97 protein-coding genes (2 of these 97 only partly in view) are annotated in these 115,343 nt (G+C 39.7%); 59 read left to right on the forward strand and 38 right to left on the reverse strand.

What is annotated here, in order from left to right:
* Window positions 1–2,607, forward strand: partial view of a triple tyrosine motif-containing protein gene (locus LVD16_RS22690; protein ID WP_233770584.1) — the 3' portion only. It extends 222 nt beyond the left edge of the window; 2,607 of the gene's 2,829 nt are visible here — the last part of the coding sequence; the start codon falls outside the window, past its left edge; its stop codon occupies window positions 2,605–2,607.
* A gap of 24 nt (window positions 2,608–2,631) precedes the next feature.
* Here the strand turns inward: LVD16_RS22690 and LVD16_RS22695 are convergent, their stop codons facing one another.
* Window positions 2,632–3,033, reverse strand: a complete 402-nt coding sequence (locus LVD16_RS22695) for a response regulator (protein ID WP_233770585.1) — start codon at window positions 3,031–3,033, stop codon at window positions 2,632–2,634.
* 298 nt (window positions 3,034–3,331) lie between these two features.
* On the opposite strand from LVD16_RS22695, the gene LVD16_RS22700 reads away from it, so the two are divergent.
* Both LVD16_RS22700 and LVD16_RS22705 read left to right on the forward strand, forming a co-directional pair.
* Window positions 3,332–4,225, forward strand: coding sequence for a hypothetical protein (locus LVD16_RS22700; RefSeq protein ID WP_233770586.1), 894 nt, complete (start codon window positions 3,332–3,334; stop codon window positions 4,223–4,225).
* 96 nt (window positions 4,226–4,321) lie between these two features.
* Window positions 4,322–7,354, forward strand: coding sequence for an ATP-binding cassette domain-containing protein (locus LVD16_RS22705; protein WP_233770587.1), 3,033 nt, complete (start codon window positions 4,322–4,324; stop codon window positions 7,352–7,354).
* 1 nt (window position 7,355) lies between these two features.
* On the opposite strand, the gene LVD16_RS22710 is transcribed toward LVD16_RS22705, so the two are convergent.
* Genes LVD16_RS22710 through LVD16_RS22720 form a run of 3 tightly spaced genes read right to left on the reverse strand, consistent with a single transcriptional unit; the run spans window position 7,356 to window position 13,872 of the window.
* Window positions 7,356–10,556 (reverse strand): DUF7948 domain-containing protein, encoded by a 3,201-nt coding sequence (locus tag LVD16_RS22710; protein WP_233770588.1) that lies wholly within the window; start codon window positions 10,554–10,556, stop codon window positions 7,356–7,358.
* A 56-nt stretch (window positions 10,557–10,612) separates the two neighbouring features.
* The gene (locus LVD16_RS22715) at window positions 10,613–13,180 is read right to left on the reverse strand and encodes an ABC transporter permease (RefSeq protein WP_233770589.1); all 2,568 of its coding nucleotides are present in this window, start codon (window positions 13,178–13,180) and stop codon (window positions 10,613–10,615) included.
* Window positions 13,180–13,872, reverse strand: a complete 693-nt coding sequence (locus LVD16_RS22720; RefSeq protein WP_233770590.1) for an ABC transporter ATP-binding protein — start codon at window positions 13,870–13,872, stop codon at window positions 13,180–13,182. Before LVD16_RS22720 ends, LVD16_RS22715 begins: the two co-directional genes overlap by 1 nt.
* Window positions 13,873–13,996: 124 nt before the next feature.
* Between LVD16_RS22720 and LVD16_RS22725 the strand changes: the two genes are divergently transcribed.
* From LVD16_RS22725 to LVD16_RS22775, 11 genes are all read left to right on the forward strand, one after another.
* On the forward strand, window positions 13,997–14,614 hold the full coding sequence (locus tag LVD16_RS22725; protein ID WP_233770591.1) for an arylesterase: 618 nt from the start codon (window positions 13,997–13,999) through the stop codon (window positions 14,612–14,614).
* 498 nt (window positions 14,615–15,112) lie between these two features.
* Entirely contained in the window at window positions 15,113–15,484 is a 372-nt protein-coding gene (locus LVD16_RS22730; RefSeq protein WP_233770592.1) for a BlaI/MecI/CopY family transcriptional regulator, read from the forward strand.
* Window positions 15,481–16,512, forward strand: a complete 1,032-nt coding sequence (locus LVD16_RS22735; RefSeq protein ID WP_233770593.1) for a M56 family metallopeptidase — start codon at window positions 15,481–15,483, stop codon at window positions 16,510–16,512. The genes LVD16_RS22730 and LVD16_RS22735 overlap by 4 nt, the downstream gene beginning before the upstream one ends.
* 75 nt (window positions 16,513–16,587) lie before the next feature.
* Entirely contained in the window at window positions 16,588–17,550 is a 963-nt protein-coding gene (locus LVD16_RS22740; RefSeq protein ID WP_233770594.1) for an alpha/beta hydrolase, read from the forward strand.
* Window positions 17,528–17,806, forward strand: a complete 279-nt coding sequence (locus tag LVD16_RS22745; RefSeq protein ID WP_233770595.1) for a tetratricopeptide repeat protein — start codon at window positions 17,528–17,530, stop codon at window positions 17,804–17,806. The genes LVD16_RS22740 and LVD16_RS22745 overlap by 23 nt, the downstream gene beginning before the upstream one ends.
* Window positions 17,807–17,875: 69 nt before the next feature.
* Window positions 17,876–18,412 (forward strand): hypothetical protein, encoded by a 537-nt coding sequence (locus LVD16_RS22750; protein WP_233770596.1) that lies wholly within the window; start codon window positions 17,876–17,878, stop codon window positions 18,410–18,412.
* A gap of 10 nt (window positions 18,413–18,422) precedes the next feature.
* On the forward strand, window positions 18,423–18,806 hold the full coding sequence (locus tag LVD16_RS22755; RefSeq protein ID WP_233770597.1) for a hypothetical protein: 384 nt from the start codon (window positions 18,423–18,425) through the stop codon (window positions 18,804–18,806).
* 119 nt (window positions 18,807–18,925) lie between these two features.
* Window positions 18,926–19,387, forward strand: a complete 462-nt coding sequence (locus LVD16_RS22760; RefSeq protein ID WP_233770598.1) for a hypothetical protein — start codon at window positions 18,926–18,928, stop codon at window positions 19,385–19,387.
* 167 nt (window positions 19,388–19,554) lie between these two features.
* Window positions 19,555–23,115, forward strand: a complete 3,561-nt coding sequence (locus LVD16_RS22765) for an amino acid adenylation domain-containing protein (RefSeq protein WP_233770599.1) — start codon at window positions 19,555–19,557, stop codon at window positions 23,113–23,115.
* 106 nt (window positions 23,116–23,221) lie between these two features.
* Window positions 23,222–23,947 carry an SDR family oxidoreductase gene (locus LVD16_RS22770; protein WP_233770600.1) on the forward strand — a complete coding sequence of 242 codons (726 nt, stop codon included), beginning with the start codon at window positions 23,222–23,224 and terminating at the stop codon, window positions 23,945–23,947.
* Window positions 23,948–23,956: 9 nt separating this feature from the next.
* The gene (locus LVD16_RS22775) at window positions 23,957–24,865 is read left to right on the forward strand and encodes a helix-turn-helix domain-containing protein (protein ID WP_233770601.1); all 909 of its coding nucleotides are present in this window, start codon (window positions 23,957–23,959) and stop codon (window positions 24,863–24,865) included.
* Window positions 24,866–25,096: 231 nt separating this feature from the next.
* Here LVD16_RS22775 and LVD16_RS22780 read toward each other — a convergent pair whose 3' ends face one another.
* A complete protein-coding gene (locus tag LVD16_RS22780; protein ID WP_233770602.1) occupies window positions 25,097–26,137 on the reverse strand; it encodes a hypothetical protein in 1,041 nt (346 codons plus the stop codon).
* A 230-nt stretch (window positions 26,138–26,367) separates the two neighbouring features.
* On the opposite strand from LVD16_RS22780, the gene LVD16_RS22785 reads away from it, so the two are divergent.
* A complete protein-coding gene (locus tag LVD16_RS22785; RefSeq protein WP_233770603.1) occupies window positions 26,368–27,630 on the forward strand; it encodes a DUF3667 domain-containing protein in 1,263 nt (420 codons plus the stop codon).
* On the opposite strand, the gene hemL is transcribed toward LVD16_RS22785, so the two are convergent.
* Genes hemL through guaA form a run of 3 tightly spaced genes read right to left on the reverse strand, consistent with a single transcriptional unit; the run spans window position 27,627 to window position 32,189 of the window.
* Entirely contained in the window at window positions 27,627–28,916 is a 1,290-nt protein-coding gene (gene hemL, locus LVD16_RS22790; protein ID WP_233770604.1) for a glutamate-1-semialdehyde 2,1-aminomutase, read from the reverse strand. The genes LVD16_RS22785 and hemL overlap by 4 nt on opposite strands.
* Window positions 28,906–30,651, reverse strand: coding sequence for an ABC transporter substrate-binding protein (locus tag LVD16_RS22795; protein WP_233770605.1), 1,746 nt, complete (start codon window positions 30,649–30,651; stop codon window positions 28,906–28,908). Before LVD16_RS22795 ends, hemL begins: the two co-directional genes overlap by 11 nt.
* 8 nt (window positions 30,652–30,659) lie before the next feature.
* Entirely contained in the window at window positions 30,660–32,189 is a 1,530-nt protein-coding gene (guaA, locus tag LVD16_RS22800; protein WP_233770606.1) for a glutamine-hydrolyzing GMP synthase, read from the reverse strand.
* 180 nt (window positions 32,190–32,369) lie between these two features.
* Here guaA and LVD16_RS22805 point away from each other — a divergent pair, with 180 nt between their 5' ends.
* Window positions 32,370–33,185 carry a M48 family metalloprotease gene (locus LVD16_RS22805; protein WP_233770607.1) on the forward strand — a complete coding sequence of 272 codons (816 nt, stop codon included), beginning with the start codon at window positions 32,370–32,372 and terminating at the stop codon, window positions 33,183–33,185.
* Between the two features lie 81 nt (window positions 33,186–33,266).
* Here the strand turns inward: LVD16_RS22805 and LVD16_RS22810 are convergent, their stop codons facing one another.
* From LVD16_RS22810 to LVD16_RS22820, 3 genes are read right to left on the reverse strand one after another with little or no spacing between them, the layout of a single operon-like run.
* Entirely contained in the window at window positions 33,267–34,574 is a 1,308-nt protein-coding gene (locus LVD16_RS22810; protein ID WP_233770608.1) for an amidohydrolase family protein, read from the reverse strand.
* 6 nt (window positions 34,575–34,580) lie between these two features.
* Window positions 34,581–35,945 (reverse strand): amidohydrolase, encoded by a 1,365-nt coding sequence (locus tag LVD16_RS22815; protein WP_233774618.1) that lies wholly within the window; start codon window positions 35,943–35,945, stop codon window positions 34,581–34,583.
* A 20-nt stretch (window positions 35,946–35,965) separates the two neighbouring features.
* A complete protein-coding gene (locus tag LVD16_RS22820; protein WP_233770609.1) occupies window positions 35,966–37,687 on the reverse strand; it encodes an amidohydrolase family protein in 1,722 nt (573 codons plus the stop codon).
* A 210-nt stretch (window positions 37,688–37,897) separates the two neighbouring features.
* Here LVD16_RS22820 and LVD16_RS22825 point away from each other — a divergent pair, with 210 nt between their 5' ends.
* The 4 genes from LVD16_RS22825 to LVD16_RS22840 all read left to right on the forward strand — a co-directional run bounded on the left by LVD16_RS22825 (window position 37,898) and on the right by LVD16_RS22840 (window position 42,359).
* On the forward strand, window positions 37,898–39,373 hold the full coding sequence (locus LVD16_RS22825) for a hypothetical protein (protein WP_233770610.1): 1,476 nt from the start codon (window positions 37,898–37,900) through the stop codon (window positions 39,371–39,373).
* A gap of 126 nt (window positions 39,374–39,499) precedes the next feature.
* Complete coding sequence (locus LVD16_RS22830) at window positions 39,500–40,543, forward strand: sensor histidine kinase (protein WP_233770611.1); 1,044 nt, start codon at window positions 39,500–39,502, stop codon at window positions 40,541–40,543.
* Window positions 40,540–41,595, forward strand: a complete 1,056-nt coding sequence (locus tag LVD16_RS22835; protein ID WP_233770612.1) for a histidine kinase — start codon at window positions 40,540–40,542, stop codon at window positions 41,593–41,595. The genes LVD16_RS22830 and LVD16_RS22835 overlap by 4 nt, the downstream gene beginning before the upstream one ends.
* Window positions 41,596–41,597: 2 nt before the next feature.
* Window positions 41,598–42,359 carry a LytR/AlgR family response regulator transcription factor gene (locus tag LVD16_RS22840; protein WP_233770613.1) on the forward strand — a complete coding sequence of 254 codons (762 nt, stop codon included), beginning with the start codon at window positions 41,598–41,600 and terminating at the stop codon, window positions 42,357–42,359.
* A 1-nt stretch (window position 42,360) separates the two neighbouring features.
* Here the strand turns inward: LVD16_RS22840 and LVD16_RS22845 are convergent, their stop codons facing one another.
* Complete coding sequence (locus LVD16_RS22845) at window positions 42,361–43,233, reverse strand: AraC family transcriptional regulator (RefSeq protein ID WP_233770614.1); 873 nt, start codon at window positions 43,231–43,233, stop codon at window positions 42,361–42,363.
* Window positions 43,234–43,502: 269 nt separating this feature from the next.
* Here LVD16_RS22845 and LVD16_RS22850 point away from each other — a divergent pair, with 269 nt between their 5' ends.
* The 14 genes from LVD16_RS22850 to LVD16_RS22915 all read left to right on the forward strand — a co-directional run bounded on the left by LVD16_RS22850 (window position 43,503) and on the right by LVD16_RS22915 (window position 63,760).
* Window positions 43,503–46,568 (forward strand): SusC/RagA family TonB-linked outer membrane protein, encoded by a 3,066-nt coding sequence (locus LVD16_RS22850; protein WP_233770615.1) that lies wholly within the window; start codon window positions 43,503–43,505, stop codon window positions 46,566–46,568.
* A 12-nt stretch (window positions 46,569–46,580) separates the two neighbouring features.
* Window positions 46,581–48,077 (forward strand): RagB/SusD family nutrient uptake outer membrane protein, encoded by a 1,497-nt coding sequence (locus LVD16_RS22855; RefSeq protein WP_233770616.1) that lies wholly within the window; start codon window positions 46,581–46,583, stop codon window positions 48,075–48,077.
* 12 nt (window positions 48,078–48,089) lie between these two features.
* Window positions 48,090–49,031 carry a hypothetical protein gene (locus tag LVD16_RS22860; RefSeq protein ID WP_233770617.1) on the forward strand — a complete coding sequence of 314 codons (942 nt, stop codon included), beginning with the start codon at window positions 48,090–48,092 and terminating at the stop codon, window positions 49,029–49,031.
* A gap of 134 nt (window positions 49,032–49,165) precedes the next feature.
* The gene (locus LVD16_RS22865) at window positions 49,166–50,638 is read left to right on the forward strand and encodes a hypothetical protein (RefSeq protein WP_233770618.1); all 1,473 of its coding nucleotides are present in this window, start codon (window positions 49,166–49,168) and stop codon (window positions 50,636–50,638) included.
* A 1-nt stretch (window position 50,639) separates the two neighbouring features.
* Window positions 50,640–51,854, forward strand: a complete 1,215-nt coding sequence (locus tag LVD16_RS22870; RefSeq protein ID WP_233770619.1) for a glycoside hydrolase family 26 protein — start codon at window positions 50,640–50,642, stop codon at window positions 51,852–51,854.
* A gap of 39 nt (window positions 51,855–51,893) precedes the next feature.
* Window positions 51,894–52,700 (forward strand): alpha/beta hydrolase, encoded by an 807-nt coding sequence (locus LVD16_RS22875; protein WP_233770620.1) that lies wholly within the window; start codon window positions 51,894–51,896, stop codon window positions 52,698–52,700.
* 75 nt (window positions 52,701–52,775) lie between these two features.
* Window positions 52,776–53,774: a glycoside hydrolase family 130 protein gene (locus tag LVD16_RS22880; RefSeq protein WP_233770621.1), complete on the forward strand. Its 999-nt coding sequence runs from the start codon at window positions 52,776–52,778 to the stop codon at window positions 53,772–53,774.
* Window positions 53,771–55,315: a hypothetical protein gene (locus LVD16_RS22885; RefSeq protein WP_233770622.1), complete on the forward strand. Its 1,545-nt coding sequence runs from the start codon at window positions 53,771–53,773 to the stop codon at window positions 55,313–55,315. The genes LVD16_RS22880 and LVD16_RS22885 overlap by 4 nt, the downstream gene beginning before the upstream one ends.
* 22 nt (window positions 55,316–55,337) lie before the next feature.
* The gene (locus LVD16_RS22890) at window positions 55,338–56,981 is read left to right on the forward strand and encodes a sodium:solute symporter (protein ID WP_233770623.1); all 1,644 of its coding nucleotides are present in this window, start codon (window positions 55,338–55,340) and stop codon (window positions 56,979–56,981) included.
* On the forward strand, window positions 56,906–59,239 hold the full coding sequence (gene bglX / locus LVD16_RS22895) for a beta-glucosidase BglX (protein WP_233770624.1): 2,334 nt from the start codon (window positions 56,906–56,908) through the stop codon (window positions 59,237–59,239). The genes LVD16_RS22890 and bglX overlap by 76 nt, the downstream gene beginning before the upstream one ends.
* Window position 59,240: 1 nt before the next feature.
* On the forward strand, window positions 59,241–60,527 hold the full coding sequence (locus LVD16_RS22900) for a glycoside hydrolase 5 family protein (RefSeq protein ID WP_233770625.1): 1,287 nt from the start codon (window positions 59,241–59,243) through the stop codon (window positions 60,525–60,527).
* 37 nt (window positions 60,528–60,564) lie between these two features.
* Window positions 60,565–62,100, forward strand: coding sequence for a glycoside hydrolase family 30 protein (locus tag LVD16_RS22905; RefSeq protein WP_233770626.1), 1,536 nt, complete (start codon window positions 60,565–60,567; stop codon window positions 62,098–62,100).
* A gap of 13 nt (window positions 62,101–62,113) precedes the next feature.
* Entirely contained in the window at window positions 62,114–62,944 is an 831-nt protein-coding gene (locus LVD16_RS22910; protein ID WP_233770627.1) for a response regulator transcription factor, read from the forward strand.
* Window positions 62,945–63,034: 90 nt separating this feature from the next.
* Window positions 63,035–63,760, forward strand: a complete 726-nt coding sequence (locus LVD16_RS22915; RefSeq protein WP_233770628.1) for a hypothetical protein — start codon at window positions 63,035–63,037, stop codon at window positions 63,758–63,760.
* Between the two features lie 46 nt (window positions 63,761–63,806).
* On the opposite strand, the gene LVD16_RS22920 is transcribed toward LVD16_RS22915, so the two are convergent.
* Window positions 63,807–64,895 (reverse strand): ATP-binding response regulator, encoded by a 1,089-nt coding sequence (locus LVD16_RS22920; protein ID WP_233770629.1) that lies wholly within the window; start codon window positions 64,893–64,895, stop codon window positions 63,807–63,809.
* A 191-nt stretch (window positions 64,896–65,086) separates the two neighbouring features.
* Here LVD16_RS22920 and LVD16_RS22925 point away from each other — a divergent pair, with 191 nt between their 5' ends.
* Window positions 65,087–66,073, forward strand: a complete 987-nt coding sequence (locus tag LVD16_RS22925; RefSeq protein ID WP_233770630.1) for a sulfatase-like hydrolase/transferase — start codon at window positions 65,087–65,089, stop codon at window positions 66,071–66,073.
* 58 nt (window positions 66,074–66,131) lie between these two features.
* Complete coding sequence (locus tag LVD16_RS22930) at window positions 66,132–66,479, forward strand: sulfatase family protein (protein ID WP_233770631.1); 348 nt, start codon at window positions 66,132–66,134, stop codon at window positions 66,477–66,479.
* Window positions 66,480–66,629: 150 nt separating this feature from the next.
* Here the strand turns inward: LVD16_RS22930 and lacZ are convergent, their stop codons facing one another.
* From lacZ to LVD16_RS22955, 5 genes are all read right to left on the reverse strand, one after another.
* On the reverse strand, window positions 66,630–69,740 hold the full coding sequence (gene lacZ / locus LVD16_RS22935) for a beta-galactosidase, LacZ type (RefSeq protein WP_233770632.1): 3,111 nt from the start codon (window positions 69,738–69,740) through the stop codon (window positions 66,630–66,632).
* Between the two features lie 70 nt (window positions 69,741–69,810).
* Complete coding sequence (locus LVD16_RS22940) at window positions 69,811–70,185, reverse strand: DUF6686 family protein (RefSeq protein WP_233770633.1); 375 nt, start codon at window positions 70,183–70,185, stop codon at window positions 69,811–69,813.
* Window positions 70,186–70,608: 423 nt separating this feature from the next.
* On the reverse strand, window positions 70,609–71,928 hold the full coding sequence (locus tag LVD16_RS22945; RefSeq protein WP_233770634.1) for an IS110 family RNA-guided transposase: 1,320 nt from the start codon (window positions 71,926–71,928) through the stop codon (window positions 70,609–70,611).
* A gap of 490 nt (window positions 71,929–72,418) precedes the next feature.
* The gene (locus LVD16_RS22950) at window positions 72,419–73,738 is read right to left on the reverse strand and encodes an IS110 family RNA-guided transposase (RefSeq protein ID WP_233770635.1); all 1,320 of its coding nucleotides are present in this window, start codon (window positions 73,736–73,738) and stop codon (window positions 72,419–72,421) included.
* 682 nt (window positions 73,739–74,420) lie between these two features.
* Window positions 74,421–75,299 carry a DUF808 domain-containing protein gene (locus tag LVD16_RS22955; protein WP_233770636.1) on the reverse strand — a complete coding sequence of 293 codons (879 nt, stop codon included), beginning with the start codon at window positions 75,297–75,299 and terminating at the stop codon, window positions 74,421–74,423.
* 218 nt (window positions 75,300–75,517) lie between these two features.
* On the opposite strand from LVD16_RS22955, the gene LVD16_RS22960 reads away from it, so the two are divergent.
* The 7 genes from LVD16_RS22960 to LVD16_RS22990 all read left to right on the forward strand — a co-directional run bounded on the left by LVD16_RS22960 (window position 75,518) and on the right by LVD16_RS22990 (window position 82,458).
* On the forward strand, window positions 75,518–75,760 hold the full coding sequence (locus tag LVD16_RS22960) for a hypothetical protein (RefSeq protein WP_233770637.1): 243 nt from the start codon (window positions 75,518–75,520) through the stop codon (window positions 75,758–75,760).
* A gap of 412 nt (window positions 75,761–76,172) precedes the next feature.
* Window positions 76,173–77,078 carry an oxidoreductase gene (locus LVD16_RS22965; RefSeq protein ID WP_233770638.1) on the forward strand — a complete coding sequence of 302 codons (906 nt, stop codon included), beginning with the start codon at window positions 76,173–76,175 and terminating at the stop codon, window positions 77,076–77,078.
* A 155-nt stretch (window positions 77,079–77,233) separates the two neighbouring features.
* A complete protein-coding gene (locus LVD16_RS22970) occupies window positions 77,234–78,268 on the forward strand; it encodes an alpha/beta hydrolase family protein (protein ID WP_233770639.1) in 1,035 nt (344 codons plus the stop codon).
* 159 nt (window positions 78,269–78,427) lie between these two features.
* Window positions 78,428–78,934, forward strand: coding sequence for a DUF7738 domain-containing protein (locus LVD16_RS22975; protein ID WP_233770640.1), 507 nt, complete (start codon window positions 78,428–78,430; stop codon window positions 78,932–78,934).
* Between the two features lie 77 nt (window positions 78,935–79,011).
* Entirely contained in the window at window positions 79,012–79,431 is a 420-nt protein-coding gene (locus LVD16_RS22980; protein WP_233770641.1) for a hypothetical protein, read from the forward strand.
* 56 nt (window positions 79,432–79,487) lie between these two features.
* Window positions 79,488–81,128, forward strand: coding sequence for an AraC family transcriptional regulator (locus LVD16_RS22985; protein ID WP_233770642.1), 1,641 nt, complete (start codon window positions 79,488–79,490; stop codon window positions 81,126–81,128).
* Between the two features lie 46 nt (window positions 81,129–81,174).
* Window positions 81,175–82,458, forward strand: a complete 1,284-nt coding sequence (locus LVD16_RS22990) for a hypothetical protein (RefSeq protein ID WP_233770643.1) — start codon at window positions 81,175–81,177, stop codon at window positions 82,456–82,458.
* A gap of 72 nt (window positions 82,459–82,530) precedes the next feature.
* Here the strand turns inward: LVD16_RS22990 and LVD16_RS22995 are convergent, their stop codons facing one another.
* The gene (locus tag LVD16_RS22995) at window positions 82,531–83,166 is read right to left on the reverse strand and encodes a hypothetical protein (protein ID WP_233770644.1); all 636 of its coding nucleotides are present in this window, start codon (window positions 83,164–83,166) and stop codon (window positions 82,531–82,533) included.
* Window positions 83,167–83,510: 344 nt separating this feature from the next.
* Between LVD16_RS22995 and LVD16_RS23000 the strand changes: the two genes are divergently transcribed.
* Entirely contained in the window at window positions 83,511–86,912 is a 3,402-nt protein-coding gene (locus LVD16_RS23000; protein ID WP_233770645.1) for a PQQ-dependent sugar dehydrogenase, read from the forward strand.
* A 52-nt stretch (window positions 86,913–86,964) separates the two neighbouring features.
* On the opposite strand, the gene LVD16_RS23005 is transcribed toward LVD16_RS23000, so the two are convergent.
* The 5 genes from LVD16_RS23005 to LVD16_RS23025 form a co-directional block, all read right to left on the reverse strand.
* On the reverse strand, window positions 86,965–87,765 hold the full coding sequence (locus LVD16_RS23005) for an endonuclease/exonuclease/phosphatase family protein (protein ID WP_233770646.1): 801 nt from the start codon (window positions 87,763–87,765) through the stop codon (window positions 86,965–86,967).
* 91 nt (window positions 87,766–87,856) lie between these two features.
* Complete coding sequence (locus LVD16_RS23010) at window positions 87,857–88,237, reverse strand: nuclear transport factor 2 family protein (protein ID WP_233770647.1); 381 nt, start codon at window positions 88,235–88,237, stop codon at window positions 87,857–87,859.
* A 52-nt stretch (window positions 88,238–88,289) separates the two neighbouring features.
* The gene (locus LVD16_RS23015) at window positions 88,290–88,646 is read right to left on the reverse strand and encodes a nuclear transport factor 2 family protein (RefSeq protein ID WP_233770648.1); all 357 of its coding nucleotides are present in this window, start codon (window positions 88,644–88,646) and stop codon (window positions 88,290–88,292) included.
* Between the two features lie 375 nt (window positions 88,647–89,021).
* Window positions 89,022–90,206 carry a trypsin-like serine peptidase gene (locus LVD16_RS23020; RefSeq protein WP_233770649.1) on the reverse strand — a complete coding sequence of 395 codons (1,185 nt, stop codon included), beginning with the start codon at window positions 90,204–90,206 and terminating at the stop codon, window positions 89,022–89,024.
* A 229-nt stretch (window positions 90,207–90,435) separates the two neighbouring features.
* The gene (locus LVD16_RS23025) at window positions 90,436–90,921 is read right to left on the reverse strand and encodes a hypothetical protein (RefSeq protein WP_233770650.1); all 486 of its coding nucleotides are present in this window, start codon (window positions 90,919–90,921) and stop codon (window positions 90,436–90,438) included.
* 177 nt (window positions 90,922–91,098) lie between these two features.
* On the opposite strand from LVD16_RS23025, the gene LVD16_RS23030 reads away from it, so the two are divergent.
* Window positions 91,099–91,560 carry a KTSC domain-containing protein gene (locus tag LVD16_RS23030; RefSeq protein ID WP_233770651.1) on the forward strand — a complete coding sequence of 154 codons (462 nt, stop codon included), beginning with the start codon at window positions 91,099–91,101 and terminating at the stop codon, window positions 91,558–91,560.
* A gap of 109 nt (window positions 91,561–91,669) precedes the next feature.
* Here the strand turns inward: LVD16_RS23030 and LVD16_RS23035 are convergent, their stop codons facing one another.
* The 12 genes from LVD16_RS23035 to LVD16_RS23090 all read right to left on the reverse strand — a co-directional run bounded on the left by LVD16_RS23035 (window position 91,670) and on the right by LVD16_RS23090 (window position 102,077).
* A complete protein-coding gene (locus LVD16_RS23035) occupies window positions 91,670–92,164 on the reverse strand; it encodes a nuclear transport factor 2 family protein (RefSeq protein WP_233770652.1) in 495 nt (164 codons plus the stop codon).
* Between the two features lie 406 nt (window positions 92,165–92,570).
* Entirely contained in the window at window positions 92,571–94,202 is a 1,632-nt protein-coding gene (locus LVD16_RS23040) for an ABC-F family ATP-binding cassette domain-containing protein (protein ID WP_233770653.1), read from the reverse strand.
* Between the two features lie 276 nt (window positions 94,203–94,478).
* Window positions 94,479–95,084: a hypothetical protein gene (locus tag LVD16_RS23045; protein ID WP_233770654.1), complete on the reverse strand. Its 606-nt coding sequence runs from the start codon at window positions 95,082–95,084 to the stop codon at window positions 94,479–94,481.
* Between the two features lie 214 nt (window positions 95,085–95,298).
* A complete protein-coding gene (locus LVD16_RS23050) occupies window positions 95,299–95,739 on the reverse strand; it encodes an Imm51 family immunity protein (RefSeq protein WP_233770655.1) in 441 nt (146 codons plus the stop codon).
* 649 nt (window positions 95,740–96,388) lie between these two features.
* Window positions 96,389–96,853 carry a hypothetical protein gene (locus LVD16_RS23055; protein ID WP_233770656.1) on the reverse strand — a complete coding sequence of 155 codons (465 nt, stop codon included), beginning with the start codon at window positions 96,851–96,853 and terminating at the stop codon, window positions 96,389–96,391.
* A 14-nt stretch (window positions 96,854–96,867) separates the two neighbouring features.
* Window positions 96,868–97,272, reverse strand: coding sequence for a hypothetical protein (locus tag LVD16_RS23060; protein ID WP_233770657.1), 405 nt, complete (start codon window positions 97,270–97,272; stop codon window positions 96,868–96,870).
* Between the two features lie 55 nt (window positions 97,273–97,327).
* Window positions 97,328–97,987: a hypothetical protein gene (locus LVD16_RS23065; RefSeq protein WP_233770658.1), complete on the reverse strand. Its 660-nt coding sequence runs from the start codon at window positions 97,985–97,987 to the stop codon at window positions 97,328–97,330.
* A 10-nt stretch (window positions 97,988–97,997) separates the two neighbouring features.
* A complete protein-coding gene (locus tag LVD16_RS23070) occupies window positions 97,998–98,204 on the reverse strand; it encodes a hypothetical protein (protein WP_233770659.1) in 207 nt (68 codons plus the stop codon).
* 513 nt (window positions 98,205–98,717) lie between these two features.
* The gene (locus LVD16_RS23075; RefSeq protein ID WP_233770660.1) at window positions 98,718–99,242 is read right to left on the reverse strand and encodes a hypothetical protein; all 525 of its coding nucleotides are present in this window, start codon (window positions 99,240–99,242) and stop codon (window positions 98,718–98,720) included.
* Between the two features lie 352 nt (window positions 99,243–99,594).
* Window positions 99,595–100,272 carry an energy transducer TonB gene (locus tag LVD16_RS23080; RefSeq protein ID WP_233770661.1) on the reverse strand — a complete coding sequence of 226 codons (678 nt, stop codon included), beginning with the start codon at window positions 100,270–100,272 and terminating at the stop codon, window positions 99,595–99,597.
* A 387-nt stretch (window positions 100,273–100,659) separates the two neighbouring features.
* Window positions 100,660–101,262, reverse strand: coding sequence for a hypothetical protein (locus LVD16_RS23085; protein ID WP_233770662.1), 603 nt, complete (start codon window positions 101,260–101,262; stop codon window positions 100,660–100,662).
* A gap of 410 nt (window positions 101,263–101,672) precedes the next feature.
* On the reverse strand, window positions 101,673–102,077 hold the full coding sequence (locus LVD16_RS23090) for an FEKKY domain-containing protein (RefSeq protein ID WP_233770663.1): 405 nt from the start codon (window positions 102,075–102,077) through the stop codon (window positions 101,673–101,675).
* Window positions 102,078–102,481: 404 nt separating this feature from the next.
* Here LVD16_RS23090 and LVD16_RS23095 point away from each other — a divergent pair, with 404 nt between their 5' ends.
* The 13 genes from LVD16_RS23095 (at window position 102,482) to LVD16_RS23155 (ending at window position 113,659) form a co-directional block, all read left to right on the forward strand.
* Entirely contained in the window at window positions 102,482–103,828 is a 1,347-nt protein-coding gene (locus LVD16_RS23095) for an AAA family ATPase (RefSeq protein ID WP_233770664.1), read from the forward strand.
* Entirely contained in the window at window positions 103,828–104,502 is a 675-nt protein-coding gene (locus tag LVD16_RS23100) for an RloB family protein (protein ID WP_233770665.1), read from the forward strand. Before LVD16_RS23095 ends, LVD16_RS23100 begins: the two co-directional genes overlap by 1 nt.
* Before the next feature lie 382 nt (window positions 104,503–104,884).
* On the forward strand, window positions 104,885–105,571 hold the full coding sequence (locus LVD16_RS23105; protein ID WP_233770666.1) for a hypothetical protein: 687 nt from the start codon (window positions 104,885–104,887) through the stop codon (window positions 105,569–105,571).
* 92 nt (window positions 105,572–105,663) lie between these two features.
* Window positions 105,664–107,496: a BspA family leucine-rich repeat surface protein gene (locus LVD16_RS23110; protein ID WP_233770667.1), complete on the forward strand. Its 1,833-nt coding sequence runs from the start codon at window positions 105,664–105,666 to the stop codon at window positions 107,494–107,496.
* A 215-nt stretch (window positions 107,497–107,711) separates the two neighbouring features.
* Window positions 107,712–108,293: a GDP-mannose pyrophosphatase NudK gene (gene nudK / locus LVD16_RS23115; RefSeq protein ID WP_233770668.1), complete on the forward strand. Its 582-nt coding sequence runs from the start codon at window positions 107,712–107,714 to the stop codon at window positions 108,291–108,293.
* A 33-nt stretch (window positions 108,294–108,326) separates the two neighbouring features.
* Window positions 108,327–109,460, forward strand: a complete 1,134-nt coding sequence (locus LVD16_RS23120; protein WP_233770669.1) for an acyltransferase family protein — start codon at window positions 108,327–108,329, stop codon at window positions 109,458–109,460.
* Window positions 109,461–109,659: 199 nt separating this feature from the next.
* A complete protein-coding gene (locus tag LVD16_RS23125) occupies window positions 109,660–110,037 on the forward strand; it encodes a hypothetical protein (RefSeq protein WP_233770670.1) in 378 nt (125 codons plus the stop codon).
* A 99-nt stretch (window positions 110,038–110,136) separates the two neighbouring features.
* Entirely contained in the window at window positions 110,137–110,547 is a 411-nt protein-coding gene (locus tag LVD16_RS23130) for a hypothetical protein (RefSeq protein WP_233770671.1), read from the forward strand.
* A 204-nt stretch (window positions 110,548–110,751) separates the two neighbouring features.
* Window positions 110,752–111,108 carry a type II toxin-antitoxin system RelE/ParE family toxin gene (locus LVD16_RS23135; protein ID WP_233770672.1) on the forward strand — a complete coding sequence of 119 codons (357 nt, stop codon included), beginning with the start codon at window positions 110,752–110,754 and terminating at the stop codon, window positions 111,106–111,108.
* Entirely contained in the window at window positions 111,098–111,388 is a 291-nt protein-coding gene (locus LVD16_RS23140; protein WP_233770673.1) for a helix-turn-helix domain-containing protein, read from the forward strand. Before LVD16_RS23135 ends, LVD16_RS23140 begins: the two co-directional genes overlap by 11 nt.
* Window positions 111,389–111,677: 289 nt before the next feature.
* Window positions 111,678–112,331: a hypothetical protein gene (locus LVD16_RS23145; protein WP_233770674.1), complete on the forward strand. Its 654-nt coding sequence runs from the start codon at window positions 111,678–111,680 to the stop codon at window positions 112,329–112,331.
* Between the two features lie 11 nt (window positions 112,332–112,342).
* Window positions 112,343–112,993 (forward strand): collagen-like protein, encoded by a 651-nt coding sequence (locus tag LVD16_RS23150; RefSeq protein WP_233770675.1) that lies wholly within the window; start codon window positions 112,343–112,345, stop codon window positions 112,991–112,993.
* 12 nt (window positions 112,994–113,005) lie between these two features.
* Window positions 113,006–113,659, forward strand: a complete 654-nt coding sequence (locus LVD16_RS23155; RefSeq protein WP_233770676.1) for a collagen-like protein — start codon at window positions 113,006–113,008, stop codon at window positions 113,657–113,659.
* 54 nt (window positions 113,660–113,713) lie between these two features.
* Here the strand turns inward: LVD16_RS23155 and LVD16_RS23160 are convergent, their stop codons facing one another.
* The gene (locus tag LVD16_RS23160; protein WP_233770677.1) at window positions 113,714–114,055 is read right to left on the reverse strand and encodes a winged helix-turn-helix transcriptional regulator; all 342 of its coding nucleotides are present in this window, start codon (window positions 114,053–114,055) and stop codon (window positions 113,714–113,716) included.
* A gap of 118 nt (window positions 114,056–114,173) precedes the next feature.
* On the opposite strand from LVD16_RS23160, the gene LVD16_RS23165 reads away from it, so the two are divergent.
* Window positions 114,174–114,722, forward strand: a complete 549-nt coding sequence (locus LVD16_RS23165; RefSeq protein WP_233770678.1) for a YceI family protein — start codon at window positions 114,174–114,176, stop codon at window positions 114,720–114,722.
* A gap of 89 nt (window positions 114,723–114,811) precedes the next feature.
* On the opposite strand, the gene LVD16_RS23170 is transcribed toward LVD16_RS23165, so the two are convergent.
* A protein-coding gene (locus LVD16_RS23170; RefSeq protein WP_233770679.1) for a beta/gamma crystallin-related protein crosses the window boundary here: on the reverse strand, window positions 114,812–115,343 show its 3' portion. 515 nt of this gene lie beyond the right edge of the window; 532 of the gene's 1,047 nt are visible here — the last part of the coding sequence; the start codon falls outside the window, past its right edge — the gene reads right to left on this strand; it ends in the stop codon at window positions 114,812–114,814.

Genomic DNA, 115,343 nt, shown 5'->3' on the forward strand with positions numbered 1-115,343 from the left:
GGTAACGTTTATGCAGGTGGTTTTAATGAATTCGGGCTGATTAAAAAGGATATAACTGGCAAATACTATTACCAATCGTTATTTGATACACTGAAATTTTCAGATAATAAGATAGAAAACCTATGGGATGTACATATTGTAGATAACACCATAGTCTATAGAAGCTTTATAAAGCTCATTGCCATCTCAGGTAAGAAAGCCACTCAACTTCCCGCCACAAGCCATTTTATTAATTCTTATGTAGTTAATGGAAATTACTTTGTACAGGATATTGCCACTGGAATATATAAACTGGATTTGAAAACTATGCAGTTTGAGCAATACTTCACTAAGCAGGATCTACTTGGCGAGGAAATTATATCAATATTACCGACGGATAACACTGATTCGCAACTTGGCATTAGTAAAACCGGCAAAATTTTCGAAATAAATATAGCTGAAAAGCAGTGTAAACTAATAGAGCAGCTATTTTCTAATGAGGACGCAAATCAGGTAGAATGTGCCATCAATGTTAACAAAGACATCTACATAGGCACATTAAGCACTGGAATAATAAGAATTGATCAAAATGGCCATATTTTGGACAATGAAGGAAGTCTCCCTCAGCTTCAGGATCAAAGCGTACTCAACTTATATAAGACTCAACAGGGTAATGTCTGGGCTCTATTGAATAATGGTCTTGATTGCATTACTTCTAACTCGCCCATCACCTCTATTTTTCAGAATGCTAGTTTATTTGATGTATTTATAAAAGATCAGGCAATGTATCTGGCCACCAACCAGGGTGTATTTTATTCTGATAATTTTAGAAATAGAATACCAAAATTTAAAAAAGTGGTAGGCACAGAAGGCCAAACATGGTCTATAAGAGAGTATAAAGGAGATATTTTAGCCGGACATGATAAAGGACTTTACAAAATAGATAAGCTCAACAGCAAAAAAATAGGCAGTACTTCAGGCATTTGGAAAGTAATACCTGTAAGAGAAAATTCGGACATATTCTTAGCTGCCAATTACAGTGGCCTCTTTGTTGTCACTAAAAGAAACGGTGAATGGGTTTATTTAAACGAAATACAAGGATTTGAAGAATCAACGAGAGATATTCTTGAGGCCGATGAAGACGGAACTTTCTGGGTATGCCATGGATTTAAAGGCGTTTTTAGAATTAAAATAGATACTAACTACGAAAGAGTAACCTCAGTGGAGCATTTTACTACTCAAAATGGTCTGATTTCTCCCTACAGTATCAATGTAGCCAAATGGGAAGACCAAATCATCTTCACCACCGACAATGGCATTTATACATACAATAAAACCAATAATCAGTTTGAACCACACGCCAAACTGAACTCTATCCTGGATCCCACAGAGAATACTCGAACCATCATGCAACACGGTGACAAGACCTGGTTTATACAGGATGATGAGGCCGGATACTTCTTAACAAATAATCATGAGGAGTATGAAAAGGGCTACTTCCTACAGTTTAAAGGTGAATTTAATCGCGGTATGGAGTGTATAGCACCTCTTAACAGTCAACAGGTAATGTTAGGGACCAAGATGGGCTTATACCTTTTTGATCTAACCTACAAAGAGAGAGTAGCTCCTGCTCAGACTATAATCACCGGAGCTCAGTATATGTCAGCTACGGAAAGTGAGCACCTTCCTTTAGATGGAGAAACAATCACCTTACCCAACAATACTAATTCTATCCGATTCGATTTTGCAGTTCCTGATATGCAAAATGATGTTGACATTCAGTATTCCTACCAATTAGAGAATATGGATGAGGAATGGTCCACTTGGCAATCTGATAGTTATAAAGAGTATTCCCATCTGAGACCAGGAACTTATACTTTTAAAGTAAGAAGCAGAAGCCTGGTAGGTACGCAAGGAGAAGAAACTTCCATAAGCTTTAAGCTATTGCCATTGTGGTATCAAACAAAATGGGCCGTTATATTATACTTTTTAGTGGCATTCTTGATCACCATAGCAGTAATAAAAATAGTTAAGGCCAGGATTATAAAAGAAAGAGAAAAAGCCAGAGAAGAAGAACAAAAGGCGAAAAAGCTTTTAGAGCTAGAACTGGAACAGTTAAAACTAAAGGCTGAGAAGGACAAAATTAAGCGTGATAAAGTGCTGCTGGAGGAAGATGTAATTCTTAAAAGTAAAGAGCTGGCCAATTACACTATGATGCTTGTAAAGAAAAAAGAAATTTTCTCTGAGATTCAAGGTGACATCAAAGAATTAAGAGGGCAGGTTAAAACTGAAGGATCCAGAAAGAAATTACAAAATATGTATTCCAAACTCAATAAACATTTAATAGGTGAGGAATACATGCAAGTTTTCGAGTCCAATTTTGAAAAAGTACACCATGATTTCTTCAATAAACTAAAAGCAGAATACCCTCAACTAACTCAGCGTGAGCTTAGAGTTTGTGCTTTCATTAAAATGAACCTAACTAATAAGGAGATTTCTCCACTATTGAATATTTCTGTAAGAGGTGTAGAAACTGCCAGATATAGAATCAGAAAGAAAATGAATCTGGAGCATGAACATAACTTCACAGAATTTTTAGAAGGACTAACGGAAAAAAGTAAGAGGTGAAAATAGGTGGTAGGATGAGTAGGTTTACTTCAAAAGCTTTCTGATGTTTTCAAGCTTTTGTTCAGTAATTGGCTTCGACTGAAATAAGAGAACATCTGAGTTATTTTTTATTCTCTCCTTGTCATTACTATTGTCTGAGCTGGTAAGAACAATTATGGTTACTTTTTCTCTAATTTGGTCTGAAAACGTGGAATACTCCTCTAAAAACTTGAATCCATCTATTACAGGCATGTTTAAATCCAGGAATATAACATCTGGAATATCCTGAATAGGAGCTTCTGCCAGATAGGTTAAGGCCTCTTTAGCGGAGTAATAAGTGATTATTCTTTCAGCAAACTGATCAAACTCTAAGACTTTCTGATTAATAAACACATCGATTTCATTGTCATCAATCAGCATGACAACCTCCGCACTTTTACTATTCATCTCTCCCGAATTCAAACCAAAAAAATTAAGCAGCGATATTAATTATTAACACAGATGATTCCTACTGACTACAAAAAACAATTCCATCAAACTAAGAAATATCATATATATTAGTCATTTAAAAACATTATTATCTATACATCCCCGTAATTGTCGCAAAGTTACTACTTACCAAATATTAGTACACATTCTCCTCCAGAAATTTATAGAGGCCGAATCAGTAAAAAATGACCTGAGATGTTTTATTCGCAAAAAAAATATATTAAAATTGAAGAATCATTATTTAACTAGAAAAACTATGAATTATAAGAGACTCGGGTCCATATCCTTTTCTTTATTATTAATATTTGGCGTGTTTTCATGCGGTCAAAAAGCTGAGAAGGAAAGTGAGCAATCTTCAGAAGAATTTGAAGCCGCTGAATCTGATTTAAAAGAGCAGATAGAAGAAGTAGTTTATGAAATCCCTTCTCCTTCTGAAATACCTTCTTTATTGGAAAGAACGGGCGCAGAATACAATGGCTCATTGATTAATTCTAATGATAAGGCAGAGTCTTATGCATCTAGAAATGATAAAGCAGCTTTAAATTTAGGTGCGTATGCTACTGACATCGGATACCTGGTATCTTATGATAAGGTTCAAGAGGCACTTACTTACATGAGCTCTACAAAGAAGCTTGCAGATGATTTAGGTGTTACTGGTGCTTTTGACGCCAGCCTAATCGAAAGATTTGAGAGCAACCTATCAAGAAAAGATTCTTTAGCGATCTTAATCAACTCTACCATCAACAAAACTGAGTCTTATCTTAAAGATGATGACAGAAACAGACTTGCTGCACTTGTAGTTACTGGTTCTTTCATTGAAGGTCTTTATATTTCTACAGCTTTAGTTGATAGCTACCCTACAGACATACTTCCTGAAGACAAGAGAAACCTTGTACTTACTCCGCTTATCAGAGTGGTATTAGAGCAGGAAAAATCTGTGAAGGATTTAGTTAAAATGCTTGAGACTATTGAAAATACAAGCCCAGTAGCTGAGATGATCACTAAACTAGAAAGCCTTGTTGCTGACTACGAAAAGCTTGATATTGAAGAGCAAATTAAAAATAACAGAGCTGATTTGGTTCTTTCTGATGCTACACTTGCTGAAATTACAAAGAAGGCAGCTGAGATCAGAAGCTCTATTGTAGAGTAAGAAAATTAGCACATAAAAAAATTAAAAGGATCGAATCTTATTCGATCCTTTTTTTATTGCCGCAATAGTATATATTCGTGTCTTATCGTGTAGTGTATGAGTGAATCAGTTCTAAAAACAATCATCCAACTTTTTGCCATTGTAGCCAAGGAAGACTCTGTGACCGTAGAGGAAAAGCGTTTGATTGAAGCATTTTTAAAAGATCATCTAAACAAGGCCAAAGTAGAAACATACCTGCAGCTGTTTGAAGAGTATAGTGAAAGCATCACTCATAGCTCTGAAAACCAACTTGAAGAAGAGCACGATCAGATTAAGAAGATCTGTCAGCATATTAACTCTGAGCTCACTCAAAAGCAGAAGGTGGTAATTATTCTGGAACTGATAGCTATAATACTTGCAGACAGCCATATCTCAGATCGTGAAGAGGAATTAGTGCGTTTCACTGCTAGTCTTTTCAACATCCCTGATGAAGAGGTCTCACTGATAGAGTCCTTCGTAACTGCATCTGAGCAAAAGGATATAGATAACAGCAATATTCTGATCATATCCAGAGAAGACAGTACTCTACCCAAAACTCATTTCATAGGTCGATCAGCATTAGAAGGGCTCATTTTCGTATTACATATTAGTACAGCAGATACTTATGTAATTAAATACCTGGGAACCACAGACTTATACCTTAATGGCGTACCTATTAAAAATGGTAAAATAAATGTTCTTGGCACTGGATCTACCATAAAAGCTGACAAGGTTCTCCCCATATACTACGGTGATATATTAGGACATTTCATTAATTCAGATGAGGCCAATTTAATTAGCTTTCATGCCAATAATCTCAGTTTTAAATTCAAGAATGGCAAACTAGGATTGAGAGACATCTCCATTCAGGAAGAATCTGGAAAATTGGTAGGTTTGATGGGAGCCAGCGGAGCAGGAAAGTCGACACTACTTAATGTGCTTAACGGTAATGAAACCCCAACCGATGGGCAGGTGTTGATCAATGGAGTTAACATTCACACCTCTCCTGAAGAAATAGAAGGCGTTATTGGCTTCGTACCCCAAGACGACCTATTAATTGAAGACCTTACTGTATATCAGAATCTATATTTCGCTGCCAAGCTTTGCTTTGCACATCTTACAGACCAAGAAACCGAAGCTCTTGTAACTAAGACGTTGAGTAGTCTAGGGCTTCTGGAAACCAAGGATCTGAAAGTAGGCTCACCGTTGGAAAAAACCATAAGCGGAGGCCAAAGAAAGAGGCTTAACATAGGACTGGAATTATTGAGAGAGCCTTCTGTTCTGTTTGTTGATGAACCGACATCTGGCTTATCTTCCCGAGATTCTGAGAATATCATGGATTTGCTGAAAGAGCTCTCTCTAAAAGGGAAACTAGTATTTGTAGTAATCCATCAACCATCATCAGACATATTTAAAATGTTTGATAAGCTGGTGATATTAGATACTGGTGGTTATCAAATATACTACGGAAACCCTGTGGAAGCTGTAGTTTATTTCAAGGAGATGATTGAGCTGATCAACAGTGAGCAGGGAGAATGTCTGGAATGTGGAAATGTTAATCCAGAACAAATTTTCAATATCATTGAAACTAAAGTGGTGAATGAATATGGCAACTTCACCACCGAAAGAAAGATTAGTCCGGTTCAATGGAATCAGATGTTCATTGATAAGCAAAAGAAGCCTCTTACATCTCAAGGATTTGATAACCAGCCTCATAGCACCTTAAAAATACCTTCTCGCTTTAAACAGTTTCAGCTATTTGCCAGAAGGGATGTCTTCTCCAAGATGAGCAATAAGCAGTATCTGCTTATCAACCTGTTAGAAGCACCTATTCTAGCTTTTATTCTGGCCTATATTGTTAGGTACTTTGTCACTTATCATACCACAGATCCTGAGTATCTGTTTAGCAAAAACCTAAATATCCCTGCCTATTTATTTATGAGCATTATTGTGGCTCTTTTCATGGGGCTTACAGTTAGTGCTGAGGAGATTATACGTGACCGAAAGATTTTAAAACGAGAGTCTTTTTTACATTTGAGTCGAAGCAGCTACTTGTTTAGCAAAATAGCCATCCTATTCACCCTTTCAGCGATTCAGACCTTCACATTTGTGCTGGTTGGTAACGGTATTTTGGAAATTAAAGGAATGTTACTCACCCATTGGATGATACTTTTCTCTACCTCATGCTTTGCTAATGTATTAGGCCTTAATATAAGCTCAGCCTTTAATTCGGCCGTAACCATCTACATTCTAATACCAATATTGCTAATACCTCAACTGCTACTCAGTGGTGTAGTAGTTAAATTTGATAAACTTAATCCTGACCTTAGTCATACTGGTCAAGTGCCGCTCATTGGTGATCTCATGGCTTCCAGATGGGCATTTGAGGCATCTATGGTGAGTCAGTTTAAAGACAATACCTATGAGAGTCAATTTTATACCTATGATAAAATTATGGCTCAGGCTGACTATAAGAAAATCTATTATATTCCCACTCTGGAAACCAAATTAGAATACTGTCTGAACAACCATAAAAATGAAAGTGATTCTATACAGACTATCATAAATGAGAATCTTGAGCTTTTGAGTAGCGAAATATCAGGCGAACTCAAAGTTATAGGTGAGGATAAGTTTGATGTAAATGTGCTCCAAAAATCCTTCAGTTATGATATATATGAAAGCACTTCGCAATTTTTGAAGAACCTGCACGCCTTCTATTCCAGACGCTACAACAAAGCGGATAAAGAAAAAGACAGAATTATCACCGGTATGACTGAGACTATTGAAGAACGAAACGCGTTTGATCAGCTCAAAAATGAATATCATAATGAGGCCATTGCTGATATTGTTAAGAATCAGAATGACCCTCATAGAATCATTGAATCTGAAGGTCAGCTGATTCAGAAGGTCTTCCCTATCTATAAAGATCCTGATCCAAGTGGCTTTTTAGATTATGGAGAACAATTTTACGTACCCAAAAAGCATCTTTTCAATAGGTTTTTTGATACCGTAGTTTTCAATATTGCCGTTATATGGATGATGTCGATATTCTTGATTATCAGCCTTTATTTTGATGTTCTAAGAAAGATAGTTACAGGAATGGGCAAATAAGTTATTTGATCACGTGTATCCAGCCGTTACACGTGGTTTCACCTTCTATATCAGCTTCATAATAATATACACCTGAAGATATATCAGCACCCTGCCAATCATTCTGATAATCAGATGATTCGTATATTTTCTTACCCCATCGGTTATATATTTTGAGAGACTTTTTAGCTGGGCCAGTTATGATCTGAAAGTAGTCATTATCCCCTTTAGCTCCGGGGGTTATGACATTAGGAACCTTAATATCATAGAAATCCAGAGTTACAGCACTATCGTAAGGACAGTTTTCGTTTTGGCCTGATAGCTTGATTTCATAAGTACCGTCCTCTGAATATTCATAAGCAACACTCTCTCCTTCAAGTGTTTGTCCATCTCCCAATGACCATCGATAGTCTGCACCACCCGTGGAGTTATTTTCTAAGTGAAGTATTGGTCTTGAGAAACAATCGTATTCTTTAGCTGCCTGAAATGAGATGTTGACTTTAGGAGTAACGTCTACTTTCACCTCAGCGATTTCAGAACAACCGTTCACATCAATCATGAACACGGTGTAAATAGTATTCTCAACAGGAGACACTACAGGCCTGGCCTCAGTAGAGGTAAAACTACTATCATTACTTATCCAAAAATACTCCACCCCTCCAAACGCTTGAAGCCGATAACTATCCTCTTCACAGATGAAACCATCAGCGCCTACACCCATATTTTTCTCGAATACATCCACCACATATGACGTAAAATCTTCACCTATACATGTAGTTGGGTCAATGGCCTTTAGAGTTATTGTATAGCGCCCGGGGCTTCCATAGTCGTGCGTTATAAAATCAGTATCAGAGGTGGTAAGACTATTTCCATCACCAAAATTCCATTCAAACACCTCTCCCCCTACGCTCAAATTCTCAATTATTAATGGACTTGGAAAGCATATCTTGTTTAAACCTGGCTGATCAAAATCTATTGAATTAGTCTGGAGCCGAGCACGAAGAGAGGCCAGGTCAAATTTAAATGCCGCATTGTTACAGTTTCCACTATTGTTAGTTTCAGACCAGGCTCCTGGGGTTGGTGGAAAATCTGATGTGGGCTTCCCATCTACATTAAGAGATTGGCAACCAGCACAAACTGCATGATATACAATACCACTTTTATCAAAACGGCTAGTACCACCATCTACGTGGGTTGCAGATTTATTTCCTCCTAAAAATGTAGCATATAACAATTCAGAGGCATCTCCTGATAGTGCCATCAAGTAAAAATCGGACCCAAGGGTTTCACTTTGGTAAGCATCAGAAGTAATGGGCATACCAATGGTACTGCCTCCAAAGGCACCAAACGACTGATTAATCTTACCTCCCCATCCGCTGAGATAAATATTATCGCAATCATTAACTAAAAATGCCGTTGGAGAAATATCTATGCCGTTACCTACTGAGCCAAAGGTAGTAGAAAACTCCAGAGCAGTGAGATCTGAGCTGTATTTTTGGAGAAATTGACCATCTCCTACGTTATAGACATCTCCTTTTATATCAAAATCAACACTATTGGTTTGTCCAAAAGTGTAGATAAAATCGTCGGCGTCTACATCGATGAAGTAAACCTGATCATAATTGGTTTTGCCAACATATGTCCCGCCTAATATAGTAGATCCATCTTCTGCGAACTTCACTATCCAACCATCTACGTTTGTCACTCCTCTGACGCCCAGTGCTGTAGAATCAGAATTTGTTCCTCCCGCCACTATAATTTCACCAAAAGAATTAGTTTTAACAGAATAGAAAGCATCGGAGAATGTTCCCCCCAGATATGTAGACCATTTCAAATTAGTTAGATCAGGATCCATTTTAAAGACAACTGCATCCAGACTTCCTGCTAATGTATCCTGCACAGAATTTACTACATCAAAATCATTAGAAAAGGTCTTGCTAGCCACCAGAATATCACCCTCTTGATTGATGTAGATATCCCCCCTTGATTGATCTCCATAGTTAGCGCTAAGGACACCAACGGACAACATAATGCCATCATTTGCACTTCCTCCTATAAATGTGGATCCCAGTAACCCCGATCCTGATGCATTAAATTTTGTAATGATGATATCAGACCCCTCGCTGAACTGTATACCGACCACATTTACACCATTTCCTCCTGCAAATGAGTTCTGATAGGCCTGGGCACTAACAGGGTAATTAGAAGAACTGGTTACACCCATCACATACAATTCATTTTGATCATTCACAATCATACTTTGAGGGACTTCATTCTTATTACCTCCCAAATAGGTGGCATAAATTAGATTAGAACCGACGGAATCGTATTTCAATATAGCGATATCCCATAGGCCCTGGGTACTTACCTGATAGGCACCGGCCGTTGCGGGAAAATTACCTGGAGCATTTATGGCAATACCTCCAGAGTACAAATTACCGCTTTCATCATAGGTGGCTGTACTGCCCCAATTATCGGCTGTAGATCCAGAATATGTTGAAAATATTAATGTAGGATCGATGATTAAATCATAGCATTCATCAAACCCCAAAGGAAAGGTAAAACTCACAATATCACCGTTTAAAACATATTGACAAGCTACTTGCTCCTTATTTCCATTTATGTACTGGTAAGCGTAAGGCCTTTCCTCCAAAACTTCATTAACGCTGGTCTTTATCTTTAGGCGACCATTTGAAAGAGAGAGATCCATAGCCCCATTGTAACGCAATTGTATACTAGCGGGATCATAGCCTGCTTCTACCCTTAAATCATATTTTACCGTATTACCAGTTCTTTTATATTGTAAATCCACCCCATCATAAAGGTTATTATAGTTAAGCTGGTCATAAGCATTTACATTACCTCGCCATTGAGAACTGTCACCTACGTAAAAATTATATTTGGTCTTGAGAAGATTTGCTGGTTGTATTTCTGTTTGCTGGTTAGCTCCAATGAAATCCACAAAATAGGAATGAGCACTAATGCCCGATTCATCCTGGACCTCGCTCATATCCTCAACATTATCATGAGATAAGGTATGAGTTATCTGATCATAATTGTAAAAAGTATATACCAGCCTGTTTTTAAGAAAATAGACCTCACCTTCTGGCAAGGTTCCTTTAAATAAAATCTCCGCTCTCCATTGCCCTCGGTTCTCTATAAATTTAATGGCAGGAACATCAGCCACAGCAAATGATGCACTCACCACAAAAAAGAATAGCATCAATATGAACCGAGACTTTAGCATACCATTAAAATAGTCAATTCATAATGTCTTTCCTAAGCTTCCTTCCTAAGCACTTCTAATGGCGACTTATTAATAACATCTCTGGTATTAAACCAGCCTACTAAAAGTGTAAGGAAGATAACACCTATCCAGATCCATAGTAATTCTATGAAATTAGGCATGAAAACCACTTTAAAGAAATAAAGTGCCAGTATCCAACCTGAGATTACTGCCAATACTAACCCAACTAAACCTGCGAAAAAGCCCAAATATGTATATTCCAGCAAGGTCATTCCTACTATCTGCCGCTGGGCGGCGCCGATGGTTCTGAGTAGTACATTTTCCTTAAGTCTAAGGTATTTGCTGTTAATAACAGCACCAGCAAGCACCACTAAGCCAGTTAAAATACTGAACAAGGCCATGAACTGTATTACGAAAGACACCTTTCCGAAGAACTCATCTATGGTAGATAATATCAATCGAAGATCTATTAGTGATACATTTGGATACATAGTTACCAGTTCTCTTTGATAGGCATTGGCTTTGCCATCATCTTTTACCTTGGTAGTTAGCACATAGGTCTGTGGAGCCTCCTCGAGCACACCATTTGGAAATACGAAGATAAAGTTGGGAGGATCCTTTTGCCATTCCACATCTCTAATACCACTTACATAAGTAGTCATCGGAATTCCTTGCACATCGAAAGTTACGGTATCTCCAATACCAACTTCCAAATCTTCCTGCATACCTTCTGAGATGGTTACATAGATAGAATCATTAGAAATGTGTTGTGCCACCCCTTCCAAGAGTTCCTCAGCATTGCTTAAAGAATCTCTGTATGTTACTCGATACTCCCTGGTAATAGCCCAGTTTTTAATACCATCAGTGGTATCACTTTGTATTTCACTGACCGTTTTGCCATTAATAGCGCCTATTCTACAAGTAACAATAGGCACCACCTGCTGAACAGGTAGTCCTGCCTCTTCTGTGAGTTTCACAACCCCATCCTTCTGTGGCGGCTGAATGTCAAATAATATAGTGTTCGATTGATTTTCTTGGCCCACAAATTCTACCTGATTCAAAAGATTAGATTGTGCAATATTTAAAGTAGCAATCATAAAGGCTCCAAGGCCGATCACAACAATTAATACTGTGGTTTGATTATTAGGCCTGAACAGATTGGCTAAACTCTGTCGCCATACAAAGCCCCAGCCTGATGGAAAGTATTTCCTAACTAACTTCATAAGCAAATGTGCCATTCCCGCAAGGGCTGCAAAAGCAACTACCAACCCTAAGAAGAAAGAACCGCCAATTAAGAAGCTACCTGATTGATAAGTAGCAAATGCAAACGGAAACAACAGAATACCCATAATAACGAACCACCGCATTCGGGATTTGATATTTTCTTTCGAAAAACCCGTTCTTAAAACACTAAGTGGCGGCACAAACCTTACGGCATTAAGCGGTAAAGTGGAAAATAGCACCGTAATGATAAAGCCCAGCACCAGCCCTTCAGCTATAGACGACCAAGCCACATGAAGAACTAAATCCAGAGGTATAAACTCTTGTAATAATGGTGGCAGTGCAAACTGAATTCCTATTCCTAAAGCAATACCCAGGATGGTCCCCACCATTCCTAATACTACACTCTGTATAAAAAATATATTAAAAGCCTGCCAACCAGACGCACCTATGCACCTTAAAACGGCTACACTTTCTCTCTTCTCTTTTACATAAATATGAACAGAACTGGCTACACCTATACAACCCAAAATTAAGGCAATAAAAGCCAGCAAATTAAAGAAGCGATATAGGTTTTTAACACCTTTACCCAGACTCTCTTTTCGCTCTTCTACAGTATCAAAAGAATGGCCATATTGACGCACCACCGGTTTGAGGTACTCTTCCGCTTTCTTGGTTTCTTCTTCATTATTTAATTTAAAAAACTGACTATAACGGACGCGACTGCCATACTGCACCAAACCAGTTGAATCAAGATAACGCTTTGAAATATAGATAGATGGAGTAAAAGTAGACCTTACGCCTCCTCCACCTGGAATTTTAAAGACCTCTCCTGCTACCTTAAAAGTAACAGTACCCAGCTTGATGGAATCTTCAGAACTCACATCATAATGACTGGCCAAATTCTGATCTACCATTGCAAAGGGTCCAGGCCCTTCTTTTACTTTTTGCATGGCATTATCAGGAGAAGTCTCAAGATCACCGTAAAACGGAAAATCTCCCTCAATGGCTACCACCCGCACCAACCTGGTGCCTGGGCTACTGGTCATAAACATAGCCATTGATGCCAGGGCTGATTGAGAAGACTGCTCAGACTCTACAGAATCGAACGCTTGCAGTATTTCTGTTTCGAAGGGCGTATTACCTTCTACCACCAGGTCAGCGCCAAGCAGATCTTTGGCCTGGTCATCTATATTTCTTTTCAGATTTACATTAAAAGAATTGATAGATACTAAGGCAGCTATACCAATTATAATTGAGGAAACAAACAAAAACAGACGTCCGAAGTTCTTCCGGGTATCCTTATACGCCATCTTCCAAACCCACTTATCCTTAAACAAATGAGCTTTTTCTCTGATTACCTGAATTCTATACTCCATTAAGAAACAGCCTTAGATTTTCGATCAGATACCAGTTTACCACCTTTTAGCTGCAGTATACGCTCCGTATGCTCTGCCAGTTCCAGATTATGAGTAACCATAACCAGGGTGGTGCCTTCTTGCTTGTTAATATTAAAAAGCAGGTCCGTCACCTTTTCTGCTGTTTCTTCATCAAGATTTCCCGTAGGCTCATCAGCAAAGAGGATTTTTGGGCTCGTGATAAATGCCCGAGCCATGGCCACACGCTGCTGCTCACCTCCGGATAGTTGTGAAGGATAATGATGCATCCTATCCCCAAGACCTACTCTGTTTAGAAGTTCTTTCCCCTTCTCTTTATAGACTTTCTCACCTCTCAGTTCCAAAGGCACTGTTACATTTTCTAGAGCAGTAAGGGTAGGCAACAGTTGAAAATTCTGGAAGATAAACCCAACATGTTGATTTCTAATATATGCTCTATCATCTTCACTAAGGGCATTGAGTTTCATATCTACCAATGAAACAAAGCCAGAGGTGGAAACATCTAACCCGGCACACAAGCCAAGTAAGGTAGTTTTACCGCTTCCTGAGGGACCTACAATGGCCATACTCTCCCCTTCTTCTATAGTAAATGAAACATCATCTAAGACAGTAAGAGGCTTAGCGCCAGAATGAAAAGATTTGGTGAGATTTTCTACAATAAGTATTTTAGACATAGTTATAACAAGCTGACGGAGTGACCGTTTAAAACATTAAAATTTTATCAGTATGTAACCTAATGATAAAGTTTGGAGTAAAATTTGATGTTATAGCAATTTAAAATATCACTTATAATTTATCATGCTAAAGAAACAACTTATATATATACTGATTGCAGGCATTTTTGTTTTATCTGGCTTTAATTCAGAGCAAAAAACCATTCTCTTTTTTGGCGATAGCCTTACGGCCGGTTATGGTTTATCTAAAGAACAGGCTTTCCCCGCTCTTGTGGAAGACCAGCTCAGCGCTAAAAACATGAATTACAAGGTAATAAACGCTGGTTTAAGCGGTGAAACATCTGCCGGGGGCCTTTCCAGAGTAGACTGGATTCTAAAGCAGCCTGTCGATGTGTTTGTATTGGAGTTAGGAGCCAATGATGGCTTACGCGGATTACCTCTAGACCAGACCCGCAATAACCTGCAGGGCATTATTGATAAGGTGAAAAAGAAAAACCCCAACGTAAAAATAGTGATCGCTGGGATGATGGTACCACCCAATCTGGGCCCTGATTATAGCAGTGAATTCCAAAAGATATTCCCACAAATTGCTAAGAAAAATAATGCCACCCTTATCCCCTTTTTACTGAAAGATGTAGCTGGAGATACCAACCTGAACCAAGCAGACGGTATTCACCCCAATGTAAAAGGGCATAAGATAGTCGCTGATAATGTGATGGAGGTGTTGAAGGGAATTTTGTAGTGTGCATTTTGACGAAGCAGTTTGACGAACCTTAATTTTCAACCTCTTTTTTGGATATCTCCGCCTCTGTTGGTGTTATCACGTGTTATCACCGACAGAACTACGGATTTTTCAGTTTATCCCACTCAAGTTTTAACCGAAATTCCAATTAATAAATATGTCCCGCTTCCATCCAAATTGTTGGTGATAACACCAACAATGGCATAGATGGAGGTGTTGAAGGGGATTTTGTAGTGTGCATTTTGCTGAGGCAGTTTGACGAACTTTAATTTTAACCTCCTTTTTTGGATATCTCCGCCTCTGTTGGTGTTATCAGCGACAGAGCTAGGGATTCTTCAGTTACTACTACTGAAGTTTCATCAGAAATTCCAATTAATAAATCGCTACCGCTACCCACTTAATGGCATAGCGCTTTACACAAGAAAAACTTTCATACTACATTTGTAGAAATGAATATCTATTCTATATTTGTAGAACAAAATCTATAAACATAGAAACATGAAGCTATCTAGCAAAGAAGAGCAGATAATGAGTCTAATCTGGCAGAACGGCCGGGTGTATATGAAAGACTTGATGGAAGCGCTCCCTGATCCTAAACCTGCACCAACTACTGTAGCTACTCTTTTGAAACGTCTTAATGAGAAAGGTGCCATAGACTATGAACTGCATGGCAACTCCAGACAATATTACTCGCTAATTGATAAGAAAGATTATTCTTCATCTTATCTGAAGAATATGATATCCACCTTTTTCCAGGGATCAAGTGGAAGGTTTGCCTCATTCTTTGCCCAAAATGCTAATCTATCAAAGCAAGAATTAGAAGAGCTGAGAAGTATTATAGATAACAAACTAAAAGATAGTGAGTCATGATACTTTATATCATCAGATTTAGCCTGGCATTATCACTTGTCTACCTTTTCTATAAGGCATTGTTAGAAAAAGAAAAGGCTTTTGTATTTAACAGGTTCTTTCTAATCATAGGTGTAGTTATATCCTTAATACCCCCTTTTATTCCACTTCCGGGAACTCAGGAGATAAAATCAATTTTGATAAATGCTGAGCAAACGGCAGATTTTCAACTCATCCCCTGGCAAAACATTATTAATTGGCTCTATTTAGCCATCACATCAATATTCCTGATCAGGTTTAGTATGGATGTGTTTCACCTACTTGGTAAGATGAAGAAGGGTAAAAAAATTGATATTGAAGGTACTCAAGTAATCCTTACCCAACTGGCTCAACCACCGCATTCATTTCTAAATTATGTCTTCATCCATGAGCATGATTTTGAGGGCATTCATCAGGAGCTTATTGCTCATGAAATCACTCATGTAAAGCAAAGACATACTTACGATATCTTATTCATAGAGCTGGTAAAAGCCTTTTTCTGGATCAATCCAGTGGTGGGGCTCATAAAGAAATCTATGCGCCTTAATCACGAATTTCTGGCTGATGCTTCTGCGATCAAATGTGCTCCAAGTATCTCCAGCTATCAAAACATTTTACTTACCTATTTCACTGCCCAGGATGCTCCCGGAATGGCCAGTGGCTTTAATTTCTCCCTTACTAAAAAACGATTTACCATGATGACCAAACAAAAAACCAAAACTCAAATCATTAAACAAATATTAGTCTTACCGCTTCTGGCACTGATTATATGGTCCTGCTCTGATAATCCCGGGGTAAGTGGAAAAGAGATGCTGAAATACTGGAGATACACCGCTAGCATGGAGGAGATTCTGCAAACAGGTGTAATTAACAATGCTGATTTGAAAGAAGGCATTATATTACCCATTGAAAACAAAAAGCAATATAATGAGCTCAAAGACATCTATAACAGAATGAATAACACACAAAAAGAATCTGTTTATAACCTTCCTTCTTACTTAGGTGAATAAATCCATATTTACCTCATCCTAAGATAATTACATCGATTTATTGATACATTATTTACCCTTAAAACCTTAAGGATCATGAAAACTATTGCCAAAATTTTCCTCATCTTCATCGCTCTTTATGCTTCTGACCTACATGCCCAGGAGAGTGGTTCTTCGCCATTCTCAAATCAAACAGCCGTTAAAGGGAGTATTCAATCTAAGGTCTTAAATGAAACCCGTGATTTCTGGGTACAGATACCTCAAGATGCCAAGCCATACGAACGATTTCCTGTTGTGTATATATTAGACGGTGTCGTGCAATTGAGCGGGTTATCAACGGTACAAAATTACTATTGGGGGCATCATTTACCCAAAATGATACTTGTTGGAATTTCTAATCAAGCGAATTGTACCAGAGATTTAACGCCTACCAAAGTTAAAGGAGTGGCTAGCGGTGAATCAGAAAAATTTACTGAATTTATAAGCAAAGAACTCATCCCTTATATTGATAGCACCTATCCTACTACCCCATTTAAGACACTTATTGGTCATTCTCATGCAGGTTTGTTTACAGTAAATACATTCTTGCACCACACTGATCTTTTTAATAATTATCTGGCCATTGACCCCAGTATAGATTGGGATCAACAGAAATTTCTAAAAAAGTCTCTTAAGGAACTTAAGAATAAGTCATTTTCTAATCAGGCATTATACATCTCTCTGGCTGGTCCATTAGATAGATTAAACGATGAGGCCACCATTGACGATGTGCTGAAATCCGATTCACCTCATACCACTTGGGCCAGATCTACCCTTACATTTTGCAACGCTATGGAATCTTATGATGATAAAGCGCTGAGATTCAAATGGAAGTTTTATCCAAATGAAATTCATGGTTCAGTGCCTCTACCAACTATGATTGATGGCCTTTGTTATCTTTTTGGATGGTATCCTTTAAAGGATATATCAAAATACAATGATCCGGAAACATCTATTCAGGAACTGAAAACACTCATTGAAGAGCGAAGCGCCAGTTTTGTCTCATCACTTTGGCTATGAAGTACCACCGGCTGATGAAGAACTTCTACTCATGGGGTCCATGCTATATGTGCAATTAGGCCAGGCAGATAAAGTCGAGCTCTTTTTAAACTATGCCGTTCAATATTACCCCAAAAGTGAGCAGGCTCAATTTCACATGGCTCAGTTTTATATAGAAATCAAAAACAAAGAAAAAGCCATTGAGCACTTAACTAAAGCCTATGAGATCAACCACAACGACGAGTATTTGCAGCAAATAAACGAGCTTAAGGAATAGTGAATATTACAGTCAACTCTGCCACTGATGTCTTAGTGACTAAATAAAATTTATTACATTTAATATTGAATGGATAAATTACCAGATCCTGTTAATCACAAAGGCGAAGTACTTGAAATACTGGGCATACTTTTAGGCTTAGCGATGATAGGTTTTTACCAGTATTTATACCCAATCAGCATAAGTACTAATGAAAATAATTGGAGGGAGGTAGAGTTAACGAGTAAACCGGAATACTCAGAACGCGGGGAAGATGACGCCCTCTTTATCACATTTAGAGCTAAAGGCATTCCGAGTGATTTAATAATTACAGGTTGCTCATTTAATCTGGCTATAAAAGAAAAGTTATTAAATCTTAACACAGGAAGTATTGCCACACTTCAGCTCTCAAAAAAGAAAAATGTAATATTTCCATTTTCTGATGATTTATATGTTTATGGTTTGATCATTGAAAATGAAGAGCTTTTGACACCTGCAATTTATAACACCTGTGAGAAACGTGCCTGGACCAAGCCTATTTTCTACCTTATCATATTCTGCGTTATGTTTTTACCATTTTTATTCAACCATATAAATCGTATTATTTCAAAACGGAACGCTCATTAAAACTACCTCCATGTCCAAGAACAAACTCCTCCTATCCTTACCACCTTTCATAGCGGCTCTTTTTGACACATCCATCACTATAGCTGGACAAACCCAAAAATATTGGGACGGCGACTTATCACAGGCCAATGAAGGAAACCCCATTGGAGCCACCTTTATGAGCTGGCATGTTTCAGGGTTATTCATAATTTCGGGCATATGGCTGATTATTATTCCTCTTGCCGGTTATTACCTACCGAAAAAAGCGTCAAAAATATTTCTTCTCTTCGTATTGATCGCTCACTCATTTGGAGGTTCTACATGGCTAGTTTATAAATATCATTTCTGGCTGGCTATGTTATTTATCTTGTTTAATGCCACATTCTATGTGTTGATAAATGAAAGACATGCTTGAAGGTCAAGTTCTAGCACTGAGGATAGTCTTTATTAATTAGTACCTACCACCATTTAAATTATTTTATATAAATAATTTGCGATAAATTATTATATTATCATTCGTAAATATTTAATGTTATGACCAGAATTATTCCTTCTTTTTGGTTAATAGTAGTTTTGATGGTAGTAGGTGCTGCCTGTTCTAAAAAGAACCATGCTTCCAAAATTGAGCCTACTGATCATGTGTTAGTGGGTAAATCATGGAAAGAAGTGAATATTGAAGTATTCCAAAATGATTCACTTCAAAAGAACATTACGAAACAATTTATGAAGTCCGATCTGGATGATGTCATTATCTTCAACCCTGACGGCACCTATTTTTTTGATGAAGGAATATCAAAGGCAAGAACAGCAAGTGCTCAGATATACCAACGAGGACTCTGGCAAATAAACGAATTAAATCAATTGACATTTATTGAGCTCAATGGCGACAGCACCACCTACTCCATTGAGGAGATGTCTCCTGAAAAGCTCATCATTAAACTCCCCGCCAAGAAGAACGATTTGTTTTACGTTATGACATATGTTCCTCTAAAGTAATTAAAGAGCTAACCTCTGCTTGAGAAGTTCTCTACTCATTCTCATGTCGGAATTTTACAACATTTCACCGGATTTATTCTAATCCATCAGGGTAGGTGATTGATAACTTTACTTTTAGAAAGACTACAATAAAAGTTCGATAAAGTAGATCACTAAATCACAAACCAATGAATGAATCAAATTATTCCTACACTGAGTTTTTAGAGGAAACTGTAGACCTTACACAATCTATCCACGCACATATTATAAAGCAGGCTACTAAGCAGCCTGACAAAACCGCTATTATTGATCAATCAGAATGTATAAGCTATGAGCAACTGCTTTCTAAATCAGAAGACATTGCTAACGAAATACTTTCCAGAGACATTCAGCCAGGCGCCTTGGTTGGGGTCTGTATGAGCAGAAGTTGGGAGCTCATAGCCACAGTACTAGGCATACTGCAATCTGGTTGTGCCTATGTTCCCCTAGACCCAAAATACCCAAGAGAAAGAATTCGATTTATGCTCCAACACTCTAAAGCAGCGGCAGTAGTTGTAGATGATACCATTACCAGCGAATTATGTAAAGGATTTCAATTAATAAACAAGAACTCTCTTTCACAAGCTCGCCCTCTTGAATTGCCAACCGTATCCACCTCCAGCTTAGCATATGTAATTTATACTTCAGGATCTACAGGTCAGCCTAAAGGTGTAGCTATTGAGCATAGAAATGTGTTAGCCATGATTAATGCTATGAATGAGATCCTGGACAATAAAGATTTAGAGGGCATGTTAGCAGCCACTTCTATCTGCTTTGATCCTTCTGTCTCAGAAATACTTGGTACCCTCGCACTTGGAGGCAGCGTAATCTTAGCCAAAAACATGCTTGACCTGCCGGAACTAGACAAAAAAGGCCTCATAAAAAGTTGTGTGGTTGTTCCTTCAGCCGTTCAGGCTTTACTTTCATCAGGATGGAAACCTGAAGGAATCAGAACCATCATTTTTGGTAGCGAAGCACTGAAGCAGCCATTGGTTGAAAAACTCTTCGCTTTAAATATAAGTGCGAGAATATTTAATGCTTATGGCCCTACTGAAGACACCGTTTTCTCTACCTACACTGAAATTTTAGATGCCACTCAACCTATCACCATCGGCCAATCAGTACCTTATTCCAATTCATACATTCTAAATGAGGATATGACCCCTGTAAAATCAGGTGAAGCAGGTGAGCTTTATCTTGCAGGCAGCAAACTGGCCAGGGGCTATTTGTTTGATGAGTCCAAAACTGATGAGCGTTTTATCCAAATCAAGTCCGAACATATTACCGAATCCAGAATATACAAAACCGGAGACCTATGCCGTAGGTTGAAGAATGGAAATATTGAATTTCTGGGAAGAATAGATCAGCAAGTGAAAGTAAAGGGCTTCAGAATAGAATTGAAAGAAATTGAATCGGTGCTGGAATCTAAGGAAGGAGTAATTACTGCTGCCGCTCTGGTGACAGATGGCCTGCATGAACAACAAGTTTTGACAGCCTTTGTGACCTGCAGTGACCATCATACATCTACAGATTGTCTAAAATCCCATCTATCTGACCGCTTGCCAAAATATATGATACCCCAGGTAATCCACATCACAGATAGCCTGCCTCTTTTACCTAACGGAAAAGTAGATCGCAATCAGTTGATCCGTCTATCTAAAAATTCTCACAAAACGACGCCAACTCCTATTAAAACAAATAAAGATATAACCTTTGATCAATCAGATATTTTAGAGGTTATTCAGGATACAACAGCCTCATTATTAGGCTATAAAGACTCGATCGAAATAGCTATAGATCTATCATTTGAAAGCATGGGCATAGACTCTCTTGCCTCTGTAGAACTAAGCAGTAGGCTAGCAAAAGCCTTGAATATACCTTTACCGGTAAACATTATTCTGGAGTACCCCACAGCCGAAGAACTAGCTCATTATATTATCAATATGAATTCGAAGGATAATAATCCACTTAGAAGTAAGCAAAAATCCTCCAACTCGCTGGCTACATTTCAAACCCAAATTCAATCCAGTCACCCCACCTTCCAAGCAGCCAAAATTAATGCCTGGTCTGTTAACGATAAAAGTAAATTAGTGCAGGAGGTGCTACATATGGTAAATAGTCAACGAAGAAATCCATATAGTAAAGTTCTTCGAACGGGTAGTGCTACACATGGTTTAGTTAGTGATGCTTATTCTGATGAGGAACAAGATGCTATTATCTGGACCACCAATTTATACCTTGGGCTCAACAGAGATAAGGAAGTAATTCAGGAATCATCAAAAGCTCTGCATAGTTTTGGGACAGGTATGGGTACGTCTGCAGCAGCCTCCGGCATGACCGACTTGCATCTGACCTTTGAAAAAGAGTTTGCTAAGCTTACCGGCAAGCCAAGCGCCTGCCTCTTCCCTACCGGGTATACGGCTAATCTGGGAGCTGTTGCTGGCATTTTAAACCATAATGATGTGGTAGTGATCGATCAACTCTGCCATGCTTCCATTGTGGATGGCGCAAGACTTAGTCGCGCCTCCATTAGGACCTTCAAACATAATAATATAGCCGACCTTGAAGAAATACTTAAAACAGAAGTATCTGCCTATAGAACCACCCTGGTAGTATTAGAAGGTGTCTATAGCATGGGCGAAGGTGCGGCCCCTGTAGCTGATATAGTGAGAATGGCCAAAAAATATGATGCCTTAGTACTTGTAGATGAAGCACACTCCTTCGGATTTTACGGAGATGGCGGAGCAGGTATATGTGCTGCGCAAGGAATAACTGAGGATGTAGATTTTATTATGACCACATTAAGCAAGGCCCTTGGTAGCATAGGCGGTGTGGTTTCAGCATCTCAAGAGCATATCGACCTCATTAAATCATCATCAAGGGCATATATTTTCCAGGCTTCCATTAGTCCTGCTGATATGGCTGCTGCACTTATAGCTCTTCGAAGACTTCGGTCGGATGATGCGCTGAGAGAAAGACTTTGGAACACCACACGGTATATGCGTAAGAGATTTACAGAAGAAGGCTATGATCTTGGCACTGGGGATGGACCAATCGTTACACCTCATTTCAGCAATAAAGATAAACTATACGGTTTGGTACAGGAGATGTATAAAAGAGGTGTTCAAACCTCAGCGGTAACGTATCCTATAGTAGAACCTGGAAGAGGTCGGCTAAGGTTGATTTGCTCGGCGGCACATACTTTTGAAGATGTTGACAAGACTTTAAAAGTTCTAAAAGAGGCTGAAGAGGTAGTAGATCATCAACTGAAGATGTCACAAAACCATCATAGAAAGGCAAAATATCTCGTCCGGGCTGACCTAGACAAATGGGCGAACATCTTTGTTGAATATCTAAATAGCGCTGTTTTCACCTCTCAATCCTTAATACCAGATTTATTGATATCAATAAAAACTTTGAAAGCCACTACTCCATTAAATATTGTCGTTGATAATGGAATAGCCAAAATGAACACGGCACATACTGATAATGTAACCAAATCCGTCCTCCTCTTTAAGGACGATGATACCCTTCATGCTTTATATAGATTAAACATTCAAGAGATATTACTTGGTATCAGCCAAGGCACTTGCGTGTTAGAAGGTGATGTAGAGCCCTTTACCTGGTTTATGGCTAGAATTAAGGATCTACATGAAAACAGTCTGGCCTCTAAAACAAATGAGTTTAATGAAACAGAAACCTTGGCATAAGCCAAATGGTAAACAAGTCAGATTTGAATTATACATGGATAGATTCGGTTAACTGATCGTAGAAGATAGGTGTGACCTTTGTACTGTATCATTTAAATAAAAAGAGATGAAAAAAGTATTGATAACAGGTGCAAACAAAGGAATTGGTTTTCAGGTAGCTAAGCAAATGGCAGAAAAAGGCTATTATGTTTATTTGGGATGTAGAGATTTAGAAAGAGGCCAGGAGGCTGTAAATAAATTAGTAGCGGAAGGTCTTTCAAATGTAGAGGTTTTAGTAATAGATGTAGCTGATAGCGAATCGATTATAAAGGCAAAAGAGGTGTATGAGCAAAAAGAGGAAAGCCTTGATGTACTTATTAACAACGCAGGAATTTCATTCATGCAGGCTCCACAGTTGGCCTCTGTTGTTCAGACTGATGCCATAAAACAAATCTTCGCTGTGAACTTTCATGGGGTAATAGAAACTACACAACAGTTTTTACCACTACTGAAAAAGTCTGATGCTCCTAGAATAGCCAATGTGAGTAGTGACTTAGGTTCTCTCACTACACAAAGTAATTATGACTGGCAGCATGCCATGATAAAACCTGTGGGTTACATTTCTTCCAAAGCTGCGTTGAACGCTTTTACTGTAGCTTTAGCTTATGAATTGAAGGACTCAAACTTTAAGGTGAATAGTGTAAACCCTGGAGCAACGGCCACGGACCTCAATAATCATATGGGATCAAGAACTCCAGAGTTTGCGGCTCAAATTATAGTAGAATGTGCTACCTTACCTGAAGATGGCCCAAGTGGTAAATTCTTCAGCGAAGAAGGCTTTTTACCGTGGTAATTGAATAGAATGGAACAGCGAGAGATAAAGAATGTAAAAACCATATCTGAATATCATCAGATTATGGGATTGCCATCGCCAGATCATCCACTTATCAGTGTTATAGACATCGGTAAGCATAGTCTGGATGGCGACTCCACCGTATTTAGCTTCAGCTTTTATGCCATAGCCATTAAGAGAGATTTCTCTGGAAAAATGCGTTATGGCCAGCAAGAGTACGACTTTGATAACGGCATGATGACCTTTATCTCTCCCAAGCAGGTGTTTTCATTTGAGAGCAATAAGAAATCATGTACTTCAGGATGGCTTATATTAATCCATCCTGATTTCATGTGGAACAGCACATTGGCCACAGCTATTGATCAATACGAGTTCTTTGATTACAGTACCAATGAAGCACTGTTTCTCTCTGAAAAAGAGGAAAATCTGATCATTAATATCATTCAGATTATTCAGCAAGAGTATCATACAAACCTGGATGGTTACAGTCAGGAAATCATCATTGCGCAAATAGAGTTATTATTAAAATATGCTCAGAGATTTTATCAAAGGCAGTTTCTAACTAGATCAAAAGCTAATCATGAAGTACTGACGCAGCTTGAAAGCCTACTTAGTGAGTATTTCAATGGCCCAAATCTCACTGATAAAGGCATGCCTTCAGTACAGTTTGTTGCAGATGCACTGCATCTATCTCCCAACTATTTGAGCAGGCTATTACAAACACTTACAGGCCAAAGTACCAAGCAATTTATTCAGGATAAACTGATCCATCTGGCCAAAGAAAAACTCACCACTACCAACCTAACCATCAGCCAAATAGCCTATGAGTTAGGTTTTGATTACCCACAGTCTTTTACCAAGCTATTCAGAGCTAAGACAAATCAATCGCCATTGGAATTTAGGAAGTCTTTTAATTGAGTAGTACTTGTTATGTTGGTAATAACACCAACAAAGGCTAAAAGACTTTCAACGAAGTACGGCTGTTCAATTTGTGATAACCAACAAGGGCTAAATAACTTAGTGGTGCTTAAAAATAGCAGAAGTCATTTCACCTCACCCCCGGCTCTTCTCCTCAAGGAGAAGGGAGGTGGACATAAAAAAAGCCGACATGTGATCATGTCGGCTTTGATGTTTTTATGGTTACTGGAATTACTTTCCAAATGCTTCTACAGAGTAGTCAAGGTTGGTACTATAAACAGGGAAACTAATTTTTACTAAGGCGTAAAATCCTTGTCCTTTTAAACCTGGACGCATACCTACTTCACCACCATATGACCAGCTTAGTGTTCTGTTAAACTTACCATCTATACCCGCTCTAAACCCGATCATTGTAGTCTCTAAATTTTCTGCGCTGTATACGTTTCCGCCGTAGATAATATCATCGACGCCAATAGCTGGTGCTATCATAATATCCAAGAAGGCCGTAAAGATAAGATCATCAACACCTTCTTGATATTTGTTATCAAAATCTACTGCCACGTTCTTTATCCAGCTCATAGAACCGCCTACATAAACACCTTTTACATCAATACCTGAAAAAAGCGTTGTATTCTTCATTTGTTCTTCACTGTTTTCAAACTGCTCCGGAATAGCCCCTCCAAAAGCCTCGGTCATGGTCATACCTTGAGCCTCAAGAGCTCTGTTTACATCCACCGAAGTATCAAAGAAAACACCTCCAAGTCTGGCTCCATAAACTTTCCTTACCTTACAAGGTATTTCGGCGTTTAGTGGTACACGAGCAGCCCACTTATCACCTTTATAACTTTTTCTGTATAAGAACATTTTAGTTTTACCACTCTCTTCAAAGTCTTTGATGTGGTAGGTAGCACCTAGTTCATAATAATTAAATACCCTTGGAGTTCCTCCTAAATCAGGATTTTCCTCAAGCAAATTATCTGCGATGTGCCTGGATAGGTCAAAAGGTTTTGCATACGCTTTTCTGGTATGAACTCTAAAGTCCATTTTCTCTTTCCAGAAATAGGTAGCTTCAAGACCAAAGCCAGCGTTTATATTTGCTTTCCACAACTCACCATAAACTGGCTGAAACTGAACGAACAGCTTATTAATAGCATATGGCTCATCATATAATTCTTCGTAAGTTACGGGTTGTTGGTCGCGCCTTTTTTGCGCCATACCTGACGATACCACAAGCAGGACGAAAAGCACTAAAAAAATATGAGACTTCTTCACGGTTATTGAAATTAAAAAATAGCTTTTGAAAATAGCTCTACAATAAAGTTATAAAAATAGTAAAATTTGCGTTAGCTCCTATATTTACCTTTAATATAACTTCCAACCAGGCAACAATATAAGCATTAATTAGAATAATGGAATAAAAGGTAACAGGTTGACACACATTCTCTCCATTAAATATATGTTTAAACTATAATTTTTAATACTTTTCGGGTTTATAGCCAACTATGAAAATCAGAAGAAAGACTAATGAGTGCCCAAACTGTGGCGCCAACCTGAATAAAGTATATAATTATTGCCCTATGTGTGGCCAGGAAAACACCAGCAACTATGTTTCTTTAAAAACGCTGCTTGGTGACTTCTTTAACACTTACTTTGCTCTAGACTCAAAGTTTGCAAAAACAGTGTCACCTTTCTTCTTTAAACCGGGCTATCTTACCAATAAATACTCAGAAGGTAAAAGGGCTTCTTACACTCATCCGCTTAGGCTTTATCTTATCTTAAGTCTATTTTTCTTCTTTGTATTCAAAAAAGTAGCTAACACAGATGATCTCCGAAAAGGCTACAATAATAGTGATGGAAATATATCTGTATACATTGACTTGGATGATGTAGAAGGCCTGAGTAAAGAAACTAAAAAGGCCTTGACTGATCATGTGAGCAAAAAAGATATGAAGGCTATACTCAAAGCCATGAATAAGAGTGAAGATCAGGAGGCGTTTCAAAGATCTTTACAAACTGAGCTTTCTGATCAGAAAAAAGAGACCCTCAAATCCGCTTTGGGTGAAAAAGCTTTATTTCAAATAGGGCTAACACCTTATGACTCGTTAACTGCTTCGTTAAAAAAAGAATTACAACAGGACTCCTTGAAGCTAGCCGAGCAAACTTCAAAATCGAAAGTGGCTAAAAACAAAAATTCACAGGACTCTACCAAATTCATATTGGCGAGGGTAGATTGGGACCTGGTAGATAGTTTAAAGCACGAAGAGTCATATTCTGATGAACAGCTTTTGGATAGCATGTATCTTGGAGAACTAGGAACATTCGATCATTTACTGGCCATACAGGCTATAAGGATTAATCGTGACCCTGATGATGGTATCGATTATATATTGAGCAATCTTCCTATTATGATGCTCTTTTTAGTGCCTGTGTTTGCGGCTATTCTAAAGCTGCTTTACATCAGAAGAAAGCACCTTTATATTAAGCATCTTATTCATGCACTTAATTTGCATTCTTTCGTGTATTTCTTTTACGGATGTACGCTGCTGCTACTTATGTGGTTCGATCTTTCAGAAAAGGCCTCAACCATAGTAACACTATTGGGCTTTATAATCGCCAGTGTTTATGCCTATATTTCCTTTTTGAAAGTATATAAGCAGGGTTGGTTTAAAACGCTCGTCAAGTTCAAGATAGTGGGATGGCTTTATTTCACCTTCATTTCACTATTCCTGGTATCAGAAGCGTTTATATCCCTGCTATTATTTTAGTGAATGTCCTGGAGCACTTTATAGTTAGCATCCACAATTTTCTGAACTAAATTCTCAGTGATCTCTGTAGAGATGAATAGCGTTTCAAATTGTGATGGAGCCAGGTAAATCCCTTCGTTAAGCATTCCTCTGAAATACTTACCGAATAGCTCTGTATCGCAAGTTTTAGCAGATTCAAAATCAGTAATCTTTTGATTAGAAAAGAAAATACTGATCATAGATCCCAGCTGATTGATGGTATAATCCAGCCCTAGCTTAGTAAGATTATCTCTAAAACCAGCTTCAATTTGCTTTGTGGTAGCATCCAATTGCTCATATACAGCCGGATTACTATATAAGTAGCTCAGCATAGCATAACCTGCTGCCATTGCTACAGGGTTTCCAGACAAAGTACCAGCCTGATAAACAGGACCTACAGGAGAAACAAACTCCATGATCTCCCTTTTACCACCATAGGCACCTACCGGCATTCCTCCGCCAATAATTTTACCCATAGTTGTGAGATCAGCAGAAACATTAAAAAGCTCCTGCGCCCCACCTCTGGCCAGTCTAAAGCCAGTCATTACTTCATCAAAAATGAGAACAATCCCATGTTGATCACATAAAGATCTTAGCCCTTGTAAATAACCTTCTACCGGAGTTATACAGCCCATATTACCTGCTACTGGCTCAAGTATAATGGCGGCAATATTATCCGGATTACTTTCTATCAGGTGTTTTACTGCTACCAGGTCATTGAAAGGAGCTGTTAAAGTATCTTTAGCTACTCCCTCAGTTACTCCCGGGCTATTGGGTACGCCCATAGTGGCAGCACCACTACCGGCAGCGATTAAAAATGAATCACCATGGCCGTGGTAGCAACCTTCAAATTTTATGATTTTTTCTCTGTTAGTATATCCTCTGGCTAATCGTATGGCCGACATAGTGGCTTCAGTACCAGAGTTTACCATTCGCACCTTTTCAACAGAAGGCACCATTTTACAGATAAGCTCTGCAATGATAATTTCCTTCTCCGTTGGTGCCCCGAAAGATAAAGATGATTTAATAGCCTCAGCAACAGCACCTTCTATATCAGGATGGCTATGACCTAAAATCATAGGCCCCCAGGAATTGATCAGATCTACATACTCATTATCATCAGCATCATACATAAATGCACCCTTAGCTGATTTTATAAATAACGGATCTCCTCCTACTGATTTAAATGCTCTTACGGGAGAGTTAACCCCGCCTGGTATAAATTTCTGTGCTTTACTGAATAATTCTTTACTATTATCAATCTTCATTCTTATCTTCTATTTCATACAACACTTCTACTCCTTCCGGACCAAAATTCAAGATGGGAACTAACGCATTATCCTGACTGCTTTGATAGCTGTAACCAGGAGTTAAATAACCTGGCATAAATTTCTCCTTCTCCCAACCCAGTTGAAAATACTTTCCATATTCTTCCAGGCTTTTACCCATGAAAAGCATCATATCATAACCAATGGCAGAATAGTTAGTAGGAGCTATTTTATGTCTTGAGATATAATTCTTTCTAAAAGTTTCGTAAGCAGGGTTATCCGTAGGCATATATAAAGGTGCGTATAAGGCCGCTCCTAATTTCTGATATACATCGTAACCTACTACAGAAAGTTCCAGCCAATCAGCTGATCCTACCACAAGCACAGAGTCACCTCGGGTTTGCACGGCACTGATCACTTTGGTATATATAAGCTCATCTTTAGAGGCAACAAAAATATGTCCTAAGCTGCCTTTTTTAATTTTCAATCTTAAAGCTTCATCATCAGGACCACCTATTTTTCCTTTGTTCACCAGCATATCAAGGATACTTCTACTTTTGTCCTTTTCAATCATTTGAGAAGATATAATATTAAAACCTTCCGCTTCGATTTCCTTTTTATAAGCATTCGCCACAATTGAATCGCCCGCTGCCTCACCGTAGAATATAAGGCCTGTTTTATTGAAAGCATGCTTTGCTACATAATCAGCTGTTTTCTTCCCTACTGTCTCATCACTTGGGCTAAATAGAAAGGAGTATGGGTTCTGACCAATCACATCTGCGTCAGATGAAAGCGGATTGATCATGTTAATTTTATTCTTAAAAGAAAAATCCTGAACTAACTCTCTAGGGCCTGAAAACAACGGACCGATGATTAAATCCATAGATTTCAATTCTTCTTTCTCCAGAATTTTTTGCGTTGTCTCTTTGCTTCGCTTAGTATCATAAGCATAGAGCTCTACATTAATTCCTTGCTGCTTGAGAGTATCCATGGCTAGCCTCATGCCTTCGTAAAGATCGAGCACAAGCTGATTTACTTTAGGCCTTTCGTTAGCTTCCAGTCTGTTCATAAGGAAAGGGAAAAGTACTGCTACCCTATACCTATCTTTATGCTCTGACTTTTCTATTCTAACTATATTGAAATCATCCTTATTAAGATCGAATTTGTCAATTAGCTCTGAAAGCAGTTCTTTATCCTGACTTACCAATGGCTGAGCAGCAATTTTCTTAGCCAATACTTCAGCCAATACTGCATCTTTAGGATGATTTTGATATAACTGCTCAAGGTTATCTATTACTTCTACCTGATCCAGATAGTGATATTTCAGGTTATAGACATCCTTTTTATATGCTTTGTCATTTATCGCATTTAGAGCCGTGATACCCTGATTATACTCCTTAGATTCTAAATAAATCTTACCCAACCAGTAGTTTACCTCATTAACTTTTGACCATTTTGGGTACTTCTCTCGTATCTGCAAAAAGGCCGTTTTAGCCATAGGAGCATAGCCTTGGTTATAAGCGGAGATAGCATAGTAAAAAGAAGCATATTGTACGAATGGATTATTAGCCTCCTCAGCCATAAGCGGCTTAAAGGCTTCCATTGCCAAACTATAACTCTTATCATTGAATAGAGCCTTGGCATTAAGGTACTGCTGCTGCTTACTACCTTGAGCAAATATGGAGTTAAAACAAAGTAAAAAGCCGACTAGAAATAATAGGTTTTTAGAATTCATAAGTTGATTTATTCCCACTCTATAGTTGCAGGAGGTTTAGAACTAATATCGTACACTACTCTGTTAACACCTTTAACAGAATTAATAATCTCATTTGAAACATCAGCCAAAAACTCATAAGGCAAATGGCACCAGTCTGCAGTCATACCATCTACGCTGGTTACTGCTCTCAGGCTTACCACTCTTTCGTAGGTACGCTCATCGCCCATCACCCCTACTGACTGGATGGGTAATAGCATAGCACCTGCCTGCCATACATCGTCATATAATCCGGCTTTCTTCAAACCATTAACAAAAATATGATCTACCTGTTGCAGAATGTGTACTTTTTCAGGAGTTATATCTCCTAATATTCTTATTCCTAAACCTGGTCCTGGGAATGGATGTCTTCCCAAAATAGATTGGTCTATTTCTAATGTTTTACCTACCAAACGTACTTCGTCTTTAAATAATGTATTTAAAGGCTCTACTACTTTTAGTTTCATGTAGTCAGGCAGTCCGCCCACGTTATGGTGTGATTTAATGGTAACAGATGGTCCATTTACTGATACTGACTCAATAACATCTGGGTAAATAGTACCCTGACCTAACCATTTTACATCTTCAATCAGGTGTGCTTCTTCATCAAAAACATCGATAAACACCTTACCAATGGCCTTTCTTTTTCCTTCAGGATCTGTTAAGCCCTTAAGAGCAGAATAAAATTTATCCTTGGCATCAACACCTTTTACATTAAGGCCCATGTCTTTGTAAGAATCCAGAACATCTTCGAATTCATTCTTTCTAAGTAGGCCGTTATCTACGAAAATACAATGTAAGTTGCTGCCAATAGCCTGATGAATAAGAACTGCTGCCACGGAAGAATCAACCCCTCCTGAAAGCCCTAACACTACCTTATCATCACCTAACTTTTCTTTTAGAGAAGCTACTGTACTCTCCACAAAAATATCAGGAGTCCAGCCTTGCTCGCAACCACAAATATGTACTACAAAGTTTCTTAGTACTCGTTTTCCATCAGTACTATGTGTAACTTCCGGGTGGAACTGAATACCATAAGTTTGCTCACCTTCCTTTTTAAAAGCAGCTACTTTTACAGAAGGAGTACTGGCAATAATTTTAAAATCTTCAGGAAGCTCAGAAATGGTATCACCGTGTGACATCCACACCTGAGAGTCAATTGAAATCTCTTTCATCAGCTCATTATGCTGGTCTACTTTACTCAGCTTGGCTCTTCCGTACTCTCTTATTTCAGAAGGCAGAACATGACCTCCACTTTTATGCGCCATCATTTGGGCACCGTAGCAAACTCCTAAAACTGGCACTTTACCGCAGTAAGCACTCATATCTACATCAGGAGCATCATCTTGTCTTACAGAGCAAGGGCTACCAGAGAAAATAACTCCTTTTATATCATCAGTAAGTTCAGGAGCATTATTAAATGGGTGAATTTCACAATAAACGTTTAATTCTCTAACTCTTCTGGCTATCAGCTGCGTATACTGCGAGCCGAAATCCAGGATCAATATTTGTTCTGCCATGGCACAAAAATAGTACGCTCCGTGGGGAAAAACTATTAATTTATAAAAAGATGAATTTTCTTAATATTGTAGAAATAATTTCCCGGTTTACTCCAGACATTTTTTGATTATAAGAATGTAATCATAGTTGGCATAATATTTAATAAGTCTTAGGTGTTTACAAATCAGAATTTAAAATCAATGAAAAAAATTACTCTACTAAAAATTTTCACCCCTGTAGCATTACTCACTCTTATATTGTCTTTTTCAGCATGTGATAAGAATGATAATGTTTTGCTTTTTTCTGTGCAGAATGACATAGAACTTGGCGCGCAGGTGAGCCAGGAGATTGCAAATGACCCACAATACAACATTATGTCCCGAACTGGGAATGAAGAAGCTTATGCTTACCTGGAAGGTATGGTAGATGAAATTCTTGAAAGCGGACAAGTAGCTTATAAAGATGAGTTTGCCTGGGAAGTGACCATTCTTAAGGATGACGAAACTTTAAACGCCTTTGCCACTCCGGGAGGATATATTTATGTATATACAGGTCTTATTAAGTATTTAGAATCAGCTGACGCTCTTGAAGGCGTACTAGGACATGAAATTGCCCACGCTGACTTAAGACATACCAGTAGAAACTTACAGAAGCAATACGGAGTATCTATCTTATTAAGCATACTTATCGGTGACAATGCATCACAGTTAGAGCAAATAGCTGGTCAGGTAGCTGGTACAGTGGCCGGTTTATCATTTAGCAGAGACTATGAGTCTGAGGCAGATGCTAAATCAGTAGTTTATTTAGCTGAAACTCAATATGCTTGTAACGGTGCTGCTTATTTCTTTGAAAAATTATTAGAGTCTGGCCAGGGAGGCGGAACACCAGAGTTTTTAAGCACACACCCTAGCCCGGATAGCAGAGTGGAAGACATTAACGCTAAAGCTACTAGTGAAGGTTGTGAAACTAACCTGGCAACAAATACCGATTACGATACTTTCAAAAACAGTCTATAATATTTAGGCTCGTGAATATAAAATCAAAAAGGCTGTCATCTCGGACAGCCTTTTTTTTCGGATTTATAAATAAAAGCAAATTTATTTCTTCACACCAGGATCTCTTTCCAGAAACTCATCATACAGCTTGGTATGACGGCTCTCCATAGGAATATTCCATCCTTCAATAAATACATACTTGATCTGCGTTTTAGTTTCGAACGGATCACCGTCTGAAATGAACAAGGTTGCACTTTTTCCCTTTTCTAACGATCCTAACTGATCATCTACACCAAAAAGCTGAGCGGGAATAATAGTTACAGCTTTCAGAGCTTCTTCTTTACCTAAACCATAAGTGGCAGCAAAGCCAGCATGGTAAGGTAAGTTTCTTACATTCTCAGCATCGTTAGTTCTTATAGCCACCGTTACTCCTGCTTTAGACATAATGCCAGCATTAGCATAAGGGCGGTCATACTTATCATAATCACGGTTAGGGGTATCCAACACCGGACCTGTGATCACCGGGATTTTAGCTTCAGCCAATTCTTCAGCCACTCTCCAGCCTTCAGAAACACCTGTGAAGATCACTTTGATATTCTTTCCTTTCACCCAATCAATAGCCGCCTTGATATCGTTGGCAGCGTTCACTTCTATTAAAAGCGTTTGCTCACCTTTTACAACAGGTGCCAACGTGGCCATCTCAGGGTTATAATTTAGCTCTGTAGATACCTTTTGTGCAGTGATAGTTGAATCTATTTTAGAATAGGCTAAAGCATTATCCCACACCTTATTAAGGTTAGCAAGAGCTTTATCAGCATCTTTTTTAATGTCTTCCTCAGACCTTCTGTCCCATCTGCCTCTTTTACCAGTAGTAGGGAAATTCATTACCACACCTTCAAAACCTGCATACATCTGATCAGGCGTATAACCGTGTAGGTTAATTAACGCTGCAGTACCTGAAAATAGACCTCCCTGTGGGATAGTTAATGCCGTAGTCACTCCGCTCACTCTGGTTACAGGGATAAGCACAGAGTTCGGGTTTACAGCAGTAAGCGCCTTCATTTGAGGAATAACCTCTCCTATTTCATTATAATCTCTGGTACGTGGATCTGAACCTACTTCTACCAAACCTATTCTGGATCCAGACTCTATCATTCCCGGGTAAATGTAAAGGCCTTTGCAATCTATCTCCTTAGCTCCTGAAGGAATAGACACATTAGCACCTATGTCACTGATTTTTCCGTCAGAGATGATTAGTGTACCATTATTAATAGTGCCTTTGGTCACTGTAACAATGGTAGCATTTTTTAAAGCGAATGTACCGGTGGTGGCTTTAGCATTTTGTCCGTAAGAGATGAGGACGCAGAATAATGCCGCAAGGGTTAATATTATATTTTTCATGCTCTTCATCTTAAATTATTTATCTGTAAGTAAATAGTTATCATGAACATCCATACATCTATGCTCTTCTTCATCTGCATGAAGCGTTACATCGATCGTTTCTTTAGGATCTGGATAAATTCTCATATCTGCAGGATCATTCTCTCTATCAAATTCAACCACGCCATCCACAATGGTGAACATCGGCACCGCATAAATAGAAAGCGGATGATTTTCAAAAATGGCTACATCACCATCTTTTCCCACCTCGAGTGAACCCACTCTATTTTCTATCCCCAATTGCTTAGCAGGATTAATGGTAATCAACCTCAAGGCTTCTTCATCAGACAGACCACCATATTTCTGCGTTTTACCGGCCTCATGATATAGGTGTCTAATCAGCTCCTCAGAATCTGAATTAATGGATGTAGTTACACCGTTCTTCGCAAGTATAGCAGCGTTATAGGCTGTAGAATAATATACCTCAAATTTATAGTCCCACCAATCAGCAAATACAGACGCCATAGCTCCGAACTCAGCTAACTCAGGTGCAACCTTGAATCCTTCATTTACGTGCTGAAAAACGAGTTTTTTGATACCGTAATCTTTAAAAACCTGCATTAGCATGTAAATTTCATCTGCTCTGTAAGAGTGACAATGAACGATGATATTACCTCTTAAAATATCAGCTAAAGTCTCCATTCTTAAGTTATACTCAGGAGCCTCCCCTTTGAAGCCTTTCTTCTTTTTAGCTGCCTTATAAGTATCCCATTTCTGCATGTACTGCTTGGCTTCAGCAAAAGAGCTTCTAAAAACAGCTTCTACACCCATTCTGGTACGTGGCACAATGCCGCTACCACCGCCATGAACCCTTGTAGGATTTTCTCCTAAAGCAAACTTAATGGTTCTTGGTGCTCCTTCCATTCTGATCTCTTCCATGTCTACTGTGCCAAACCTATGCTTGATGGTTTCGCTCTGTCCTCCGATAGCATTAGCAGAACCATGAAGCGCATGTGAAATAGTAACTCCACCAGCAAGAGCACGGTATATTGAAATATCTAATGGATCCAGAGCATCTCCTGTCCAAACTTCGGCTGTAACTGGGCTAGTAGCCTCATTTACAGAGCTTAATGCTATGTGTGAGTGAGCATCGATAATTCCGGGCATCACATATTTACCAGAAGCATCTATTACTTTGGCACCAGATGGCGCGGCTATACTCTTTCCTATTTTGGCTATTTTACCGTCTTTAATCCAGACATCAGTATTTTCAAGAACACCATTAGTAATAGTAAGAACGGTTCCATTTTTTATAAGCACATCGCCCTTTTTCTGCGCAGTGGCCAAAGTAGCCACACAAAGCATTAATAAGGCGAGTGTTAATTTATTTATAGTTTTCATTAATCTCATGGTCTGATATTTTAATGTTTTTCCGGTACTCTTTCACCTTCTACAGGGAAACTTCCATAGCTTCCTGCAGTCATGCTTCCCTCAAAAGTATCTCCATCTATCTGTACACTAAATGTAATAGGCAGAGTCTCACCCCCTGTATCTACTGTAAATGCAAATGACAAAGTATTTCCATCTACAGATACATCAGTGATGTCTGTAGACTCACCGGTAGTACTATTTGTAATTGAGCCGCTGTAAGCACCAGGCTCACCTGTAATGGTGATTACACCTGTCACTTTTCCTTGCGGAGTCTCAGTGCTGTAAGACCATTTACCTTTCAAGTCAGTAGTTTTACCACCTTTACCCTTCTTCTTTTCTTTGGCTTTGTACTCGTACATGCTTCCATCTACAAATACATATCTCACATTAGATTCTTTATCAAAATAAGGCTTATCACTGATCACTAAGTTGGCCAACTTACCATTATCTACAGTTCCCATTGAACTTGAAACTCCAAGAATTGATGCTGGCGTAGTGGTTAAAGCAGCTAAAGCCTGATCCTCCGTAAAGCCGTTTTCTATCAGCTTTAATAAGGTTGATTTCACATCCTTAGATTTTACTTCCAGCGTAGAAAAGCCGAATTGTATGTCTTGCTGAGTGAATAATGCTGGCTGCTTGTAATAGTTAAGAATCATTTGTTTCTTTCTTTCTTCCAGCTGCTCTCTTTCAATATCTTCAGCAGTTTTCTCCTCTACCTTCACCTCTGTAGAATCTGACTGCACAGAATCAGCCTTCTCCTCTTTTAGTTCAGGTAAGTCCAAAGAAAGGAAAACCTTTGCCTGTGAGGCTTTTATCTTATTGGTAAGGTCCCAGCCCTGCTTTACTTCTGTAAGAATTAGGTTGAAACCAAGATCATTTTTCAGCTTTAATACTCTTTCTATATCCAGTACATCTTCAGCTTTAAATGCCACGGGCACTTGCTTATCAATAACAGGATAAAATGCTTCCAAGACTCTGTCTGCTGAAGGTCTGGTCATTCCCGCAGGATCTTTAGCATATAAAGTGCTGTACGATTTAGACTCCTTCGCCTGTCTGTAAAGCTCTCTGTATTTGGCCATTACAGCCATAACAGTGCTTGGGTAAACACCTGGTGCACCATCTAGCTGACTGAATAATGAAATTTCTTTTTTGTATAACATAGCATCTGCACTTTCACCGGAAAGTAAAATCACAGAGCCTTGCCCTGGCAGCATTCTACCATAAGGAACTACATGAGCGGCAGTGAAACCCAACTCACGCATATCGGCTATTGATTTTTCAGAAGTAGATAAAAGGTCTGCCACCGACTTCTCAGGCTCAATACCTGCCACATCGTTAGGCGGATTTCCCGGATCTTTCACATCGCTGTTTCGTCCTCTGCCACGTCCTTCTTCTTTTGGTTGTGGTATTCCTGTGTGTGAAACGCCCTCTATAAAACCAGCATATACATACATGCTATCAGCTTCTATCACCATAGCATCTGCCGGCACTGACACATTCTTACCTACTGAGGTAATGATGCCATCCTTTATTACTATGGCTCCCATATCTATCTTTCGGCCTGGGGCTTGAATAATGTTAACATTCTTAATTACATAAGTGCTGGTGACTGGCTTAAGGTCCAGGTCCTGGGCATATGTAGCTAAAGAAGTGATGAGAAACAGAAGGATAAATAAGCCCCTCCGCTTCAAGTTCATAGTGGGTTCTTTCATTGATTCGCTACGTTAATTTTCAGTTAAGTCATTTTAAAACTATTATCCGTATCCTTCGAAACCAAAGCAGATATATATGAGCGGTAATAAAAGTTTAAGAAACAGTTCAGCCAGCCTGCAGTTCACTACACTTTCACTACAGTTGATGACTTTCGGTTATTAATTAGGTTTTTAAATGCGGATCATTGTAAGGTATTAAAACTCAATAGTATGAACAAAGGTCAAAAACTCACAAGGATAGACATACGGGTCAAAATAATGTCTATCCTTATTCTCACCTTGCTTTGTTACTCAACTCATGCTCAGCATATTGTAGTGAAAAGCAACACCAGTGTTGACAGGCATGATGATGGTAAAGGGGTGGTTGAAATTCGTCATTCCACGGGCAAAAACAGCTTCAACATTGAATACAAAGGAGAGATAGCTACTACTGACGATGATAAAGACATAAAAAGTATATCTCCCGGTGGCTACATAGAGATTAGTAAAACCACTTTTGGCAGCAAGCGCTCTATCCAAATAGAAGCTACTTCTAACGGCTTGAAAAGAGAATACTATGAAGGCAGAAGTGAGGTAAACTATCTTCCTGAAGGGAAAAAATGGCTTGCGGAGATCCTTCCGGAAGTTATCAGAACCACGGGTATTGGCGCTAAAGATAGAGTAAAGAGATTCTATAAAAAGGGTGGTGTAGATGCTGTTATGGCTGAAATCAACATCATTGAAAGTGATTATGTGAAATCTATTTACGGCGGCCACCTTCTAGAAATGGACAACCTTTCTGATAATGAGCTTATTAAAATAGCGGAAGGCATTTCCAGCCAAATAAGCTCGGATTATTACCTATCAGAAGTACTCAGAAAGAATTCGAGACAATTTCTAATAAAAGACAATACCTCAACCGCTTACTTCAATGCTGTAAAGCACGTAGGTAGCGATTATTATAGCACCATTATCCTTAAAGAGGCCCTCAAGGAGCATAAGCCTTCTCAAGTAGCTATCGTAAAGATCATGGATGCCAGCAAAAATATAGGCTCAGATTATTATCAAATGACCGTGCTCAACGATCTACTGGATGATGATCTTGATCCTGAAGCTTTAAAAGCAGTGGTGGCTACTTCCAGAAATATTGGCTCCGATTATTACCAGACTCAATTATTGAGCAAAGCTTTAGAAAAGCCTAATCTGCCCGATGAATCATTCATAATAGTAGTGGATGCCATGGCCAATGTAAACTCTGATTATTATATGGCTTCAGTATTTTCAAAAATGTTGGACAAGCCTCAAACAGAAGCTATCAACATGAAGATTGTGTCTATTATGAACACAAAATTAAGGTCTGATTATTATGCCTCCACCGTACTAAGCAAAATGATTAAAAATCAAAAGTTATCGGATAAGACCATGGAAAGCATAGCCAGTGCACTGCAAAACCTTGGTTCATCTAACTATGCCGCAGCAGTGATAAAAAATGCATCTGATCAGAATTTGTCAAAAAAATCAATGTTATCGCTGATACAAACGGCTAGTCGCATAGGTTCGGATTACTACGCTTCTGAAGCCCTATCTTCTTTGGCTAGTCAGGTAAAGAAAAGTAATGATAAAGAGCTGATGGAAGCTTACAGAGCCGCGGCCAAAAATATTCATTCGGACACTTACTATGGACGCGCCATGAGGGCCATTGATTAGTCCATAATAATATCCGGCAACTCGAAATAAATCAACAACAAGCCAGGGCAGGCCTTCAAAATAATCATCCTTTTGATTAGATTGTGGCCTGCTATGGCGTTAAGACATTTTTCAACACCCACCTTTATGCGTAAGTTCTGGCTAGGAGTACTCATTTGTACTTTTATCGGCATAGCCTATTTTCTATACCTTTTTTACAGCGAAGAGGCGTACCTACCCTCCTTACTGCAAAATTTACCACATCTATTTGTCAGTATTTTTACGGCTAACCTGATAGGCTTGGTCATGTATACATCTGACAGACAGCTTAATAAATACATTTCCTGGAAGGAGAATCTATCTACCCGATTTATCTCCGGGCTTCTGGTGAATATCCTATTGGCTACAGGCATTATGGCTGTAATTAGCTGGATATACCTTGGTATATATATTGATAATTTCAGAATAGGAGAAATATGGACAGCTTTTAATGAATACATCATTAAGCTATCGATAATCACATTAATAGCCATAGTTCTCTACTCACTTATATACTTTGCACTGTACTCTTACAATCAGTATGCTATAGTACAAATTGAAAGCATTAAAGACCAACGAAAGCAATTGCAGCTTCAATTCGATGTACTGAAAAGTCAACTGAGTCCACACTATTTATTCAATAGCTTAAATACCATATCCTCATTAATATTCAAGGATGCATATTTGGCAGAAGACTTTATCAGGAGACTGGCCCTCACCTATCAGTATATTCTGGATAATAATAAGAAGCAGTTTGTAACATTAGAGCAAGAGGTGGAATTTGTGAAGTCATACAACTACCTACTCAAGGTAAGGTTTCAAAATAACCTCCACCTGGAGATTAACCTTCCAAAAAACATTATGCACACTCCTATTCCACCGCTAACACTTCAAATGTTAGTGGAAAATGCCGTGAAGCATAATGTAATTAATCAACAAAAGCCGCTTTACATTTATATCAGCGCTGTAGACAATACAGTTATCAATATCATCAACACAAAAACAGACCTTCCTGCTCATGTAAGTTCATTTCAAGTAGGACTGAAAAATATAAAACAGCGTTATAGCTTCTTTACTGATAAGCCTATAAAAGTGATGGATGCAAGCAAGTTTACAGTGTCTCTTCCAGTACTAAAAAATGTAGAACTATGAAGAAGCTGTATATCCATAATGCCTTATTCAGAATATTAGTACCTCCTTTTTACGGCATACTAATATATCTACTCATATTACTGATCAATAACAATGTAGATCAGATCAACGAGATTTTCACCGGCCAAGAGGTTTACGTTTGCATAGGACTTACTTATATAGTTTCTGAAACACTGCGGCTACTTATTATCTTGCTAGACAGGTTCTACTCGGTCACCATAGATAGTCAGCGCATATGGATTCAGTTCTTACTAGGCCTGGCCGTAAGCGTCATTGTAGTTTCAATCAGCATATCAGCCTATTTTGAGTATATCCTGAATTTCAGTATCACCCAGACTCAGCTGATTATTTTTAATATCATTTACGCAGTATCCAGCCTTATCTATAACCTGCTTTTTGTGAGCAATGACTTCTTGCATCGTCAAAACCTGGACAAAATAAAGCAGGAAGAAATGCTTACAGAAACCATTGAGGCTGAGCTTCTAAAATTTAAAAATGAAGTAAATCCGGAGCTATTTTATGATGCCCTGGAAACTCTTATCACACTGGTACATAAGAATGCAGAAGAGGCTGAAGACTACATAGACCGGCTTTCTCTGGTATATAGATACATTCTCGGTCATAGAAAAATAGAGTTATCTTCGGTATCAGACGAAGTGAATGCAGCTCAAAACATCATTCATTTACTGAATTTCAAGTTTAACCAATGCATCACCTTCAAAACAGATTTACCTCCTCAAAGTGGGAATATGCCAATGGTACCCGGAGTGCTGGCCAGCTTAATTGAAACAGTGATCAGAAATAGCATAATCAACAAGTTTAAGCCCATGCAAATAGAGCTCAGCCTTGAGACGGATGATGGCTATTTCATTTTACAGCATAAGCTGAATGATAAACTGATTATTTCAGAGAATAGAAGCCAAATCTTTAAGCAAATGCAAAATGCGTATGGATATTATAGCGAAAAACCTGTGGTTCATGTAAAGGCTTATGACATGAATTACATAAAAATACCTATACTTGAAATAATGGAAGACCAAGAAGCCATCTGAATATGAAAGTACTTATAATTGAAGATGAAGTGCCGGCAGCGGAAAAACTCGAAAGATACCTTTTAAGATATGACGCCAACATTGAGATTCTGGATAAGCTTACCTCGGTAGAAGAGTCTGTAGCCTGGCTTAAAAGGCACCAGGACAGAATCGACCTCATCTTCATGGATATTCAGCTCACTGATGGCAAAAGTTTTGATATATTCCCTTCCGTGAACGTGGAAAAGCCCATCATATTCATCACTGCCTTTGATGAATATGCAGTAGAAGCTTTTAAAGTTAATAGTATTGCCTACTTGCTCAAGCCCATCATATATGCTGATCTTGAAGCTGCACTAAATAAAATGGAAAGCCTTAGAAGTCATCTAAATCCAGGTGCTTTTAATATCAACCAGGCCTTACAACAGTTACAGAAAGATCAATACAAAACACGATTTATGGTAAAGCTCGGTGAGCACATTAAATCAATTACTACCGATAGTATTGAGCTATTCTATGCAGAAGGAAGAACGGTTTACCTCCTCACCAATCAGGAAAGAAAATTCATCATAGACTATAAACTGGAAGAGTTGGAATCTATGCTCGATCCTCAACAATTTTACAGAGCCAACCGATCATTTATAGTTAACATAAATGCCATTGAAGATGTGGTGGTCTATTCTAACAGTCGCCTGCAAATATCCACCAAAGTACCTTTCGATAAGGAAATAATTGTAAGCCGCGAAAAAGTAAACCCATTTAAAAACTGGTTTAACGGACATTAAATCAATGCTTTGTAATTAGCTTCTGCTGTGCTCTGAACATACTCGGAGTAAAGCCCAGCTTCTTTTTAAAGGTTCTGTTAAAATTAGAAACATTATTAAATCCGCTATCAAAACACACCTCACTGATGGAACGCTCAGTTTCTATAAGTAGTCTGGCGGCGTGTCCCAAGCGCAAATCTGTGATATAATCTGAAAAAGAGCTATTAGTACGTTTTTTAAAGAAATGACTAAAGGCCGACTCAGACATATTTACCAAATCTGCCACATCCTTAAGCTGAATTTTCTGATAAAGATTTTGCTTTATGTATTCATTCACCTTTTCTATTCTTCGGCTCTTAGCAATGGTGTATGAATCTATATATGAAGGAGAAGCGAGCATGCGCTTATTTCTGGAAATACTGAGATCATAGAGTATTGACAAGAACTTGAGCAATGAATCAAAATCCTGTGACTGAGGCAGTTGTATAATCTTCTCTTTGAGCATGTCAACCGTTTCACCAGAAAAAAGGATACCTCTTTTAGACATATCTAACATATCTCTAATGGGTATAGCCAGCTTTCTGTTGAGCGTAGCCTCACTCAAAAAATCCTGATGAAACTGAATGGTGATCACATGAGCATTGGTATTTTTATCATTGCCGGTCCAGGCATGGGGTGTATTAGATCCTACCAGCACGAGATCAACATCACTGTAGTCCAGTATTGAGTCTCCTACTATTCTTTTTCCAGATGAATTCATTACCAGATTTAGTTCTAATTCCGGATGATAATGAACGGGAAAATCAAATTTTGCACTGGTATGATTCAATACTATAAAGAAATCATCTTCAGAAATAGGCACCAATTCACGCAAAATACGCTTGTTATTATTCATAATAGTATCACATTATCTCAATGTTAATAATTGAATTTCATACAATCACAAACGATTTAAATAGTCATTTGAATTAAAAATATACTTCAAATATTAACAAAATAACTAAAAAAGCAATTCCCATCAGGTTTTAAATCTTCAATTCCATCATTTCAAGAGATTAACATTTCATAATTGTACAATTATTAAGCTGAATTTACAAAACATTACATCCTCAAAAACATGTGCTTTGTAAAGCATTAAATCACAAATCCCAAAATCTCATGAATATGAAAAAAACTTTGACTAAACATGTCTTTTTTCTATTCCTACTTATACTCTCCACCACGGCGTGGGCGCAGAGTACCGTAACAGGAATTATAAAAGACGCCGATGGTAATGCGCTTCCCGGCGTTTCCATAGTCGTGGAAGGCACCACCCAAGGTACCATAAGCGACGCTGAAGGTAAATATTCACTTCAGGTAAAAAATCAGAACGCCAGTTTAAGCTTTTCTTTTATTGGCTTTCAATCGCAAACGATTCCAGTTGGTAATCAAAATACCATCAACGTTACCCTTAATGAAGATGTAGAACTACTCAGTGAAGTAGTAGTGGTAGGTTATGGTACTGTAAAGAAAACAGATCTTACTGGTTCAGTTGCCAGTGTAAAGCTGGATGAAGTGAAGGATATCCCCGCTAACTCTGTAGAAAGAGTACTTCAGGGTAGAGCAGCGGGTTTACAGGTAACTACTAATTCACAAGATCCCGGCGCTGGCGCTACAGTAAGAATCAGAGGTGGTAGCTCATTATTAGCATCCAGCGATCCTTTAGTGGTGGTAGACGGCTTTCCTTTAGGAAGTGCTGGCGACCTAAAACAGATCAACCCGGCAGATATCGAATCAGTAGAAGTATTAAAAGATGCCTCAGCATCAGCCATTTATGGATCAAGGGGTGCAAATGGTGTTATCATTATCAGCACCAGAAAAGCTAAAACTGGTAAGACAGAATTTAGTATTAAGCAACAGACTACAGTGTCTCAGTTTACATCTAAACTAAACTTATGGAGAGACCCTGTGCTTATGGCTCAGCTTAGCAACGAGTCTAGAACCAATGGAGATGGGTTTCAGCCTATTTATGTAGGAGCTAATGATCCTTCAGGAGTTTATTACCCTTCTGTAGAAGAGTTAGCCTCAGGAGAATGGCCATATTATACCGAATGGGATGATGTAGTTTTCAGAGACACCCCAATTTCTAACAACACTACTTTTAGCGTAGCCAGCTCTAATGAGAAGACCAACTTCACCTTGAGTGCTAACTACTTCACAGACAAAGGGGTGTATATTAATGACGACTACTCCAAGATCAATTACAACCTGCATGTAAGCCACAAGCTTAGCGATAAACTGAAAGTGGGATTTTCTAACATACTAACCAGAGGAAAACGAAACAGCAATGGAGGCCTGGCATACTGGAGAAACCCTATATTCCCGGTTTATGATGATGAAGGAGATTACTTCCTGGTAGGTAATAACGACTACTCTCACCCTATGGCCATCACAGAAAATGTGACCAATACTTCCAAAACATTAGATGTGCTTTCATTCCTGGATGTGGAGTATAAAATCATGCCTTCACTGGTGTTAACCTCCAGACTGAACTACAAGTATGGAACTTCTATCTCTGATCAGTTTTATCCAAGCATTTACACTGAAGCAGGTAACTTTAATAACGGTGCGGCCTTCTTGAATAACTGGCAAGGAACCACATTGGTATCAGAGACATTTGCGAACTACAACAAAGAAATCAACAAGCATCAGTTTGGAGTAACGTTAGGCTACTCTTACCAGACAGATGAAACAAGAACCTCTTCATTAGGTGCTTATGATTTCGCCAATGAAGTATTAAAGAATGAGAATCTTGCAGCTGGAAACCCAGAATCTAACACAGTTAATAATGGCCTTTCAAAGTCGGAATTAGTATCTGGCATTTTCAGAGTTAACTATACTTATAACAACAAGTACCTTATCACTTTCACTTCCAGAGCTGATGGTTCTTCTAAGTTTGGTGCTAATAACAAATGGGCTTTCTTCCCTTCAGCAGCCATTAGTTGGAAAGCTCACGAAGAAGACTTCATTAAGGATCTGGACATATTTGATCAATTAAAATTCAGATATAGTTATGGAGTATCTGGTAATCAAGGAATTAGTCCTTACGAAACATTAAGTAGATATGGTGTAAGCAAGTACTATGTAAATGGCAAATGGACAACTGCCATCGGCCCAGGTAGAGAAGTAGGTAGATCCGGACAAGGAGGCATTGAAGTACTTTGGGGTGGTATTCCTAACCCTGATTTGAAATGGGAGACTACTACTCAGTCTGACTTCGGGGTAAACATGGGCTTCTTTGAAAATAAGCTGAATGTGACCTTTGACTACTACAGCAAAAACACTGAAGACCTGCTACATAGCAGAATCCTTACGCCATCATCAGGCTATGATCGTATGACAGTGAATTATGGTTCTGTAACCAATAAAGGTATTGAGCTAACACTAGATGGGAACATCATTCAAAATGACGATTGGAGTGTAAATACGACTTTAATTTACTCTAAAAACAAAAATGAGGTAACTGACTTGGGTAATGTAGTAGAGTCTGGCTTGATTACAGACCCTAATACAGGCATGCTTTACGAGTACTTCGGAAATAGTATTGAAGCATACAGAGACTACCCTAACTTATTAGCAGTTGGACAGCCTGTAAATGTTTTCTACGGTTATAAAACCAATGGCATAGTTCAGTCTTTAGAAGACGGCATAGAAGCAGGTCTTGAAGGTGAAGAAGCTCAACCGGGTGAATTTAAATATGTAGACATCAATGGCGATGGACAAATCACTCCAGATGATAAAACCATCATAGGTGATCCTAATCCAGATTTCACAGCCAGCTTAAACCTCAGCGTAACTTACAAAAAGTTTGATTTTAGCATCTTCTTCAATGGTGTGTTTGGTAATGATGTATTAAACACTCAGGCTTTTAACCAGCCTAGCGAATTGCCATTAAGATGGACTCCTGATAATCCTACCAATGAATATCCGGCGCTAAGAGAAGGAAGATCTGTAAGATTTTCTGACTGGTGGCTAGAAGATGGGTCTTTCGTGAGAATCCAAAATATTAACCTGGGTTACACGCTAACTCTACCTAAAAACATGTCTGCAAGGGTATTCTTGAACGCTTCTAACCTATACACTTTCACCAAGTTTGACGGCTATGATCCTGAGGTAGGCAGTGACGGACGCTACTGGGGCGGATATCCCAGGCTGAGAAAAGTGACATTAGGCGTGAACTTAAAATTTTAAAAGAGCACAATTATGAAATTAAAATATAACATCATCTTACTTCTGGCAGGTCTTTTTACCATAAGTAGTTGTGATTTAACTGAAGAACCCTACGGATTTTATTCAGAAAACAACTTCTACAAGACGCCTGCTGATGCCGAAGCAGCTATTAATTATGCCTATGACGCTCTTACTTATTTAGAGTATTCCAGAGCCATCTTCTTCGTGGGGGATATGCCCACTGACGAATGCTCCACCAAAAGTGATGAAGCGGTAGATAACGTAAATCTGGCGACGTGGAAAACACAGAACTTCTCCACTAACACTATGCTTAAAAACTTCTTTAAGTATGCATATATCGCTATTAATAGGTCTAATGCCGTTCTTGAATATGTACCTCAGGCTAGCTTCAGCCAAAGCTTGAAAGATCCATACATCGGCCAGGCTTATTTCTTAAGAGCCTGGAATTATTTCAATCTGGCAAGGAACTTTGGTCGCGTGCCTATTCACAAAAATGTGATTGCCACTTTAGATCAGACTTCAGCTCCTATGGCTCAAGATCTTTCAGAGGTATACGATCTTATTTTATCAGATTGTAGAAAAGCAATAGAGTTACTTCCTGTAGATCAGGTACCTGGACACGCCGATAAAGTAGCTGCTCAAGCACTTGCTGCAAAAGTTTATCTTTTCATGGCGTCATCAAAAGATCATGGCGTACCTCAGTATTCTACACTAAGTCAGGATGTGAATCAGATGTATGACAGCGCTGCGTTCTTTAGCGGTCAGGTAATTAATGATCAAGGTCAATATGGCTTCGACTCTGATTTGCTGAATATTTATGATGTAAATGAGGCTGACGGACCAGAGCATATCTTCATTATGTCTATGGACAGAGGCGGACTTATCGAAGGTGATTACTCCAAAATATCTAAGCTCTTCATCCCGTATGTTTCAGGGAGCAGCATATACCTGCCAGACGGTGATGGCACCTACACAGTAAGTCATGACGGATGGAGTGTAATGCAGACCAACGAATCTTTCTACAGTTCATTTGATGGTTCTGACAAACGTGCTCAGGTGCTGTTAGTAGATTCCGTTTTCAATGAAGATGGTGAAGTTATCGCCACCTACCCTGACGGATTGCCTTATCGCTTTAGCAGAAAATATATAGACCCTGAATTTGTAGGTGACAAAACCAGCACAAAACCTTATCTGATCAGATATACGGATATCGCTCTTACCTATGCTGAGGCCGTTGGCCCAACGGCAGAGGCATACAATCTGGTGAACTATGTAAGAAACAGAGCTGGCCTAGGCAATATGCAAAATGGCCTTTCTGCACCTGAATTCAGAGAAAGGATACTAGAAGAGCGTAAGCATGAGTTTGCCTTTGAAGGTAACAGACTTTACGACCTAAGAAGGTTCAACAGAATAACTACTGACGTGGAATCAGCAGCGGGCTTATCTGCAGAAGACGTGGCCTTCTACCCTATTCCACAAACAGAAATCGATCTTAATCAGGAACTATAAAAGAAGAATCTTATGAAATCATTAAAATATATCTTGATTTTGACCATCGTAGCCATGCAAATGGCTTGTCAAAAAGATCCTCTTGAAGAAATAGAAGAGGGCGACTGGAATAATGAGAGAAGCATTATTAACATCAAATTTGCTAATCAGGTAGGCCAGGCAGAGATAGTGAGAGACGATGAGTCTACTGGTCACATTACCATTGCTATCAATGTAGCCGCGGTACCTGATTTGAGTAACATAGCACTAAATTCAGTACAATTATCTTATGGAGCTACTGCTACCTTGAAAGAAGGCGAAAGTCTGAACTTTGAGAATGCCGATAAAAGCGCAACGGTAACAGTAACTTCTCCTACAGGTAAGAGCAGAGAATATATCATAACTGCCACTGAATTCACAGAGACTATTGTGGGCACCTATGACATTAATAATCTGATAGTCTATGGTGGTACAGGACCTGAATATGGCGGTGGCGCGGTAATGCCACTTACTGACAAGCCCTGGGTATGGCCAGAAGCTGATGGCCCACATGTAGAGCTTGATAATGTACTGACTTTTGAGTTAGAAGGTTTTACAGAAGAAGGAAACACATATGGCAAGTTCACTAACAGCGCTGGTGAGGACGGACTTTATGCCAACTTCAACTTTGTGGGAGACCCTGAAACAGATGTCAATAATTTTTACCGTAAGCTTCCAAAAGGCGAAGGTACGTGGGCTAGAAATTACACTTCAGGAATGGTAACATTCACATTCTCAGATGGTCACACCACCAGTGGCACCTTTGTAGGATCTGGAACAGAAGATTTAGGCAATGGCCTCAGCAAAACAGTGGATAATAATGCCCTGGCTTTTACCCTGAACGGAACTGATAACTGGGACAAAATCTATTCTGATTATGACAAGTTCGTAAGCAAGCCACGAAAATTCTGGATTGACATTACAAAAAGAAACTAATAACACTAGTATGTAAGGTGAAGTGTAGTGAGTAGGCTATATAAATCGCAAATCAAAGTTGAGATTGAGAGTTTCAAAATGAGCGTGATAAGTGTAGTCTACTCTACCTTTTTCCTTCACATCAACCCCATTTTATGAAATACTTATTAACCCTTACTTTTTTATCACTTATCTGCTGGGCATGCTCTCACGAAAGCCCTACAGATGCTACTATCACCATCAATAGCGCTACCGTAATTAATGACAGCTATATTGGTAACGGTGCTCAATGGGACCCTTACCAGCTCAATTATGGTGATACCACCCTTCAAATTTCGTCTCAGGACTGGGACAAACTCTACTCCCGGCTGGACTTCATGAAACCTCAGCTCATGAGGGTAATGACCAATACCAGAAACTCAGTAAGAGATGGTAAACTACAGCCTGAATTACATTTCAGCAACCTAAAACCCATATTAGACTACTGCCAAACCCACAACATACAAGTGCTTTTCGGCGACTGGGGTGGTGACATGGTCCATTCAAAAGAAAATAAAATCGATTCGGCTAACCTGCATTTTGCTGCCGAATACCTGGACTTCCTGATCAACCAGAAAGGATATTCCTGTATAAAATATTATAACATGATCAATGAACCCAACGGCTTTTGGTCTGCCACTGATGGCAACTATCAGCTGTGGGCAAACGCTATTAGGTTTCTTCATAAGGGGATAGTAGATCTCGGCCTCGACAATAAGGTAGCACTTGTCGGGCCGGATGCTGCTATTTGGTCTGGAGAAGAGGCCTGGTGGGCAGACAGCTGTGCCACACACCTAAGCAAGGAAGTAGGCCTTTTTGATATCCACACCTACCCTTCTAAAGTCACTGTAAATTCTGGAGAATACACTGATATTATCAAGGCCTACGAAGAGAAAGTACCTGAAGGCAAGAAAATAGTTATGGGTGAAATAGGCTTTAAATTCGTAGAGCCTGCAGACTCAGCCTTCAATAAAGAAAATATATCTCGTGCCGAAGCCAAGAAGTATGCTTCTACAGACGACTCTCAAATGTTTGTCTATGACTACTCCTACGGCACTGACATGGCTGACGCGCTTTTCCAAACCGTAAACGCCGGCTATTCAGGCTCCATTGTATGGATGTTGGATGATGCCATGCACTCTAAAGAAGCTCCTAACAAGCTGAAAGTTTGGGGGTTCTGGAATATTTTCGGTGATGAATATTTCGGCAGTGAAGAAGAAAATGTAAGGCCATGGTATTATGCCTGGTCTCTGCTTACGAAATACATGCCCCAAGGCAGCCAGATTTTCGAGGTTAAAAGCACCGGAGATCCTTCTATAAAAGCCATTGCTCTTAATAAAAATGGTCAGTACATGCTGGCAGTGGTGAACGTTTCGCAAGAGAGCCATTCGGTAAAAATTCAAAGCACGGATTTAAAATCACTGCAAGGAGCCAACAAATACATTTACTCCAAAAACACTTTAAAAAAGGAAGGTGATCATGGTTTACTACCTAATGAAACCGACCTCAACATCAACCTTTCAGAAGGAGTATCGCTGGACATGCCAGCAGAATCTCTGATTGTAATAAGCACTTTCAAAAATGAATAATATGAACAGATCAACTCTATATACTCATTTTATAAAATTCTTACCAGCTATCCTGCTTATTATGCTAAGCACGATAGCTTCTTGTTCTTCTGACGATGATCCACAGGCAGATACTGATGATGACAAGGTTGAAACCGTAACCCTGCACCTGGCTGATGCAGCCGCCACTAATGAAACCAAAGCACTGTATTCTAACCTTTGGGCCATTCAGAAAACAGGATTTATGTTCGGGCATCATGATGATCTTATTTATGGCAGAGACTGGTATACCACCGCCGGAGGTTCCGATGTAAAAGAGGTGTGTGGGGACTATCCTGCCGTTTTCAGTGTAGATTTTGCTGAAATTATGGATGACCGCAGCGAGACCAGCGACCTTAATGATGATAGAAAGCGCACGATTTTAGAAGCCAGAAAAAGAGGTGAAGTAATTACAGCCTGCGCACACCTAAACAACCCACTTACAGGAGGAGACTCATGGGATAACTCAGATAATACCGTAGTAAAAAAGATTCTGGAAGATGGCTCTGAAACCAACATCAAATTTAAATCATGGTTAGACAAGCTATCCACCTTCGTTCTTGATCTGAAAGATGACAATGGAAATACCATTCCCATCATTTTCAGACCTTTCCATGAGCACACACAGACCTGGTCATGGTGGGGTAAATCATGCACTTCACAAGATGAATTCATTGGCCTTTGGAAATTCACCGTAGACTATTTAAAGGGAAAAGGCGTGCATAACCTGATATATGCCATTTCCCCTCAGCTTGATGGCCCAAGCACTAAAGATGCTTTTTTATTCAGATACCCTGGAGATGATTATGTGGACTTCCTTGGCTTTGATAGCTACCATGGCACCTACACAGAATCACTTTCTACCAACCTTAAGAATCTGGAAGAGATCTCTGCAGAAAAGCTAAAACCTTGTGGCGTAACCGAAACCGGAATTGAAGGCATTTTGAAAGATGGAGCAGAGTACGAAGAATACTGGACAAAAGAAATATTAACACCGCTAATTGGCAGAGATATAAGCCTGGTAGTGATGTGGCGAAATAAATACGATCCTAATCATGGCGGTCATCATTTCTTCGGTCCATACATCGGCCATAGCTCAAAAAATGACTTTGTAGACTTTTATAAAAGCTCTATCACCCTGTTTAGCAAAGACTTACCGGATATGTATACGATGGCTGAAAATGTTACGGTAGAATAAAATTCTGATTCCTAATTTTAAAGAAAAACAACAAAAATTATGAATCTGAAAAACACCTGGACGGCATTGTTCGCATTGGTTTTATGCCTGAACTATGCCGAAGCTCAAACCGAAAAGTATGATCTGAAGGAAAACATTGCCTACATCAATAATCCTTCTGATGCCTATGCTAAAAGCAGATGCAAGCTGGACCTGTACTACCCAAAAGATAAAGGTTTTGCCACCATTGTCTGGTTTCACGGAGGCGGGCTTACAGGTGGAGAAAAATACATTCCTGAAGGGTTGAAAAATAAGGGCGTAGCCGTGGCTGCGGTAAATTACAGATTAAGTCCTAAGGCTAATCACCCTGCTTATATTGATGATGCCGCAGCTTCAGTAGCCTGGGTGTTTGATCATATAGAAGAGTTTGGTGGCGATCCTTCCAAAATCTATGTTTCCGGTCACTCCGCTGGTGGGTATTTGGCACTTATGGTGGGGCTGGATGAGCAATATCTTCAGAAATATAATGCTGATGTAAATAAGGTAAAGGCCTATTTCCCTATCAGCGGCCAGACCATCACGCATAACACCGTTCGAAAAGAGCTGGGAAGACCTGAAAATGTGCCTTTTGCGAATGAGTTTGCTCCATTGAATCACGTAAAAAAGGACACCCCTCCTTTCCTGCTGATCACCGGAGACCGAACCAAAGAAATTCCTTCAAGATATATGGAAAACGCCTATCTCTACGAGGCTTTAAAAGATGTAGGGAACGATAAAATCACGCTGTATGAAGAAGATGGTTTCGATCACAACTCAGTGGTAGAGCCAGCTTGCAGTTTGATTATCAAAGCGATAAAAGATAACTGACAATAAATTTTTAATTAGATGCTTAGAGAAAACAACGTTGAAAGTAAAGTCTCTGTAAAACTAAAAAAACATGAGATGAACCCCGTATTAAAACCCAATCCCAATAATTACTGGGAAGATTTAGTGGTTTGTAATCCGGGAGTGTGGTATGAAAATGGCACTTTTTATATGCTCTACAGAGCGGCCGGAGATGATGAAAATCATTACATCCGCTTCGGGCTGGCCACTAGTGAAGATGGAGTAAACTTTCAGCGAGTAAGTGATGAACCGGTATTTGGCCCCAGTGTAGATGGCCCTGATCAGGGTGGTGTGGAAGACCCCAGGATCATTAAGTTTGGTGACGAATTTTACATTACTTATGCCTACCGTCCCTACCCTCCCGGAAGATACTGGACCTTCGCTCATGATGTAGTTAACCTGCCAGATGCCGGGCCGGAAGCACCCGCAGTTTATAAAAACAACATCGCCAACTCTGGCTTGGCGCTCTCTAAGGATCTTAAAAACTTTCGCAGATTAGGAAGAATCACTACTGCCAATTTAGATGATCGTGATGTTATCCTTTTCCCGGAAAAAATTAATGGCAAATTCGCCATGCTCCATAGACCGAAAGAGTGGATCGGCGAAGGATATGACTGTGATCAGCCTTCTATCTGGATTCGCTTTTCTGACGATATGATGGTGTGGAAAGAACCCAGCACATTGCTTTTTAAAGGCAGAAAAGGCTCGTGGGAAGAGAAAATTGGCGGCAGCACCCCACCTCTTAGAACTAAAGATGGGTGGCTCATCATCTACCATGGGGTAGAAAATGGCGGCCAGGGCTACTATCGCGTAGGCGCAGCCCTGTTAGATCTGGAAGATCCTACCAAAGTAACTCACCGTCTTACAGACTGGATCATGGAACCTGAGCATGATTATGAAATTGAAGGCTTCTACAAAGGATGCGTATTCCCTACCGGCAACATGATCATTGATAATACGCTTTATGTATATTACGGAGCTGCTGATAAATACATAGGTTTGGCCACTTATGATGTCAATGAATTATTAGATGCCCTTAAAAATGAACCTGTATGAAACGTTTACTGATATATCCACTAGCCCTGGCCATGGGCTTAGCGGCTTGCCAAAGTACCAATGAAACCTCCAGCCAAAAGGACCTTGTTTCCATTTATCCTGATCAGGTGATCTCTGATGAGTTTATTGGTAATGGCGTGGAATGGTCAGCCTACCCCCATGCTGATGCGGATGATGCGGAATGGGGCTTGCTCATGACCGATGCCAAATGGCAGAAAGTTTTTGACAGACTGGATTTTATGCAGCCACGCATAGCCCGGGTGATGGATCAGGCCAACTGGAGATATTTAGAGGGCTTCGATGATAAGGGCGAGCCAATCCTAAATTTTGAATCTCAGGAGATGAAATCATTGTACAAGCTGCTCGATTATTGTCAGGAGCACAACGTAACAGTGATCCTTGGTGAATGGGGGCAGCCGTACAAAGTACATGATCCTCAGCTACATATGGAGGATAAATTCACAGGGGCGAATGATCCTAATTGGATAAAGATCATCACCGCGAATCTTAAAAATCTGATTCAGAACAAGCAATATACCTGCATTAAATATTACAATCTGGTAAATGAGCCTAATGGCTACTGGGCCAGCACCGATGGCGACTGGGAACAGTGGAAGGAAGGCATTACCATGCTTAACACAAGCATCAAAGAAGCCGGACTATCGGATCACATCGCGGTAATTGGGCCGGATGCTACCCCTTACAACAATGACAAATCAAAGTATACTGGTTATAACTGGGCCATAGAAGCGGTAAGGCAGCTGGGCAATGTACTGGGCGCTTACGATGTTCATGATTACCCTCAGAAAGACTTTGTAAGATCAGGCGAATTTGGCCAGCATTACAAAGAAATGGTCAGCTTCGCTGATTCTGTAAATGAAAAACCTTTCATCTTCGGCGAAATAGGCTTTGAAAAATACGTAGAAGGGAACATTAAAAGATATGAAGCCGATTCATTTGCCAGCCCTGACAGTCAGCTTGGTATTTATGATTATGATTATGGCGTAGACATGGCTGATGCTGTGATTCAAGCTATGAACGCTGGCTTCGATGCTACACTGGCCTGGGGCCTTGATGATGCCATGCACACTAACGGTGACTCAGGCGACAAGCATCAGCTTAAAAAATGGGGCATGTGGAATATTCTTGGCACCGAACTTACAGGAGATTCTACTGAAGAAAACATAAGACCTTGGTTTTACACCTGGTCACTCATGTGTCGTTATTTCCCTGGCGAAATGAATATCGTAAAGTCAGACTCTGTTCCGGCTAAAAATGTAAGAATGACTGCCGGAGTATTTGGTAAGTACATGAGCATGGCTATAGTTAACAATTCTGACAGCACAGCAAATTTCACGGTGCACCCAGGCAATCTGGGCGAAGGAGCCACATTTAAAAAGTTTCTGTACACAGAAAAGCAAAGACATAAAGATGAAAATGGCTTTCCAAAACCAGTAGAAACAGACCTTAAAGGAAGCACAGCGCTGGAAGTAGAAGTACCAGCCAGAAGCTTTGTTTTATATACATCTTACAATTATTAAACATCAAGGAGCATAGAGAAGTATGGGTACGATCAATTTAAGCGGAATAGACCTCACCATTGTTGTTTTATACATTGTTTTCATCATTTGGTGGGCACTGAGGCATGGTAAAAGTAAAGACTCTGATGCTTACTTTCTGGCCGGCAGAAACCTGACCTGGCCGGTAGTGGGCTTATCATTATTTGCTGCCAGTGTTTCCAGCTCCACACTTATGGGGCACTCTGGAGAAGGATTTATCAGTGGTATAGCAGTGTACAATTACAATTGGATCTCTGTGCTCGTCATGGTGTTCTTTGCGGTATTCTTTCTGCCATTTTATATCCGATCCGGCATTTTCACCATGCCGGAATTCCTGGAAAAGCGCTTTGACGGACGTTCCAGAACCTACTTCTCCTTCATCACCATCATAGGAAATGTGTTCCTCGATGCTTCCGCCACCCTTTACACCGGAGCATTAATCATCAAAATGATTTTCCCGGAAGCTAACATGCTGTGGATCATCATAGGTATGGCAGCCGTGGCAGGAAGCTACACCATTGTCGGTGGACTATCTTCTGCCATTAATGCTGATGTAATTCAATCGGCCATATTGATTATTGGCTCCACTATACTTTCGTTTTATGCCTTGCACAGCATTGGCGGTTGGGATAATTTCATAGATACTTTCCATGAAGGTGTTTGGTTAAAGCTAACCCGCCCCATGGATGACCCCACTGTGCCCTGGCCTGGCATGATCATCGGTATTCCGATTCTTGGCTTCTACTTTTGGGCCAACAATCAGGTAATGGTGCAGCGCGTGCTCTCTGCAAAATCCATTGATCATGGTAGAAAAGGTGTGCTACTAGTTGGTTTTCTATATCTTTTCACCCTGTTCATTTTCATAGTACCAGGATTGGTAGCCAGAGGAATAAACTTATTCGGAGTAGAAAATTTGCCTTTGGAAATCATTAGCGGCAGCGAACTGAAAAGCACCTTTGGTGTAAATACAGACCAGGTTTACCCCAGGCTAATCATCAGACTATTGCCTGTAGGGCTTATCGGAATCATACTTTCAGCCATGATTTCAGCGCTTACTTCAACATTGAGCGCTACGCTAAGCTCTGTGTCTACCCTATTCACCATGGACTTTTACTCCAAGTTTGATAAAAATGCCAGCAGCGAAAAGCTGGTAAGAGTAGGCCAGATCACCGCACTTGTGGCTCTTATTATAGCCGTGGTGTGGGCACCTTACATTCGCACTTTCGATTCATTAATTTCCTACTACCAGGAAGTAGTTTCCTATTTGGCTCCACCTATTGTAGGTACTTTCTTTATCGGCCTGTTTTGGAAAAGATCAAATTCAAAAGGTGCGTTTAGCGGCCTTATTTTTGGATTGGTTGTGGCTGTGGCCATCATGCTGGCTAAGTACACTATGGGAATTGAAATAGGATTACACTTTCTACTGCTAGCTCCTATTCTATTGGTAATAAGCACATTAGTAAATATTATTGTGAGTTTAACTACTTCGCCTCCACCGGCTGAGAAAGTGGAAAATAACATCTGGACCCGTAAAATATGGGATGATGAAACCGAAGAACTAAAAGGCGTAGTATGGTACAAAAACTTCAGAATACAAGCCCTGATTTTAGTGGCAGGCTGCTTTCTGATGTATTTCTGGTTTATGTAGAATCCGTAAAAATGAATTTGAAATTGAATAAAAAGATAAGTGTAATCGCTTTTCTCATGACTGTTATTACCCAAATTTTAGTAGCGCAGGATCAGAGCGTTGATCAAAAAGTGGAGAATCTGCTTAAGAAAATGACTCTGGAAGAGAAAATTGGCCAGATGAATCAATTGCACTGTGCTGATATGGATCGGGTAAATGAAGAAATGCGAAAAGGCCATGTTGGGTCCATTTTGAGCATCACTGATCCTGATATCGCCAACAAAGCCCAGCGTGTGGCAGTAGAAGAATCCAGACTTGGTATCCCTTTCCTCAGCGGCAGAGATGTGATCCATGGCTTCAAGACCATCTTCCCCATTCCGTTAGGTCAGGCGGCCACTTTTAATCCTGAAATAGTGCGCCAGGGCGCTCGCATAGCGGCCATTGAAGCTTCTGCTACCGGTATCAACTGGACATTCGCACCCATACTGGACATTACCCATGATCCTCGCTGGGGTCGAATTGCTGAATGTGTGGGTGAAGATCCATACCTGGCCTCCCGAATGGCCGAAGCCATGGTTCACGGATTCCAGGGTGATGATTTGAGTGATCCTACCTCCATCGCTGCCTGTGCTAAGCACTTTGCAGGTTATGGCGCTGCCGAGGGAGGTCGTGATTATAATTCTACTTTTATCACTGAAAGACAATTTAGAAACCTGTATTTACAACCATTTCATGCCGCAGTAAACGCAGGTACAGCCTCACTAATGGCTGCTTTCAACGATAATGATGGTATTCCCTCCACCGCCAACAAGTTCTTGCTAAAAGACGTGCTGCGCGATGAATGGCAGTTCAAAGGCTTTGTGGTTTCTGACTGGGCATCCGTCACCGAAATGATCGCCCATGGTTTTGCTGCCAACGAAAAAGAGGCTGCACTAAGAGCCGCCAACGCCAGCCTGGACATGGAGATGGTAAGCGAAACCTACATCAAACACCTTCCTGAACTCATCGAAGAAGGCAAGGTATCCATGGAAACCATTGACAATGCAGTAAGGAATATTCTCCGAATCAAATTTGAGCTCGGCCTTTTTGATCATCCTTATGTTGATAAAAAACGTACTGAGGTTTTCTACGCCCCTGATCATCTGGCAGCAGCCAAAGAAGCAGCCATCCAATCAGCGGTGTTATTAAAAAATGACAACCAAATTCTGCCGCTGTCTGAGAAAGTAAAAACCATTGCGGTGATCGGCCCGCTGGCCAACGCACCGCATGAGCAGCTGGGCACCTGGGTATTTGATGGTGATAAAAGCCATAGTATAACACCTCTGAGAGCTCTGCATGATCAATTGGGCCAAAAAGTAAAAATCATTTACGAACCAGCCCTTTCCTATTCCAGAGATACTACCACCGCCAATTTTGATAAAGCCATTGAAGCAGCCCAAAAAGCTGATGTAGTGATCACCTTCCTGGGCGAAGAAGCCATACTTTCAGGAGAAGCACATAGCCTGGCTAATCTAAATCTTCAAGGGAAGCAGAGTGAGCTCTTAGCAGCCTTGAGTGAAACAGGCAAACCTGTAGTTACCGTAATCATGGCTGGCAGGCCGTTGACCATCGAAAAAGAAGTGGAATTATCTGATGTCATCATCTACTTCTGGGCTCCGGGCACCATGGGCGGACCAGCCATAGTAGACCTTCTCTTTGGCAAAGCGGTACCTAGCGGAAAGCTTCCTGTGACATTCCCTAAATCTGTAGGTCAAATTCCAATTTACTACAACCATAAGAATACGGGTAGACCTGCTAATGGCAGTGAATATTCTCTTAATGATATTCCTGTAGGTGCCTTACAGACCTCTTTGGGCAATCGTTCTTATTATTTAGATGCTGGTCATAAGCCATTGTTCCCCTTTGGATATGGCCTTTCTTATTCATCATTTAAATATGAAACACCCGAACTATCTGCCAGCAAACTATCCACCTCGGACACACTATCCATCAGCTTTACGCTCACTAATATGGGCAAATATGAGGCTACAGAAGTAGCCCAGATCTACACCCAGGACATAGCCGGATCAGTAAGCCGACCAGTGCGTGAGTTGAAGTATTTTGAAAGGGTTCAACTGAAAGCAGGGGAAAGTAAAAAGGTCACTTTCAAGCTACCCGTGCAGGAACTGGCCTTCTGGAATTATGACATGAAATATGTAGTAGAGCCAGGACAGTTTAACCTTTGGGTTGGCGGAAGCAGTGATACTAATAATAAAACGAGTTTTGAAGTAACGGAATAAAATGAGACCACTAAAGCTTATATGCCTTCTTTTTATCCTGTGCCTCGGCTTCACAGCATTACATGCTCAGGACTTTATCCATGTTGAAAACGGCCGTTTTATCAAAAATGGGGAAGAATACAACTACCTGGGTACCAACTTCTGGTATGGCATGAACCTGGGTTACTCTGATCCTGACCGTCTAAAAACAGAGCTGGACAGTCTGCAGCGCATGGGTGTTAACAACCTGCGTATAATGGCAGCCTCAGAAGGTGACATTGATGCTCCGTGGAGAATGCAGCCTACGACACAGCCTGCTCCCGGTGAGTATAATGAAGACCTACTCAAAGGCCTTGATCTACTTTTAGATGAAATGGGTAAAAGAGATATGGTGGCCGTGGTTTGCATGAATAATTTCTGGCCCTGGAGTGGAGGTATGTCACAATATCTATCCTGGGCTAACCATAATGAATCCATTCCCTACCCACCACCAGCTGCGGGTGGAGACTGGGGTGTTTACCAGCGCTATGCTGCACAATTTTACTCTAACAAAAAGGCCGTAAAGCTTTATGAGCAATACCTGGAGCACATTGTGAAGCGCACCAATACCGTAAACGGAAAAGCCTACACAAACGACCCTACAATAATGGCCTGGCAGTTGGCTAACGAACCTGAAGGTGCAGATAATGCCAAAGCCTATAGAAAATGGGTTGATAAGACGGCGAAGATGATCAAAAGCTGTGACAACCATCACATGGTATCCATTGGTAGTGAGGGCAATACGCCATCTCCAAAAGCTGGCACTAACTTCAAGCTGGACCATCAGTCGGAGTATATCGATTATTGCACCATGCACATATGGGTGCAAAACTGGGGCTGGTATGATCCGAAGCATCCGGAGCAAAGCCTGCCTGAGGCAAAAGAAAAGGCATTAGCCTACTTGAAAGAACATTTGAAGGTGGCCAACGAGCTCAAAAAGCCCATGGTTTTAGAGGAATTCGGCATTTCGCGTGATTTTAACAGCCATACACCTATGACCTCCACCGAGTACAGAGACCAATATTATGATTTTATGTTCAGCACCGTGGCTGCCATGGCTGAAGAAGGAAATCATATCTCAGGCGTCAATTTCTGGGCCTGGGGTGGCTTAGGGAGACCAAGAGCACCCCATGTGATCTGGAAAAAGGGTGATGATTTCATCGGTGATCCTCCACATGAATACCAGGGCTGGTACTCGGTGTACAATACTGATGCCTCCACTATAGAAGTAATTAAAAAATGGGCTGAAACACTGACCAAGTTGCAATAGATCCGCTACATTTTAAAACCATCAACATTATAAAAACATGACTAAACTATATTTCAAATGTCCGTCTACCGTTTCAATAAGTTTGTTGATGCTATTCTTTCTGGGATGCCATTACGTGAATGGTCAAAATAATGAAATCCAGGGATGGGTTACTAAAGCTGATCGGTCGGCATTGCTGCAGCCTTTGGCCAATGCCATAAGCTTCAAAAATAAACCACAGGATCTCTCAGGTGTCATTATGGTGGATCCTTCCCTATCCTACCAATCTTTAGATGGATTTGGTTTTGCGCTTACCGGTGGCAGCGCTGAGCTGCTTATCAAAATGGACCAGATCGAGAGAAGCAAAATCCTGCAGGAGCTATTTGGCAAAGGTGACAATAATATTAGCATCAGCTATATAAGACTGACCATTGGTGCCTCAGACCTCAATAGCTTTGTTTTTTCTTATGATGATCTTAAAGATGGTGACACAGACTTCAAACTCAAGAAGTTCAGCCTGTCACAAGACCTGAAAGATGTGGTGCCTGTGATGAAGGAAATACTGGCCATCAACCCGAATATTGAGATCATGGCATCTCCATGGTCGGCTCCCACCTGGATGAAAACGAACAATAATATCCATGGAGGTAAATTAAAGCCAGACTGCTACGAAGTGTATGCTCAGTATTTCGTAAAATACATTCAGTCAATGAAAAAGGAAGGCATTGATATTCACGCTGTTACCATACAAAATGAACCTATGAATTCTGGCAATACGCCCAGCATGAGTTGGTTTGTAAATGAACAGGCCGACTTCGTTAAAAACCATCTCGGCCCAGCCTTTAAAGCCCATCAGCTCAGCACCAAAATCATAGTTTTTGATCATAACACCGATCGTCCAGATTACCCATTAGCCATTTATAATGACCCTGATGCGGCCCAATATGTAGACGGTGCCGGTTTTCACAACTACCGTGGAAATATGGAATCTATGAGCCTGGTTCACCTGGCGAGACCGGATAAAAACATCTACTTCACAGAGCAGATGCTCACAGAAAATCCTGAGAGCCAGAAAATAAAAATTGCCGCCGCCAGCCATCGCCTTATTGTAGGTCCGTTACAAAACTGGAGCCGAAACATCATTTTATGGAACCTGGCCGCAGACCCTCAAAATGATCCACATACTGACAATGGCGGCTGCCCCTTTTGCCAGGGAGCCATCACATTGGATGGAAACGAGGTGCGCCGAAACATTGCCTATTATACCATTGGGCATGTTTCAAAATTTGTAACACCAAGTTCATCCCGCATTTATACTACCACTCCCGGAGCAGCATCAGTACGCCTTTATCAGGATGAACAAAGGCCCGATGTTTATAGAACAGCCCTGATTGAAAACTCAGATGTGTTGCCTAATGTAGCCTTTAGTACGCCCGAGGGCGGCATTGTGCTATTGGTAGTAAATAATTCATGGGACAAAACATCATTCCAAATACAATATCGCGGCAGGTATGCTAAAATTGAATTAGCTCCAGGATCGGTAGGCACCTACACCTGGAAAGAGCAAACAGAAAGTATAGAAAAGATGGAGTAACAGTTTTTACCAAATGCCTGAACCTCAAACTACTATATCTTATCTTAACCACCACAGCGTATGTTATCATGAACCATGGTCCATGTTGCAAAGCAGGCAGATACTCTTTGCACATACCAGCAAATCTTCTTCCTCTTCCCTCCTTTCACGTTATTTCGTAGTTCATGAAGCCTTCAATGGCCTTCAGGCATTAAAATTAGCCGAAGATTTACAGCCTGATGTTATTATAAGTCAGGTTCAGCTTCCTTTGCTCAATGGTTTGGAGCTCTGCCAGCAGGTAAGAGCACATCAGCAAATTGGTAGTATTCCTTTCATTTTGATCAGCAACTCTCACGGTAGATTCAACCAGCTACAATGCTACCAGGCTGGTGCCGATTTGCATTTGGTTCATCCACTAAAACAAGAGGTGATTATTCAGGTTGTAACCAATTATATCATAAAGCAAGAAAAGCTAAAACAAGGACTAAGGAGCAATCACTTTACAGAAATAACATCAACAGGTATTGTAGTTAATAAAGACGATGACTTCCTACAACAGACCATTCAATATCTGGAAGAAAAACTATCAGATCCGGCTATTGACGCCAGCTATCTTTGCGAAAAGCTGGCTATGAGCAGGACCAGTCTTTATCAGAAAATTAAAAAACTCACTGGGCAAAGTGTGCATGAGTTCATCAAATCAGTGAGATTGAAAAACAGCTTGCATTATCTTATAGAAGGCAGACTCACCATCAATCAGATCGCCTTTGAGGTAGGATTCAACAGCCACTCTTATTTCGACAAATGTTTTATAAAACACTACGGCATTACACCTAAAGCATATATTAGAAAACATACTCAGTAGTACCATATTTCAAGAAATGCGGACTATGGTGATAGTGTTCAGAAATGGATTTAAATAGCTTTGAATAGTAACTTAAATCAATCTAAACACATGAAAAACGTACTCAAAAAACCATTATCCATTCTTTGTTTTCTTTTAGTTTTCGCCTACGGCTGTAGCGATGAACCTGAAACCAAACCTAACGTGCCAGATGATAACCGTGAAGGTCATCCTATCAGTGCGAAAGACATGACCAACGCCAGCGGCCCGGTATCACCAGGGGCTTTTAGTTTGTGGCAATCTTGCTCTACATACCCTTACTACATCAGCGGCACCAATGGCATTTGCGTTCCGGTAGGAGGCACAGAATGTGGCACCAATTATCTGGGCGCACAGCAAAATGGTGGACAGTATGCTACTGGCCTTCAGTTTACAGGTACATTTAAAGGTGGCAACAATGCTCCTAACGGGTCTAATGAAATGGCCGTGTTTATCTGTGATAATGTAAGCAGCTGGACAGGAAGAGAAATGGGCTTTGTGAAAACCCTCAGTGACAATACTTTGAAGGCGTATATCCAAAGTCCGGGACAGTATATTTACCAAACCTTATACACGGGTGGCAGTGGGTACCATACATACAAGTGCCAGGTAAGATCTGCCAGCCAGAACTCACTGGTAGACTTTTATGTAGATGGCGTTTACCAATGTACTCTAAACAACCCAGGGGTAAACTATTGGAACCAGTGGTACTACTTTGTAGGAACTACTCACCGTACCTCAGGAGGTTGGGGCTCAGGTGGTCAGCAGATAGAGATGTATGATATGCAGACTTTTTAAAAAGGTCAGTCTAAGGGTGTCTCATCAATTCTGAGACACCTGTCTTTTAACATGGCAAAGAAAGTTCAATATGAGTTCCTTCATGTATTCTGCTACTTATCTTTATTTCGCTTCCTATTTCTGATACCAGCTCTTTCACAATGTAAAGTCCCACGCCTGCCGTTCTAAATGTGGTGCTGGAAGTATAAAACATATCGAAAAGCTTCGAGAGGTTTTCTGTCTCTATGCCCAAACCATTATCCCTTATATGGATAACCAGCTGGTTTTCTTCACTTTCTGCTGATACCGCAACCTTATTCAGCTCTTTTCGCTCATCTTTATAAAGAATGCAGTTTTTCAAAATATGCATAAGTATAACCTCCAAATAACCCACTTTTCCTGTCCAGGTGATTACATCTGGTATATCGTTGATGAGGGTTAAATTCATATTATATTCCTTCATCACTTTTTCCCAAACTATTGAGATAAATGGCTTTAATAAAACCTGTCTGGCGGACACTTCTGATAATTTTAATTCATATAAATCTTTAATACTGCAGGCCACTCTTCTAATTTCATTGACATGAATTTTAAGACTTTGAATATGTATATTCTCCATCTGCCTCTCTTCTTCCAGCGTTTCTGCGGTTTTAATCACGTCATTAATGGTGGCCAGTTTGCTATCCAGATATTCATTATACTGTAATGAGAATAAAGAAAAGCCTCTGGTAGCTTGTTTCGTGGCATTGACCCCACCTACCTCTGATGCATGCTGGGTCCAATGCCAGTATTTTGTCATGGTGGTGATCACTACATCGGGTAGCAAGTGTAAATCTTTTTTCAGCACATAATTGTCAATCCCCACAAACATCAGCGATCTGGCCGCTTCCTCTGGCAATGCCCCCGTCACTAATATAAAAGGCACATTCTTATCCTTTTCCCGGCACATTTTAAGTGCATCAATACTACTAAAATCAGCCAAAGCATGATCCGATATAATTAAATCTGGTGTATCCTTATCAATTGACCTCATAAACTCTTCGCGGCCATCTATACATCTCAAAGAACAATTGATATTATTCTTTCTTAAAACCCTCTCCATTAAAAGGAAGTCATCCTTGCTATCCTCCACCACCAGAATATTCAAATCTTTCATGGCTTTTTTATATCAATTTACAAAGCAATCCTCCTCATGTAAACCGGTATATCTACGTATTTTAACTGTAAACGTGGTAGTTAGCTTATTTGAGCAGTTTTTACAGCAACCTATGGTGAGATATTATGATCTGCTTCTTCTTACAGATAGAATATTCTATTTAAGTTTAACGGAAATCTAACTAGCACCTAATGCGTAAAATCTTATTCATCCTCTTTCTACTACCTCATCTCAATGCGTCAGCTCAGAAGAAGCCTAACATTCTTCTGTTCATTGGCGATGATATGACTTGGCGAGACTGTTCTGTTTATGGAAATCCTGATGTGAACACACCTAACATTCAAAGGCTTGCTGATGCTGGAATGAGTTTCGATAACATGTTTACTGCTACAGCCATGTGCTCTCCCACCAGGCAGCAGATCCTGACTGGACTTTTTCCGGCCAGAAGTGGAGCCTATCCTAATCACGCCAAGGTTTATGATGGAGTAAAGAGTTTGGGACATCATTTTAAAGCATTGGGTTATAATGTCGCCCTTATCGGCAAACAGCATTATGGACCAGCAGAATCATACCCAATTGATTATTTGGGTGGCCGCCAGCATGACGGTGGCAATGGCATAGATATTCATCTGGATAAAATAAAGCCCGTCATCGAAGATGATAAACCATTTTTGCTAATCATAGCTCAGAATCAACCACATACACCCTGGACCAGAGGTAACAGAGCTCAATATAATCCAGAAAAACTCACCGTGCCTGACTACATTATAGATACCAAAGAAACCCGCGAAGCTCTGGTAAAATATTATGCTGAGATCACCTATGCAGATAGTTTACTAGGCTACTGTCTGGACGCAGTAGAAAAAGTGGGGAAGCAAAAGAACACCATTGAAGTATTTACCAGCGAACAGGGTTATCAATTACCTTTTGGTAAATGGACTTGTTATGACTTAGGACTAAAAACCGGATTTATCATTTCCTGGCCAGGGAAAGTACCTGCCAAAAGCCGCAATAGTGCTTTCACCCAATATGTAGATATACTCCCCACCCTCTTGGATATGGTCGGTGCTGATCCTGAAAAAATTGATGTGGGCATTAAAGACAGCTATGGCAATACCGGCTTTGATGGCAAGAGCTTCTATGATGTGATTCAAAAAAAAGACAGATCACCACCGTGACTATGTCTTTGGCATACAAACTACAAGAGGGATATTTAACGGCTCAGACTCCTACCCTGTGAGATCGATAAGAACAGAAAAATACAAATACATTCAGAATTATAGTTTTGATTCTGAGTTTAGCAACATTCCTATTGCCAATGAGAATAGCCTCTATAATCAATGGCTAAGGGACAGCACCCTATCTGAAGATACACATGCCTGGTTAGAAAAATATAAGACAAGGCCTTTCGAAGAGCTCTATAACCTGGAAAATGATCCCTTCGAGCAACACAACCTGGCTGAGGACGAAACCTATAAAACAACCATTCAAGACCTCCGTCAAAAACTAGAATCCTGGATGATCCAGCAAGGTGATTTAGGAGTGGCTACTGAAATGAAGGCCAGAGAAAGGATGACACATTGATATTTGGTATACCTTAAATTAAATTCAGTCATTCCGGCCGTAGCGCAGCGAAGAGCCGGAACCGCCGCACCTAAAGCCCCCTTCTCCTTGAGGAGAAGGGCCGGGGATGAGGTGAAAAACACCAGTTCGTATCCCCACAAACACACCATACTACTCCAGCACTATCTCAAAACTATAACTATAATCCTGAGCCTCAAGGGTGTATTTATCCCATGGTTTTGCTCCCCAGCTGTCATCACCACCCACACCCATTTGGTGATAATCGATATTGAGCTGGATTAAGTCTTTGGGCTTTACATCAGTGTAGTGCCTTTGTTGCTTGGAAGGACCAGCATCAAAGTCAGCCGTTGTATTGTGTAGTGCGCTGAAACCGAAGGTAGACTGTCCTTTTATAGTAATACCTTTGCCGCTGTCGTTGGTTAGTTTCAGCCATCTTGTGTCGGTTCTGTAGCCATTTTCCTGTGGTCTGATGTAGGCAAAACCAAGATCGCTCACATCCATTTTATATTTACCTACAAAAGCAGATGATTTCCTGTCCCAATAGTTTTCATGAGGGCCACGGCCATACCACTCGGCATGTTCATATTCCTGAGGTAAAATCATACTCACCCCGAACCTTGGCAGCACAGGTAGATCCTTGTCTTTGTAGTCAAACGCTAGTGCTACTTCTATTCTGCCATCTCCGAAGACTTTATAAGTAATGGTACCTGTAGATTTAAGCCCCTCAAAAGCGATCTCCTGTTGTATAGTCGTTGAATATTTAGCTTTCTTGAGCACTTTTACGGAAGTCACTTTCTGTCCGTAAGTAGCTTCTTTCCATGCCTGAAGACGCTTAGGCATTTGATTTCCAAAATCATTGTCTGTAGCTGCTCGCCAGAAATTGAAAGTCAACGGCTCCTTCAAATAATCATTATCCGCTGTTTTTAAGGTAGTTATGCCACCCGAAGCCTTATCAAACTCTATTTGAAGAGCCTCACTGGTGATAGAAATAGCCGTTTTGCTTTCCTTCACTTTGATTTTAGTGTCTGCTAGAGCCATGGCATCAGCGCCTGGCAATTGCCAAAAGATCTGATCACTAGCCAGAATACTTCCTTTCTCTACAAAAGGAGCCTCTGATTTTTCTTTTACATAACAGTTAATAAAATATTCGCCATCCTCATTGAGTTGCAAACCATTCAGGTCTACCTTAAACGTTGCTTTTGATTGGGGAGCGAGAGAAAAACCATCCATAGTCACTGCTTTCACTACATCTCCATTTTGCAATATTTCATAAGCAACCGTATACTCTTTCAGGTCGGTAAAGAAGTTTTCATTGAACACTTCTATCTCATCATCGTCAGTTTTTGAGAAATGTACATTTTGATAAACATGTTTTACTTCTTCCAACGCCGGATGAGGGCTGCGATCTGGATTAACCAGGCCATTTAAACAGAAGTTATCATCATTATGAGCAGTTTCTGGCTCAAAATCTCCGCCATAGGCCCAGAATTCCTTACCATCAGCACCTTTTTTCAATAAGCCCTGATCTACCCAGTCCCAGATAAAGCCACCCTGCACCTGCTTATGCGCTCTTACAAAATCCCATAGATCCACCAGATCACCATTACTGTTACCCATGGCATGTGAATATTCACACCAGATAAACGGTCTGTCAGGGTACTTGCCCAGATAGTAATTTTCTATATCCCAGGTACGAGCGTACATCCACGAAATAATATCTGAGTGTCGTTCTTTAAACTCCTTCCCTCTTTCTGCACGTTCGTAATGAACCACTCTGGAGCTATCTCTCTGCTTTATCCAGGCATATCCCTGAACAAATGCTGGCCCATCACCAGCTTCATTACCCATTGACCAGATAATGATAGATGGGTGATTTTTATCCCTTTCCACCATCCTTCTCATACGATCTAAATGTGGCTCCAGAAACTCCGGTTTATTGGCAGGTGTCTTATCTTCATCATATCCATAACCATGCGTTTCAATATTGGCTTCGTCAATCACATAGATTCCATATTCATCACATAGCTGATACCAAAGCGGATCATTAGGATAATGTGATGTACGCACCGCATTGATATTATTTTGCTTGAATAACGCTATATCTTTCAGCATCAACTCTTTAGACACTACATGTCCATACCGTTCATCATGTTCATGCCTGTTCACCCCTTTTAACAGCACTGGTTGTCCATTCACCAATAGCTGTCCTTTTTCAATCTTCACTTCTCTAAAGCCGATCTTGTCTCCGACAGATTGCAATACCTTGCCCTTAGCATCTTTCAAAGTGATTACCAGATGATATAAGTTAGGCTTTTCACCTGACCATAATTTCACATGCTTAGCTTCCAGGTCAAAGTTGGCTGAGGCAATGTCTTCCACGCTCAGTTGCTGATTAGCACGCGCTATTTCTTTTCGGTCTGAATCGAAAAGGGCCACCTCCACGGTTTGATTTTTAACCTTTTTTGTCTGATGGTTTTGTAACTCTACACTTAAAGAAAGCGTGCCATCCTGATAATTATTTTGAAGATGTGGGGTAGCGAAAAAATCTCTAATTCTCACTTTAGGCGCAAATACCAGATATACATCTCGCTCTATTCCACTCAATCTCCAAAAGTCCTGATCTTCTAAATAACTTCCATCACTCCATCGGTAAACCTCTACGGCTAAAGTATTTTCACCTTCTTTAATGAATGATGAAATATCAAACTCAGCCGGGGTTTTGCTGCCTTCACTATAACCTACCTTCTCACCATTTATCCAGCAATAAAAAGCAGAGTTCACTCCAGCAAAATGAAGTAAAACCTCTTGATTAAGAGCCTGTTGTGATATACTGAAAGTGGTTTTATAAGAGCCAACCGGATTATACTCTGAAGGGATCATTGGCGCATTCTTCGGAAACGGATATTCCATGTTAGTATACTGCGGATAATCATATCCATACATCTGCCAATCGCCCGGTACGGGTATCTCTTTCCAGCCAGCTACATCATAGTCCTGCTTATAAAAATCTACCGGACGGCTAGCTGGATTTTTAGACCAATTAAACTTCCAATTGCCATTTAAAGACTTTAACATAGGAGAAGCATCCCCTGCCAAAGCATCATTTTCTGAGGCATATGGAGTAAAAGTGGCGTGTGGTTTAACCGTGCCCTGACTAATGATAGAAAGGTCTTGCCATTCTACCTCTTGAGCATAAGCGCTGAGGGCACTTATACCGAACACAGCTACCAAAACGAATCTTTGAAAGGTTTTTAAAAACATGGATGGAAGGTTTTGTTGATCACCTACCAAAGGTGCTTTTTTTAGTTTAACATTCCAATAAACGTATAAACTACATTTTAAGAATCTCCTTCACCTCCAACATCACTTTCACCTGACTAAGACAGTCTCTAAAATCATCGAACTCTTCTTCATTGAATACGAAGTAGATATCCTCATGACAAGTGTACACGGTGATAAATGGCTTTCCATTCGGAAAACGGACGGCATTACTCTCAAAATGTAGAAAGCTGACATAATTCAGGAAGCTTTCGAAATCACCCTCATTAAAGGTGGTCATAAAGTTATTATAATGAAGCACCACCTTACCACATCCTCTACACTTAGAAACATATCTATTTCGCTCATTTATGAGCACATCTACAATACATGCTATTTCTCTTTTATTATTTCTGCCGATTCTGCCAAGCCCTTCAAATAAGGACACTCCGTTTTCTTTATAATTTTATTAAGCGTAAGCAAAGAGGGCAGCTCCTTCTTCAGCTCAGCCATAAGGCACTGCACCAGGGAATCATATTGATCAGAATACATAGGCTTATCATTTTTTATTTAGAATAATTCTAAATAATGTAAAGATGTGTTTGATTATCCTTTGAGACAATCGCTAGTAGTAGGTATTTTGTGTGGTTAATGGTAGTGATGAACGTGCTGAAGTTCGTTGATGATAACACACAACGAAGGCGAGGTGAGCAGTTTCGCAAGGCAAATAATCAAGAGGTTAGGACAGAATACCTTCTCATCCTACTGTCACTTCGAACGCTAGTGAGAAGTCTATTCAATTGGAAGTTGCTGACCGGACATTTCCTACAAAATACATAGATCTCTCCTGACGTACCAATGACGTAATAAACTAAATAGGTATTTGTTCAAGCTCATAACCTAATTCTTTAGCTGTTTTTATTAGCCACTTTTCTCTATGAAGCTGCATTTTTTCTTCATATGCTTTGATCCCTTTTTCTGTGTAGTCAAGACCTTTTACCATAAGCCGCCAGTAGAGTACTGCCAGTTTTCGTGCTGTGGCTTTAGTCGCTATTCCAGGACCTCTTTTGCTTTTTAATCTGCGCCCAAAAGCACCTAGTGCTATCTTTTTGCTTTCAATTAAACTTTGGGCAAGTTGCCTAAATATTTGTCCAGCCTTCGGCCTGTACTTTCGGTTTCTGGTTTTGTTTTTCTTGCCGGACTGGTGTTGACCTGGAGATAACCCTAGCCATGAAGTGAAATGTTTCTCGCTTGGCCAATTATAAAGTTTCAGACCTATTTCCGAATACAATTGTAGCCAGGTATAATCGGTAATACCCGGCAAACACGTAGCATCTTTGCCTGAAAAAATTTTAAGTAGGTGTCCTCCTAAGTGGTCAATATCAGGCTTATTATGCCTAACTGGTTTTCGGTCTTTAACAGACTCTATTTCATTTTTGCTTTGCATATCTGAATCGTAGTTATTGACCCGTTTCATAACTTCCTCTAGTTTATGGTCACATGCCTGTATTTGTTGCTTATAAAATTTATAACCGCTGTATGCCTGTTCCAAAGCAAACAACCCAGCCTCGGTATAATAGCCTGAAAGCGCCTTGAGGACTTGAGATGCCTTTTTTTCTCTAATACTGCTATGGCACAAGGATAAGAGCTTTTGGGCATCACGTTCTCCTGACAGGATGGCTTCTATGATTGCCAGACCACTGGCTCCATGTACCTGACTGAGCACCTCTTTGAGTCGAATATTCATCTCAATTAGTGACTTTTGCATATGATTTACATGCATAGAGGCTGTTCTCAGATGATCTTCTCTCAAGCGCTGGTAAGCACGAACTTCCTTTACTTGAGCATCGGGAACAAAACAGCGATTCAACAAACCATGACTATGGAGTTGCTGAATCCATTGACAGTCCTTTACATCAGTCTTTCGACCTGGTACTTGTCTAGTCTGGCGCCCATCTACTAACCAGACATCTAAACCTGCTGATTCAAGGATCTCATAAAGGATGATCCAGTAAACACCTGTAGCTTCCATAGCCACTGTCTCGATCCCCTCTGATAATAAATAGGAAGATGCCTCTCGAAAACTTTCAGTGAAGGTCTCAAAAACTCGAACATCCTTGTTTTCTAAGGACACAAAAATGTGCTTGGCACCTATATCTATGCCTGCAGCATTTGCTCTCATCTTTTTCATGACTAAAATATTTTAAAAGATAAACAAAGACCTGTAGGATGAAATATTGTACACGACAGACTACCAATCGGACATTCCTAAACAAGGAAGTACCATACTTTGTGACTCCTTTCTATCCAACCATGCTCGAGGACAGGCAAATTGCACTATACGAGGTACGGCTATGTTGTACAGGCCACTTCTATCTTAACGTCATTTCGTTTTGTGCGGTTGGGTACCAAATGTTCGGTCTCGAGATGACTTTGTTGTAATATATTTTTAGCAGCTTATTGGAATATTTATTCAGCCTGTAGTTTCGTTGGTAATAACACACAACGAAGGCGAGCTGGGCAGTTTCGCCAAGCAAATAATCAAGAGGTTAGGACAGAATACCTTCTAATCCCACTGTCACTTCGAACGCTAGTGAGAAGTCCATTCAATTGGAAGTTGCTGACCGGACATTTCCTACAAAATACATAGATCTCTCCTGACGTACCAATGACGTAATAAACTAAATAGGTATTTGTTCAAGCTCATAACCTAATTCTTTAGCTGTTTTTATTAGCCACTTTTCTCTATGAAGCTGCATTTTTTCTTCATATGCTTTGATCCCTTTTTCTGTGTAGTCAAGACCTTTTACCATAAGCCGCCAGTAGAGTACTGCCAGTTTTCGTGCTGTGGCTTTAGTCGCTATTCCAGGACCTCTTTTGCTTTTTAATCTGCGCCCAAAAGCACCTAGTGCTATCTTTTTGCTTTCAATTAAACTTTGGGCAAGTTGCCTAAATATTTGTCCAGCCTTCGGCCTGTACTTTCTGTTTCTGGTTTTGTTTTTCTTGCCGGACTGGTGTTGACCTGGAGATAACCCTAGCCATGAAGTGAAATGTTTCTCGCTTGGCCAATTATAAAGTTCCAGACCTATTTCCGAATACAATTGTAGCCAGGTATAATCGGTAATGCCCGGCAAACACGTAGCATCTTTGCCTGAAAAAATTTTGAGTAGGTGTCCTCCTAAGTGGTCAATATCAGGCTTATTATGCCTAACTGGTTTTCGGTCTTTAACAGACTCTATTTCATTTTTGCTTTGCATATCTGAATCGTAATTATTGACCCGTTTCATAACTTCCTCTAGTTTATGGTCACATGCCTGTATTTGTTGCTTATAAAATTTATAACCGCTGAATGCCTGTTCCAAAGCAAACAACCCAGCCTCGGTATAATAGCCTGAAAGCGCCTTGAGGACTTGAGATGCCTTTTTTTCTCTAATACTGCTATGGCACAGGGATAAGAGCTTTTGGGCATCACGTTCTCCTGACAGGATAGCTTCTATGATTGCCAGACCACTGGCTCCATGTACCTGACTGAGCACCTCTTTGAGTCGAATATTCATCTCAATTAGTGACTTTTGCATATGATTTACATGCATAGAGGCTGTTCTCAGATGATCTTCTCTCAAGCGCTGGTAAGCACGAACTTCCTTTACTTGAGCATCGGGAACAAAACAGCGATTCAACAAACCATGACTATGGAGTTGCTGAATCCATTGACAGTCCTTTACATCAGTCTTTCGACCTGGTACTTGTCTAGTCTGGCGCCCATCTACTAACCAGACATCTAAACCTGCTGATTCAAGGATCTCATAAAGGATGATCCAGTAAACACCTGTAGCTTCCATAGCCACTGTCTCGATCCCCTCTGATAATAAATAGGAAGATGCCTCTCGAAAACTTTCAGTGAAGGTCTCAAAAACTCGAACATCCTTGTTTTCTAAGGACACAAAAATGTGCTTGGCACCTATATCTATGCCTGCAGCATTTGCTCTCATCTTTTTCATGACTAAAATATTTTAAAAGATAAACAAAGACCTGTAGGATGAAATATTGTACACGACAGACTACCAATCGGACATTCCTAAACAAGGAAGTACCATACTTTGTGACTCCTTTCTATCCAACCATGCTCGAGGACAGGCAAATTGCACTATACGAGGTACGGCTATATTGTACAGGCCACTTCTATCTTAACGTCATTTCGTTTTGTGCGGTTGGGTACCAAATGTTCGGTCTCGAGATGACTTTGCTGTAATGTATTTTTAGCTGCTTATTGGAATACTTATTAAAGGAGTGCACTGGCATTACAAATGCCAAGCTCTACAAATCCTCGTTGAAAACAAGGATTAGGTTTGGGGTATGGATACAGCCTGTAATTTCGTAGATGAAGACACCTACGGAGGCAAAGAGTAGTCAAGAGGTTATGAACAGTGCCCACAGCGCCAGACTTAACCAAAGCGTCATTCCGGAATTCAGTAGCGATAGCGGAGGAATATTCAGAATCTTACTGTTAGGTTTCCAAGGACTGAACTGCAAGATTCCGGCTGTCCGCTATCGCTGCGGCCGGAATGACGTTTTTGCATGGGGTTATTTGAGCTTTTCAAGCCTGTAGTTTCGTTGCTGATAACACACAACGAAGGCGAGGTGAACCCTTCTCCTTGAGGAGAAGAACCAGAGATGAGGTGATCATCCTTTAACTGCTTTCCAAATCTTCTTACCCAGCATTACCACCACCAAAACTACCGCTCCGATGATAAGGCCGGCTAGTAATTCAAAGAGAATGGCAGGTATATGGATAGTTTCTTCCAGATGATGAACAAATGGCAGGTAATGAACGAATATGCCACCAGAAACCAGTAACAGAGCTATTGTTCCTATTACTGCCAAGCCTTTTACAACTTTGGGTAAAGCAGCCACTAAAAAGCGGCCAATTTTATCTGAGAAGGAATCATCGCGCTCATTCAGGTTGATGAGTTTAAAACCGAACTCATCCATTCTTACAATCAAGGCTACGATGCCATAAACGCCAATGGTAGCCAGCAGCGCTATCACTGAAACTACAGGAATTTGAATTTGCAATGGTTCTCCTGTAACCTCTCCTAAAGCAATAATGACAATCTCGACCGATAGTATAAAATCAGTAATAATAGCTGATCTTACTTTTTCTTTTTCTAATGCAAGTATCTCTTCCTCAGTAAGATTATCCACTTTTGGAGCATCTTCATGGGCATGAGGTACAAAAAATTCGTATATCTTTTCAACTCCCTCATAGGCTAGGTAAAGTCCTCCAATTACCAAAATGACAATGATCACCGAAGGTAGAAAAGCACTGAGTAGAAAAGCTATGGGCAGTATTATTAGTTTGTTTAAGAGAGAGCCTTTGGTAATAGCCCATAATACAGGCAGCTCCCTATCAGACATAAATCCAGAGGCTTTTTCTGCATTTACTGCCAGGTCATCGCCCAAAATTCCTGCGGTTTTCTTTCCCGCAATTTTGCTCATGGCCGCTACATCGTCCATAAGAGAGGCAACATCATCTAAGAGTGCAAAAAAACCTGAAGCCATATTATTTGATTAGTTAGAGCTCGCAAAGTAAATAATTTTAAGGTTAAATATTAAACCAACCAGTCTTGGAAGAAATTATACACTACTTCTTTATTCCTGTTTAGCTTTTAATACCTAAGCCATTACATCAACTTCACATTTAAAAAATGGTTTAAACATTTTCATTTTCTCTATATTGCCCCTTCGATAACTAGCTTTAAACTTAAGCAATAGAACTCTTGACATTTTCCTACTGGGTAGTTGATGATAAGCCTTTTCCACAGTTGATAGTAATTGGCCTCGGCCGAATAATAGTTGCGAACATTCCTAAAAAAAAATTTGGGCAATTCAAAGCTGATTTAAAACAAAATCAGTTGCCAGAAAAACTGTATGGTAGACCTATAAAATCGATTGAATATGTAGATCAATTTCAGGACAGTCCAAAAATCCGAATCAAATTAGTAGTGGTGAAGAACTCTTGAATTTTGCGGACCGTCAGGGTGAAAAGTTCGTTCAGGATCTTTGTGTCATACTGAAAAACAACTACACCAAAACCTTAACGCTCAATCATACGAGAAGGGAAGTTTTTCAATTTATCAAGGAAGTCATTCTCATTATCATCATATTCTATTCTTTATTTTGGGTCGCAAATTCTGTTAGCTCTACAAGCACGTCTCCTTTTATCTCATCCTTATACTATAATTTTTTTAGATACATAGGATCAAGAGGTATGTATATTATTGCCTGTGCTGTAATAGGGTTTATCACCTATAAATTTATTTTAAATCTGACACTCTATTCTAAAATCACCAGAACGAGGTTCAAAAAGTGATACTCTGGCATGATTTGTTAAACACCTTCCCCTCCTCATTTGTATTATCATAAAGACACGCTATGGAAAAGTTTGATCTGGAAAAGATACCGTCTCATGAGGGTGAAGTAGCTATTGTAACTGGTGCCAATGCTGGGTTAGGCTATGAAACAGCGCTACAGCTGGCACGGAAAGATTTCGAAGTAATACTTGCCTGCAGGGATCAAAAAAAAGCGACAAAAGCCAGATCTAAAATACTTAAAGCTTACCCGAAAGGTAAATTGCATATCATGACGCTGGATTTAGGTTCATTTAAGTCCATAAAGACATTTGCTGACAAGTTTATATCTAACTATAATCAATTACAGCTACTGGTGAATAACGCAGGGCTTATGATGCCCCCTTATCAAACCACTGATGATGGTTTCGAAAGCCAGTTTGGCATTAATTACCTCGGGCATTTTCTACTTACTGGCTTGCTCATGCCAGTGCTGCTTACAACATCTGGTGCAAGGGTGATATCTCTCAGCAGCATGGCTCACAAATGGACTGACTTTGACTTTGAAAAATATAATGCTCAAAAAGAATACAGCAAAACCAAAGCTTATGGCATGAGTAAACTGGCCTGTCTCATGTTTGCTTATGAGTTAGATAGAAGACTTCATAACACTTCAGTAAAATCATTGGCTGCTCATCCCGGAGTTTCATTGACGAGTATAGCCAGGCACATTCCAGCTCCGGTAATGATACCAGTAAAGCTTATTGCACCTATTTTCTTCCAGCCGCCTAAAAAAGCAGCTTTGCCCATCTTAAGAGCCGCTCTTGATCCCAAAGCACAGAGTGGAGAATATTACGGTCCGGATGGTTTCATGCAGTATAAAGGAAATCCCGTGAAAGTAGATTCCAATGACTATTCTAAGGATAAAAGCCATGCAAAAGAGCTATGGCGCCTTTCTCAGGAGCTGGTGAATCTCAAATACTTAGACTAATCACTGGATTTTAACTGTTCACTTTTCATAAACACCACTTATCCAGATTTTATTTTTTCTTGGTATTTTGAAATTTACCTTTCCACCCATATCTAAATAAGGAAAGCCTACATGCTTTCTAAAACGAAACATTTATCTAACCCTACTCCTATTTTATGAAGATTTTAAAAATCCTCGGCATCTTTCTTGGCGTTCTGGTAATACTAGGCGTTATATTATTTAACACGAAAATTGGTCAGCACTTTTATAATGCTTACAAGTTCAGTTCAAGCTTATCTGGCACCGTGCTAGATGAAGAAATCACAAAAGATGACAATCAAAAAGCGGCCGATCTGAAAACTGGTGCCATTTATTCGCAAAAGCATTTCGAACTAAAAGATATGCCTGCCTTTTGGGATAACTTTTCAGAAAACGGCGAATTCAAAGAAAAATATAAATATTTAGAGCAGGTAGACTTCTCCATTATCACCTATAAAAGTGATTCTCAACTAATACATGGCATAGTAGCCGCACCTAAAAAAGAAGGTAAATACCCGGTAGTTCTTTTTAATAAAGGTGGCAACAAAGAAGTGGGCAAAATCGCAGCTGGCAAGACCTTGTACACCATGCTCTCCCTAGTCTCTAAGTTAGCCTCTGAAGGTTATGTAATTATAGGCAGCTGCTATAGAGAAAATGATGAATTTGGCGGCCGAGACATCAATGATGTGCTTGCTCTTACCGAGACCGCCAAGGAAATGGACAATGTAGATGCCAGCCGTATAGGTATGTTAGGTTGGTCTAGAGGTGGCATGATGACTTATCTGGCACTTAAAAATTCTGATGCTATAAAAACCGCTGTGGTAGGCAATGGCCCCACTAACCTGCTTACTCTAGCTAAAGAACGTCCTGAAATGGAGAAGAATGTTTACTCTCAACTAATTCCGAATTATGACACCCAAAAAGAGGAGCAGCTCACTAAAAGATCAGCAATTTTCTGGCCTGAGCAGTTGAGTAAAAACAGTAGCTTACTCATTCTTAGTGGTAGTCAGGATGAAAATGTTAATCCTCAGCAGGCCAAGGATATAGCTGAGAAGCTCACCGCCCTGGATTACAATTTTAAACACCTGGAATTTGATACCGATCATGGCTTCAAAGGCAAACAAGATGAGCTTTACCAAACCCTTACTGATTGGTTTGGAGAGAAACTTTAAAACATTGTAATAGTTGGCTTTTACAATAATGAGGCTGTTTCGAAGGTAACTTTGAGACAGCCTTATTTTCGTTTTCAAAAAGATTATTCAATCATTAAATTCAAAAAATAATTAGATAAATAATATATTTACTATTATAATTTAACCAACCTAAATCTTATGAAAACATTTTTTAGCTTATTACTAATCCTATTTTGTCATTTTTCATGGGCTCAAGATGATGTGAAAATTGAATTTACAGAGAATAAGGAAGTACTTCTGAACGAGACCGCAGTCGATAAAACAACTACACTTAAAGAAATCACTGAGATACTGGGCGAAGCTACTCTGATCAAAGATTTCCCAACCGGAAAAGCATTTTACCAATACCCTGAAACTGGTTTAGCCTTGCAATTTGTTGATAATCAACTGCTATTTATTGGTGCCAATTATAACTGGGATGGAGATGAAAATTTCCCTGAAACCACTTATGAAGGAACCCTGAGCATAGATGGTATAACATTTAAAGCTGATTCAAAGGAAGAGGTTCTTACAGATATTGAAGCCGTGGAAATAAAATGTGTCATTCCAGGTATGTGCGTTACTGATCCGAAAAAAGAGAAAACGAATATCATTATCGGCTTCAAGGACGGTAAAGTCACACAAGTAGGTTTCGAGTTTCATTAAGACTATGACCATCAGGTGTTTCCAAAATGCCTGATGACGTATATACTTACAGGACAAAGGGTAATCAAAAGATTATTATGGGTAAGAAAAGCAGACATAAGCAAACAGAAGCCGAGCCTTTCATCATTGAAAGAATCATTTGGGCTATCTTAAATCCGATAATAAAGCCCTTTGCTTATATCTACAAGGTATTCAATCCAGAAGTTATTGTTACAGAAATACCACTTACTGCCGATGCTCCATGTTATTGTGGCTCCAATATTATATACCATGATTGCCACCGTCCAAAGCACAAGGAGAAAGATAAAATAGTATTGAAAATCACTAAACGATACATTAAATCTGGGAAAGTGAAGGTAAAATACAAGGTAAAGGCCAATGAAGCCTTGATTTTATCAAGAATGAAACCCGGAGTTATTAACGCTCTTAATAAAGATAAGAACTATGTTGACACCTCTCCATATACGAATCCTAATGCTATTTCAGGCGACCTTTAAGAAATCAATTTACTAAATTTACATTCACTAATTACCTAAACTCAAACCTCCGAAAGGTGATATCCTTAGTCCTATATTTATTATTCTCCCTCACACAAAGTGCTGGTACACAGCCGTATGATTCTGCATATTCTGACAATCTGACTATTCACCCGCAAGACAGTATAGCCAAATACAAACAACTGTGCGTGGATGCTTACCTGGCTGGAAATATGGATGATTATAAACAACATTCAGCAAAGGTACTTGCTATAGCACAGGCCAATAATCTGCCGGAGATCGAAGTGAGAGCACTGGTAAATGTTGCCATTTATTACCAGCAAACTGATCAGTATGAGCAGGCACTAAAATATTACCTAGATGCTGCTGACCTGGTAGGGTCAATGACAGAAAACAGCACTACGCTGGTTTATTTGGTTAAAACCAACTTGGCCAACCTGTACATTTCTATGGGAAAGTACGATGAGGCCATAAGCACTGCTAAAGATATTATAGCGTACGCCAAAACACAGTCGAACCCTGAACAATATGTCTTGGTGGCCAATAATGCATTGGGGACAGCGCTTATTAATAAGAAGGAGTATGCTGAGGGATTAGCATATATGTTAAAAGTGAAGAAGCTTGCCACCCAGATGGATCGAAAGGATGCTATAATTATTGCCAATAGCAATATTGGAGAATGCTACCTAAAGCTTAAAGAGTATAAAAAGGCCATTGATATCTGTAACGAAACCTTAGCTCAAATCACGGTTGAGGACTCCAAGGAAATCAAAAGCTTGTGCAATTTATTAATTGGGCAGTCATTTTTGGGCCTTGATGAACCAGCTAAAGCATTAGCCAATCTCATAAAAGCAAAAGATATATCTGAAACCGCTGGTTTTCTAAAAATCAATATGGAAGCTCACCAGTATTTAGCCCAGACTTATGAAAAGCTAAACAATTATGAAAATTCACTTCAGGAGCATAAGGAATATTCTCAGGCAAGAGAAAAGTATTTAAAATCCCTATCTGAAGCAGAAAGATTGGAGCTGGAAAAAGAATCAGAAGATAAGTCATCTATCATATCAGAGCAGGAGAAATCCATTGACTTTCTAAGTCAGGAAAAGCAAATCTATTTGTGGATAGGAATTGCTGTGCTTTTGGCCCTGGCCATATCCACGTTCCTTTACACCAAAAGGAGAAAGCAGCTCACACTGGAAACTGAACAGCTAAGAGACGATAAAGAATTGCTGGAAAATGAGAATGGTGCCCTGAAATACAAACTTGAAGAACTGGCCAAAACCGTCCAGGAAAAAGAAACCGCTAAAAGCTCAGTCACCAGCAAGCCCTCTTCCTTATCAAAGCAGGAGCAAAAGCAGCACATGCAAAACATACTGGACTACATGGAGACTGAAAAACCTTATTTAGACCCTGACATCAAACAGTCGGACATAGCACAAGGTCTGGGCATGAGTGTACACCTCTTTTCTGAAATACTGAATGCCTGCTTTGAAAAGAACTTCAACAATTTCATCAACCTTTACAGGGTAGACAAGGCTAAAAGCCTGATGCAAGACCCTAAATTTGAGCATTATAAAATACTAGCCATTGGCTACGAAGCAGGCTTTCCCAGCAAGACCTCTTTTAATCGTGTCTTCAAAAATTTAGTAGGCATGACGCCATCTGAGTACCAGGGAAAGGTATTTTCTGGGGCTTAAAAGATAATCTTAGCTTGTATTTTTCTAATTATTATTATTTTGGAACATGAACCCTAATGATTCTGATCTAAAGCCAGAATGGTTAAAAGAACTACAGCTTAAAAGTTGGGAGCCTGAGATATTGCTTTCTGGTATTGTGCTCTATGGAATGTTTCAGGTGCCCGAGGTGCTTGACCGGTTTTTGCTTTTCTTCTCAGCTGAGGTATATAATGATATCAATGCCATGGATACGCTGGTGGCATTGCTGAAAATCGGAGTTTACTGGCTTATTGCTGGATTAATCCTGCACCTGATTTGTAGAGGATTTTGGGTGGGCCTGGTCGGCCTCAGCTATTCATTTCCCGATGGGATTAACCTGGAAAAACTAAAATTTCAGCCAAAATACCTTAAAAAAGTAAAAGAAGTGCCTCCCTTTGAGCAGATTATACTCAGGGTAGAGCGGGTCTGTAGTTTTATCTATAGCGTATCATTTCTCTTGTTTATGAGTCTCGTGGGCACATATCTTTATGCTACAGTGGTAGTGGTCATTCCTATGGCTGTCATTATAGCATCATTAGATTCAGCTCATTTAACAGCAGGTAGTATCAACTTACTGAATAGATATGGCAACTGGGCCATGATTCTTGGCTTTGTAGGTGTGGCCGATTTTATAACCATGGGCTATTTCCGTCGATTTAAGTTCATTGCAAAGATCTATTGGCCTTTTTATGTACTCTTCAACTTTCTTACTTTGGCCAATTATTATCGTCCTACTTATTTTGCCATAGTTACTAATCTGAAGAAACGCTGGCTATTCCTTTTTTTACTATCCTTTGCGTTCATCAGTTTTGTAGGGATCGCATCTATTAGAGACACTACTCCAGATCAATATTTCTCACGTCTGAATATCTGGAACAGCATGGATGGCAACCTGGCTTTAGAAGGTTTCTATCAGGATAGACCCACCAAACCCTCTGAAAGGATTCAAATTCCATCTGACATCATCAAAGACGACGTACTCAGAGTTTTCATTCCCTCCACTATAAACAAGGAAGATTCTCTGAAAAAATTCATCAATTATGATTCAATAAAGACCACTGATACATCATCAAAGAAGTTAGGTAAATACTATCTAAAAAAGATGTCTGAATACTATAGATTAACCATAGCCGACTCTACTTTCACCACTAAGGGATATTTCCAAAATAACAAGGCTACACGACAGAAGGGATATGTTTGCTATTTGAACATTGGATACCTCAAAGAAGGATTGTATGAACTGAAGCTGGAAGGCCCTAAGGATATGTTTAAAGATCCTGTTGCAACAGTTCCTTTTTACAAAGCAAATTGATGAAGCAACTAAATTCAGCTCTTACTTTTGATCAATTTCAATAGTTATTTGATAAGGGAGTTCAGCCCAAAATTAATTATCTAAAACATCAATTATTAAGGTCCTACTATCCACTCTGCTACTTTCAAAAATAGGTTTAAGTACTTTTACTACTTCTCCCGAAAAGCTGTTCTCAGGATAATCATCGTTAGATAATGGAGCTAAATCACCGGTGGGCACATTTTCACTTTCTATAAGGGTCACATACTTAGCATCAATCCCAGAAATCATGTAAACCTTATTGGTGGTAGATACCAGGTCACCAGTAGAAAGTCCTTGAAGAATCATTTTTTGCTGCAGCGCATTTTCTGAAATAAATGGTCTCGTAGGTTGTACTGTATCTTTAACAGAAAGATAAAAGCCAATAGGCACGGTTATAAACATGAGCACAGTGATGATACCAAGAGACCAAAAGCCCCAGGTGGGCACCTTCAAGTTAGCTTTCATCCCAGCTGCTGCGGCAGTTATTTCAGGACTCCAGTAGGCCTTTGGTATTTTGCTCTGAGTATCCATGCATACCAACTGAGTAACTTTTTTAGGTAAGTAGAAAAAAGCCACTCTCACATCTCGCCTTATCAGTTGCAGGATCACGGTTTTCGACGGACAACTTCCATTACTAAGGATAAACTCACGCTCCTCGGCGATATACTGTTCTACTGAAATAAACATATGTTCAAATTATTTATGGAGTATAAATCACTCAAACATAGTGAGACCATCACCGGAAAAAGCCTCAAATTATAATGTGGTACTTATATGACAAGTATTAAAATGACTTCCCTAATTGATCTTTGTAAAAGAAGAATCTCAATTCTCTAAACAGAGGGTTCTGCGAAATCGATTGTCCAAATCTTAACCAAATGATTATTTAATCACATAGTTATTCACCGTTTATTTATTTAAATTCATCCTTGTCTACAGTAATCTTATATTTCTTTAAGATAGAACACAACCCACCTAGGGATTTATAGATCAGGGCTTTGATTGTAAAAAAGCAACTAAACCCTAATAATATGTTATATTCACCATTCATCAAGTCTAGATATAGCTTTCTAGTTATATTGTTAACACTGGCTTGTATTATCGTATTTACTGACCATGCCTGGTCACAGCAGTTTCCAAATAATTTTGCTGGTCAGCAGTTAGCCACAGGACTAGACCCTGTGGGCATGGATGTAGCACCCGATGGCCGTATTTTTATCGCAGAAAAAAACGGCAAGATTCAGATTATCAAAAACGGCAGCATGCTATCGACGCCTTTTGCTTCTATACCTAACGTGGATATTGAAGGAGAAAGAGGATTAATGAAGGTACTGTTAGATCCTGACTTTGATAACAATCAGTATTTATACATTTATTACACCCGTGACTTTGGCTCATACAGTAGAAACCGGATCAGCCGAATTACTGCTAATGGAGACCTCATGGAGCCTGGCAGTGAGTTACTGCTGCTTGAAATGGGCAATCTTGAATCTTCATTTTTTCACAATGGCGGTGGCTTAGCCATAAAAGATGGTCAACTCTACATTTCCACCGGAGAAAACACCATTGCCAACTACTCTCAAAGTTTAGAAAATCTAAAAGGTAAAATCCTAAGGATTAACACCGATGGCACCATCCCGACTGACAACCCTTTTTACAGCACTGCAAGCGGAAAAAACAGGGCCATTTGGGCTTTAGGTTTTCGTAATCCATTTAGGTTGAATTCACAGCCAGGTACAGGTGTGCTTATAGCTACCGATGTTGGAGCAGGCTCATGGGAAGAGATAAATGAGATAGAGAAAGGAAAAAATTACGGCTGGCCATTGATAGAAGGCAAGAGAAGCGGCGGACAATCCGCTCCTGAGAACTACCAAGATCCTCTATATGCCTATGATCATAGTCAGGGCTGCTCTATAACGGCTGGCAGTTTTTACAATCCTATTACAGCAAAATTTCCCACCTCCTATATTGGCAAATTTTTCTTTGGAGACTATTGCAACGACTGGATTAGAACCTTTGACCCAGCCACAGGAGCCGTAGCTAATTTCGCCACTAATGTTAATCGCCCTTTAGATTTGGCCGTAAGCGATGAAGGTGATTTATACTTCATTTCACGCGGAGAAGGAGGCAATTCCTCGAGTACAGGTGGAACTGTATGGCGAGTAAACTATACCGGCAATGGCGCACCTGTAATAGCAATACAACCGCAGAGTCAAACCATTTCTAATGGACAGAGTGTCACTTTTGAAGTGCAGGCGTCAGGTAATCCCACGCCATCTTTTCAATGGAGGCGGAACGGGGTAAACATTCCAGGAGCTACCGCATACAACTACACCTTAACAGAACCTACCCTGTCTGATAATGGCGCTAATTTTAGTGTGGTAGTAAGTAATTTAGCAGGATCTGTGACCAGTAATTCAGCTACATTAACTGTATTAGATAACGATTTGCCGGTGGCCACTATTAACACACCAACCATGGGCACAACCTATAATGCCGGTGACGTCATCACCTACAGCGGCAGTGCCACCGATACGGAAGACGGAAACCTCCCGGCAAGCGCCTTCACCTGGAGAATCGATCTGTTCCATTTTGATGACCCTCAGCATAGTCACCCAGCCATGGACCCTACCTCGGGCTTTACATCGGGAACTTTCACTGTCCCTACAGAAATGGAGACATCTCCCAATGTACTTTTCAGAATATTCCTGACCGTGGTTGATTCAGATGGCGCCTCGCATACGGTATCGAGAGACATTACTCCTATACTATCCGAGATTACTCTCACCACCAACCCTGCCGGACTCAATCTGAAGCTTGATGGTAAAGTGGTGACCACACCCTATACCTTTACCGGAGCCAGTGGTGTGAGCCGTGAAATTGAAGCAGTGACACCACAATCGCTTAATGGTCAGTCATATATATTCTCTTCATGGTCAGATAACGGAGCTCGTACACACACTATTGCTACACCTGCAACGGCTACTACCTTTACTGCGAATTTCACCGAAGGCTCCAGCGGCATAGTAGATGGTGGCATCTATGAAATGCAGCCACAACATAACACAAATCTCAGGCTCACTGTAAGAAATGGCTCTACGGCCAATAGTGCTCTGGTGGATGGTGTCGCTTCTAATGGCAGCACCAGTCAACAATGGAAGTTTATTGCGGCAGGCAACGGCTTGTATGAAGTAGAACCGCAACATTCCCTGGGTAAGCGATTAGACCTTGCCGGATCAAGCACGGCCAACAATGCTGAAATTCACAGCTATCAGCGTAATGGCAACAACAATCAACTGTGGACGGTAATAGATTTAGGTAATGAAATCTACCAATTTGAACCGCTCCCCGCACTAGGCAAAAGGTTGGACATTGAAAATGTTAATGGTGTGCCCCGGGCGTTAAGCAGAACCGAAGATGGCGGACAAAGCCAGAGATGGAAATTACTGCCTGTATCGATTCCCACTTGTGACATTATACCCTATTCACAAGTTAATGGAGCTGCATGGACTGGCGCGAGCAGCGTAACGCTCGAAGTAGGTGATGCGGTAAAGTTTGGCCCACAATCAGCGGAATTTGGAGTAAATGGTAATAATTGGTCATGGACAGGACCTAATAATTACACTGCCAACGGTCGGGAAACTCTCATTTCGAATGTTCAGGGCAACAATGCAGGAACATACACTGTCACGAATGTAGATGCTAACGGCTGTACAGCCACCTATGACTTCATAGTAATAGTAAACCTGCCGGTGAATATCAGTATTGAGGCTGTGGAAGCCGAGCAGACCGGAAATGTGGCTACTAATCTACTGGATGGCAATACGGATGACGCCTCCAGATGGAGCGCAAACGGCATTCCTAAGTGGGTAATTTTCGATTTAGGAGTAACCGCATCAATTACCGGCGTAAAAATATGGACCTACCAGGACCGTGCTTACCAGTATACTGTGGAGGTATCTGATTCTCCTGCCAGCGGATTTTCTGTAGTTTCAGATCAGACTGGTAACACCAATAATGCACAGCCACTTACCACTAACTTTTCTGCAATAGGAAGGTACGTTAGACTAACAGTTACAGGAGCATCCGGATATTCTGGATCATGGGTGAGTCTTACGGAAGTAGAGATTGAAACCGCAAACTCGGCTAACATTCAGCATAACCATGCACGACTCTTAAGTGATGATGATTTGGAGCACAATTTAACTGTTTATCCTAACCCGGTAGATGAAGCCATAAACATCAGCATAAAGGGCATTGAAAAGGCAAATGTACTCATTTATAACAATGAAGGTCAGCTGCTTATGAGTGAAGAGTATTCAGGTGGCACTTTAAATATTAGCACTAAAGAAACGCTTTCTAAAGGACTCTACTTATTGAAAATCATTTCTGATGATGGCACAACACAGAGCAGAAAGTTAATCATAGAATAACCAGATAATCATATCCATCCGATGGCTTTGAGTCATCGGATGGATTAATATTTTAAGTGGTTAATACCAGAGGACAATGATCTGATACTTCCGGATCAAAGACTACCTGAAAATCTGCTACATTAACATTATCATTTACCAGTAAATAATCCGCATAACGGCTCTCTTTTTTGTAATATGAATTACGTGTTCCTTTAGAAGTCATTGTTGTAACTAACTCCTTGAGACCCGCCTCTTTTAGAATCTTAAGCGTCTCACTATCAGGCTCTACATTAAAATCTCCACAAAATATTAGGGGAGCATCTTTTTCAGCCAAAGTGTTGATGAGAGTAAGAAACTTTCTAGCTTGTGCTTCCCTTTCCGGGGTGTCCATTTTTCCTTTCAAATCTCTTAGCCCATGCATATGGGCAATGACCATTGGCGTATTACTGTCATAATCGTAAATTTTAATAGCATGTGCGCTTCGTGAGCGAGGGTGATCACCATAGTCAAATGGAGAATACGATTTGTGCACAAACCCCTGGAGCTGCTCTATAATTGGAAACCTCTTTTTTACAAAGGTGGCCAGCCCCCATTGAGAAGGAATTTCAGTTTGATCATCCCAAAGCACCCCTTGAGCAGCCGGACAGAATATGCCAATATGATCGGATAACACATTTTGCACGTCTCGAAATAAATTGGCCCTTTGTGGCAAAACATGGTCGCCATCCTTGTAGGTAAGCATGTCAGCCTCTGAAGCAGGTGTATGTATAACTTCCTGCAAACAGAGCACATCTGGATCCGCCTCCTTCAAATAAGATATTAATTGATCATAGAGCGTTCCGCCCCAGCCGTTGAGACACATAATTTTCATTTCTGTGTGATGTTTTTTGTTTGAATAGCACAGTTTATCAATAGGTGGCATGGAGCCATCGTTTGGTTGGGCTATTAGAATAAGATTTAATTTATAAGGCAGCCTTTTTCGGCGTAACTACGGCTAGATTATTGATAATTTTCCATTCATTATCTGCATCCAGAACCAGGGAATTATAGGAAATAAAGTTATTCTCAGAGCTTTCGATCTTAAGTTTTACACTTGCAATTTTATCACTTTGATCAAGCTGCAAAATCTCCATTTCTCGAGGCAAACCACCAAAGACACCTTTTTCGATATTATCTAAATATTGACTTTTATCTATAATCGTAACGCCAGATGTACCCATAAACCCGTTATTGGTAACTCGGAAATCCTTGTGAAGCACCCGGTCCAGAAGCGTGGTGTCACTGTTGTCACCTCCCCTTACGAAATCCTTTATGGCTTGCTCTATTCTTAGTTTATCTGTCATGGTATTTGGTTTAAATCAATCAAGTGTGTTGCGGAAGTATATAATTCGATGACTATTTGGTCTCAGGAATACAGTATGAAGAAATCTTCTCTAATTCACCAGCAACATTAAAATCATATACGTCACAGGCCATTATTAAATTTAATCTTTCACCGTCTCTCAGAAATTCGCCTGTTCCTCTAATCACCACCTTCAAATCCGTAACAATGGTATCCTCAGTATTAAAATTTGTTTCTACTGACTGAAAATATTCGGAGGTACTTTTACAATTCTGAATTACCTCCTGCTTTCCTTTGAATGAGCTATCACCTACCACATCCCAGGTAATATTCTCCGCTAAATAAGGAAAAGTCAATTCAAAATTGCCATTGGAAAATGCTTCGGCTACTTCTTTATTGGTGTGCTTCATGATTAGGTCTGGTTTAGTTTGATATAGGTATTATACGGAAGAGGTAGATTTTTATTCGACCTTTTATCTAAAAAAAGAACATTGTTTAAGTTAAAAATGAAGGATAACTATCTTGAAATATTAGTTCTCAAATGAGTCTGACTTAGCAAAAGCAATTTAAAATTACAAGTGAGAATTTACATATAGGAATCCACATTTTCGAAATCGTATTAGTCCTTTATTTCAAGAATTCTCATACGGAGTTTACTAAGTCATTCAAAGCCCATACGATAGGTTTTACTACCTATTTTAATAGTTAATTAGACCCCCTGAAAAATATTGGTATAATGATGAGATCTGATTTCCAGATGAATTATAACTATTCAAAGTATACTTCTATGATTTAAACGTTCCATTGGTGGCCCAACTTCTTACCTCTTCATCAAAGAAAGAACTTGTAGCAGAGTTAGTAATAGTAGCTATTAATGTCCCTCCTCGATAAATCTTATAGTAAACATTTTCACCAGGATTCCATGTTAGATTGGGTTTACCACATGATATTTCATTGTAGTTACAAGGTGCTCCATCATTAAAAATATTTAAATTAGTTGCTGGAGACACAATAATTGGAGCTGAGAAAGATCTTGACGGCATAGAGGTTTGATTTGTATTTGTAAGCCAGGTCTTTAAAGTTCTTGAAGGCAGCGACTTATAATTACTGTATGTCCATGCCCCAAACAAACTCCCGTAAACAACCTCATCATTTTCACAATCAATTAAATTATCTTCTTCCCCACCAGTTAAAAATCCTACAACCTGACCATCGGAATTAATAAGACTACTACCTGAAGAACCGTGCTCTACACCTCCCTCATAAAAAACAACATACCAATAAAGATTTCTAGGCTTATTAGTTGACCATGTTGGCATATAATCTGAGTTATCAAAGATTTTAAATGATGTTGCCAGTGCCACTTTTTTAGGTTTATAATCAGGGTGATGAATCCCAATAGCCGAAGAAGTAGATTGTGCATTGGACCAGCCTGCAAGCCTGATCTTACTCTTGTTGGTAGAACTAATATTACCAGTTAGCTCAAAAAGAGCCATATCTGTTACATTATTAATAGACCTCAATTTGACTCCTGATACGTAAAAACCATTTTCTATTTGTGAGGAAGAGCTACATTCATACTGCAATCTAAATACCCAATCACTAATGTTAGAATTCACGACATTAATGGCACTATTAAGCTCTGTATCTGTCAATTGATCATTGTTAAATTTCTGCAAATCCTGGGGACTTAGGATATCTTCAAAAATATCGTAGATACAATGCGCCGCAGATAAAACATATAGTTTTTCCTGATAATTATTAATAAGAGTTCCTGAACAATTTCTTGTAACGTAGGAATTATCTGTATAGAATAACCCAACGGCCCTAGCATGATTAGTAATTATTGGATCGGAATATTTATAAATAGATCTATCTGAACAGTAATCACAAGGAGTTGAAGTTCTTCTCGCATTTAACCCTTTTAATTCATTTTGAGTCTCAGGAACAGTATTATCATAAGTATTCATTACCCCATCATCTGAACAGCTTATGAGTGTCAAGGGAATTAGCAAAATTAACAATAGTCTTTTCAAGGTTCCAAGTTATAGATGATAAATAGGCATTCTTTTTTGCCTCAATCATTCAATTTAACAATTTCAACAAAAATTAATATTATTTAGCAACAATATTTCATACCCCCAACTTAGCCAAGGTATTAAGTGTGACTTGGTGCATTTGCCCAAATATTATAACATTTTACTCAGCCAGCCTCTCACCAGCTATTTTGGCTAGGAGTCTTTCATTAATCTTAGTTTCCCGAAATAGAAGAAATATGCCTAACACAAAAATTATAGTACATACGATAAAAACACTGATGTCATAAGACTCGCTTAAAAGTCCGGTGATTAAATGTTGAATAGAGAAGAACCAGAGACCGATAATTGTAAATGTGCTCATACGATGTTTCACCTTCAATTCTACCTGATTTCCTCTTTCCTCAACAATCCATTTCGAATAGACTTTAGGAAACAATTTGAAAATACCATTTCTGTACCTGGCAACAGTCACTGTTCCGTCCTCATTTTCTTTTCCTGCAAAAAGCCTTTCCGGGAAAATAACCCAGGTTGAGGTATTCACCATCGACAAATTGTATTTTTTTGATATTCGACTTCGAATATTTGACTCAGCGGCACCCTTTTGCTCAACGTCAAGCTTAATGACTGACTCTTTTAATGGTATCATCTACTTTGTTTTTTTAATACTAATGATTGAGTAATTTAACTATTCAGAGAATAAATAAAAACTCATATTTTACTGATTGCTAAAAGCTGCCAAAAGAAGCGTACCTATTCAAAAAAATAAATCACAAAATCTTATTTTTAATATGTAGCTTCGCGCTTCCTTTTAAAGAATGGTCATATGAAGCGTATTAAAGAGTACAAAAAGTTATTTAACATCGAGTCAACCATAGATCTGCAAGACCTAAAAAAAACCTACCGTAACTTAGTAAAAGAGTGGCACCCTGATAAATTTCAGGAAGGCGATGAGAGGGCTGAAGAGGCTAAAGTAATGAGTCTTAAAATCATAGACGCTTATCACTTTTTAATCAGCATAGCCCCTGAAACCAGAGAAGCCAACTTGGAAGCTTACACCAAAACCACTACAGAATCAGGAATAGAAAATTACAAGCATAAAGGACTATTACTGGAAGTGAGCTTTACCGATGGTTCCACCTATGAGTACTTTGGGGTGAACAATAATGTTTTCAACAAATTCCTCAACGCCAGCAACCCTTACCGTTTCGCTAAGCGTAACATTTTCCATTCTTTCCTTTACAGGAAGTCTAAGAAAGATGTGAAGAAAGAGGAGTCTGCGGCTTAATATTGACCCCATTCCCTTCTCCTCGAGGAGAAGGGGTGGATAAAAGTTAGCATAGCATTTTCCTATCCGGCGCCAATGCCATTCTTATTCTTTCTTTTATATGTAAACCTTAATCACTTTGATGATCATAGCTCAAAGCTCTGGAAATTTTCCATTCTCCATCTTCTAGTAACCACACATGTGTGAACTTGGCCGTAGTGTCATGAAAACGGTGAACTCCCATCTGAATGGCTCCATACAAAACTCCGTTTTGGGTCAGCGGATATACCTGTAAGCTATTTTCTACCAGCTCTCTCTGCACCGTACTTTTTCCGCCTCCACAAACCCCATTTTTAATGGACTCCACAAAATCATCTTTTAATCTGGTAACACCACCCCGATCATGGTAAAACTCGAAATCTTCACTGGTTAAGTTTTCAAACTGGCTGATGTCGCACTGATTAAAACCAACATTGAATAATAAGCTATCCATTGATTTCAGCTGAAGGTAAAGCTCAGAAGTATTGGCCTCTTGAGCGGATACTTGGTTGGGGATTAAAGCATAGGCAATTAGGATAATCATACCTCTTCCTATGCGGGCGAGTTGTTTGTTAATACTCATCATGTTTGTGTATTTAAATATTTAATGAATTTCGGTAACAAAATCCTTATATCTAATACCATCAAACTGCAGCTATCGCATCTGATTAGTTATCACATCCACTCCGTTAATTTAATAATTTCAAGAAAAAAAATAAGCATTATTGCTGATAAATTTCATTTCACATCATAACTGATGTTTATTATTAGCTTGGAGCCAGCTGACGCATAATTGATTGAAGATCGTGAGTTCTTTAGGTGTTGTATCTCACCTTATCCCCGGCCCTTCTCCTCAAGGAGAAGGGAGCTATGCCACAAACAGAGTCACTCTGAGGTTCTCGAAGTGTAGACTGTCTAATAGAGAATACCGTTCAGTACTCCCTTTTCAATAGATTCATCCGGTGCGAAATAAACGGTCAAAAAGAAAAGTTCTACTTCTCTATCTCCTTCAAGTTCTCCATCTTTTTATTTCTCAGGAAGCCATTGATGTCTTCGAAATGCTCTCTAATGTGCTTATTGCCAAATTCGAATACTTTTTCAGCCAGGCCATCGAGGAAGTCACGATCGTGAGAAACCAGTATAATGGTGCCTTCGAAGTCTCTCAGGGCGTCTTTAAGGATGTCTTTAGTCTTGATATCCAAGTGGTTAGTCGGCTCATCGAGGATTAATAGATTAACGGGCTGTAGCAATAGCTTGATCATGGCCAGCCTGGTACGCTCACCACCGGAAAGCACTTTCACTTTTTTGTCAATAGTGTCTCCGCTGAACATAAAGGCGCCTAGCAGGTCCTTGACTTTAGTTCTTATATCTCCCTGGGCGATTTCGTCAACCGTTTGAAATACAGTCAGGTTCTCGTCTAATAGTGCTGCCTGGTTCTGAGCAAAGTAGCCGATTTTGCTGTTATGCCCTACTTGTAGCGTACCATCAAAATCAATCTCGCCCATAATGGCTTTCACCATGGTAGATTTACCCTCACCATTCTTACCCACAAAGGCTACTTTATCACCTTGAGCTATAGTGAAAGTGGCATCTTTAAATACCAGATGATCTCCATATGACTTGCTAAGACCATCCACTATTACCGGGTATTTTCCTGACCTCGGAGCAGGAGGAAACTTCAGGTTAAGGCTGGAAGTATCTACTTCATCCACCTCCACAATCTCCATTTTCTCCAGCATTTTCACGCGTGACTGCACTTGGAGCGTCTTAGAATATGTTCCTTTAAAACGATCTATAAACTGCTGTATTTCAGCAATTTGCTTAGCCTGATCATCAAATTGTTTTTGCTGTTGCTCGCGTCTTTCTTTACGAAGCTCCAGGTAGTGCGAGTAGTTAGTACGATAGTCATAAATACGACCAGTGGTGATTTCGATAGTACGGTTGGTCAGGTTATCTACAAAAGCCTTATCGTGACTGATCACCATTACTGCCTTGGCACTATTCTTCAAAAAGTTCTCCAGCCACTGCACCGATTCGATGTCCAGGTGGTTGGTAGGCTCATCGAGTAAGATAAGATCAGGCTTCTTTAAAAGTATTTTTGCCAGCTCAATACGCATACGCCATCCTCCACTAAACTCATTGGTAGGCTTGGTAAAATCTTCACGCAAAAAGCCAAGACCAAGCAAAGTCTTTTCTACTTCAGCATCAAAGTTTACTTCCTCGATACTGTAAAACTTCTCGCTCAGCTCTGATACTTCTTCAATGATCTTACTGTAAGCATCTGACTCATAATCTGTGCGCGTTTCCAGCTGATGGTTAAGCTCATCAATACGCAACTTCATATTATTTATTTTGGCGAATGCCTTAGACGCCTCCTCAAATACAGAGCAATCGTCATCAGTAAGCAGGTGCTGCGGTAGGTAAGCGATCACTGCATCTGCAGGAAATGATACCTTTCCCTGGGTAGGCTTATTCACCCCGGCAATGATTTTCAGCAGCGTAGATTTACCCGCTCCGTTTTTACCCATAAGGGCAATACGGTCATTGTTATTGATATTAAAGGTTACATTACTAAATAAAGTGGTGCCACTAAACTCAACACCTACGGCATCTACTGAAATCATACGCTTAAAATTTGCTGCAAAGCTAATAGATCACCAGTTGGGAAGTAATCATTAGTGGATATTTTGTTTGGAAATTTGTGAGCACCTCATCCCCGGCCCTTCTCCTCAAGGAGAAGGGGGTTTTTCAGGACAGCATGGCACTGTCAGAGTCACTCTGAGGTTCTCGAAGAGTAGACGGTATGGTTGAGGATGACCGTTCAAGAATGGGCCAAGAGCACGATACTCACAATATTGCGGTGTTATATCTGGTAGCCGCAGACTACGAACAACAGAGGTTTATAAATGTCCGTTGATTCTGTTGATTTCTGTCCCGACAACCGATTTTAATTGTTCAAGAAAATGATTAGTCAAATCAGGCCAATTCCAAAATGTCAACCCGAAGTTCGAGAACGAAAGGCTATTGTCAATTTTATATTCCTCAATGTTCGTTATTCTTCCACAATGAGGACAAGTCAATGTTGCGTTTTCATGGATAGTCCAATTGTCAAATTCTGGAAACACACTATGGAATAGTTTTAATTGTTCTTTTGTACAATTGTCAGTAAAGAAATCTTGTGGTGTGATTCCTTCAAATCTATTTCTAGCGCAGTTCGGACATTCCATTTTTGTCATTGCAGTAAAAGCACCCGCATTGAACACCTCTCGTTCAGTCCTTATCTCAACACCACAAACAGTCCATTTTAAGATATCTTCATCATAGCCGATCGCATCAATATGTTTTTTTCCAGGTTTATACCCTTTATTTTTGGTACTCATGATGCAATTTGTCAATTCAGTTTCAATAAACTCGTTTGACTGCATCCATTGAATCACCTTGTCCTTAACCTCCTCAGGCTTTTCAATTTCTCTAGCTGTGGTAATAATTATATAATTGTCACTCATAGTTTTAGGGTACTCATTCTCTACAACATCCGTATAAGGGAAATAAAACATTCCCTAATTTCTTTTATCCGTTAATATAATGTTAAACAAAAATAGCTTAAGACAATAGAAATGAGCTACTCAATAACGTGTCAGAGACACATTTGATCATTATGGAAATTCGTAGTCGCAGACTACGAATAACATGGGGTTCATACACAATGTTGTACTCCGTCTATTCCATTTTCCAGTTGGCTTCTGCTACCTGGATGCAGATGTTCAGCAGTTGTTCGTCTGATTTTACAGTTGATATTAGCCGTCCGATTTGTTCAAGAGTTGACCTGCTAGAGCTCCAAATAGCTAATCCCTCGGCTTCATCGTCAAACCTTATGTTGTCCAGAAGTTCTGGGTTGGAAAGTTTGATAGCTCCATATGTTATTCCAAGCCATGTTGGCCCTCCGCCTTGAAATCCTCTTGAAGAAAGTTGTTCGTAATGGCTGTCAGGTTCGTGGACATCATAATAGTCCAATCTATATGTTCGTTCGTCAATCTCAACAATGTTTCCACGAATGGAGATGGATTCATCAGTTAAGGCGTTAACCAGTTTGGGTTCAGGTTCAAACTGTTGGCAGGCAATAAGGAGTAAAGGAATTAAAAGAGTTGATATGTTCTTCATGAGTTTGCGTTCCGGGGATGGAGTACAACATCCGTATAAGGGAAACAAAACATTCCCTTATTTCTTTTATAGGGAAATCTAATATTTTACCACCAAAAATGAAAGCAACTTTTTTTAGACTTTTAACTATTCGCTATTCCGCATCTGGTCGTAGCGTCCGCTACGATCCACACATTGCTTGAGCGCCCGCTCAATTTCCTTTCTTAATGCACAAAATTGTATTGATGAAATACGGTCTGTGCATAGGAGCTTCAGCCATCCTTAGAAATTATTCATGACACTCAAAATTAAATACGGGTCGAGGTATTCTCAGCTAACTTCACTAGTCAGCAACAGCAATCCTTCTCTCCTTCCTTTTAGCTAAAAAAACGACACATGAAAGGGCCATTATTATCTTCACCTCATCCCCGGCCCTTCTCCTCAAGGAGAAGGGAGTTTTAGGACAGCATGCACTGTCAGAGTCACTCTGAGGTTCTCGAAGAGTAGACGGTCATATAAAGAATTATGATCAGGACTGGTGACGAGCTAAGGATGACGAATACCAGTACATCACAATTAATTTACATTTTCAAACTCACCACCAATCCAAAAGATCAAATGAGCTATTAGCTATTGACATTTTATTCAAATCCGCAATACTTACTTGGTATTAAGGACCATCTCCCACCTGCAGCACGTCAATTATACGTTCTTTAGATGAATTTAAATTCCAACTATCAAATGGGTAAATTGCTTGATTCGCAATGATAAAAAAGAGTGAATCCCCTGAATGTTCCTCAAGTATTTGGGTAAATCTATCATTATCTTCAAGTGTTCCAATTGAATCTCTATGCTGGAAGATGAGAAGATAATTTTGCTTAGCCGTGTTCTGAATATCAACATCAGAAATAATGCTCCAATCTAGGATCTTATTGTCCTTATCCTCAAAGTTGTGGATTGCTAACAAAAATAGTCGATCATCAGATGTTGTTGCGGTATCAGGGTTGTTAGAAATGCAATCTTGAGCGTCGGCTATTAGTTCGTAGGTACTTTCACAGCAGTTACAAACCAAGTATCTATGGTTACATCCTAAAAGGAATAAAATGAATATTGCACATATTAAAATTCGACTCATCTGTCTAATACAATTTATTTCTCAAAAATCAAGATGCTACCATCAGAGAGTTCCCATTTAAGCACATTATCGTCTATTTGAGTTAGCCTTCCTTCATATACAATCCATTCACCAGTTGAAGACATCGTAGCGTCTGTAATACCCACTTGTTTTATCTTTAGCGTATCAAGATCAGGAAAATACTCATGTATTTTTTGTCCAAAATTCGAATGAAAAAGATCAGTTTCGACGGTCGAATCTGACTTGAATTCAACATATCTCCCTATGGAGTTCTTAAAATCATTTGGTCTTGGAGGTAAAGGCCTCTTTTTTGGCTCAATGACCTTAGTAATCTTCCAATCACCCACTATGCTTTTTTGATTTTGAACACAACTCAAAAAGAACGCCGCCAACCCTATAATTATTAATTTAAATTTCATATTCTCCAATATAACCCATTATATGCTTCGCATCCTGAATCTAGCTTTGCAAAACTTAAAACCCACTATTAATCATAATATTCGGTTTCAAATAAACTTCTTTGTTTTTGAAATCCAAGATAATATGAAATCGCTTTAGCAGATTTCCACCAAACAAGGCAGGAATGTGTGAGTCGACTTTTGTCTTCACCAGATCCGCAGGCATGTTATATATCTGATAGCCCGCAATTTCGACTCTTGGAAGTAGGGCGTAATCAGATTTCACCACCGTACCATCAGTGCCATGGCTGGTAGACTCGCCAATAACCGGGTATGCATTTAAAAGATTGTTGGCAGTTACGGTGTTGTAATATACCTTGAAAATGGAATTATAGCCGGTATCCAACATTGTCCAAAATTTGATCTTTTTCTTTCCCTTATACACCGTTACGTTAATATAAGGTAGGCCATCTATAAATTTTAGCTTGGTTTTAGTGTATCTCACGTAATAGTCTGGAAGCTTATCTGAGATCAATAATTCTTTACTTTCATAATCGATTTCCACTATTTTATCCTCAAAAAAATTCCACCCGATGAGCCCATCTAGCTTTTCACCTTCAGGGTATGATATTCCCAGCACCTCTTTTCCAGCGTAAATTTCATTGCCCAAAGTCACATTATTATTAAGACTTTTACTCTCCGAGGAAGCCCCATTACCACCACTATTGAGCACCACGGTATCAAATTTAATATTGGTTGGCCTCTATTTTGGTTTTATTGATGACAGTGATATCGGCTCCTAAATCAAACACCAAATTCAGGGTATCCGACTGATTAATAAGACCTTGGATATAAATTCGATTGTCATCTCCCAGGTGAAATGGGATGGTCTGTTGGGCAGCCGCAACATGGCAAACAGTGCAAATTATTAGAAAGCCGAAGAGTTTTTGCATTGACATTAATAAAAGTAGTGAACTATTCAATTGCATATTTCCAAACAACCTGATAGACCTTAAATGATTGATAATCAAAAATATCATTTATCAGGAATAATATATGTGAGTACGATACTTTAATAATCTTGGATAAGTTTTAACTGGATTAATTATACCTCATCCCCCTGCCCTTCTCCTCAAGGAGAAGGGGGTTTTTAGGGCAGCATGGCACTACCAGAGTCACTCTGAGGTCCTCGAAGAGTAGACGGTTTGGTTAAGAATGGCTGCTTGAGTGTAGGTCAAATTTCAAGGACTCGAATGGTAAGGTTACCAACCAGAGGCTCGCACCAGTGGAGAAGGGATTTTTAGGACAGTTTAACACTGCCTGAGTCACTCTGAGGTTCTCGAAGAGTAGACGAGTTTTGAGCCAAGTTACACTAAGCCAAAGCCAAGAACTTAAACGCAGAATGAATGAGCAATTTGTAATAGCCTTACCAGTAAGCACTGTAACATATGCATCGCTAAACAATGTTATTGATTGGCTAATTCGTGTTCTATTGCATTTTCGAATTCTTCATAACTCTCATCAGAGTAATGCTTAAAAGGCCAAAGTTGAGATATCCTAACACAATAAAAGTAAATTGAATTATCCTCAAAAACACATACAATTTCACCACCTTTTAATGCCGTGTTGTCGTCATAAAATGTTAGATAGAATCCCTCATTGACTTTTATACCCCAATCCAGATTACGTCTAATATTTAATACTGCTTCGTAATTTTCACTCTTACTTCGCCTTGTATTTATTTCGATTAATTTAATATTTTTTTTGAATGACCAATTAAGGTATAAATATATAAGTCCGGTTAAAGAAACTATGAGCAGTGAGATTATCACAGGTATTAAAAATGCCTTAAATAGTAAAAACCCTACTATTAGAATTAAAGCCCCCAATCGAATTGACATGTTCAGGTATCCTTTAAATTCTGGGAATAGATTGTAGTGAGGCTTCTTGGTATCTAGTACTTTTTTAGCGATTTCAGAATTGATTGGCATAATATAACATGCGTATAAGGGGACACTTTCCCTTATTTCTTTTTTACGTTAATATAATGTTAAACAAAAATTGCTTAGGACGATAGAAATGAGCTGCTCAATACCGTGTCAGAGACACTTGTGATCATTATGGAAATTCGTAGTCGCAGACTACGAATAGCTGGGTTTTTAAGACAGTCTTGATACTACCAGAGTCACTCTGAGGTTCTCGAAGAGTAGACGGCTTAAAAGATTTAAACTGCTCTGCACCAAATACTCATTAGACAAAATGAGCTAAGAGCTAGCTATGCTTTTATAATGAGGTTACGAGCCAGAGGCTCGCACTAACGGTGGTTTTAAAATTATGAATTATTTATTCAACTGTTATTGTCTTATCTCCATTAGAATAAAGTCTGAACCATACAGGCACTATGAATCTTGTGGTAACTGTCTGACCATCTTTAACCCCACTTATCCAATCAAAATTGATTTTCTTTAGACCGTTTATTACCTCTGAATTGAACTCTTCAATTCCTTTTGCAACTGTTACATCTAGAAGATTATTTTCTGGTCCAATGGTTACATATACAAACATCTTACCCTCAACCCCCAGCGCTAATGCTCTCATGGGGTAAGAAATTACTTCATTTAGTTTTTCGGTTAATCTTACCTGTCCCCCAACGAAATAGGGCGGCTTGTCTAGTAGCCCCTCTGTAAATCTGCTACCCTCTAATATTTCATAAGACATGTCTTGATTATATGAAATAAGTTCATTTTTCGAAAAATCATATACCTGCTCTATCTCCCCATTTCTCAAAAATTTCCATTCACCTATTTCTTTGTCATTTTCGTATTGCCCCTCAATAATCAGCTCACCTGACCTATCATATTTCTTATACAAACCATGCTTTGTTGATTTATCAGATTTAAGAACATAATACTCAGCTTTAAGCCCATTATCTTTCTCCTTTTTAAGTTTGGTCTCTTGACCATGAACATTACTCACTAAAGTAATTAAAAGCAACACAGTCAAAATTTTCACTTTATTCATTCTATTTATTTTATTCTAATTCAAACAAGCTCACATTTACAATGTAGAAATATCCGTTCTCTTCCATTTCTCATATTGACAAAGTCAGCAATTTAACAATTTCAAGAAAAAATAAACTAAAAAATCATAAAATCACAAGCCCCACATGGTCGTAGCATCCGCTACGATCCACACAGTGCTTGAGCATCCGCTCAAATTCCTTTCTGAATGCAAAAAATTGTATTGATGAAATACTGTCTGTGCATAGGAGGTCTCAACTTATCTTATTCCGAGCGGAACCTCTTGCACGTTGTTGGTCATAGGACCGCTGCGCTTAACCTAACGACCAGTTTTAGGTACGTGGCAGATGGCTAAGAAAGGCCATGCGATCATCGTATGTTAGCCACCTTATTTAATGATTTTAATGTTCTTGATCAGACTTATCAGACCTATGAAAAAGAAAAGTCCAGATAGGAATTGCCAGAAATTAAATCCATCAGCTTTCAAAATTAAAATTGGAGTTAGCACACTGCAAAGAAGAGTTATTATCAGGCCGAATTGGAAATTTTTCTTGTCTTTAAAGTGTATTTGAAGAAAGGTTTCTTTTGGTTCTTTATATTTCGTTCTTCCCAGCATCATAGATAATCCAGCAAGAGAACAAAATAGTGTTAAAATCATCCAGCCGTTAAATTCCGAGTCGTTCTGATAAATATCAATAGACCATAGGCCGAAACCTACAAAAACTGCTGTTCCTGTAATGAAGTTAGTCAGGCTGTCATTTTTATTATCCGCAAGTTTCCCTACTCGTTGTTCAATATTTCTCTTGAGTTCAGATGTTTCTATTTCGTTTTTTATTGAGAGTTCATAAATCTCAAGATCTGTTTTTAATTCTTGCTTCTTTCGATGGATTGATAAGTTTTCTCTAATTTTTAAAAATGCTGCAATTACACCGCTCATTGCAATTATGATCTTGGGGAGAGTTTCTAGGTCTATAGATTTGAGAAGTTCCAAAATTTTGATCTATGCTAAGTGGTGGCTAACATCCGTACAAGGAAAACACTTTCCTTTATCCCTTTTATACGGAAATCTAATATTTTACTACTAAATATAAAAGCAACCTTTTGTAGACTTTCATTATCCCCCACCTGGTCGTAGCATCCGCTACGATCCACACATTGCTTGAGCATCCGCTCAAATTCTTTTCTTCATGCACAAAATTGTATGGATAAAATACTGTCTTTGCATAGTAGCTTCAGGACTAACTTATCTTATTCCGAGCGGCAGCTCTTGCATATTGTAGGTCGTAGGACCGCTGCGCTTAACCTACGACCAGCTTGATTAGTTAGCAGTAGTAGGCACGCGTTGAAAATAGCGCGCCAACAGCTCATGACATACTCGGAACAACGGGGGTTTCCATTACATCAATTTTTCCATTCCTTATATCCAATCACATCTTTGCGTATAGTTTTTCTCCATTTTCGACCAAACTTATCCTGCAGATAATTTAAAATAACAGAATTATAAGCTTTCAGCATTTGGTTGTCCGGCCCTGAGCAGCCATTTTCATAGTAAAACACGTGGTATGTTGCCTCAAAAAGACTATCTGTGTCATATACTATCGGAGATATACCACCTTCTAATAATAAAAATGGTGTTTCACTTTTAATATCTTTTTGAGCCAGTTCCTCAGCTTCATCGATAGTGGTTGAAAACATGAGCTGATTAGCTCCGCTGTCATTTATTTGGGAGTTTGTTAACTGATATGATTGGCAGAAACTGAGTGAAGAAATTAGGGTAAGTAATATTGTAAGCAATTGATTCTTCATATTGACTCTACTTTTACAGTTTGATATGCCAGGTTATAGAAATATAAAATCAAATTTATTATAAATACCAGTATAGCAATAGTTTAGGAGGCTGATACTCACACCATCGGGTGAAATTTCAATTAAAAGAAACTTACCCCACCTGGTCGTAGCATCCGCTACGATCCACACAGTGCTTGAGCGTCCGCTCAAATTCTTTTCTTAATGCACAAAATTGTATTGACGAAATACTGTCTGTGGATAGGAGCTTCAGGCCTCAACTTATCTTATTCCGAGCGGAAGCTGTTGTACATCGTAGGTCGTAGGACCGCTGCGCTTAACCTACGACCAGTTTGAGTTAGTTTTTCTTTTTTTGATAAAAATGCGAAATTTTCGTAATATTGTGACACAAAACAAATCAAAAAATGCTCATTAGGGTTTTTTCTTCGAATATACTGTCATTTGATACAGAAGTTGAATTCAGTCTGATTCCTGGAAAAGGAAGTGTTAAATCTGAACACGTTATTCGTTCGGAGGGCAGGGATGACATCCCTGTTTTGAAAACAGGAATTATTTACGGAGCAAATGCATCAGGTAAATCAAATCTTATTAAGGTAGTTTCTTTAATTCAGTCTATGGCTACAAAAAGCTTGGAAAGTATAAATAAAGAAATACCTGTCGAGTTTTTTAAGCTAAGAGATAAGGTAGGTGGGTATTCCAAGATTGAAGTTGAAATTAAAGCAGGTAATAACAACTACGCCTACGGAGTTAAGTTCAATAAAAAGGTCATTGTGGAAGAATGGCTCTATCAGATAAATAAAAGAACGGAAAGGAAAATCTTTGAACGAAAAACAGCCAAGAAGGCAACTACTGTAGAATTTGAAAATGTCAAGTTTAAAAATAGCGAGGATGAGCAATTTGCTCATTTTGTTGCTCGAGGAACATCAGAGAATAAGACCTTTTTAAGAGAGTGTATTGATAGGAATTTAAACTTCATTTCACAGGTAAATGATGTTTTTGAGTGGTTTGATGACAAGCTCAAGGTTTTCTTTCCTAGAACTAGATTCGGGGGTATGGAATTTCATTTGGAGTCAAACAAAGATTTATCTAAGTCTATGTCCAAGTTCTTGAAGTATTTCAATACTGGAGTTTCTGACTTACTAAAAACAGAAATTGATTTAGAAAAAGATATCAAAGAAATTCCAAAAGAAGCCGTTAATGACTTACTTGCTGATTTAGAAGAGGGTAAACGTGCCATAATAGGAACTTCAGACAACAGGACAAGTTTTGCCTTTGAAAAAGACAAAAAAGGAAAAACACGAGCTTATAAACTTGTTACAACACATTTGAATAAACTAGGCAAGGATGTTGTTTTTGAAATGGATGAAGAGTCGGACGGAACGAGGCGGCTCATTGACTTCATTCCAATGTTAGTTGATATTACTAAAAACGATTCTGTCTATTTAATTGATGAAATAGATAGAAGCATGCACCCTATTCTAACAAAGGGAATAATAGAGTATTTTCTAAATCAATTGACAAAGGTTAAGAGTCAATTAATTGTAACTACACATGAATCAAACTTGCTTAATCTAAATTTATTTAGAAAAGATGAAATTTGGTTTGTTGAGAAAAATAAGCATGGTAGTTCCAAATTTTACTCTTTATTAGAATTTAAGCCAAGAGCAGATAAGGATATCAAAAAAGGGTACTTGAACGGGCGATTTGGAGCGATTCCATTCCTTTCTAATCCTAAAGACTTGAGTTGGTAATGGGGAGGATTAAAAGAGAATTCAAAAGACCTGAGAATAAAAGAAGTGCCAAGCTTATAGTAATAGCAACAGAAGGTCGGAAAACTGAAAGGATTTATTTTGAGGCACTTGCCGAGAATTATGATTCCACTAAAGTTCATGTAGAGGTTATAGAAAAACTTAATGATAATTCAAGTCCTGAGGTTGTTTTAGAGCAGTTAAACTCTTTTGCTGCTGAATATAACTTAGATAATGAGGACGAACTTTGGATGGTTATTGATAGAGATTATCAGTCTTGGGAGGTTGAAATGATTAAATCTGTAGCCCAAATCTGTCATCAAAAGAAAGGGTATTATTTAGCACTAAGCAATCCTGCATTCGAATTATGGTTGCTACTTCATTTGGTTGATTGTACAGAGTTGCCCCAAAATGAAAAGGACGATTTATTCGGGAATGCCAAAGTTTCAAAGTCAAAAACATATTCAAAGAAAATGCTCTCGGACTTATTGAGAGGTTTTAACGAAGCTAAATATAACCCTGATCCCTTGATTTCCAATGTTGATCAAGCCATTCAAAATGCGATTAAACTCGATTTAAGTCCGAAAACTAGATGGCCTAATTATTTAGGCACTAGGGTTTATAAACTAGTCCAAAGTATTCTGTCTAGTTCAAATTTAACCCCTATATCCGCCTAAGAGAAATATAACATTCCCTTATTGCTTTTATGGGTCAAGCTAATTATTCTATTATCAAAAAATGAAAGTAGCCATATTCTAGACTTTTAACCATTTATTAGTCTTACCAAAGAGTCATTAAGATCTATAAATGGTCAAAAGTATCTCCGACTAGGCAAATCAGCTGATCACCCAACTACAATCGCCTACAACCGTTGCAAACGACCATTCTTCACCTTCAACATCTCACTAATTTAATAATTCCAAGAAAAAATAAAGCACAGAAACAAAAAAATCTTATTTAAAAAGTAATAATCAATAAGTTTAAGCCCCAACTTATAATCTGAAACGATTCTAACATTCACTCAAACTATATTTGATTTCACTCATAGTTATTTCAGTGATGTTCAAATCCAAACCATTTAAATTTAGTGTGCTATTGCTGCTGGTTGTGCTGGTGGGTTATGTGGGGGTGCAGCTGTATAGGCAGTACCAACAGCGCAAATACCATCGGCAGGATTTGGTGTATGAACTGGAGCATGGGCTTCAGTTTATGGATATCTATATTTTAGATCAGTGCATCATCACCCAGAAAGAGGTGAAAACGCTTTTTGATGATTTCCTAAAAGTATACACGGCTGATGATGAACGGCTCGTCCAGAACCTTCAGACTGATATCACGTCCAAATTTTTCAGTGTTGTTCCGTTTAATCCTCTTACCAATATGGCCTGGAAAAGTGCTCAGCAGTCGCAGGTATTGTCACAGTTTAGTTCGTGGGAGTTACAAAAGCTGAACGAGGCTTATGCAGAACGGGAGAAGCTGCTGGTACTGGAAGAAAAGCTGAAGATGTTTAGCTTTCATTCGCCTTCTTTTGAGCATACTTTTCCTTCGCATCCTTCCAAGAAAGACATGGAGGAAATGGCCAGAAAATATGAGTTACTTTTCATCCAGATTTATGGGCAAATGAAAAAAACTTACTGGGCTTATGAGCAAGCCCTGGAGGAGCTTAACCCTGAAAATGCTTATCTGCACTATCAGGATTCAGTAAAAAAGCAACAGCTCACCCCGCCGCAGTACAGTGTGCATTAAGCCTTGGTTTCACAAGTGCCAATTTATAATCTGAAACGCTTCGCAGCCTTGCCCCTGCTACATTTGAGCACTTTTTAATCCACTTTAATCTTATGAAACAATTACACTTTTTTCTTATTCTATTAGGCTTTTCTTTGTTCATATCCTGCGGCAGCGATGATGATGGCGGCCTATCTAACCTGGCCCCGGTGATCAGGCCACAAACATTCACCACCAGCGAAGGCGTGCGAGATGATATGACCATCGGTCAGGTGCTGGCCATTGATTATGAGGATGATATGTTGGCATTCACCATCACTGAAAACGACCAGGACCTCTTCGAAATAGCTGATGATGGAGGCCTCAGCCTGGCCGCTGGCAAAAGGCTGGATTATGAAACCCGTCAGCAGCACAGCATACTGGTGGCCGTCTCTGACGGTGAGCATAGCACCACTGCCGAGATCACTATTGAGGTCACTGACGTTCGAGGTTCGGTGGTTATAGATGATCAATATTTCACGGTAGTGGAAGACCTGGCCGCTGGCGCAGACATCGGCCAGGTAAAAGGCACGTCAGACAATATTCTCACCTACAGCATCAGCACCAATGATGATGACCTTTTTGAGATCAGCCAGGATGGCCTGTTGAAGCTAGCGGCCGGTAAAAGCTTAGATTTCGATACCAAAAACAGTCACATGATTACCGTGGCGGCCACCGATGGCGAAATGACAGCCCGGGCAAATGTCTCCATCATTATTTCCAAAGCCTCTAACTATAATCCTGATGCTTTTGTCACCCTTTGGCGCACCACTACGGCCAATGAAACCATCGGCATTCCCTATGTTTCTGGTTATTCCTCCTATTATAATTACAATGTAGACTGGGGCGATGGCCAGACTGATGAGGGCCTTACCACCGCCATTACCCACGTTTATGCTCAGCCAGGCGTATACCCGGTGAGTATTACAGGTGATTTTCCTACCATCAACTTTGGAAATTCTGACTATGTCAAGAATATTATCTCCATAGCTCAGTGGGGTAAAATCAAGTGGTTATCCATGGCCAATGCTTTTCAGAAATGTTATAATCTCACTTATACCGCTACCGACGTACCTGACTTTAGTGAGACCACCAATTTTGCTTTTATGTTTGCCGCAGCGTCCTCCTTCAATGGCAATATTGATAACTGGGACATGAGTAATGCTACCCGAACCAATATGATGTTTGCATCGGCCACATCTTTTAATCAGGATCTCAACAGCTGGGACATGAGCTCGGTGACCAATATGAGCCAAATGTTTGCCAATGCCACCTCGTTTAATGGTAACATAAGCGCATGGAATGTAAGCGCCGCACTGGATATGTCAGGTATGTTTAACCAGGCCATCACATTTAATGCAGACCTTAGCCAATGGAATGTAAGTAGCGTAAAAGATATGTCTGACATGTTTAAATCAGCCTATCTTTTCAATGCAGATATTAGCACGTGGGACGTAAGCTCTTTGGAAGATATGTCAAACATGTTCGGCATCTGTCTCAATTTCAATCAGGACCTTAGCCAATGGAACGTGAGCAATGTTAAGGATATGGCAAAACTATTTTCATCGGCCATTAAGTTCAATCAAGATATCAGTAATTGGGATGTAAGCTCAGTTACCAATTTTAGCACCATGTTTTTAGACGCTTTATCCTTTGATCAGAATTTAGGCCCGTGGGATATTTCTTCGGCGCAAGATATGAGGTACTTTTTTCATCGTGCCGGACCTTCCATAACCAACTATGATGCTACACTAAAAGGCTGGTCGGGGCTATCAAACATACCTAAGAATATAGCATTTGGTGCCCGCGAAATGGAATATTGTGATGAGGGTGAGGCTGCCCGACAAATATTAGCCACCAACGGCTGGACCTTTGATGGCGATTCAAAAAGTAATGATTGTGATTAATCATACCTTCTGAGCCATCTTTAGAAGCCTTCAATCTTTTACCCGTCGCTCGGCCTCTGCCGGGCGATGGGTATCTTACTGTTCTAGCCCTCCACACCAAACTGTCAATAAAAAACTTGCCCATAAAGAAGAAAAGCCACTTTTAAAAAGATTGAAAATAAAGCTTTAATAAATCATAAAATAAAAGGATTTTAGGGACATCAACTGAATACCGCATGAAAAACGCTGAAGTGAAAATAGTGAACACAGAAGTACTGTCTGATAACTGGTACGTACTGAACAAGGTCACTTACGAAGTTCAAAAAGAAAATGGCCAGTGGGAGACCCAAGTCCGGGAGGCTTATGACAGAGGAAATGGCGCCACCATTCTCCTGTATAATAAAACTCGCAAAACGGTGATTCTCACCCGCCAATTCAGACTACCCACCTACGTAAACGGTAACGACACCGGCATGATGATAGAAGCCTGCGCCGGCTTGCTAGATAAAAATAATGCTGTAGATTGTATTAAAAAAGAAGCGGAAGAAGAGACCGGCTATAGAATAAATAACGTCACTAAAATATTCGAAGCGTACATGTCGCCAGGATCAGTGACGGAAATCGTTCATTTCTTCATAGCGGAGTACGATAAAGGCATGAAGGTGAGCGATGGCGGCGGCCTGGATGAGGAGCAGGAAAACATAGAGGTGCTGGAATATGACTTTGACCAGGCCTTCAATATGATCAGCACCGGAGAGATAAAAGACGGAAAAACCATTATGCTACTACAATACGCCAAACTTCAAAATATGATATAATAAACTGATTATCAACCTCATAGAATAAATAACGTGATACAATCAAGCTCAGCCTATAGTGACTCCAAACGGCATTTCCTCATTCTGGATGCCCTCAGAGGGGTGGCGGCCATAGTGGTGGTATTATTTCATGTGCTGGAATGGTACGCTAACGGCGACCATGTGGAGCAAATCATCAACCACGGCTACCTGGCCGTAGACTTCTTTTTCATGCTCTCAGGTTATGTAATGGCTCACGCCTATGATGACCGATGGAGTAAAATGACCTTGAAAGATTTCTTCAAGCGCCGCATCATCAGGCTTCACCCTATGATAATAGTAGCCATGACCATTGGTGCCCTGTGCTATTATTTTAGCGAGTCTGGCGTTTTCCCTAAAGTAGCCGATACTTCTGTTTGGGAAATGCTACTTATCATGGTAATTGGCTACACGCTTATTCCTGTGCCTCCGTCTATGGATATCAGAGGTTGGAATGAGATGCATCCACTCAACGGGCCTGCCTGGTCATTGTTTTTTGAATATGTGGCCAACATTCTGCATGCACTTATACTCAGAAGACTGTCTAAACTAGGGCTGGGCATACTGGTAGGTATTGCAGGAGCCGCCCTCATTCACCTGGCTGTAACCAGCCCTAATGGTGACATTATCGGCGGCTGGTCGCTTGATGCAGAGCAGCTGAGAATAGGATTTACCAGACTGCTATTTCCTTACATGGCCGGTATGCTGCTAAGAAGATCCATCACCGTGAAACGCACCAAGAGCACCTTCCTGATATCGTCTATCCTGCTGGTAGCTATTTTGAGTTTCCCAAGGATTGGTGGTCATGAAAACGTATGGATGAACGGCCTTTATGATTCATTATCAGTGATTTTACTCTTCCCGATAGTCATTTACCTGGGCACCATTGGTGAAGTAACGAGCAAGGCCTCTGCTAAAGTTTGTAAATTCCTGGGAGACATCTCCTACCCAATCTATATCATCCATTATCCATTTATCTATGCATTTTATGCGTGGATCTATAAAAATAACGTGTCAATAGTAACAGGCACATTAGTAGGTTTGGTATTATTGATAGCCATGGTCATTCTTTCATACATTTTGCTGAAAGTATATGACGAACCAGTAAGAAAATGGCTCGCAAAGAAGTTTTTGAAAAAGAGCGTGTAAGTATAGCATGCCTAAACAGCTAAACAGTCACTCGGCTCCAGCGGAGTGACTACTATTCCCGAGGCCTCTGGCCGGTTCGCTGGAAGACTCTCTTGTTTAGACACTTGAAAGTTGGCAGTTAATCGGCCAGAGGCCTAATGATTATGGGTCACGCGGCTGGAGCCGAGCGACTGGGTTAGAAGTTTTTGAAAAAGAGTGTATGAAAAACAAGATCATGTATATAGAGCATAAATCAGATCAGAATGATCGTGGTGAGGCATGGATTGGTCTAGTGGAATTTTCCAAATCTGGCAGAACAATTTACTTTAATGATCAGGCTTTCAAGCAACTGAATGTTAGCACCGGTAATTTTTATGACCTAGAAACTCACGATGAGTACTGGATTTCTGGTATAAAGAAAAATGGCCAGGACAGACACTGGGCTGGCACCGGAAAAATATATCTTCAACGAGCCATAGCCGATGACTACATGAGTTTATTAGGTTTAGATAAGCTCAACACTCAACATTACGAACTGGCTGATCCTAAACCGACAGATAAATCCAGATTTAAGGAAATTGAAAACTCAGACAATTAATAATGTGCAGTCACTCGGCAGGAGCCGAGCGACTGGGTTAAGTTAAAATATATAAATTCAATCATGACCTTTTTAGAGCGGCTTCTATACAAACACAAATTGCGCAATATCACCGAAAAAGATGTGTCCAAATGGGGCCAGCAAGGAAATGCCGATGATTTAATATTTGCTGCTGAACACGGTATGTTTAACATTAGGTTGAAGTGTATTGAACTGCTAGCCCCAAAAAAGAAAGAGGAAAAAGTAAAGCAACTGCTTATCTCCATGATTAAAGATGATGTGGAGATAGTGGCCAACGCTGCTATTAATGAATTAAGACCATCAGCCTCATCAGAGCTAATTGAAAAAATCAACAAAGTACTTCAAGAGAGGGAGGCACAAAAGAAAAAAGTAGCCAAGATGTCCTATTTAAGCAATCTATCTTTTGAAGATAATCGCTCCTCTCCTCCAAGAGACAGATTAATGGATAGACTGCATCAGCAACAGAATAGTAATAATTTGCCTTATTAATCTTTCCAGTCGCTCGGCTCCAGCCGAGTGACTAATATTTCCGAGACCTCTGGCCGGTTCGCTGGATGACTCTCTTGCATCGACACTTGAAAGTTGGTAGTTAATCAGCCAGAGGCCTAATGCTTATGGGTCACTCGGCTGGGGTCGAGCGACTGAGCTAGAACCCCCCTTGATTCATAGTAACTTTTAAGTTACCTTTGCATTATGAATAAAGTCAGAGAAGTCGTTGCTTACAAACACTACTTTGAAGAATTCCTCAACTCACAAACCATCAAAGTTCAGGATAAAATCTTTAAAATAATTGAAGCAATAGAAACTCTGGAGCGCGTACCTAGCACTTATCTAAAGCACCTCACTGGTACAGAAGGACTTTATGAAGCTAGGATACAGCTAGGTTCTAATATTTGGAGAGTGTTTTGTTTTTTGGATGGAGATCAACTAGTGATATTATTAAATGGCTTCCAGAAGAAAACTCAAAAAACGCCAAAGAATCAAATTAAAAAAGCTGAAAGACTAATGAATGAATACTTTCAGAATAAATCTGAGGAAAATGGAAACTAAATCGTGGAAAACCATAAAAGATGAGGTTTATGGTGAAAAAGGAACTGCCCGGAGAGATCAACTCGATCGAGAGTTTGAAGGCCTAAAGATTGGCTTATTGATCAGAGAAGCTCGTGAAAAGAAACAACTTACACAGCAGCAACTTGGTGAAATAGTTGATAAGAAAAGAACTTACATTTCTAGAGTTGAAAATGATGGCAGCAACCTGACCTTAAAGACACTTTATGATATAGTGGAAAAAGGGCTAGGAGGAAAAGTTAAAATTAGCATTGACATCTAACTTAGTTTTTGATACTTACCAGTCGCTCGGCTCCTGCCGAGTGACTACTATTTCCGAGGCTTCTGGCCGGTTCGCTGGATGACTCTCTTGCATCAACATTTGAAAGTTGGTAGTTGATCGGCCAGAGGCCTAATGCTTATGGGTCACTCGGCTGGAGCCGAGCGACTGGGTTAACCCTAACCTAAAAAGCTTTCATGTCGGGAATATTATAGCCGATGGCGGTTTTGTTATATTCAGCCTCTGATAATGTAGATAAATTTGAAGCTTCATTTTTTACATTATCATCAATATGAAACATCTTCATCGATTTGGGACACTACCCCCTTACATCTTTTTACTCTTCATCAGTTTTTTTCTACTCACCTCCTGCTTTGACGTGGAAGATGGTGAAATTGGCCCTCAGGGAGCTCAGGGCGAAACCGGCAGCAAAGGCGAGGCCGGAGATACCGGCGACCAGGGTTTGGGCGTTGGCGTTCAATCTGGCTATTTCAAAGGCACCTTAAAAGGTGTTAGAAAAGATAAAACAGAATTCGAAGAAACGTTTGAATACACGTATGCGCAAAACGATTTTGACCTTATTTCTGGCCACGAAATCAGGCTTCAGCGCGTGGCTACTCCAGCAGACCTTTATAGTGAAAACCTGAATATGACTATAAATGCAGATATCGATCTGGAAAAAGGTGAACTCACATTTCCTTATGTAGACTTCACTTATGCAAAGGAGATAACTCCGAGCTCCATATTTTATCTGTACCTGTCTACATCACAAATAGAGACCTCTAATTTCAACTTTAATGCTTCAGATAGCACGCTTTCATTTGACTTTACTGTTGATTTTGACCCGAACGAAAGTGGCTATAGCACAAACAACAGACCGCTTCTTATAGAGGGCTCATTTTTTTCAGGTGGTAAAATCCGCATTTCTGACAATCAAGAACTTTAAAATTACTCAGAATGAATTTCAATAAATATTTAAGCAGCACTCTACGTGCCATGTTAGTACTTGCACTAGCTTTTAGCCTGTTCTCTTGCGGAGATGATGGTGAAATAGGACCCAAAGGAAAAAAAGGATTAGAAGGAGAAGTGGGCGATACCGGAGAAGAGGGTGCGAAAGGCTTCACCGAATTAATAGAGGCAGGTTATTTTGATCTAACCGTAAAAGGCCACAGAGCAGATGGTACCGAATTTGAAGAATTAATTCATTATATATATGCCGATGATCCTTTTGCTTCGGCCGACTCAGGGGGCAGGGTACATATAACGAGGTACCAATTTGAAAATCAGTTTTCATACCCTAGAGCAAACCCATATTTCGGCTTTGATGGCGAATATGATGCAGAAAATGAGACTTTTGACTTCTACTACTGCTCATTTCTATTAGAAAAAGAGGATAGCGCTAACAGTCTGTTCAGTTTTCAGGCGAATATCTTCAGAATGGATAACATGCTGATAGACAACATTCTCTATCAAGATGGTATTTTGTCCTTTGATTTTTCTTTTTCCGATGATGGCGAGGACAATTCTACCAAACAGCCATTACAAATTGAAGGGTCCTTCTTTTCTGGCACCAAGATTTATACTGAAGTTCTTTTACGCAAAAAGTAGAATTAAAAAATCATGCATTACATATCTAAAATAGCTTACAGCTACCCAATTATATTATTATTAACGCTCTCCCTCACCCTATTCTCTTGCGATGGAGAAGACGGAGACATTGGCCCTACTGGCGAAGTAGGCGATCAGGGGGAAAAAGGAACCAAAGGAATTACCGGTGAAGATGGTCTTTACCACATTGGCACTTTTGAAGGCACCATCAATGGCACATACCCTACTGGAGAGGAATTTCAGCATAACTTTAGTTATGAGTATTCAGTGTCTCCATATGATAGAGTAACGTCTTACGGTCAGAACACTCATAGACTGGAATTCACAAGGTTTAATACTCCCAGCTCGCAGGCAACTGACAATAGCCGAATCATATTAATAATATCCAACATAAATACTGATGAAGAATACATGTATACTTCAGATTTTGACTTGAATGCCCTGATTCCTATGGAAGATGGAAAATGGTTTGAGTTTGATAGTTATTATGATGAAAACGAAGATAGCTTTGACGTCTTCAACTATCATTACAATAATGAAACCGCCGAGATGAGTTTCAACTTTTTGTATTTAGGAGAGAATGGAAATAACAGCACAAATAATTCTGTTGAAATATTCGGCACCTTCAAATCAGGAGGTAAAGTATATAAAGAAGTCAATAATTGATGGAAAATAAGCATTTCACCAGTCACCAGGCAGGAGCCTGGTGACTGGTGAAATTTACTTTTCCATTATTTCTTTTCTGAAATGAACACCCCAATCGAGTATCTCATCCAGCAGTTTATGCATGGAATGCCCTAAAGGTGTTAATGAATATTCTACCGTAACCGGCATGCTATCATACAAAGTTCTGGTTATGATTTTATTCATTTCCAGAGACTTAAGCTCCTGAGAAAGCATCTTGGGTGAGATGTCTCCAATATCTCTCTGAAGCTCTCCAAATCTTTTATTGCCAAAAGTAAGTGCCAATACTATGGGCAATCGCCATTTGCCCTGAATCACCTCCATGGCATCTCTTGAAATCATCAACTTCTGCTGGCAAACTTCGCTCTTCTGATTCATAACCAATTGATTATCAAATTACTTACCCGAAGGTAACTACTTACCAAGAGGTAACAACTATATTTAGTATAGCAAAGAAGGATAATTTTGAGCCAATAACAAATTGAAAAAAGCAATTATGGCAAGTTCAAAAACATGGGTGATTGACCCTACACATTCAGAAGTCCTTTTCAAGATCAAGCATCTGGTGATCTCCACCGTTACAGGATCTTTTAACAAGTTTAGCGGTGAGGCAAAAACTGACGGTGATGATTTTAGTGGTGCAAAAGTAAATTTCACTATAGATGTTAGCAGTATAGACACTAACCAGCCGCAGCGCGATGGCCACCTGCAAAGTGGTGATTTTTTTGAGGCAGAAACTTACCCTGAAATCAGCTTTGAATCAATCTCTTTTAGCAAGGTTGACGATGAAAATTATGCTATGGCTGGCAACCTCACCATGAAAGGTGTTACCAAGCCTGTGGCTCTTAATGTAGAATACGGTGGCTCAGCTGGCGATGGCCATGGGAACATCAAGCACGGCTTTGAGGTAACAGGGGTTGTTAATCGTATGGAATTCGGCATGACCTGGAATAAACTTACTGATACCGGAGGCCTTGGATTAGGAGAAAACATAAAGCTCATCGCTAACATTCAGGTGGCAGAGCTGGTTGAAGAAACAGCTTAAAAAAGGAAGTCTCAAAAGCGATGACAAGAAGTATTTTGTCACACTTTTGAGACTATTCTTATTTATGATTAGGTATAGAATCTTGGCTTTTAAGCTTCAATAGGATCCACTGATATTGAGGCTTCTCCTTTTTGTACACTGTCAACTTCTATGATCACTTCCTGCTCAAAGGTTTTTTTACTCTCTTTAAGCGCAAAAGTATAAATAGCCGTTATCTTAGTCTTCTGAGGAGACAGCATCATCATCACCTTTCCTATAGACTTTGGGGGAATAGTGACAGTAACTTCTTTCTTAAAGGCGTCCGTTTCTGTTTTAGTTTCCTCCTCACCAATGGTAAAAGTATTCTCCAGCGTGGCAGTAATGGTACTTGAAAGCTCTGCTGAAACAGGTCCTTTGCTCACCCCCACAGTAGCTGTTTTACTAATAGAGATGCCTACCATGGTACTTCTGCTAAATGATCTTGTAATAGATTGGCTGATCTCGTTTTCCAACACCAGATGAGAAACCTGATCTTTATCGGTGAGATTAGTTGTTTCATCAAAAAGAGTGATAGTGCCACCAGTAGGCGTTGAAACAATATCTGTATATTCAATTTTGATCAACTCCAGATCCGGCTGTAAT

The sequence above is a fragment of the Fulvivirga ligni genome (genome assembly GCF_021389935.1).
Lineage (GTDB): Bacteria > Bacteroidota > Bacteroidia > Cytophagales > Cyclobacteriaceae > Fulvivirga > Fulvivirga ligni.

What these genes read in the sequence shown, in the direction of transcription:
- LVD16_RS22695 (WP_233770585.1), bottom strand. Translation starts at nt 3,033, where the DNA reads ATGAATAGTAAAAGTGCGGAGGTTGTCATGCTGATTGATGACAATGAA.
- LVD16_RS22700 (WP_233770586.1), top strand. Translation starts at nt 3,332, where the DNA reads ATGAATTATAAGAGACTCGGGTCCATATCCTTTTCTTTATTATTAATA.
- LVD16_RS22705 (WP_233770587.1), top strand. Translation starts at nt 4,322, where the DNA reads ATGAGTGAATCAGTTCTAAAAACAATCATCCAACTTTTTGCCATTGTA.
- LVD16_RS22710 (WP_233770588.1), bottom strand. Translation starts at nt 10,556, where the DNA reads ATGCTATTCTTTTTTGTGGTGAGTGCATCATTTGCTGTGGCTGATGTT.
- LVD16_RS22715 (WP_233770589.1), bottom strand. Translation starts at nt 13,180, where the DNA reads ATGGAGTATAGAATTCAGGTAATCAGAGAAAAAGCTCATTTGTTTAAG.
- LVD16_RS22720 (WP_233770590.1), bottom strand. Translation starts at nt 13,872, where the DNA reads ATGTCTAAAATACTTATTGTAGAAAATCTCACCAAATCTTTTCATTCT.
- LVD16_RS22725 (WP_233770591.1), top strand. Translation starts at nt 13,997, where the DNA reads ATGCTAAAGAAACAACTTATATATATACTGATTGCAGGCATTTTTGTT.
- LVD16_RS22730 (WP_233770592.1), top strand. Translation starts at nt 15,113, where the DNA reads ATGAAGCTATCTAGCAAAGAAGAGCAGATAATGAGTCTAATCTGGCAG.
- LVD16_RS22735 (WP_233770593.1), top strand. Translation starts at nt 15,481, where the DNA reads ATGATACTTTATATCATCAGATTTAGCCTGGCATTATCACTTGTCTAC.
- LVD16_RS22740 (WP_233770594.1), top strand. Translation starts at nt 16,588, where the DNA reads ATGAAAACTATTGCCAAAATTTTCCTCATCTTCATCGCTCTTTATGCT.
- LVD16_RS22750 (WP_233770596.1), top strand. Translation starts at nt 17,876, where the DNA reads ATGGATAAATTACCAGATCCTGTTAATCACAAAGGCGAAGTACTTGAA.
- LVD16_RS22755 (WP_233770597.1), top strand. Translation starts at nt 18,423, where the DNA reads ATGTCCAAGAACAAACTCCTCCTATCCTTACCACCTTTCATAGCGGCT.
- LVD16_RS22760 (WP_233770598.1), top strand. Translation starts at nt 18,926, where the DNA reads ATGACCAGAATTATTCCTTCTTTTTGGTTAATAGTAGTTTTGATGGTA.
- LVD16_RS22765 (WP_233770599.1), top strand. Translation starts at nt 19,555, where the DNA reads ATGAATGAATCAAATTATTCCTACACTGAGTTTTTAGAGGAAACTGTA.
- LVD16_RS22770 (WP_233770600.1), top strand. Translation starts at nt 23,222, where the DNA reads ATGAAAAAAGTATTGATAACAGGTGCAAACAAAGGAATTGGTTTTCAG.
- LVD16_RS22775 (WP_233770601.1), top strand. Translation starts at nt 23,957, where the DNA reads ATGGAACAGCGAGAGATAAAGAATGTAAAAACCATATCTGAATATCAT.
- LVD16_RS22785 (WP_233770603.1), top strand. Translation starts at nt 26,368, where the DNA reads ATGAAAATCAGAAGAAAGACTAATGAGTGCCCAAACTGTGGCGCCAAC.
- hemL (WP_233770604.1), bottom strand. Translation starts at nt 28,916, where the DNA reads ATGAAGATTGATAATAGTAAAGAATTATTCAGTAAAGCACAGAAATTT.
- LVD16_RS22795 (WP_233770605.1), bottom strand. Translation starts at nt 30,651, where the DNA reads ATGAATTCTAAAAACCTATTATTTCTAGTCGGCTTTTTACTTTGTTTT.
- guaA (WP_233770606.1), bottom strand. Translation starts at nt 32,189, where the DNA reads ATGGCAGAACAAATATTGATCCTGGATTTCGGCTCGCAGTATACGCAG.
- LVD16_RS22805 (WP_233770607.1), top strand. Translation starts at nt 32,370, where the DNA reads ATGAAAAAAATTACTCTACTAAAAATTTTCACCCCTGTAGCATTACTC.
- LVD16_RS22810 (WP_233770608.1), bottom strand. Translation starts at nt 34,574, where the DNA reads ATGAAGAGCATGAAAAATATAATATTAACCCTTGCGGCATTATTCTGC.
- LVD16_RS22815 (WP_233774618.1), bottom strand. Translation starts at nt 35,945, where the DNA reads ATGAAAACTATAAATAAATTAACACTCGCCTTATTAATGCTTTGTGTG.
- LVD16_RS22820 (WP_233770609.1), bottom strand. Translation starts at nt 37,687, where the DNA reads ATGAAAGAACCCACTATGAACTTGAAGCGGAGGGGCTTATTTATCCTT.
- LVD16_RS22825 (WP_233770610.1), top strand. Translation starts at nt 37,898, where the DNA reads ATGAACAAAGGTCAAAAACTCACAAGGATAGACATACGGGTCAAAATA.
- LVD16_RS22830 (WP_233770611.1), top strand. Translation starts at nt 39,500, where the DNA reads ATGCGTAAGTTCTGGCTAGGAGTACTCATTTGTACTTTTATCGGCATA.
- LVD16_RS22835 (WP_233770612.1), top strand. Translation starts at nt 40,540, where the DNA reads ATGAAGAAGCTGTATATCCATAATGCCTTATTCAGAATATTAGTACCT.
- LVD16_RS22840 (WP_233770613.1), top strand. Translation starts at nt 41,598, where the DNA reads ATGAAAGTACTTATAATTGAAGATGAAGTGCCGGCAGCGGAAAAACTC.
- LVD16_RS22845 (WP_233770614.1), bottom strand. Translation starts at nt 43,233, where the DNA reads ATGAATAATAACAAGCGTATTTTGCGTGAATTGGTGCCTATTTCTGAA.
- LVD16_RS22850 (WP_233770615.1), top strand. Translation starts at nt 43,503, where the DNA reads ATGAAAAAAACTTTGACTAAACATGTCTTTTTTCTATTCCTACTTATA.
- LVD16_RS22855 (WP_233770616.1), top strand. Translation starts at nt 46,581, where the DNA reads ATGAAATTAAAATATAACATCATCTTACTTCTGGCAGGTCTTTTTACC.
- LVD16_RS22860 (WP_233770617.1), top strand. Translation starts at nt 48,090, where the DNA reads ATGAAATCATTAAAATATATCTTGATTTTGACCATCGTAGCCATGCAA.
- LVD16_RS22865 (WP_233770618.1), top strand. Translation starts at nt 49,166, where the DNA reads ATGAAATACTTATTAACCCTTACTTTTTTATCACTTATCTGCTGGGCA.
- LVD16_RS22870 (WP_233770619.1), top strand. Translation starts at nt 50,640, where the DNA reads ATGAACAGATCAACTCTATATACTCATTTTATAAAATTCTTACCAGCT.
- LVD16_RS22875 (WP_233770620.1), top strand. Translation starts at nt 51,894, where the DNA reads ATGAATCTGAAAAACACCTGGACGGCATTGTTCGCATTGGTTTTATGC.
- LVD16_RS22880 (WP_233770621.1), top strand. Translation starts at nt 52,776, where the DNA reads ATGAACCCCGTATTAAAACCCAATCCCAATAATTACTGGGAAGATTTA.
- LVD16_RS22885 (WP_233770622.1), top strand. Translation starts at nt 53,771, where the DNA reads ATGAAACGTTTACTGATATATCCACTAGCCCTGGCCATGGGCTTAGCG.
- LVD16_RS22890 (WP_233770623.1), top strand. Translation starts at nt 55,338, where the DNA reads ATGGGTACGATCAATTTAAGCGGAATAGACCTCACCATTGTTGTTTTA.
- bglX (WP_233770624.1), top strand. Translation starts at nt 56,906, where the DNA reads ATGGTACAAAAACTTCAGAATACAAGCCCTGATTTTAGTGGCAGGCTG.
- LVD16_RS22900 (WP_233770625.1), top strand. Translation starts at nt 59,241, where the DNA reads ATGAGACCACTAAAGCTTATATGCCTTCTTTTTATCCTGTGCCTCGGC.
- LVD16_RS22905 (WP_233770626.1), top strand. Translation starts at nt 60,565, where the DNA reads ATGACTAAACTATATTTCAAATGTCCGTCTACCGTTTCAATAAGTTTG.
- LVD16_RS22910 (WP_233770627.1), top strand. Translation starts at nt 62,114, where the DNA reads ATGCCTGAACCTCAAACTACTATATCTTATCTTAACCACCACAGCGTA.
- LVD16_RS22915 (WP_233770628.1), top strand. Translation starts at nt 63,035, where the DNA reads ATGAAAAACGTACTCAAAAAACCATTATCCATTCTTTGTTTTCTTTTA.
- LVD16_RS22920 (WP_233770629.1), bottom strand. Translation starts at nt 64,895, where the DNA reads ATGAAAGATTTGAATATTCTGGTGGTGGAGGATAGCAAGGATGACTTC.
- LVD16_RS22925 (WP_233770630.1), top strand. Translation starts at nt 65,087, where the DNA reads ATGCGTAAAATCTTATTCATCCTCTTTCTACTACCTCATCTCAATGCG.
- lacZ (WP_233770632.1), bottom strand. Translation starts at nt 69,740, where the DNA reads ATGTTTTTAAAAACCTTTCAAAGATTCGTTTTGGTAGCTGTGTTCGGT.
- LVD16_RS22945 (WP_233770634.1), bottom strand. Translation starts at nt 71,928, where the DNA reads ATGAAAAAGATGAGAGCAAATGCTGCAGGCATAGATATAGGTGCCAAG.
- LVD16_RS22950 (WP_233770635.1), bottom strand. Translation starts at nt 73,738, where the DNA reads ATGAAAAAGATGAGAGCAAATGCTGCAGGCATAGATATAGGTGCCAAG.
- LVD16_RS22955 (WP_233770636.1), bottom strand. Translation starts at nt 75,299, where the DNA reads ATGGCTTCAGGTTTTTTTGCACTCTTAGATGATGTTGCCTCTCTTATG.
- LVD16_RS22965 (WP_233770638.1), top strand. Translation starts at nt 76,173, where the DNA reads ATGGAAAAGTTTGATCTGGAAAAGATACCGTCTCATGAGGGTGAAGTA.
- LVD16_RS22970 (WP_233770639.1), top strand. Translation starts at nt 77,234, where the DNA reads ATGAAGATTTTAAAAATCCTCGGCATCTTTCTTGGCGTTCTGGTAATA.
- LVD16_RS22975 (WP_233770640.1), top strand. Translation starts at nt 78,428, where the DNA reads ATGAAAACATTTTTTAGCTTATTACTAATCCTATTTTGTCATTTTTCA.
- LVD16_RS22980 (WP_233770641.1), top strand. Translation starts at nt 79,012, where the DNA reads ATGGGTAAGAAAAGCAGACATAAGCAAACAGAAGCCGAGCCTTTCATC.
- LVD16_RS22990 (WP_233770643.1), top strand. Translation starts at nt 81,175, where the DNA reads ATGAACCCTAATGATTCTGATCTAAAGCCAGAATGGTTAAAAGAACTA.
- LVD16_RS22995 (WP_233770644.1), bottom strand. Translation starts at nt 83,166, where the DNA reads ATGTTTATTTCAGTAGAACAGTATATCGCCGAGGAGCGTGAGTTTATC.
- LVD16_RS23000 (WP_233770645.1), top strand. Translation starts at nt 83,511, where the DNA reads ATGTTATATTCACCATTCATCAAGTCTAGATATAGCTTTCTAGTTATA.
- LVD16_RS23005 (WP_233770646.1), bottom strand. Translation starts at nt 87,765, where the DNA reads ATGAAAATTATGTGTCTCAACGGCTGGGGCGGAACGCTCTATGATCAA.
- LVD16_RS23010 (WP_233770647.1), bottom strand. Translation starts at nt 88,237, where the DNA reads ATGACAGATAAACTAAGAATAGAGCAAGCCATAAAGGATTTCGTAAGG.
- LVD16_RS23015 (WP_233770648.1), bottom strand. Translation starts at nt 88,646, where the DNA reads ATGAAGCACACCAATAAAGAAGTAGCCGAAGCATTTTCCAATGGCAAT.
- LVD16_RS23020 (WP_233770649.1), bottom strand. Translation starts at nt 90,206, where the DNA reads ATGAATACTTATGATAATACTGTTCCTGAGACTCAAAATGAATTAAAA.
- LVD16_RS23025 (WP_233770650.1), bottom strand. Translation starts at nt 90,921, where the DNA reads ATGATACCATTAAAAGAGTCAGTCATTAAGCTTGACGTTGAGCAAAAG.
- LVD16_RS23030 (WP_233770651.1), top strand. Translation starts at nt 91,099, where the DNA reads ATGAAGCGTATTAAAGAGTACAAAAAGTTATTTAACATCGAGTCAACC.
- LVD16_RS23035 (WP_233770652.1), bottom strand. Translation starts at nt 92,164, where the DNA reads ATGATGAGTATTAACAAACAACTCGCCCGCATAGGAAGAGGTATGATT.
- LVD16_RS23040 (WP_233770653.1), bottom strand. Translation starts at nt 94,202, where the DNA reads ATGATTTCAGTAGATGCCGTAGGTGTTGAGTTTAGTGGCACCACTTTA.
- LVD16_RS23045 (WP_233770654.1), bottom strand. Translation starts at nt 95,084, where the DNA reads ATGAGTGACAATTATATAATTATTACCACAGCTAGAGAAATTGAAAAG.
- LVD16_RS23050 (WP_233770655.1), bottom strand. Translation starts at nt 95,739, where the DNA reads ATGAAGAACATATCAACTCTTTTAATTCCTTTACTCCTTATTGCCTGC.
- LVD16_RS23055 (WP_233770656.1), bottom strand. Translation starts at nt 96,853, where the DNA reads ATGAGTCGAATTTTAATATGTGCAATATTCATTTTATTCCTTTTAGGA.
- LVD16_RS23060 (WP_233770657.1), bottom strand. Translation starts at nt 97,272, where the DNA reads ATGAAATTTAAATTAATAATTATAGGGTTGGCGGCGTTCTTTTTGAGT.
- LVD16_RS23070 (WP_233770659.1), bottom strand. Translation starts at nt 98,204, where the DNA reads ATGCAAAAACTCTTCGGCTTTCTAATAATTTGCACTGTTTGCCATGTT.
- LVD16_RS23075 (WP_233770660.1), bottom strand. Translation starts at nt 99,242, where the DNA reads ATGCCAATCAATTCTGAAATCGCTAAAAAAGTACTAGATACCAAGAAG.
- LVD16_RS23080 (WP_233770661.1), bottom strand. Translation starts at nt 100,272, where the DNA reads ATGAATAAAGTGAAAATTTTGACTGTGTTGCTTTTAATTACTTTAGTG.
- LVD16_RS23090 (WP_233770663.1), bottom strand. Translation starts at nt 102,077, where the DNA reads ATGAAGAATCAATTGCTTACAATATTACTTACCCTAATTTCTTCACTC.
- LVD16_RS23095 (WP_233770664.1), top strand. Translation starts at nt 102,482, where the DNA reads ATGCTCATTAGGGTTTTTTCTTCGAATATACTGTCATTTGATACAGAA.
- LVD16_RS23100 (WP_233770665.1), top strand. Translation starts at nt 103,828, where the DNA reads ATGGGGAGGATTAAAAGAGAATTCAAAAGACCTGAGAATAAAAGAAGT.
- LVD16_RS23105 (WP_233770666.1), top strand. Translation starts at nt 104,885, where the DNA reads ATGTTCAAATCCAAACCATTTAAATTTAGTGTGCTATTGCTGCTGGTT.
- LVD16_RS23110 (WP_233770667.1), top strand. Translation starts at nt 105,664, where the DNA reads ATGAAACAATTACACTTTTTTCTTATTCTATTAGGCTTTTCTTTGTTC.
- nudK (WP_233770668.1), top strand. Translation starts at nt 107,712, where the DNA reads ATGAAAAACGCTGAAGTGAAAATAGTGAACACAGAAGTACTGTCTGAT.
- LVD16_RS23125 (WP_233770670.1), top strand. Translation starts at nt 109,660, where the DNA reads ATGAAAAACAAGATCATGTATATAGAGCATAAATCAGATCAGAATGAT.
- LVD16_RS23135 (WP_233770672.1), top strand. Translation starts at nt 110,752, where the DNA reads ATGAATAAAGTCAGAGAAGTCGTTGCTTACAAACACTACTTTGAAGAA.
- LVD16_RS23140 (WP_233770673.1), top strand. Translation starts at nt 111,098, where the DNA reads ATGGAAACTAAATCGTGGAAAACCATAAAAGATGAGGTTTATGGTGAA.
- LVD16_RS23145 (WP_233770674.1), top strand. Translation starts at nt 111,678, where the DNA reads ATGAAACATCTTCATCGATTTGGGACACTACCCCCTTACATCTTTTTA.
- LVD16_RS23150 (WP_233770675.1), top strand. Translation starts at nt 112,343, where the DNA reads ATGAATTTCAATAAATATTTAAGCAGCACTCTACGTGCCATGTTAGTA.
- LVD16_RS23155 (WP_233770676.1), top strand. Translation starts at nt 113,006, where the DNA reads ATGCATTACATATCTAAAATAGCTTACAGCTACCCAATTATATTATTA.
- LVD16_RS23160 (WP_233770677.1), bottom strand. Translation starts at nt 114,055, where the DNA reads ATGAATCAGAAGAGCGAAGTTTGCCAGCAGAAGTTGATGATTTCAAGA.
- LVD16_RS23165 (WP_233770678.1), top strand. Translation starts at nt 114,174, where the DNA reads ATGGCAAGTTCAAAAACATGGGTGATTGACCCTACACATTCAGAAGTC.